The following is an 84,968-nucleotide window of genomic DNA, read 5'->3' on the forward strand; positions in this document are numbered from 1 at the left end:
TGGACAGACCGGTTCGGTCGCCTGGTGAGCGTGTCGGGGGCCCCGGTCTCAGGTCCCGGGGCCGGGACAGGGGTCAGAGTTCGTCGAGGATCTCGATGTCCTCCGCGGTGACGTCGCGGGCCACCCCGAACGCCGCTGTGGCCGCGGCGGTGCCGGGCAGTGTCTGGCGGGCCACTTGCAGGCTGGCGGCCGAGTCCCAACGCCAGACGCCGACCCACGTCTCGTCGTCGAGCCGGCCGAGGCGCGCCTCGGTAAGGCCGGGCAGCTTGTCCCTGACCGCGGAGACCAGGGTCGCGTGCCGGGCCCGGACCTGTTCGGCCTCGGCGGGATCGGCCTGGAAACGGGTGACGCTGATGACTGACATGGCTGGACCATTTCTCTAGAGTTGACTTCTAGCGACTTAATCTAGAGATAGACTCTAGCCATGAGCGATGTCAAGCGGCCGAACAAGCGGGCGGAGAAGGCGAAGGAGACGCGCCGGCGCATCCGTACGGCGGCGTTGGAGCTGTTCACGCAGGACGGATACGGCGCGACGAATCTGCAGGACGTCGCCGAAAGGGCCGGGGTCGCGGTGCAGACGATCTACTTCGTCTTCGGCAACAAGCGCGCCCTGCTGAAGGAACTGGTCGACGTGACGATCGCGGGTGACGACGAGCCGGTGGCGACGATGGACCGGCCGTGGTACGTCGCGGCGTTGGCCGCCGACACCGCCCAGGACATGCTGCGCGCCTACGTCGCGGGCGCGACCGCGGTCCTGGAGCGGATCGCGCCGATCGGCAAGGTGCTGGAGGCGGCGGCCGCGAGCGACCCCGAGGTCGCCGCCCTGTGGCCGCACGACGTCGACCCGCGTTACGTCGTCCAGCAAAGGGCGGCCAAGGCGCTGGCCGGCAAGCCGGGCGCACGGGCGGACCTGCCGGAAGAGGAGATCGCTGACGTGCTGTACGGGCTGCTCAGCCCGGAGCTGTACCTGCTGTTCGTCCGGGAGCGCGGCTGGTCACGCGAGCGCTGGGAGAGCTGGGTCGGCGAGACCTTGCGCGGCCGACTCTGCCGGCCCTGACCTGGCGACGCCGGTCCTGGCCCGATGACGCGGGTCCTGGCCTGGCGACGCCGGTCGGCGCGTCGGCTGCTCAGTTGGGTGGGTCGAAGCGTCCGTCCACGGCGGTCCAGCCGCCGTCCACGTACAGGACGGAGCCGGTGACGAAGCTCGCCGCGTCGCTCGCCAGGTAGACCACGGCGCCCGCCATCTCCTCCGCCCGCGCCCACCGGCCGAGCGCGCTCTTGGCGGCGTACGCGTCGTACCAGGCGGGGTCGTCCTTGATCTGCCGGGTCAGCGGCGTCTCGACCACGCCCGGCGCGACCGCGTTGACCCGCACGCCGGACGGGCCGAACTCGGCGGCGGCGGTGCGCAGCAACTGCACCAGCCCGGCCTTGGTGGCGGAGTAGACGCCCTGGCCGGGTTCGGTCACCGATGCCCGGATCGACGCGAACCCGATGATCGACCCGCGCCCGCGCTCCACCATCCCGGCGCCGAACGCGCGGATCACGTCGAACGAGGCTCGCAGGTTGAGGCGTACGACCCGCTCGAACTCCTCGCCGGAGTAGTCCAGCAGCCGCTTGCGCACATTCGTGGCGGCGGTGAACACCAGCACGTCGGCGGGCGCTTCGGCGGCGAGGGCCCGTACGGCGGCCGCGTCGAGGACATCGACCCCGCGTGACGCCGCCCCGCCGCACCGCTTCGCGGTCTCCTCGGCGGCGGCGGAATCCAGATCCGCGCAGACCACCTCGGCACCGTGCGCGGCCAGTGCCAGCGCCGACTCTCGCCCGATCCCGCTTCCGGACCCGATAACCACTGCGCGCCGCCCATCCAGGCGGAACAACGCGTCGTATGCCGTCATGGCGACCAGCCTAGCAACTGGTCTGACCAGTACACCAGGTCTGCCCTGAGATGGCGTCGGCGATTCCCAGGGACAGGTCAGGGGCGATCACCGATGATGCGGGCCGGGGCGGCGCGGCATCGTGGTGGCATGATCTCCACCGACACCCCTGCGAACAGCCTCGCGAACAGCGTCGCCAGGGCCTCCTTCACCGCCGGCCCCGCCGCTTTCCTCGGCGGCTGGCTGCTCATGCGTCCCATCGGCGGCGATCTCGTGCCCGGTCCGTGGTGGACGGCGGCGCACGCGGTGTGGTTGTTCGGGTTCCTGCTGTTCGGCGTCATGGTGCTGGAGCTGCGGCGGATGGCGGCGCCCACGACCCGCGGGCAGAAGGCGGCCGTGTGGGCGGCGACCGGGGTGGCGCTGTTCAGCGTCCTGGCCAACGTGGCTCAGCTCGTCATCGACCTGGTGGCCGGGTTCACCTCGGCGGACGGAGCGGCGATGCGGGCGGTGTTCGACCAGGTGCGGGGGTATCCCGGGGTGGAGCTGGTCGTGTACTCGGTGGGGGCCCAGCTGTTCTTCGTGGCCCTGCTGGTGCTGGCCGGGATCATGGCGGTGCTGCACCGGGTCACCTCGCTCAGCGCCGTGGTCGTCGCGGCCGGGGTCGTGGTGCTGGCCGTGGCGATGCTCGGCGTCGGCCGTGACTCGGCGCTGGTCGCGGTGGGGATGGCCGTGCTGTGGCTGGGGGCGCTGCTGCTCGGCCGCGGACCCGGCACGCCGGCGCTGAGCGCCTAGAAGACCACTGAAGATCTTGTGGGCCAAGGACCAGGGCGAGGAGCGCCCGACCCCCTGCGGACCTGCCCGCTGGAACCTCGGACTCACCCGGACCGGCGACATCTGGACGCTCGGTCCCGGCCGGGCGTAGAAGGCCCCCAAGTCCATCCCACCACAGCGCCACAGCCACCAACACAAGATCTGAAGTGGTCTTCTAGCCCCGTTTTCCGCAGGTGTGTGATCGTCACCGGAGGTCTCGAGGGTCGACGCCGGGGACGGACGTGCCTTCGATCTCTCAGCATGAGTTGTCCGACCGGTTCAGATCACGCGGACCGGTTCATGCTTTCCTTTTGCCGGACGTACCAGGTGACGATCCACAGGACCAGGCCGATCGCCAGCAGTACGCCCGCGATCTGGTACTGGCCGGCCGGACGCCCGGAGGACCATGGCAGCACCAGGTAGAGGCACGTGAACGTGCCCACCACGGGCAGGATTCGGCCCGCCTTGAAGTGCTTGCCGGGCACCCGGTCCTTGCGCAGGACGAGCACGGACAGGTTGACGAGCGCGAACACCGCGAGCAGGAGCAGCGACGTCGTCCCGCCCAGCAGGGCCACGACCGGGCTCTCCGGGTCCAGCGAGACGAAGGTGATGAGAGCGCCCGCGATGGCGGTGGTGAACAGGATCGCCGCCTGCGGGGTGCGGCGCGTGGGGTGCACGTTCGCCAGGAAGGCCGGCAGCACGCCCTGCCTGCCCAGCCCGTAGAGCAGCCGGCTGGCCATCAGCATGTTGATCAGCGCCGAGTTGGCGACGGCGAACATCGAGATGAACGGCAGCAGGTCGGCGATCGGGAAGCCGGGGGCCGCGGTCTGCACCACCAGCGACAGCGGGGTCTCGCTGTCGGCGAGCTTTCCGACGGGGACCACGGCGACGGCGCAGATGGAGACGAGCACATAGATGAGACCCGTGATCCCGAGGCCGGTGAGCATCATGCGGGGGAAGATCCGGGCCGGGTTCTTCGTCTCCTCCGCCATGTTGACCGAGTCCTCGAACCCGACCATCGCGAAGAACGCCAGCGACGTGGCGGCGCTGACCGCCAGGAACACGCTCTTGTCCTCGGGGGTCTCGAAGGCGACGACGCGGGAGAAGTCCGCGTTCCCGCCGGAGATGAAGTACAGGCTGATCACGATGACGAGCAGCAGTCCCGAGAGCTCGATCGCGGTGAGCACAACGTTGATCTTGACACTCTCGCCGACGCCGCGCAGGTTGACCGCCAGGACCAGGAGCATGAAACCCAGAGCGATCATCAGGATGACGCCGTTGCCGGCGTCGAGCCCGAATCCGGTGCTGAGGTTCGCGGCGAAGGCCCGCGAGGCGGCGGAGGCGGAGGTGATGCCGGAGCACATCACGGCGAAGCACACCATGAAGGTCAGGATGTGCGTGCCGAACGCCTTGTGCACGTAGAGCGCGGCTCCGGCGGCCTGCGGATATTTGGTGACCAGCTCCAGGTACGAGCACGCCGTGATCAACGCGACGAAGAAGGCGATGGCGAAGGGCAGCCAGGCGGCGCCCCCGACCTCGCCCGCGACCTGGCCGGTCAGCGCGTAGATGCCGGTTCCGAGAATGTCGCCGATGATGAACAGCAGCAACAGCCCCGGGCCCATCACCTGCTTCAGGCTGGGCTGCTCGCCGCTGTTCGTCGCGAGATGGCCGGGTGGACTGGTATGTGCCACAGGGGGATTCCTTATCGTGCGGCCGCTGTAGTAGGTGATCACGTACCCCACCTGGCCCGCGGATACTCCGGCCCGCGCGGCGGCTTCGTGAGGCAAGGCCCGTGGGAATCCCCGATCTCGTAGGAGAGTCGCCATGCCCGCTGAGACCCTCACCGGCCGCCTTCCGTGCCGTCCTCCGCCCCACGGCGGAGCCGGCGACGCCACGCTAGAGATGCCCCAATCACGGGCCTAGCGCTTCGGGCGGGCCGCCCAGTCCGATCTGAGCAGTTCGTACTCCACCTCGCCCTGATCGGATCCGTCGATGACGTCCGGCCAGTCCTGGAAGAACGTCCGTACGAAGCGCAGCCCGCACTTCTCCATCACCCGCCGGGAGCCGCGGTTCACCGCCATCGTCTGGGCGAAGACCCGGCGGGCGCCCAGTTCAGCGAACGCCTTGTCGATGAGGGCCAGTGAGCCCTCCGTGGCGTAGCCCTTGCCCCAGCACGACTTGCGCAGCCGGTAGCCCAGTTCGAGCTCGTCCTCGGCGCCGCCCCTGGGCACCCGCAGGTGGAACCAGCCCAGGAACTCGCCCGTCTCCCGCTCGACGGCGGCGAAGAAGTGGCCGCTGCCGATGAAGATGGGCAGCGTCTCACCGACGATCACCTCGCGCGGGGTGGCCTTGCCGCCGTTGAGGTAGCGCATCACGTCGGGGTCGTTGTGCAGCTCGACGAGGTCGTCGGCGTCGGCCTCGGTGAAGCAGCGCAGGGTCAGGCGGTCGGTCTCCAGGTAGATGTGCACGCGCACACGCTAGCCACCGGGGTCGCGGCTCCTCGACCGGTTTTTTCCGGCTACCGCGCCGTCCGAGCGCGGGCAACCATCTGACCGAGCACGCGGCTGGCCATGGTGATCCTGTCCTGCGCGCAGTTCGCGCCGACGGTGGCCGCGTGAGCTGTCGTTGTAGCCCTGGCCGCCGCTCGCGTGTTCGTCAGCATGCCCGAAAGCCGACAGCGCCCGTTTTCCGGTTGTGCCAGAACATAAGTCCGGACATTTGCCGAGGTTGGGGTCCCATGTCGGATCCGATTTGACGGTGAGTGATGAAGTGTGGTCGTGTCGTGACTTATGTTTCTGATGGGCTGATTGAGACCGCTTCGGGGGTAACTGTTCCGTGCGGTATCCATGGCACGCCTTGGGGCGCGTGCTCGTTTCCGCTTCCATGATCAGCGCGACCCTGGTGGTCGTGCCCGTCACCGCGCACGCGGCAGCGCCGTCGTACGAACGGCCGTACAACAAAGAACGGCCGCAGAACGAACAGGTGACCGGGCCCAAGATCCGCCCGGTGCCCGCCGTACGGCAGCCGGCGCCCGCGGCCGTGAACGTGCCGATGGAGGCGTCGCCGGCCCGCAGGGGCGCGGGCTCGGAGGCCGTCGGCCCGCAGGCGCCGGAGGTGACGACGCCCGCCGGCCCAACGCTCGTCAACGAGATCACCGCCGAGGCGGCCAAGCGCGTCGGTGCCCAGCGGCCCGATCCCAAGCGGCTGCTGCCCGACACCGGTCAGGCGGCCACGCTGGCGGTGAAGAACCCGGTCGCCGGGCTGTTCGACCGGCTCGCTGCCCAGAAGGTCGTCTCCGCGCTGACCTATCGGCTCTGTGTGGAGAGCGAGGCCGTACCGGTCTCCTGCTCGGTCACCCGTCCGGTGGGCGTGCCCGCCGCCGCCGACGTGACCGGGGACAGCATGCCGGACCTGGCGGCCGACCTGGTGCCCACGGCCAGTCCCAAGGACTCCTCCGTCGGGCTCGGCTTCGCGGTCAGGCGGCTGCCCGGCGCCGAGACGAACCTCAAGGCGCAGGTCTGGGCGGAGTACGACGGCCGGGTGTCGGTCGGTTTCGACGGGCTGCACCGGGGCGGTTCGCTGTCCGGCGCCGACTGGGGCACCTTCACCGTCGACCTCACGGGCAAGCGGGTGAAGGCGAGCGTAGATCGTACGGATCCGGGAGCTTCTGCCGCGATCGTGGCCGGGCTGACCGGCCGCAGCGTGGTGAGCCTGCGGCAGACGCCCGCCACCGAGAAGCTCGCGGTCGACGTGGACCTCGACTCGACCACCCTGGACGTCACCAGCTCGGCCGCCGCCAGGCTGGACGCGCTGGCCGTCAGCGGCAGTCGCTACACCCGGGCGACGCTGGACAAGATGCCGACCAAGGCCAAGATCGGGCTGACCCGGGGCAAGGACGGCGCCCGGCTCCGCTTCAGCAGCACGACCTCGATCCGCCACGCCGAGTTGCACAACTATGTCTACGCCGACGGCGCTCTCGCCAGGGCGGCGAGCGTCGAGGTGCGCGGCGCCCCGCCGTCCATGACCGCCGCGTACACCGCCACGAACGGCAAGCAGATCCTGACCGTCGACTCGGGCCACCCGCGGGCCGGGTCGGCCAAGCTGCTCTACTTCGACCGGGCCGCCGCCAAGACCGTCCTGCGGGCCGAGCTCAGCGGGCTGCCCGCCAAGGTGCGCTTGGTGAACGACCTGGCCGAGCATCGCGTGACGCACACCACCAGCTCGAAGATCGGCAGGTTCGCGGTCGTGCTGCAGCGCGACGGAGGCGCCGTCTCCAGCCCGCGCGGCAGCCACGTCACGATGATCAAGAACGGTGACGCCGTCGGCGTGTCCGGCCTGCTGACCGGCCTGTCCGGATTCGACGTCACGTACGGCGCCGCGCCCCACGCCCAGCTGGAGGTCGGCGCCGGCGGCCGGTCCTTCCTCGGCGCGGCCAGCATTGACGGCACCCGCCTGGCCAGGCTGGAGATCTCCAACACGCCCGCCAAGGTCGACGTGACCCTCGACCCGGCCGCGCGCAAGGCCGTCTACCAGGCCAGCGGCGTGATCGACAAGATCAGGGCGGCCTACACCGACACCCGGTCGGGGCCCACGATCGACGGCACCATCCAGGGCGTGCACGACGACGTCAAGGCCGGCTGGGAGCTGGGGGAGCGCTCGACGGTCGACATCGCCTCTTCTTCCACGCTGGGCAAGGCGCGCATCTACGCCAACAAGGCGTACGTCACCAAGCCCCAGGGCGAGGACGTCCAGGTCGAGGTGTCGGGGGTGCGCAAGCACGTCCGGCTGGTGGCCGACACCGCCGCCAAGACCCTGACCTGGACCTCGGACGGCCCGGTGCGCTCGGTCTCCGCGCTGGCCCGCGCGAACGTACAGGGCCGCTACATCACCGCCGCCGCCGAGGTGAGCGGCGTGCCCGCCCGCTTCGACGCCTCCTGGAGCGGCGCGGCCTACCGCTTTCGCGGGCTGTCGGGCCCGGTCGGCTCGGCGGCCGTGGCGTTCGCCAACCACGACGGCGCCAAGGTGCCCACCGGGCCGCACCTGTCGGCCCACTACGACGAGGCCACCGGCGACCTCGACGCGAGTGTGCGGGTCAAGGGCCTGCGCACGGTCGAGTTCAGTCCGGGGGACCAGGGCTTCACCGCCGACTTCAAGGCGGCCCGGCAGACGCTCGCCCTCGACACCGACGTCACCCGGGGCGACCTGCGCTTCGGCCTGCTCGGCAGGCTCGGCCCGCTGCCCGGCCGCCTGGCGGTCTCGGCGGCAGGGGGCGCGCTCACGTACTCGGGGTCCCGGCTCGACGTGACGGCCCGCGCCTGGCTCGGCAAGGCGGGCGCGCTCAAGAACATGGCGGCCGCACCGGCCGTGCTCGGCGGCATCTCGCTGGTGGACGGCGGCTGCGTCGCCGGGTCCGCCGGGTGCGAGCAGGGCGCCTTCTGTACGGAGCGCGGCTGCTTCGGCGTCCAGGGCTACCTCGACGTGTCCGGCCTGCCGGACCAGGTCACGGTGGATCTGGCGAAGAAGGCGTTCACGTTCGCCGGATTCACGCCCAAGCGCCGCTCACTGGGCGTCTACCTGGCCAGTACGATCCTGGCGCCGGTGCCGATCAAGGCGCGGGCCACGCTCACCGGACTGCCCTCGAAGATCACCAGCATGTCCGTCGGCCCGTTCGACGTGACGCAGGGCAACGCCGTACAGGCCAACTACCGGATCGAGCCCGCCGCGACGCTGGGCTCGCTCGACCTGCTGGCGGAGGCGGGCACCCTGCGCGGTCATGTGGCCATCGACCCGGTCCCGGCCGCCGTCGCCGTACAGGGCAGCTATGGCGCGCAGACCCGCATCCGCGTCACGAACTCCGCGGCCGTCAAGCGCCTCAGCGCGAAGGTCACCGTGGACGGGGCGGGCACCGGCGAGCTGCGCTTCGGCGACGTGCCGGCCCGATTCGGCGTGGACGCGGACGCCTCCGCCGCGAACCTGCGGATGCCCACGCTCACCTACAAGGCGCTGGGCGGCGTCAACACGCTCGACGGCCACCTCGGCGTGGAAGGCGGGCTGATCGACCGGACGGGGCGGCTCGGCGACGTGTCGCTCGACGTCACCGACCTGGCCGCCGACACCACCGTGCGGCTGAACCCGGACCAGTCGCTCGACCTGGTGTCCCGGCCGGTGCCGACAGGCCGGGTCCAGGTGCGCGGCGGGCTGACCGTCGACCCGGTCGCGCGGCAGCGCATCGCGGTCAGCAAGGAGATCCCGTACACCACCGGCTTCCTCTCCTACCAGGTCGGCGGTGACTTCGGGCTCGGCAAGAGCACGATCAAGGACCTGTCGCTGGACATCCGCCGCATGGCGTGGCTGCGGATCAGGCCGGGCAAGATCCCGTTCGGGATGAAGGCGCCGCCCGCGCTGGGCTACATCGCCCCCGGTTTCGAGGGGAACTACGATCGCCTCGCCCTCGCCGCGAGCGGGGTGAGCCTGCGCCCCGACGTCAACGTGAACGTCAAGCTGAGCCGCAAGCTCGGCAACGACATCTTCCGCGACACGGTCCGCATCGGCCCGGTTACCTCGCTCGCCCTGCGCCGCTACGACCAGCGGATGCGCCGCATCGGTGCCAAGCAGGCGATCAGCGCGGTGGGCGTGCAGCTGGCCTGCCTGACCGTCGACGCCAAGCCGGGCTTCGCCGCGAACGGCACGAACTCGATCACGCTGCGCGGCGCGGACGGCCCGCAGATGGTGTCACTGCTCGACCCCGGCGGCCAGGTGCCCGACTACGCGGTGGACCTGCTGACGCACTTCATGTCCCCGTTCCCCGGCGCCGAGTGGAAGGTGGCGGGGACCAAGGTCGGGCATTGCGCCACGGGCACCCCCAAAACCTGAGCCGTCAGCGCGGGCCCAGGTAGCCGGGGGGCGGGCCCGCGCCGTCGTAGGTCCGCACCGGTCGGCCCGCCAGGAAGGCGCGCAGGATGTTCAGGTAAGGCTTGCCGCGGTACGAGCCGGTCGCCACGTAGGCGAGCTCGGCCCGGGGGAGGGCGGCGCGGTAGTCGGCGGCGGCCGACCAGGTCCGCCGGTCGTGGACGCCCTTGACGATCAGGGCGGGCACGGCCGACGCCGCCAGGCTCCGGCGCAGGCCGTCCGGGGCGGCGCGCTGGGCCAGGCTGGCGTAGCCGCTGCCGTAGGCGGCCTCCACCTCGCGATCTCCGGCGAAGGCATGCGCGGCCTGGGGGTCGGCCCGCAGGAGCGTGTAGACCGCGAGGAGCCGCGGCGAAGGCGGGCGGCTGAGGCCGAGGAGGGAGGCCGCCTCCGAAGCCAAGGGGGAGGCCGTCTCCGAAGGGCCGACGGGGGTCGCCGAGGGGTTGAGCGGCAAGGGGGAGGCGGCCTCCTGGCCGTCGAGCGGGGCCGGGGAGGTGAGGACGGCCTTGGCCACCTGGTCCGGGTGCTCCGCCAGGTAGGCGGCGGCCAGCCGGGCGCCGTAGTCGTGGCCGATCAGGATCAGCCGCCGGGCGCCGATCTCCTGCCGTATCGCCTCCAGGTCGGCCACGTCGCGAGTCAGGCCGTACCCTCGCGGGTCCGTCAGCCGCGCGGACCGGCCCGCGCCCAGCTGGTCGTAGGCGTACACGGTGTAGCCGTCGGCGCTCAGCCCGGCCAGGAACGCCGAGTCGCCCACCAGGTCGGCCGTGCCCGGCCCGCCGTGCAGGAACACCACCGGATCCGGCCGCGTGACCCGCTTGGGCGCCAGCCGTACGTAGGCCAGCTCGGAGCCCGTCGCCAGCCGCCACTCCCGCTGCCCGGCCATGGCGGGCGGCGGCGCGGACGCGTCCGGCGGGGCGTGCAGGGTGGCGGCCGTGACCTGCCAGACCACGGCGGCCTCCACCGACAGGATGGCCAGGGCCCGCAGCCAGCGCCCCCAGATCGGGCGCGGTCTCGGCACGCACAGCAGCAGGCCGAGGAAGAACACCGACGCGAACACCGCGAGCCCCGTGATGGCGAAGACGTCCGGCGGGGCGCCGATCGTCGCCATGCCGGCCAGCGCCGCCAGGCCCGCGATCGGCGAGAGCGCCAGGATCGCGAGCCCTGTCAGCAGCCGACCGGCCCGTCTGGCGAGAGCACGCACAGGGCGAAACTAGCCCAAACCACCCGTACGGGCGACCGAAACCGCCAACGCCGCCCCATATTCCCGGCCCAGGTCGCAGGTCAGGAGGGCGCGAGTGGTCCAGGTCAGGTGAGCGAGTGGCCCAGCCGGAGCCGGAGGTGGCCGTCGCGTGGCGCCATCTCCCGCACCGCCCACAGCCGCTCCTGCACGACGGTGCCCCGGCCGGTCACGTACCCGCCCACCCGGAGCACCGGCCGCCCGGTGTCGTCGGTCAGGAGCCGCGCCCGCGACTCCGCGTCGTCGTCGCCGAACACCAGCAGGAAGTCGACCGGATCGGCCGGCGCGTCGAGGATGAGGCCGGGGGAGAGGCGGGTTTCCGGGATCCTGATCACGTGATAGTTCACCCGGACGCCTCTACCCCGGCCGCGCGGTTTCAGTTGTTGTTGAGGAACTGCTGGGCGAGCGTCCTGCCCAGGTTGGTGGCCTGGGTGTGGTTCTCGATGGTCGAGACCTTGGTGCCCGAGCCGGTGAACACGATGTACGTCACGCCGCTGTCGGTGCCGCCGTTGCTCGGGTCCGGGTTGATGCCCAGGTCGGCGGCCGTACGGTAGGACGCCTCACCGATGATGCCCGTCGGCCCGGTATCACCCATGACGGCGTACTCCACTTGGCCGTTGTAGACGATCGCCACCACCGTCCCGCAGCCGATGCCCTTGGTCCGGTAGTCCCAGATGCTGCTGGCGCTGGGCACCACCATGTAGGCGAGCTGCGCCGCGTTCAGCGGCCCGCCGGAGCTGGTCTGGCAGAACGTCTCGTTCTGGAAGCAGCAGTCGGTGTCCTCGTTGCACTGCGTCGTGCGTACGCCGTCGCAGTCGATGTCCATGTCTCCCTTCCAGAACACCGCTCCGGTCTTCTCGCACACCGCCACCGTCGCCGTGCTGACGTCGGAGTCGGTCTTGTACTTGCCGTTGGAGATCTGGCTGCACGCCGTGACCTTGGCCAGCAGCTGGTCGGCCGTCGGCCCGGTGGTGCCGCCGGTGGCGGTACCGGTGACCGTGGCGCTGTGGCCCGACTCATTGCCCGCCGAGTCGACGGCGGTGACCGTGTAGCTGTGGGTGGAGCCGGAGGTCAGGCCGCTGATCGTGGCGCTGGCCGTCGGCGAGGTGGCCACGACGGTGGTGCCCTCGTAGACCTTGTAGCCGGTCACGCCGACGTTGTCCGTGGAGTCGTTCCAGGCCAGCGAGATGCTGCTGGCCGAGGTGCCCGTCACGCGGGGGCTGGCGGGCACGCTCGGCGCCTGGCCGTCCGGGCCGCCGGAGCCGCTGACCGACAGCCGGTCCACGTTCGGGCCGCCGTTGGCGGAGGTGCCGGTCGCGCGGATGGTGTTGACGCCGGCGTTCAGGGTGACGGTGACCTGGCCGTCGGCCCAGGTGTCCCAGTTGCCGGTGCTGGCGAAGTTCACTCCGGCGGCGGCCACGGAGCCGTTGACCGTGATGTCCATCGGCCTCGTCGCCGTGGTGCCGTTGGCGTACCGGAAGGTCAGGGTGTGGGTGCCCGCGTCGGCCACGCTGACGCTCCACTCGATGTACCCGCCGACGGCGTTGACGTAGTCGACGAAGCCGGTGCCGGTGTAGCCGGTGTGGTTGGTCGCCACGCTGGCCTCCGACAGGGTGGCCGCCTCCGCCTGGTACTCGCTGGCGGGGGCGTCGGCGACCGTGGCCTCCAGGTAGTCGAGGTTCGGGTTGCCGCCCGCGTTCGTCGAGGTGACGCGGATCGTGTTGTCGCCCGCGTTCAGCGTCGCGGTGAGCGTGGAGGTGGCCCAGGTGTTCCAGTTGGCGGTGGTGCCGAAGGATCGGCCGGCCGAGACGACGGTGCCGTTCACCGAGACGTCCGCGGTGCGGGCCGAGGTGGTGCCGTTGGCGTAGCGGATGGCGAGCGTCGCGGTGCCGGCCGCGGGGGCGTTGACCGTCCACTCGGTGTACGGGCCCACGACGTTGTCGCCGTTGACGAAGCCGGTGCCGGAGAAGCCGGTGTGGTTGGCCTCGACGACGCCCTGGACGACGGTGGCGTTCTCGGCCTCGTAGCGGACCGTGGCCGCCCGCGCGGGCAGAGCGGTCAGGGTGGCGGCCAGGAGGGTGAGGAGGGGGAGCAGGATCAGCGGGCGTAAGCGTAAGCGAGCCCGAGCTGGAGAGTGCACGGCTGGCCCTTCTGCCGAATTCGTTAGGAAGGCTTCCTAACAACTGGAGATGGGACCACTCCGTCAAAGCCCAGTCAACCCCGTAGAGGGGCCCAAATAGCGCGAAGGCCCACAGATGCTATGAAATAGCTGCACCCTCTACCAAGGCTGGAGACCTACGTGGCCCTGTTCGACCTGCCGCTTGAGCAGCTCCGTTCCTACCTCCCCGACCGTGACGAGCCCGCCGATTTCGACGACTTCTGGACGCGCACGCTCGCGGAAGCACGCGAGTTCGATCCGGCGGCCGAGTTCACTCCCTACGACCTGCCGCTCGCCTCGGTCGACGTGTACGACGTCTCGTTCGCGGGCTGGGGTGGACATCGGATCAACGGCTGGTTCCTGGTGCCGCACGGGGTGGAGGGGCCGGTGCCGTGCGTGATGCACTACATCGGCTACAGCGGCGGCCGCGGCTTCCCGCACCACCACCTGACCTGGCCCGCCGCGGGGTACGCGGTGTTCGTGATGGAGACCCGGGGCCACGGCGGCGCCAACCCGGGCAGCCCCGGCGTGACCGGCGACCCGTACGGTGGCGACCATGCCCAGGCCCCCGGCATGATGACCCGCGGCATCCTCGACCCCGACCAGTACTACTACCGGCGGGTCTTCACCGACGCGGTCCGCGCGGTCGACGTGGCCGCCGCGCATCCGGCCGTGGACGCCTCGCGGATCGTCGCCTCGGGCGGCAGCCAGGGTGGCGGCATCGCGCAGGCGACCGCCGCGCTGCATCCGGCGGTCAAGGCGGCGCTGATCGACGTGCCGTTCCTGACGCATTTCCGCCGGGCCGTGGAGATCACCGACCGGGACCCGTACCAGGAGATCGTCCGCTTCCTGTCCACCCGGCGGGAGAGCGCCGAGCAGGTGTTCCGCACGCTGTCGTACTTCGACGGCGTGAACTTCGCCGCCCGCGGGCAGGTGCCCGCGCTCTACTCGGTGGCGCTCATGGACCAAATCTGCCCGCCGTCCACGGTCTTCGCCGCCTACAACCACTGGCGTGGGCCGAAGGAGATCAGCGTCTGGCCGTGGAACGGCCACGAGGGCGGCGGCGGCTTCCAGAATGAGGAGCAGATCCGCTACCTGCACAAGCTGCTCGCCGGCGCCTGACCGGTACAGCCTGACGAACCACTGGTCCGGTACGGCCTGATGAAAGGTACGTACCGGACCGGCGGTGGTCCGTGTTTCAGTCGGCCTGGCCGCTCGCCAGGCCGATAAGGCCCGTCTAGACGGGCTGGTCGGTCACCAGGAAGGACACAGAGCCCTGGTCGTCCGCTCCCGCGTCCAGAGACTTGTCCTCCAGGACGGTCGCGGCCACCGGGTCGAGATACACCCGCGCGCCCTCCGCCTCGACGACTTCGTCGGCCGGCTCCGGCGCGGTGGCCAGGGACAGGGTCAGCGAGCTCGAGCCCTCGCCCTGGGACGAGATGCGGATGCCGCTCTGCGCAGGCTCGGGCGCGGACGCGGTCAAGTCGCGAATCGCCTGGGCTGCGTTGTTTGTCAGGGTGAGCACTACGGCTCCTCCTCACGATCGACGTACATGAACTGCCTGCCCTTCCCTCATTCGGCGGGTCAAACCTTCTGACTCGAAATCTTTGCCAGGCATTCTTGGCCGCTCGCGGGAATCATGTCGGGTATGGAGTTCGACGAGTACCGCGAGGCCATGGTCGCCCAGCTGCTCGAGCGCGGGGAGGTGAGCGAGCGGGTCGCGGAGGCGTTCCGGCTGGTCCCGAGGCATCGGTTCCTGCCGGACTTCGACCCGGAGGCCGCCTACCGGGACGAGCCCATCGTCACCAAACGCGACGAGGAGGGCCGCCCGATCAGTTCCTCCTCGCAGCCCGCGATCATGGGCATCATGCTCGACCAGCTCGACGTCCGGCCCGGCCACCGGGTGCTGGAGATCGGCGCGGGCACCGGCTACAACGCCGCCCTGCTCGCGCACCTGGCCGGGCCGGAGGGCCGGGTGGTCAGCGTCGACATCGACGCCGACGTGGTCGCGGCGGCGCGGCTGCATCTCGACGCCGCCGCCTATCCCGAGGTGTCCGTCGAGTGCGCCGACGGCGCGGCCGGCTTCCCCGCGGAGGCGCCGTACGACCGGGTGATCGCCACCGTCGGCGTGTGGGACCTGGCTCCGGCGTGGCTGGAGCAGCTGGCGCCCGGCGGCCGGCTCGTGGTGCCGCTCGACCTGCGCGGCGTGCAGGTGTCCGTGGCCATGGAGCAGGCCGGCGACCACTGGTCCAGCCGGTCGGTGGAGCCCTGCGGCTTCATGCGCATGCGCGGCCCCTCCGCCGGGCCCGAGGTCACGCTGATGCTGGACGGTGATGCCGACCTGGTGCTCACGCTGCCCGAGCCGCGCGAGGTGGGCGACGTCCTGGCGATGCTGGACGAGCCCTTCGCCGAGGTGGCCGCCGACGGTGTGGCGCCGCTGCCCCGCCTGTCGCTGATGGGCGGCGGGGTGGGCCTGTGGCTGGCGCTGCACGAGCCCCGCTGGGGGTCTCTGGCCGGGCGGCTGCGGTGGGCCCCGGTGACCGCCCAGGGCTACGGCATGACGGTGGGCATCGTCAGCGGGGACGGTCTGGCCGTACTGGCGGCCGAGGAGGAGCTGCGGGCCCGCGGGTACGGGCCCGGCGGGGCGGCACTGGCGGCGGAGCTGATCGCGCACGTCCAGGCGTGGGACGCGGCGGGCCGCCCGGAAGCCTGCGACCTGCGGATCGACGCCTACTCCGGCCCGGCGCCGGAGGGCGCGGCCGTCATCGCCAAGCGGAACACCCGCCTCGTGCTAAGCTATGACTGAATATCCAGAGTAGTCATAGGGGCATAGATGGCCGTGGCGTTCACGGCGGACGATCGGGCGCGCATCACCGCGCGGCTGCTCGACACCGCCGAAGAGCTCTTCGCCGCCCAGGGGCTGAAGAAGACCTCGCTCGACGAGCTGGTCGCACCCTCGGGCATCGCGAAAGGCAGTTTCTACGCGTTCTTCGAGTCGAAGGAGGAGCTCTACAAGGAGGTCATGGTCCGTCGGGCGCCGCTGATGGGCAAGCTGCTGGCCGCCGCGCTCGACCGGCCGCCCAGCGTGGAAGCGCTGGCCGGGCTCATGCGGAGCATGATCGACGCGCTCACCACCGACCCGTTCTACCGGCGGCTGCTCACCAGACCCGACGAGCTCGAGGCGGTGGCCCGCCGGGTCGGCCCCGAGGAGCTCGCCCGGGTCACCCCGCACCTGATGACGCCGCTGATCGACTACCTCGCCCAGGGGCAGAGCGCCGGTGTCATCGTCGCGGACGTCCCGCCGGAGGTGCTGATGGGCGTGCTGCGCACCGCGGGCCTGCTGGTGATCAACCGCGACAGATACGGACCCGACTTCGAGCAGGTGCTCGACGCCACCATCAACGCGCTGGCAAGGGGGCTCATCGCATGAGTGTGCTGAACAGATACGCGCAGGCCGCGGGCATGACCGACGAGGCGTGGAAGCGGCACGCCAACCCGTGGAGCGTCTGGACCAGGTTCGCCGCGATCCCGCTGATGATGCTGGCCATCTGGAGCAGGACGTGGATCGGCTGGTGGTCCCTGGCGCCGGTGGCCCTGGTCGTCGTCTGGCTGATCGTCAACCCGCACGCCTTCCCGGCGATCGAGCAGCCGACGAGCTGGACGGCCAAGGGCATCTACGGCGAGAAGATGTGGTTCCAGAACCGGTCGCTCGTGGTCGGCGATCATCGCAAGGTGCAGCGCCTGCTCATCGCGGTGGGGCTGGCCGGGTTCGCGCTGCTGGCCTGGGGACTGGTCGCGCTGGAGGTGTGGCCCGCCGTCTTCGGCGCGACGCTGGTGGTGCTCGGCCAGCTCTGGCGCATCGACCGCCTCGGCCAGCTGTACGAGCGCCACAGGGCCGCCTGAGCGGTCGGTCGTACGTGCGGCGCCGGGCCGCCTAACCGGTCGGTAGCTCCATCGGGGCGCCCAGGGTGCGGGAGACCTCGTGCGCGGTGGCCGCGACCAGCGGCCCGAGCTCCTCGGCGTCCGCCACCGACAGCTCGTGGGTGAGCGTCGAGATGCTCACCCCGGCCACCACGTGCCCCATGTGATCGAAGACGGCCGCGGCGACGCAGCGGATGCCCGCCTCGTTCTCCTCGTCGTCGATCGCGAAGCCGCACTCCCGTATCCGGGCCAGGTGGCGGCGGAGCGCGGCCTGCGTGGTGATCGTGGCGGGTGTGCGCCGGGCCAGCCCGGTGCGGTTAGCGATGCCAGCCACCTCGTCGTCGGACATGGCCGCGAGCATCGCCTTGCCGATCCCGCTGGAGTGCAGCCACAGCGACATGCCGACGCGCGAGGGCATCTGGTAGGGCTTGCGGCCCTCCAGCTTGGCGGCGTAGACGGCCTCGTCGCCGTTGAGCACGGCCAGGTGCACGGTGTAGCCGGTCTGGTCGTGCAGGCGCTGCAGCACCGGCGAGGCCTGGCGTACGGGGTCGAAGCGGGCCAGCATCCGGCCGGCCAGCGTGAGGATCTTGGGACCCGGCAGGTAGCCGCCGCCGCCGTCGGGCCGGGCGAAACCGTGCTCGGCCAGCGACTGCAGGATGCGGTGGGTCGTCGACTTGGGCAGGCCCGTCGCCGTCGCGATCTTGGTGACGCTCTCGTGCTCGGCGAGGGCCTCCAGCACCCAGAGCGCCTTGTCGATGGCGGTGCTCGGCCTGGGGTCCACCCGATCAAGCATACTCAGCGGGCCAGCCAGCCGCCGTCCACGACGAGCACGTGGCCGGTGACGTAGTCGGAGGCGCGCGAGGCCAGGAACACGGCCGCCCCCTCCAGGTCCGCGGGCTCGCCCCAGCGCCCGGCCGGGATCCGCGCCCTGATCTCCGGCTCGCGCCCCGAGTCCTCCCGCAGGGCCGTGGTGACGTCGGTGGCGATGTAGCCGGGGGCGATGGCGTTGACCTGCGCGCCCCGTGGCGCCCACTCGTTGGACAGCGCCTTGGTCAGCCCGGCCACCGCGTGCTTGGCCGCCGCGTAGGACGCCACGTTGATCCCGCCCTGGAACGACAGCAGCGACGCGATCGAGATGACCTTCGTGGCGCCGTGCTCCAGCAGGGCCTGGCTGAGCACGTACACGGCGTCCACGTCGACGGCCATCACCCGACGCCAGTCGTCCAGGCTGGTCGAGCCCCGGCTGATCGTGCCCGCGTTGTTGACCAGGATGTCCACCTCGCCGCGGGCCAGGACCGGCTCCAGCGCGGGCCTGATCGCGGCCGGGTCGCCCAGGTCGAGCACGAGCTTGCGTACGTCTGCGCCGAGCGCCTTCACCTGGCGCTCGGTCTCGTCGAGGTCGTCGCGATGGCCGTGCAGGATGAGGTCGGCCCCGGCCCGCGCGAGGCCGACCGCGATGGCCCGGCCGATCCCCGACCGCGCCCCGGTGACCAGCGCCGTCCGGCCGGTGAGCGAGAACAGCTCCATCCGTCACCGCATCTCCGTGATCGCGACCTGGTCCATGTCGTCGAACGCCTGGTTCTCCCCGGCCATCGCCCACACGAACGCGTAGCTGCGCGTGCCGAACCCGCAGTGCACCGACCAGCTCGGCGAGATCACCGCCTGCTCGTTGGCCACGATCAGGTTGCGGGTCTCGTCGGGGCGGCCCATCAGATGCACGATCCGCTCCTCGCGCGGCAGGTCGAAGTACAGGTAGACCTCGGTGCGGCGGTCGTGGGTGTGGCACGGCATGGTGTTCCACATGCTGCCGGGCTCCAGCACGGTCACGCCCATGACGAGCTGGCAGCTGCGGATGCCGTCCAGGTGGATGTACTTGTAGATGGTCCGGTCGTTGGAGCCGTCGGCGCCGCCGAGCCGTACCGGATCCACGTCCTTCAGCCGCGCGTGCGTGGTCGGGAACGTCTCGTGCGCGGGGGCCGAGACCAGGTAGAACGTGCCGCGCTCGAACGTCACCTCGCGCGCGCCCCTGCCGACGTACAGGCAGTCCTTGGGGTCCAGCTCGTACGGCACGCCGTCGACCTCCACGGTGCCCGGCTCCCCGATGTTGATCACGCCCAGCTCGCGGCGCTCCAGGAAGCGCTCCGACCGCAGCGGGTCGAACGCCCCCAGCCGGGCCTTCCCGCTCGGCCTGACCCCGGCGACGACCATCCGGTCCTGATGGGTGTAGACACCGTCCACCTCCGGCCCGAACAGGCCCTCGACGAGGTAACGGGCGCGGAGTTCCGCGGTGCCGAAATGGCGGATCTGGTCGGGAGCGGTGGCATGCCGTATTTCCATCTCTTCCCTCCGGTTGTTCGGCGTCCTACGATCCTAGACACGGAACACTGTTCTATCCAATGGAACGCCTACCCCCGGAGGCGCGCGGTGTACCAGCAGAACTTCAACCCCACCGGCTCCCTATGGTTGTCCGCCCTTCTGGCCGCCCTGCCCCTGCTCGCGGTGCTGGTGCTGCTGGGCGTCTTCAAGTGGAAGGCGCACTGGGCGGGCATCTCCGGCCTGGTCGTCGGCTTCCTGATCGCGATCTTGCCCTTCGCGTACGGCATGCCGGTCACACAGGCGCTCGACTCCGCCCTGTACGGCGCGGCCAGGGCGGTGCTGCTGATCCTGTGGATCACCTTCAACGCCATCTGGATCTACAAGATGACCGAGCGCAGCGGCCACTTCGCGGTGCTGCGCCGGGCCTTCCAGGGCATCAGCGACGACAAGCGGATCACCGCCATCGTCATCGCGTTCTCCTTCGGCGCGCTCATCGAGGCCCTGGCCGGCGGCGGCTCCCCGATCGCCATCTGCGCGGTCATGCTCATCGCCCTCGGCTTCGAGCCGATGCGCGCCGCGGTCATCGCGCTCATCGCCAACACCGCGCCCGTCGCCTTCGGCGGCATGGGCAACCCGATCACGATCCTGGGCAGCGTCACCGAGCTGCCGCCCGAGCCGTTCGGCGCGATGGCGGGCCGGCAGACCGCGTTCATCGCGCTGCTCGTGCCGTTCATCCTGATCTTCGTCGCCGACGGGCGGCGCGGCCTGCGCCAGGCATGGCCCGCCGCGCTCGTCGCCGGGCTCAGCTTCGGCGTCACGCAGATCCTGATGTCCCAGGTGAACTACCTGCTCACGGACATCGCGGCGGCCCTGGTCTCGGCGATCGTGCTGGTCGCGTTCGGCAAGATCTGGAAGCCGGCCGAGACGGTCGGGTTCACGCCGAGCCCGACGCCGATCGCGGGCGGGTCCGTGGACGACCCGGCGTTCGTCCGCACCCACGGCCGCCCCGGCGGCGACACCACCGGCGACAAGATCGCGGCCTTCGCCCCGTACGCGATCATCATCGCGCTGTTCTCCATCGCGCAGATCCCCGCGATCAAGACCTACCTCGCCGGCTTCACCGTCAAGCCCGCCTGGCCCGGGTTCGACATGGTGAACCCGGCGGGCAAGGCCGTGCCCGTGGTCTACGAACTGCCGTGGGCCGCGCACCCGGGGACGCTGCTGTTCGTCTCCGGGCTGCTCACGCTCCTCGTGCTGCGGATCAGCCCGGCCTCGGCGCTGGCCACCTACGGGGCCACGATCCGGCAGTTCGGCTGGGCCATCGTCACCATCCTGTCGGTCTTCGCCCTGGCCTTCGTCATGCAGTTCTCGGGGCAGATCCAGACGCTCGGGCTGTTCCTGGCGGGCGCGGGCGCGTTCTTCGCGTTCCTGTCACCGCTCGTCGGCTGGTTCGGCGTCGCGATCACCGGAACGGACGCGGGCGCCAACGCCCTGTTCGCCAAGCTCCAGACCACCGCGGCGGGCCAGCTGAACATCCCGCCGGAGCTGTTCGGCGCGGCCAACAGCGCCGGCGGCGTCATGGGCAAGATGATCTCGCCCCAGAACCTGGCCATCGGCACGGCCGCGGTCGGCTTGGTGGGGGAGGAGGGCAACCTGTTCCGCCGGGTGATCGGCTGGAGCGCCGTGCTGCTGCTCATCCTCTGCGTGCTGGTGTTCCTGCAGTCGACGCCCGTGCTGGGGTGGATGGTGCCCTGACACCGGGTGGGTCGGCTACGGCCCCGCCGGTACGTCCGGTTGCCCTTGCCCGTACGTCTGCTTGCCTGGCCGGTATGTCTACGGTCCGGCTGGTACGTCCGGTTGCTCCGTCGGCTGACCGGCCGGACCGACGGGGCTATCGGGGTCGCTGGGCCCGCTGGTTCGTCTGGACAGCAGCCAGACCGCCAGGCCGGCCACCACCAGCGCGGCGAGTCCGCCCCAAAGCCAGCCCGGGATGCCCCCGCCCTGCGCCGCAGCGGCAGGTCGGGTGCCCTCCGCCGAAGTGGCGGGTGCGGCCGAGGCGGCTTCGGTGGCGGACGCCGTCGTGCCGGCGGCGGCGCCCTTCACGGTGAAGGGGATCTCGCCCTCGATCGGGTGGCCGTCGGACGAGACCACCCGCCAGGCGATGACGTATGAGCCGCCCGCCAGCTGGGTGGGCACGGCGGTCCGCACCTTGGGGCCGTCGGCCTGCGGCTCGCCGAGCTGGATCGTCTTGCCGTCGGCGGTGCGCAGCACCACCAGCGGGAAGCGGACGCGGGAGGAGTATTCCAGCTCGATCGTCTGGACGCCGGAGACGGTGGCGTTCTTGGCCGGTGAGCTGCTCTTGAGGCTGTCGTGGGCGAGGGCGGCGGGCGCGGTGGCGGCAAGGAACAGCCCGCACCCGATCACCGCCAGCAGGGTTCTGCGAAGCACCAGGGTTCTGGGAAACACCAGGGTTCTGGGAAGAAGGATAGGCAAGGTGGACTCCATGACGAGGGAAGTGTGGGCGATTCGGTGACTCCCCTCGTGGGAGGTCCTCTGCGTGGCTCCGCGGTCGCGATCTGGACCGTGATCGACGGCCTCAGCGGCGCCCGCGCCGGCGCCCGGCGTAGCGGAGCGAGGGCGGGAACCGGGCGAAGCGGGCGTGGCAGCGCGAGCCGGGGACGGCCCGCCAGGCGCAGCATGAGCCAGAACGCGCTCTCACCCCGATGCAGCCACCAGCCCGTCAGTACGGCGATCGTCAGGTGCACCAGCGGCATGCCCACGGTCAGATGCGCATGCCCGCTGCTGGGCGCGGTCACCCCGAACAGCTGATGCAGCAATGCCTGCGTGCCCACCGTGGCGCCGAACACCACCTCGGGGCCGCGCTCGTGCCCGCCAAGGCCGTACGCCAGGCCGAGCGCGCCCAGCCCGCCCAGCACCATGACGCCCGGCGCGACCGCCGCGCCGCCCGCGAAGGCATGCCCGGCCGCCGTCACGGCGGCACACACCACCGCGAAGACCAGAGCCCGGGCGAAGCGCATGCGCCCATCTTTCCAGTCTTCGGCCACGCACAACCTACTTGCCGGACATATGTACGGCCGGAGGGGCTGTATCTACTGTGAAGGCATGTGCGATCTGAGTCAGCAGGAAAGTCGGGACCTCAGGGACACCCTGAGCAAGATCAACAGCCTGGCGGGGCAGGTGGAGACACACCGATCGAGCATCGAGCAGACCGCGTACATGGACCACGAGAACCTGGCCGCCCTCCTCTCCGACCTGGAGCGCCAGGTTGGCTCCGCCCGGGCCTGGGTGGTGGCCAAGCCCCAGGAGCACGCCGGACACTGACGCTCAGGGCGTGCCAGTGGGGGGAATGCGGATGATGCGGTCGTCCTGGGCCACCGGGGCGCCGCGCCCGTCGCGGTTGCTCGTCGTCACCCACAGCCATCCGTCCGGCCCCACCGCGGCCGCGCGCAGCCGTCCGTAGGTGCCCCGCAGCTCGGCGACCGGGGTTCCGGCCCCGCCGGCGCTCGTCAGAGGGACGGTCCACAGCCGGGTCCCGCCCAAGGCGGCGGCGAACAGCGTGCCGTTGGCGTACGCGAGCCCGCTCGGCGACGCCTCGGCCGTCGACCACGTGACGATCGGGTCGCGGAAGGACGGGTTACCACAGACGCCCTCGCAGGTGGGCCAGCCGTAGTTGCCGCCCGCGACGATCCGGTTGATCTCGTCCCGGGTGTTCTGGCCGAACTCGCTGGCGTACATCCTGCCCTGCGCGTCCCAGGCCAGGCCCTGCACGTTGCGGTGGCCGTAGCTGTAAACGCGGGAGCCGCCGAAGGGGTTGTCCGGCGGGACGCCGCCGCTCGGCGTCATGCGCAGGATCTTGCCCGCCGGGGTGTTCAGGTTCTGGGCGTTGGCGGTGTTGCCGGCGTCGCCGGTGGCCACGTACAGCTGACCGTCGGGGCCGAAGGCGATGCGGCCACCGTTGTGGATGGAGGCCCGCGGCACGCCGGAGAACAGGACGTTCTGGGTCTGCGGCGCGGTCAGCCGGAACCGGACCAGCCGGTTGTCGTTGCTCGTGGAGAAGTAGGCGTAGACCCACTGGTCCTGGGCGTATGTCGGCGACACGGCGATGCCGAGCAGCCCGCCCTCGCCGGAGGCGGCGACCCCGTTGACGGTCGCCACCTGAACCGGGGTCTGTCCCGGGCGTACCTGGAGAATCCTGGCGGTGCCGCGCTCGGAGACCAGCGCGCTGCCGTCGGGCAGGAAGGCCAGCCCCCACGGCACCTGCAGGCCGGTGGCGGACACCTGCGCCCGGGAGTAGTCGAAGCCGCCGATCGCCTGCGCGGCGGTGGGACCCGCGACTACGAGCCCTACGGCGGTTAAGAGAATCATGATCAGGGACGGGGTCGTTCGCACGCGCATGGCGGGCTCCTTGACCGATCTGTCGAGATCATCGTCAATGACGGGGGACTCGTACGCTACGCAGTTTTCGACGCGTCAACAATGATCTGATCCGTCACCTGTCGCGGCGCCGGCCCCGCGAGCTGCGCGTTCGTCACCTCCTACGATGTAATTTTCAGCGCGCAGGCGTAGCCGGATGGCAGGAGGGCGTCGCCGGCCGGGCGACCGGCCTGGAAGCCGAAGGACGTGCTCGCGCCGGGCGCCAGCGTCCCGTTGTGCGCGGCGTTGCCCGCCGTGACGGCCTGGCCGCTCACCGTCAGGGCGGCGTTCCACGACCCGGTGATCTGATGGCCGGACGGCAAGGTGAAGGTGACGCTCCAGCCGTTCGCGGCGCTCGTGCCGGTGTTGGTCACCGCCGCCTGGATGACGTACCCGGTGCTCCACTGGCTCTGCGTCGTCGCGGTGACCGTGCAGCCGCCCGTCCCGCCGTCGGCGCGCGTGGTCACGGTGACCGTCCCCGAGCGCGGCGAGCGGTTGCCGGCGGCGTCCTTGGCGTAGACGGCGAAGGTGTGGGACGTGTTCGCGGCCAGGCCGGTGACGGTGGCCGTGGCGGTCGTGGCCGTGGCCACCGTCGTCTCGCCCGTCGGCTGCACCCGGACCACGTCGTAGCCGGTCACGCCCACGTTGTCGGACGAGGCGGACCACGACAGGCGCGTGGACGAGGAGGTGATCTCGGACGCGACCGGCGTGCCGGGCGCGGTGGGCGGGCTGGTGTCGTCCTGCGCCTGCCCGTACGTCAGGCCGAAGCCGTACGCGAACAGCGGCGTCTTGCCGTCGCCCGCGTTGATCGGCTGCTGGGAGGCGCTGCTCATCCAGGTCACGGGCAGCTTGCCGGTGGGCTGCACCGTGCCGAACAGCACGTCGGCCACGCCCTGGCCCTCGGTGCCCGGCAGCCAGGCGGCCACCAGGGCGTTCCAGCCGGGCAGCTGGGCCGCGATGTCGAGGGGGCGCCCCGAGACCAGCACGACCACGACGGGCACCCCGGCCGCGCGCAGGGTGGCGATGGTGTTCAGGTCGGTGGTGTCCAGGCCCAGACCGCCTGGGCGGTCGCCCTGGCCCTCGGCGTACGGCGTTTCGCCGACCACGGCGATCGCCACGCGATAGGAGCCGTCGATGCCGCTGCCGTCGCGGCTGTAGGTGACGGTCGTGGCCGACCCCGCGCTGTTCCTGATGCCCTGCAGGATGGTGGTGCCGGGGGTGATGGCGCCGGACGAGCCCTGCCAGGAGATCGTCCAGCCGCCGCTCTGGTTGCCGATGTCGTCCGCGCTCTTGCCCGCCACGAAGATCTTGCCACCCCGGGCGAGCGGCAGGATGTTCCCGCCGTTCTTCAGTACGACCTGCGACTTGGCCACCGCCTCGCGGGCCAGGGCGCGGTGCGCCGAGCTGCCGACGGTCGCGGTGTAGGACCGGTCGGTCAGCGGTTTCTCGAACAGGCCGAGCTCGAACTTCTTCGTCAGAATGCGCCGGACCGCGTCGTCGACCCGGGCCGTGGTCACCCGGCCCGCCTGCACCTCGGCCCGCAGCAGGTCGATGAACCGCCGCCAGGCCGTGGGAACCATCACCATGTCGATGCCGGCGTTCACGGCCGTGCGCACGTCGAGCGCGGAGGTGCCGGCGGCGCCGTCGATCTGGTCGATGCCGTCCCAGTCGGAGACCACGAAGCCGGAGAAGCCCAGCTCGCCCTTGAGCACGGTGGTGATCAGGTACTGGTGCCCGTGCAGCTTGGCGCCGTTCCAGCTGCTGAAGGAGATCATCACCGAGCCCACCCCGCGCTCCACCGCGGCCTTGAACGGCGGCAGGTGGATCGCCCGCAGGTCGGCCTCGGACAGCTGGGTGTCGCCCTGGTCCACGCCGCCCGTGGTGCCGCCGTCGCCGAGGTAGTGCTTGGCCGTGGCCAGCACGGAGGCGGGGCCGTTCAGCACGGTGCCCTGCAGGCCGGTCACGATCGTGGCCATGGACGAGGGCAGCTCGGGCGTCTCGCCGAAGGACTCGTACGTGCGGCCCCACCGGTCGTTGCGGGCCACGCACAGGCAGGGCGCGAAATCCCAGTCCACGCCGGTGCCGGAGACCTCCTCGGCCACGGCCCGGCCGACCCGCTGCGCCAGCGCGGGGTCGCGGGTCGCGCCGAGCCCGATGTTGTGCGGGAAGATCGTGGCGCCGACGACGTTGTTGTGGCCGTGCACGGCGTCGACGCCGTACAGGATGGGGATGCCCAGCGGCGTGGCCAGGGCCGCATTCTGGAAATTGTCGTACATGTCCGCCCAGGACGCGGCCGTGTTCGGGGACGGTCCGGAGCCGCCGCCCGACAGCACCGAGCCGAGCCGGTACGTCGTGACGTCGGCGGCGCTGACCGAGCCGCGCTCGGCCTGCGTCATCTGGCCGAGCTTCTCATCCAGCGACATCCGGCCCATCAGGTCGGCCACCCGGGTCGGCACGGGCAGGCTCGGATCCTGGTACGGGTACGTGGCCGACGCGAAAACGGCCTGCCCGGCGCCCGTGCCGGGACCCCCGGGAACGCCCAGCACAGCGACGACCAGCAGCGTCACGGCCGCCCGCGCCGTCCATTTCATGCTCGCGTTTCTCATGGCCCGCCATTCTTGGTCGGTGCGTCGCTTTGCTCAGTGCGTCGCTTTGCTCAGTGCGTCGCTTTGCTCAGTGCGTCTCTCGGTCAGTGCGCCGAGCTCGATATTGGGAGCGCTCCCAACGCTGACTCTAAGCCACCGCTCCGCCATTCCCCTGGCCGCCCACAACCCCACCTCGGCCCGCTCGCGACACCAGCGGAAACAGCCGAGAGCGGGTGAAACTTTCATCTGGCGCTTCCGGCGGCCCGATACGCGGCGCAGGCCTTTTGCGGCACGCCTGCGGCGGCGACCATGTTGACTTTCACTTGTCATTGTCTTCACTCGCGCAGTCATCTACCGTCGCCGCCATGCAGGAGCGCTCCCAATAGCCGATACCCCACCGGAACACGGAGATCGCACCATGCCCCACGCCCGAGTCCGTACACCGCGCTGGGCGCTCCGCGCCCTGGCCCTGCTGCTGTTCGCGGCGACGCTCTACGCCCTCCCGTTGGCCGGCACCGCGTCAGCGCATGGATCCGTCGTCGACCCGGCATCCCGCAACTACGGTTGCTGGCTGCGCTGGGGCAGCGACTTCCAGAACCCCACCATGCAGCAGCGAGACCCCATGTGCTGGCAGGCCTGGCAGGACAACGCGAACGCCATGTGGAACTGGAACGGGCTCTACCGCGACAACGTCGGCGGCAACCACCAGGCGGTCATCCCTAACGGCCAACTGTGCAGCGCGGGCCGGACCCAGGACGGCCGTTACCGGTCCATGGACACACCAGGCCCCTGGACCATGACGAACCTCGGCAGCACCTTCAACATCCGGCTGAACGACCAGGCCAGCCATGGCGCCGACTACATCAGGGTCTACATCACCCGCCAGGGCTACGACGCCACGACCACCGCCCTGGGCTGGAACCACCTGGAACTGGTCCGCGAGACCGCCAAGTACGCGCCCAGCCAGACGTACATGATCAATAACCTGACCTCGGCCGGACGCACGGGCCGCCACGTCATCTACACGATCTGGAAGGCTTCGCACATGGACCAGACGTACTACTTCTGCAGCGACGTCAACTTCACCTGAGCCGGGCGCGCCCGGACTCCGGGGCCGGTTCATCCGCTTCTAGGAGCCCGAGTTGACGTAGTGGCGGACGAGCGGCCCCAGGTAGTCCACGCACGCGCCCTTGAGCCCTGCTACGTCGGTGGGGGAGTGGACGAAAGCGATCTGCTCCAGCTCCGGATCGCGTCCCTGTGCCGTCTCGGCGGATGTCAGAGCGGCGAATCGCTCGCGCAGCAGCGATGCCGGCCGGTGCGGGGCCAGGAACGCCACACCCACGCTCCCGTTCTGGCCGCGCGTGACCAGCCACAGGGACAGCTCGCTCGGCGCTGTGTTGAGGCCGGTCTCCTCGGCCAGTTCTCGAGCTGCGTGCCGGCGGAGGGCGGCCGTATCGAGGCTCTCACCCTCGGCGGGCGGTTCGACCGCTCCACCGGGTAGCTGCCAGCGACCAGGAGTGGCCGTCGACGCCGACATCCGCCCCACGAGCAGGCTCCCATCATCAGTCGCCGGTTGCGCGACGGTGACGAAGAGGGACGGCAGCCACGCGGTGGACCCCGGAACCCAGCGCAGAGCGCGGTGCCGGTAGGTCGTCCTCGTCCAGGTGAGAACCAAGCTGTGCGGCCCATCCCGTTCCAGCGCCGCGCACGCTACCACTGGCCCATCGAAGAGACAGGGGTTGGCCTGGACCGCCTCCTCCCACAGGCGATCCATGGCCACCCGCTCAGCGGGCGGCACCCGCGGGGCGGCGTCCTCGATCAGGCGAAGCCGGCCGACTTCCAGAAGACTGACCTCGCGAGGCCGCGGCAATGGCTCGGTCACCGACTCATGCTGGCACATCACGACCGACACCAACGGCGGCGCTCGCCGGGCGCAAAGAAGCCCCCGCGCGCGAAACCATGCGCTTGGGTAAAGCCTGGATCGGGGAGCCCAGCATCAGCAATCGTTCTGGTACGGCAGGGGAGGACGCGACCGGCGCCCAGACCACCTGAAGCTTGGTCTCTGCCGTCGTCCCCGCGATCAGCGGTGTCCTGCTGCCCGACCGGTGGTGTCTGGCTATGCGGCTGGCACGGCGGATTCTGTCGGTGGCGGGTGGGAGGCTCGCGGGGACGCGGAAGGAGGGCTTACGTGGAAGCCCGCACAGACGGTCCGATGGGCTGGATGACCGAGCAAGCCGAGGCAGGTCGGCGGCGACTTCTCGTCGGGCCGGCCCAGAGACGTGTGGAGTTGCCCGTGGTCGTCGTCGAGCCGACGGAGGCCGCCGGATGACGGCCGACCGCAAGCACGGTCGGTCAGCGCCCCCGACCACCACGACGGTCAGCTCGGCCGACTGGGACGGTCGCGAGCTGGCCCAGGAGACCTATCACCAGGTCCGGTTCGTCGACGTGGACATGACGGAGCTGACCAACATCGGATCCGTCTTCGAAGAGTGCACGTTCAGCAGCGTCCGCTTCAACGTGTCCGTGCACGAGGATGCGATGTTCCTCAACTGCACGTTCTCGCGGTGCTCGTTCTTCGACACCACGTTCAAGGGATGCAAGCTGACGGGCAGCAAGTTCGACGGCTGCTCCTACGGGCTGTTGAAGGTCGAGGGCGGCGACTGGTCGTTCACCGGCCTGCCCGGCGCCGACCTGCGGGGGAGTGCCTTTCATGGGGTGCGGCTGCGCGAGGCCGACCTGTCGGACGCCCGGCTGGAGAAGGCCGAGGTGTTACGGAGCGATCTTTCCGGGGCTTGGCTCAACGGGGCGGACCTCACGGGCTGCGATCTGCGGGGCAGTGATCTGTCCGACCTGGACCCGTCGGCGGTCACGCTGAAGAAGGCGATCATCGACTCCTTCCAGGCGACCGTCGTGGCCACCGCACTGGGCTTCGACGTCCGCGCTTGACGCGCTCCTGGGATGCGTCCTGATCAACGCCACCCTCGCCGTGTGTGACACCGGGCATGACGTGGAATGTCGCCTAGGTCAAGCGGCAGTTGTCCCCGGACAGGTCCCCGTTCCACGAGAAGACGCTGGGGCAGGAGTAGGTGCCCCGGGCTTCACCGAACCTGATGAGGACGGTGACTTGGTAGAAGCCGGAGCCGCTGCACGCCCAGCCGCTCAACTTGTAGGAGTCGCCGTTCGAAGTGCGGGCGCCGGAAAAGCACTCGTGTGATCCGTCCGCGTGGGCAGGGGCGGCGATCAGGGCCACGACCAGCAGGGCGGCGCCGGCTGTGGCGGCGAGGCGTTTGAGGGGCATGCTCTGAACGTAGAAGCCACCTGCGCAGGTGGCCTAGATGCGCTTTGCCATCGTGAGGCGTGGATTCTTCTTTGATGGGTGAGTGGGCATTCACTCACAATGAGCGGGAAGCTGAGGAGGCCCCATGAAGCTGACGATCTTCGGAGCTACCGGAGGTACGGGAATCGAACTGCTTCGCCAGGCGCTGGCCGCCGGGCATGAGGTGACCGCGGTGGTCCGTGATCCCCGGCGGCTGCCGGCCGATCTGCCGTCCGGCCTCGACATCGTCCAGGCCGACCTGATGGACCCGGACGCCATCGCGCCCGCCGTCAGGGACCGTGACGCCGTACTGTCCGCGATGGGTGCCGGTGGGCGGGGGCCCACCACGGTGTGCTCCGACAGCATCAGCGCCATCGCCACGGCTATGGCGCGAGGCCGTACGCGGCGCGTGCTCATGACCAGCGCCAGCGGCCTGGTGGCCGACGCGGGCGACGGGGTGTTCACCCGCTATGTGCTCAAGCCGCTCCTCGTGCAGCGGCTCTTGAAGCACGCCTACGCCGACCTTCGGGAGGCCGAGCGGCGGCTGCGCGCGACGGACCTCGACTGGACCATCGTGCGGCCGAGCCGCCTGACCGACCGCGGGCTGACGGGCCGTTACCGCACGGCGTGGGACACCAACATCAAGGGCGGCCTCAGTACGACCCGCGCCGACACGGCCCACTGTCTGCTCGCGCTGGCCGCGGATCCCATGTCCGTGCGCCACGCCGTTTCGGTGGCCTCTTGACGACGCATACTCTTGATGACATCAAGAGTTGTTGATATAAAGAGTAGAGGTGATCGCTCTTCCAGCGGGGACGGGGGCGCCGACAGCAGAGAGATCGCGTGTGGAGACTCCCGAAGACAGGTTCTTCCGCGAGTTGGGCGGTGCCTGCGGTGAGACGCGTCAGGCGTTCGCGCGGCATGTGGGGATGAGCTCATCCAGACTGCAGCTGCTGATGCGGCTGTGGAGGAACGGGGAGACCAGCCACAGCGACCTGCGTCAGGGCCTGTCCCTCGACGGGGCGAGCGTCACCCGGCTGATCAAGGAGTTCGAGGCCGAGGGACTGGTCAGCCGTCGCATCGATCCGGCGGACAACCGCTACACCCTGGCCAGCCTGACATCCCCCGGCGAACGAGCGGCCGCCGACCTTGAGCGGTCTCACCAGGCATACCAGGTGCGGCTGCTCGACGGGATCAGCACGCAAGAGCGGGAGATCGTGCTGCGCGCCCTGGAGCGCCTGCGCGCCAATATGGCACGCATCGACCCAGTCGGCTGATGGCCCTGCATATCCCCAGGAACCCGTGATAACCCAGGAAAGAGCAGACAGATGACCGATGACGTGCGAGCTGTCGGGCAGCGCATGTACGAGGCGTTCAACGCCCATGACTTCGGGGCCGCCGAGACGATCTTCGCTCCGGATTTCGTCAGCCACCCGTTGGGCACGACTGGAGCCGAGAGCGTCGTCTGGGCGTGGACGCGGTTCCACGAGAGGTTCCCCGATGTTCGGGTGATCATCGAGGACATGCTCGTCGACGGGGACAAGGTCGCCGTCCGTACGACCCTGCACGGGCTCCCGGCCGATGTCGTCGAGCAGCAGCCGCCGCCGACAATGCTGGAGATCTTCCGGGTGCGGGACGGACGCATCGCCGAACTGTGGGGTCTGTCCGCGCTGAGGTGATCCGCCGCACGACGGGATACCCGCATGAGAGGGCGGTGTCGGGGCAGCAGGATGAGGTGAACCCCGCACGGTACGACCCCGCCAACCTGGAACATCTCATCCGTCAAGAGTTAACCAACGCGGGGTTCACCGTCGAACCCCCGAAGCCGCCCAGGTCGAACGGGCCGTCCGGGCCATCCGGGTCGTCGGGTGAAGGCGGTCTCAGCCTCCGGCGCGAGCCCGGTCGCGGTGTGGTCGTCTCGTGGGAGGCATCTCCCGACCTCGCCAAGGCCGACATGGTGAAGTACGAGACGATCCGCACCGCCGTACAGCTCGCCCTGCGCACGATCCTGGCGCAGGCCGGATTCCAGGTGGTCGGCGACTTCGGCGGCAACGAGATGCTCGTCATCGCCGACCCACTCAGTACGACGCCCGAGGACCACTGGCCGTCCGGACCGGTATCCGAGCGGAACCGGCCGAGCAAGCCGGCACCGGAACAGAACTGACCCAGCGCGCCCGGCGCCCACGCGGAACTCCGGCAGCCCTAACTACCGGTCCTCCTAATTACCGGCCGTCTTCAAGCACGCCCGCCCAGAACGGCCGGGCGAAACCTGTCCGTCAGTGTCTCCCCTTGGCGAGGGGGAAGGGGACCGGTGGGAGACTGCTGGTGAGCGCCGCAGTCGCGGGGCGAGCGTTACGGGAGAGGTTGGCATGACCGACGAGTTCGACGTCATAGTGATCGGCGCCGGCCCCGCCGGCGAGAACGCCGCGGCCAGAGCCGTGCGCGGTGGTCTGACCGCCGCCATCGTGGAGGACCGCCTGGCCGGTGGCGAATGCTCCTACTGGGCCTGCATCCCGAGCAAGGCGCTGCTGCGCCCGATAGACCTGGCGGCCGAGGTGGGGCGAGTGCCCGGTATGTCGCTCGGTCCGCTCGAGGTGAGCAAGGTGCTCGCCCGGCGTGACGAGGCCGTGTCGCATTACAACGACTCGGGGCAGGTCGAGTGGATCAAGAACGTGCCCATCGAGTTCGTCCGGGGCCGGGGGCGGCTCGACGGGGCTAAGCGGGTGCTCGTGACCACACGAGACGGGCAGGAGACCACCGAACGGGTGCTGACCGCGCGGCACGCCGTCGTGCTGGCCACCGGGAGCACCGCCCTGGTCCCGCCGGTGCCGGGGCTGGCCGAGGCGAAGCCCTGGACGAGTCACGAGGTCACGGCCGCCCAGGCGGTGCCGGAGCGGCTGGTCGTGATCGGTGGCGGAGTGGTCGCCTGTGAGATGGCGCAGGCCATGCACGGGCTCGGCGCGCGGCAGACCACGGTCCTCGTACGCGGCGGGTCGCTGCTGGCCAAGATGGAGCCGTTCGCCGGTGAGCTGCTGGCCGAGTCGTTCGCCGACGCAGGGATCGACGTGCGGACCCACACGGACGTCATACGCGTCGAGCGCCCGGAGCCCGGCGGCAAGGTGACCGTGCACCTGTCCGACGGTCCGCCGCTGGAGGCCGACGAGCTGCTGGTGGCCACCGGCCGGGTGCCCGCCACGGCCGGTCTGGGGCTCGAGACGGTCGGACTGGCCGGGGGCCGTTCGGTCGAGGTGGACGACAGCATGCGGGCGACGGACGTCGAGGGCGGCTGGCTGTACGCGATCGGCGACGTCAACGGCCGTGCCCTGCTCACACACATGGGCAAGTACCAGGCGCGGGTCTGCGGCGACGTCATCGCGGCGCGCGCCAACGGGGGTAACGACACGCTCCTCGCGATGCGCGACATCGCGGACGAGTTCGGGGCGCCGCAGGTGGTGTTCACCGACCCGCAGATCTGCGCGGCCGGCCGCACCGAGGCGGCCGCCCGCAAGGCCGGATTCGCGGTGCGGGTGGTCGAATACGACCTGGCCAACGTCACGGGGGCCTACCTCCTCGGCGACGGCTATCGCGGCCGGGCCAAGGCGGTCGTGGACGAGGAGCGGCGGGTGCTGCTGGGCGTCACGTTCGCCGGTTCCGGGGTGGCCGAGCTGCTGCACGCGGCGACCATCGCGGTCACCGGCGAGGTGCCGCTCGACCGGCTCTGGCACGCCGTCCCGTCCTTCCCCACGGTCAGCGAGATCTGGCTGCGCCTCCTGGAGGAGTACGGCCTCTGACGCGAGCGGGCCGATACGGAGTCAGGTGCGGCGCGGCCGGACACGAGTGAGCCGCTGAGGGCTCAGCCGGGCAAAAGCGTCAGCCGGGGGCGAGGGTTTCGGCGGTGTGCCACAGGTCGGGTAGCGCGTCCAGTACGCGCTGCCCGCGCCGCCACCGGTCCGCGAACGTCTCGGCATCGAGGTCCGCAAGCAACGCGCGGAACCCCTCCTCGTAGGGCCCGGTGGGCGCCCCGGCCAGCGACAGCTTCTTCAGGCACCGCGCGTACGTCGCCACCAGCCAGAACACCGCCTCCCGGTGCAGGCCGCGCGCGATGAGCTCCCGGCTGCCGTCGATCGACAGCGGCCGGGCCGCCTCGCTGATGTCCGACGAGAACGGGTACGACGCCGCCTGGACGTCCTTGGCCGCGTCGAACACCCGCTCCAGCACCTCCAGGTGCCCGGCCACACGCGCCGCCCCCAGCCCGCCGCAGCCGAGCAGCTCCAGCAGCGCCTCGTGCCGGTCCAGCATCCCGTGTACGGCCAGCAGCTCCCGTACGGCCTCGTAGCGGCGGCGGACGGTGGGGTTGCGCAGCCCGGCGACGAGCAGCACATGAGTCGTGACCCCGGTGCCGAACAGCCACGACATCACCTGGTCGACCGGCGGCGCCGCCTCGTCCATACCGGTGATCCCGCGGCGCACCACGTCCATCGCCGCGCCGCATCGGCGCAGCACCCGCCGCCGGTCGGCGAACTCGCGGGCCACCACCTCATGCAGCGCGGTCAGCCGCCCGCCCGGATCGGCCAGCACCCCGGGCAGGTGGAAGCTGCCCGCCAGGTGGTAGTCGCCCAGGATGTCCTCCGCCGACGCCAACCGCTCGCCCGACATATACGAAATTTCCAGCAAAACGCCGCTATACAGCAGCTTGCCGGGCTTGACGGGCGGCTCCGGGATGTCCAGCACCACCATCACGTCCACATCGGAGCTGGTGGCCAGGACCGCGTCCGCCGGCGACCACAACACCGAGCCGGTCAGGAACGCCCCGCCGAACCCGGGCAGCCCGGAGCCCACCTCGGCCACCCACCGCCGCGCGATCTCCCTGGCCACCCGGACCCGCGTCACCACGTCACCTGGCACACCGCTCGCGTCGAGTCCTACCGGCGGGCGCGCAGCGGCGCGCCCACCTCGTGGAGGTGCTTCATCGCCTGGCCCCAGGAGGCCAGCAGCCCGCACTCCACGTACGCCACCCCCAGCGACTCACAGTGCTCCCGCACCAGCGGTTGCACCTTGCGCAGGTTGGGGGTCGGCATGCCGGGGAACAGGTGGTGCTCGATCTGGTAGTTGAGGCCGCCCAGCGCCGTGTTGACCACGTGCCCGCCGCGTACGTTCCGGGAGGTGAGCACCTGGCGGCGCAGGAAGTCCAGCTCGTCCTCGGCGGTGAGGACCGGCATGCCCTTGTGGTTGGGGGCGAACGTGCACCCCAGGTAGACACCGAAGCACGCCTGGTGCACCAGCAGGAAGACCACGGCCTTGCCCACCGGCAGGACCGCGAACACGCCACCCAGGTAGATGACGAAGTGCGCGAGCAGCAGCAGCCCTTCGGCCATCCGGTTCTTGAGAGAGTCGCGGCGCAGCGCCCGGACGCTGGAGATGTGCAGGTTGAGGCCCTCCAGCGTCAGCAGCGGGAAGAACAGGAACGCCTGATAGCGGCCGATGAGCCTGGGCAGTCCCCGGCTGGCCTCGGCCTGCTTGACCGACCAGAGCAGGACGTCGGGCGCGACGTCAGGGTCGTGGTCCTCGTGGTTGGGGTTGGCGTGGTGGCGCGTGTGCTTGTCCTGCCACCACCCGTAGCTGAGCCCGATGCCGAGGTTGCCGACGAGCAGGCCCGCGATCGCGCTGTTGCGCCGGGACGGGAACACCTGCCCGTGGGCCAGGTCATGGGCGAGCAGGGCCACCTGGCCGAACGTCGCCGCCTGGAACACCGCGACCAGAATCTGCCACCACGAGTCGCCGACCAGGGCGAACGCCACCCAGCCCGCCGCGAAGAGGCCCGTCACCACGCTGATCCGCGTGGCGTAGTAGACGGGTCGCCGTTCCATGAGGCCTGCCTGGGCCACCCGGCGTGACAGGCGGGCGAAGTCGCTCCCCCTCTCTTCCGATGCCGGTGCCGATGCCGAGGCCGTGGCGGCGCGAGTAGTGCTCACGTCAGTCACAGATTCTCCGATGCTCCAGACTCGATTCCCGATCGTTCACCATCAGCATTTCGGGATAACCGTGATCGCGAAGTCCTGCTGTCACCCGTCTTCGGGGTAGGGCTGTCCCTACCTCTGGGACCGGTCGAGGTCAGAGGATACGCTCCGCGGTCCTGATGGGTTGGGCTCCGCGGGAGTTTGGCGAGCGTGTCGAGGCCGCACCGGCGGGAATCGCAGCCACCCCAGAGCGCGTCGCGACACACCGGCGGGAATCGCATCCGCCGGTCACACGCGGATCAGCGCGAGTGCCTGACGGGCGATCTCCCATTCCTCGTCGGTGGGCACGACCAGCACCGCCACCTCCGACTCCGGCGTGGACACCCGCCGCTCGCCCGTCTCGTCGGCCTCGTTGCGCGCGGGGTCGAGGGCGATGCCGAGGCGGTCCAGCCCGGTCAGCGCGGCGGCCCGGGTGGCCGGGTCGTGCTCGCCGACGCCGCCCGTGAAGACGATCGCGTCCACCCGGCCGAGCAGCGCGTAGTAGGCCCCGACGTACTTCTTGATCCGGCGGCCGTAGATGTCCAGCGCGAGCCGCGCCCGCTCGTCGCCGTCGCGGGCCCGTCGCCGTACCTCCCGCATGTCGCCGGTGCCGGCGAGGGCGAGCAGGCCGCTGCGGTACGACAGCTCCTTCTCCGCCCGCACGATGTCCATGCCGCCCGCGCGGGCCAGGTAGCCGGTCAGCGCCGGGTCCACGTCCCCTGAACGGGTGCCCATGACCAGCCCTTCCAGCGGCGTGAGCCCCATGGAGGTGTCGACGCTGCGGCCGCCCTCGATCGCGGTCGCGCTAGCGCCGTTGCCGAGGTGCAGCACGATCAGGTTCGTCCGCGCCGGATCGCGGTCCAGCAGCTCGGCCGCCCGCGCCGACACGTACGCGCAGGACGTGCCGTGGAAGCCGTAGCGCCGCACGCCCAGCCGGTCATGCCAGTCGCGGGGGACGGCGTAGGTGTACGCCTCGGGCGGCAGCGTCCGGTGGAAGGCGGTGTCGAACACGGCCACTTGCGGCACACCGGGAAAGGCCTCGCGGGCCACCCGGATGCCGGTGATGTTCACCGGGTTGTGCAGGGGTGCGAGCGCCGAGAGGTCCCCGATGGCGCTGATCACGTCGTCGTCCACCAGCACCGCCTCATGGAAGCGGGTCCCGCCGTGCACCACCCGATGCCCCACCGCCACCGGTTTCAGCGCGGGCCCCGCCTCGTCGAAGGCGGCCAGCATGGCGGTCAGCCCCGCCGCGTGGTCGCCGAACCGCTCCTTCCGCTCGTACGGCGGGTCGTCCCCGGCCTGGTGGGTCAACCGCCCCTCCTTGTCGCCGATCCGCTCCACCAGCCCCCTGGCCGGCCGCTCGCGCGACTCCACGTCCACCAGCTCGTACTTGATGGAGGAGGAGCCGGTGTTCAGGACGAGAATCTGTCCGGCCATGTCCACTCTCGGATCTCGGGCGCGTCCTCGCCGTGCTCACGGGTGTGGGCGCGGGCGCGCAGGCGGGCGTCGGTCATCCGCTGACGCAGGTGAGCCTGGGAGGAACCGAGGCCCGGGGTGCGGTCGATGACATCCATGACCAGGTGATAGCGGTCGATGTCGTTGAGCATGACCATATCGAAGGGTGTGGTGGTGGTGCCTTCCTCTTTGTAGCCGCGGACGTGCATGTGGGCGTGGCCGTGGCGGCGGTAGGTGAGGCGGTGGATGAGGGCGGGGTAGCCGTGGAAGTTGAAGATGACCGGCTTGTCGGTGGTGAACAGGGCGTCGTACTCGTTGTCCGGCAGGCCGTGCGGGTGCTCCGAGGGCGGTTGCAGGCGCATCAGGTCGACCACGTTGATCACGCGTACGCGTAGCTCGGGCAGGTGCTCGCGGAGCAGCGCGGTGGCGGCCAGGGTCTCCAGCGTGGGGATGTCGCCGGCGCAGGCCAGCACGACGTCTGGGTCGCTTCCCTCGTCGGTGGAGGCCCACGGCAGGATGCCCAGGCCGCGGGTGCAGTGGGCGATGGCCTGGTCCATGGTGAACAGGTCGAGGATCGGCTGCTTGCCGGCCACGATGACGTTGACGTAGTCGCGCGAGCGCAGGCAGTGGTCGCCGACCGACAGCAGGGTGTTGGCGTCGGGCGGCAGGTAGACCCGTACGACGCTGGCCTTCTTGTTGACCACGACGTCCAGGAAGCCCGGATCCTGGTGGGAGAAGCCGTTGTGGTCCTGCCGCCAGACGTGCGAGGACAGCAGGTACGTGAGCGAGGCGACGGGCCGCCGCCAGGAGATCTTCTGGGAGGACTCCAGCCACTTGGCATGCTGGTTGAACATGGCGTCGATGATGTGGATGAACGCCTCGTAGCAGTTGAACAGGCCGTGTCGCCCGGTCAGCAGGTAGCCCTCCAGCCAGCCCTGGCACAGGTGCTCGCTGAGCACCTCCATCACCCGGCCGCCGGGGGCCAGGTTTTCGTCGGTGGGTTCGAGGCGGGCGTTCCAGGCCCGGTCGGTGACCTCGAACACGGCCGAGAGCCGGTTGGAGTCGGTCTCGTCGGGGCCCATCAGCCGGAAGGCGCGCGGGTTGGCGGCGATCACGTCGCGCAGCAGGGCGCCGAGCACCCGGGTGGGCTCGCTGGACTGGGTGGCGGGCGTCTTGACCTCGACGGCGTGCTGGCGGAAGTCGGGCAGTCGCAGGGGCTGGAGCAGTTCGCCGCCGTTGGTGTGCGGGTTGGCGCTCATCCTTCGGATGCCCGGCGGCACCGTCTCCCGGATCGAGGCCACCGGCCGGCCGTCGTCGTCGAACAGCTCCTCGGGCCGGTAGGAGCGCATCCACTCCTCCAGCATCGCCAGGTGCTCGGGGTTCTCCCGTACCTTGGCCAGCGGCACCTGATGGGCCCGCCAGGTGCCCTCCACCGGCAGGCCGTCCACGACGCGGGGCCCGGTCCAGCCCTTCGGCGTGCGTAGGATGATCATGGGGAGCCGGTCGGATCGGCCCTGCTTGTAGTCGGCGATCTGGTCGAAGACGGTGTCGAGGGTGTCGGCCATCTCCTGGTGGTCGGGTCCGACGATGTGCGGCCGGTAGCCGTAACCCTCCATGAGCGCGACCAGCGTCTCCGGGGGGATGCGGGCCAGCACGGTCGGGTTGGCGATCTTGTAGCCGTTCAGGTGGAGGATCGGCAGCACCACGCCGTCATGGGCCGGGTCGAGGAACTTGTTGGAATGCCAGCTCCCGGCCAGCGGCCCGGTCTCGGCTTCGCCGTCGCCGATGACGCAGGCCACGACCAGTTCGGGGTTGTCGAAGGCGGCTCCGTAGGCGTGCGCGAGCGAGTAGCCCAGCTCGCCGCCCTCGTGGATGGAGCCGGGCGTCTCCGGCGCGGCGTGGCTCGGGATGCCGCCGGGGAAGGAGAACTGACGGAACAGCCGCTGCATCCCGGCCGCGTCCTGGGAGACGTCCGGATAGCGTTCGGAGTAGGTGCCCTCCAGCCAGGCGTGCGCGACCGTCGCGGGACCGCCGTGGCCGGGGCCGGCGATGTAGATCATGTCCTGGTCGCGTTCGCGGATCACCCGGTTGAGGTGGGCGAAGCAGAAGTTCAGTCCCGGTGTGGTGCCCCAATGGCCGAGTAGGCGGGGTTTGATGTGTTCTGGGGTCAATGGTGTCTTTAGTAGTGGATTATCCAGTAGATAGATCTGGCCCACCGACAGATAGTTCGCCGCGCGCCAGTAAGCATCGATTCGCTCCATGTCTCTGCTGATTCCTCCAGAAACGCCGCTCAACCTCAGGCGGTGGTCAACGTGCGCCGCCGCGTAGATTCATCTGATCCAATTTGATGCACTCTGATCCGTCCTAGCTGAACCTCATTCGGTTAGCATCCGTCATATCGGTGGGGGGCCGCAGTCACTGGAAGTGCGCGCGAACGCGCATTGCCAAAACGGGGTGCGGAGGACGCCGGTGGGTGGATCACGGGGATTGGCCGTACACGACGACATAGAGATGTCGTTGCTGTCGGGAGAGCACGCACTGTATGGGGAAGGCAGCCTGCGGGCGGCGCGGCGCTGGTTCGAGACCGCCCATCGGGAGGCCGAACGGCACGGCGACGCGGACGGGATGGCGCGGGCGGCGCTCGGGCTGGGTGGGCTGTGGGTGCACGAGCACCGCACGGCCGCCGAGGCGGCCGCGCTGCGCGCGCGCCAGCGCCAGGCTCTGGCGCTGGTCGAGCCGCGCTCCTCACTGGGGTTACGGCTGCGGGTACGGCTGGCCGGAGAGGACGATTACCGCAGTGGTGGGTACGAGGCGATCCTGGCCATGGTCGATGAGGCCAGGCAGGCCGGTGACCCCGTCGCGCTGGCCGAGGCGCTGAGCCTGGCCCACCATTGCGTTCTGGGACCCGAGCACGGCGCCCTGCGCCTGGCGCTGGCCGAGGAGCTGATCGAGCAGGCGCCGCGGACCGGGCGCCGCGGCGACCTGCTGATGGGGCTGCTCTGGCGGACCGTCGACCTGGTGCTGGCCGCCGACCCCCACGCCGAGCGGGCGCTGGTGGAGCTGCGCGGCCTGCTGGCCAGGGAGGACCACCTGGCGGTCGGGTTCGTGGTGGACGCGATGGAGGTCATGCTCGGCATCAGGAGCGGCCGGCTGGCGGAGGCTGAGGCGATGGCCGGAGCCTGCGCCGACCGGGGCGCGGCGGCCGGCGACATCGACAGCGCGGGCTGGTACGCCGGCCAGCTCGCGACCCTCCGCTGGTACCAGGGACGCGCCGCCGAACTCGTCCCCATGCTGGCGGACCTGGTCAACTCGCCGGATCTCAGCGCGGTGGACAGCTCGTTGTGGGCGGTACTCGCGGTGTCGGCGGCCACCGCGGGGGACCGGCGGCTGGCGGAGGGGGCGCTGGCCCGGCTGCGCGTCCGGGACCTGGCGGAGCTGCCTTGCTCCAGCACCTGGCTCATCTCGATGTACGGCGCGGCCGAGGCGGCGTACCTGCTCGGTGACGCCGAAACGGCGGCCGAGGTCCATGCCGTGCTCTCCCCGTTCGAGCGGCTGCCCGTCGTCGTCAGCCTGGGTGTCACCTGCCTCGGCTCGGTCCGCCACTCTCTCGGCGTGGCCATGCTGACCTGCGGCGAGACGGACAAGGCGATCGCCTATCTGCGGGCCGCCGTGCACGACAACCTCGCCCTGGGGCACTGGCCCGCCGTCGCGCTCTCCCGCCTGCGGCTCGGCCAGGCCCTGCGCGGGACCGAGGAGTCGCGCAGGGTCCTGGCGCTGGCCCAGCAGGAGGCCGCGTCGCTGGGCATGATGCTGCCCGACGACGGCCCGGCGGCCCCGGCGGAGGCCGTCTGCGCGCGCCAGGGCCGCAAGTGGCGGATCGAGCTGGCCGGCCGGACCGTGCTCGTCGACCACATCGTGGGCATGGCCCACCTGGCCACCCTGCTGGCCAACCCCGGCCGCGAGATCCCGGCCGTGGACCTGGCCGCGGGGGCGGTGGCCAGCGAGGCGGCAGAGTCGGCCCAGCCGGTGCTGGACGAGCAGGCCAGGCAGACCTACAAGCGGCGGCTGTCCGGGCTGCAGGCCGAGATCGACGAGCTGGAGGCGATGCACGACCTGCAGCGGGTCGCCACGCTGCGGGCCGAGCGCGACTGGCTGATCGACGAGTTGGCCGCCGCCACCGGGCTGGCCGGGCGGCCGCGCCAGTTCGCCGGCAGCGAGGAACGGGCCAGGATCGCCGTGGGCAAGGCCATCAGGCGGGCCTTGGTGCGCATCGGCGAGGCGGACCCGGTCATCGCGGAGCGGCTGCGGTCCGCCGTACAGATGGGGGTGCGATGCAGCTATCACCCGGTGTGACGTGGAACAGCATGGAACTGGATGGAACGCCTAAAAGGTGTATCCACCCTGGACCGTGATCTCACGCTTCGGCGGCCAGTGAGATCACGCCCCCCGGCGGCCCGTGTCCCTGTGCGGGCCGCCGGTTTCATCCCAAAATGGCGGGATGTCAGGATGAGGGCATGCCGCTCCGCAGCTCCCGCTGGTACTCAGGTCAAGACCGCAACTCCTACATCCATCGCGCCTGGATGCGCCGCGGCCTGCCGGAGGCCGCGTTCGACGGGGACCGGCCGCACATCGCGATCGCCAACACCGCCTCCGACCTCACCCCGTGCAACTCCCATCTCGACGAGGTGGCCGACAGCGTCAAGCAGGGCGTGTGGGCGGCCGGCGGCGTCCCGCTCAACCTGCCCGTCGTCTCCCTCGGCGAGACGAACGTCCGGCCGACCGCGATGCTCTGGCGCAACCTGGCCGCCATGGCCACCGAGGAGATGCTGCGCGCCAACCCGATCGACGGCGTGGTGCTGCTCGGCGGCTGCGACAAGACCATCCCGTCGCTGCTGATGGCCGCCGCATCGGTGGACCTGCCCGCCCTGGTGGTGCCCGGCGGCCCGATGCTGACCGGCCACTTCCGCGGCGTCCCGCTCGGCTGCGGCACCGACGTGTGGCGGCTGAGTGAGGAGGTACGCGCGGGGACGCTCTCCCGCGAGGCGTTCCTCCGCTCCGAGTCGTCCATGATCCGCAGCCGTGGCCACTGCAACACGATGGGCACGGCCTCGACCATGGCCTGCATGGCCGAGGCCCTCGGCATGACCCTGCCCGGCACGGCGGGCACGCCCGCACCCGACAGCAGGCTGCTCGAACGCTCCCACGAGAGCGGCCGGCTCGCCGTCGAGCTGGTACGGCGCGAACTGCGGCCGAGCCAGGTGATGACCAGGGGATCGTTCCTCAACGCGATCGTGACGCTGGCCGCGATCGGCGGCTCCACCAATGCCGTCGTCCACCTGCTGGCCATCGCCGGGCGCCTCGGCGTGGAGCTGGGGCTGGACGACTTCGACCGGACCGGCAGGGGAGTGCCGCTGCTGGTCGACCTCCAGCCCGCGGGCCGGCACCTGATGGACGACCTGTTCAGGGCGGGCGGGCTTACGGCCGTACTGAAGGAGGTCGAGGACCTGCTCGACCCGGCGGCGGTCACCGTCAGCGGCCGGCCGCTCGTGGAACACCTCGCCGACGCGGAGATCTGGGACGAGAGCGTCATCCGCCGGCGCGCCGACCCGCTGCTGCCCGAGGCCGGGATCGCGGTGCTGCGCGGCAACCTCGCGCCGGACGGCGCGGTGATCAAGCCCGCCGCCGCCTCGCCCGAGCTGCTGAGCCACCGCGGCCGGGCCGTCGTGTTCGACAGCGTCGAGGACCTCAACGCCCGGCTCGACTCGCCGGACCTGGACGTCGACGAGACGTCGGTCCTGGTGCTGCGCGGCTGCGGGCCCAAGGGCTACCCCGGCATGCCCGAGCTGGGCAACCTGCCGCTGCCCGCGAAACTGCTGGCCAAGGGCGTACGCGACATGGTCCGCATCAGCGACGCCCGGATGAGCGGCACCGCGTACGGCACGGTCGTGCTGCACACCGCGCCCGAGGCGGCGGCCGGCGGGCCGCTCGCGCGGGTGCGGACCGGCGACCCCATCGTGCTGGACGTCGCGGCCAGGCGGCTCTACGTCGACATCCCCGACGCCGAGCTGGCAGCCAGGGAGCCGGTCGTCAACGGGCACGCCGCCCCGCCCCGCGGCTGGGAGCGCCTGTACGTCGACCACGTCATGCAGGCCGACAAGGGAGCGGACCTGGACTTCCTCACAGGTTCGAGCGGCGACGCCGTGGGCAGGGAATCCCACTGACCCGGAGTCCCGCGCGATATCTTGCCCGGTACGGGACTAGTGTGACCCCGTTTTGACGGCACAAGGTTTGACGGCACTAGGTTTGACGGCACGAGGAGGACGAGTGGGCGGCGACATCACCCAGAGCCAGGAGTGGGCGGCACTGGACAAGCATCACGGGGAGCTGGCGGGCAAGCAGCTGCGCGAGCTGTTCGCGGAGGATCCCGGCCGCGCCGAGCGGATGACGCTGACCGCCGGTGACCTCTACCTCGACTACGCCAAGCACCGTGCCACGGACGAGACGATCGACCTGCTCGTCCAACTGGCCGAGCGGGCCGGGCTGCGCGACCGGATCGCCGCGATGTTCCGGGGCGAGCACATCAACGTCAGCGAGGACCGGGCCGTCCTGCACGTCGCGCTGCGCATGAGCCGGGAGGCCAAGCTGGAGGTCGACGGCCAGGACGTCATCGCCGACGTGCACGCCGTGCTCGACAAGATGAGCGCCTTCGCCGACCGGGTCCGCTCCAGGGACTGGACGGGCGCCACCGGGCAGCCGATCACCACCGTGGTCAACATCGGCATCGGCGGCTCCGACCTCGGCCCGGCCATGGCGTACGAGGCGCTGCGCGACTACGCCGACGCCGGCATCGCGGCCAGGTTCGTCTCCAATGTCGACCCGGCCGACATCACCGGCAACCTGGCCGGCCTGGACCCGGCCGGCACGCTGGTCGTGGTCAGCTCCAAGACGTTCACCACGATGGAGACGCTGACCAACGCCAAGGTGGCCCGTCAATGGCTGGTTGACGCGCTCGGCGAGGACGCCGTGTCCCAGCACTTCGTGGCCGTCTCGACCAACGCCGAGAAGGTCGCCGAGTTCGGCATCGACACCGCGAACATGTTCGGCTTCTGGGACTGGGTCGGCGGCCGCTACTCCTACGACGGCGCCATCGGCCTGTCCCTGATGATCGCGATCGGGCCCGAGCGGTTCCGCGAGATGCTGGCCGGGTTCCGCGCCATGGACCAGCACTTCCGTACCGCGCCGTTCAAGGCCAACATGCCGGTGCTGCTCGGCCTGCTCGGCATCTGGTACAACGACTTCTTCGGCGCCCAGACCCGGGCCGTCCTGCCCTACAGCCAGCGGCTGCACCGCTTCCCCGCCTACCTGCAGCAGCTCACCATGGAGTCCAACGGCAAGTCCGTACGCGCCGACGGCACGCCCGTCACGACCGACACGGGCGAGATCTTCTGGGGCGAGCCGGGCACCAACGGCCAGCACGCCTTCTACCAGCTGCTGCACCAGGGCACCCGGCTGGTGCCCGCCGACTTCATCGGGTTCGCCGAGCCGTTCGAGGACCGCGAGGGCATGCACGACCTGCTCAATGCGAACCTGTTCGCGCAGACCTCCGCGCTGGCGTTCGGCAAGACGGCCGAGGAGATCGCCGGCGAGGGCACGCCGCCCGAGATCGTGCCGCACAAGGTGATGCCCGGCAACCGGCCCACCTCCACGATCCTGGCCACCAAGCTCACCCCGTCCACGCTCGGCCAGCTCGTGGCCCTGTACGAGCACGCGACGTTCGTCGAGGGCACCATCTGGGGCATCGACTCCTTCGACCAGTGGGGCGTCGAGCTGGGCAAGAAGATGGCGCTCGACCTGGCGCCCGCGCTCACCTCGGAGGACCCACCGACAGACTTCCCGGACGCCTCCACCGAAGGGCTCGTCCGGCGCTACCGCGAGCTGCGCGGAAGGCGGGTCTGAGGTGGGGGCGACCAAGGGCGCGGGCGCGCTCGTCCTGTTCGGCATCACCGGCGACCTCGCGCGCAAGTTGGTCCTGCCCGCCCTCTATCAGCTCACCGCCAAGGGTGAACTCGATCTGCCGATCATCGGCGTGGCCAAGACCGACCTGGACCTCGACGGGCTGCGCGAGCACGCCCGCGCGGCCTGCGGCGGCGCGCGCGACGCGGCGTTCGAGAAGCTGGCGGGCAACCTGAGGCTGGTGGCGGGCGACTACCGCGACCCCGGCACCTACACCCGGCTCCGCGAGGAGCTGGCGGGTAAGGGCTTCCTGGTCCACTACCTGGCCGTGCCGCCCGCGCTGTTCTCGGTCGTGGCCGAGGGGCTGGCCGCGGAGGGCCTCAACAGGGACGCCAGGCTCGTCGTGGAGAAGCCGTTCGGCAGCGACCTGGACTCGGCCCGGGGGCTCAACGCCGAGCTGCTGAAGTATTTCGACGAGGACCACCTGCGCCGGGTCGACCACTTCCTGGGCAAGGAGCCGGTCGAGGACCTCCTGGTGTTCCGGTTCGCCAACATGCTGGTCGAGCCCATCTGGAACCGCAACTACGTCCGCAGCGTGCAGATCACCATGGCCGAGGACTTCGACGTGGCCGGCCGGGGCGCCTTCTACGACGCCAACGGCGCCATCCGCGACGTCGTCCAGAACCACCTGCTGCAACTCCTCGCCATCCTGGCCATGGACCCGCCGCCGTCGAAAGACGCTCGCGCCCAGCTGGACGAGAAATGGCGGGTGCTGCGCGCCGTCGAGGCCATCAAGCCCGTCGACGTGGTCCGCGGCCAGTACGAGGGCTACCTCGACACCGAGGGCGTCAAGAAGGGTTCGACCACCGAGACGTTCGTCGCGCTGCGCGCCTACATCGAGAACTGGCGATGGGCCGGGGTGCCGTTCTGCATCCGCGCCGGCAAGGCGCTGCCGATGACCGACCTGGAGATCGTCGCCGAGCTGCGCAAGCCGCCGGTCTCGCTGTTCTCGCACGACCCGCACCTGAATCCCAACCTGATCAGGTTCCGGCTGCAGCCCGACGCCGGGGTGACCTTCGACGTGCTGGCCAAGGAGCCCGGCAAGCAACGCACCCGGCAGGTGCCGGTGAGCGTCGACTTCACCAAGGTGCTCGGGCCGATGGAGGCCGCCTACGAGCGGATCCTGGCCGATGCGGTGAGTGGCGATCCCCTGCGGTTCGCCAGGTTCGACCTGGTGGACGAGTCGTGGCGGATCGTCCAGCCGATCCTCGACCTGCCGGACCGGCCGCTGCCGTACGCGAAGGGCACCTGGGGGCCCAAGGAGGCCGAGAAGATCGCGCCCGGCGGGTGGCACGAGATCTCGACCACCTTCGACTGATCCCGCGCGGGCGGGCAGCGATGAGTGGCATTGACGGCGGGGCCGATAGGTCCGACGATCGCAGGCATGCCCCTCCTCCCTGTTCCTGCCCACGCGCACACATGGGCGGCACTCACCCGTGATACCTCCTATGTCTTCGGTGTCGAAACCGTCTCCGGCGTCGATACCCGGATCGTGCAGTGGTACTGGGGGCCCCGGTTACCCGCCGGGGCCCTCGGCCAGGTCGCCGAGCACGCCCCCGGCTGGATCGTCACCGGCTTCCTCGACCCCGACGACGCGACGGAGATGCTGCCCGTTGACGGCGGCCGCCGCTGGGGCGCGCCTTCGCTCCAGGCCGTCTACGACGGTGAGGTCCGCTCCGTCGAGCTCGGCTTCGAGGACGCCGTCCTCGGTGAGAACGAGGTGGAGGTGGTCCTGCGCGACCACGCCTACGGTCTCCGGGTGGGCCTGCACGTGCGGGTCCTCGACGACTGCGACGTCATCGAGCGCTGGGTGAACGTCACCAACGAGTCGGCCGCGCCCCTGCGGCTGCGGCGACTCGACTCGGGCAGCTGGGTGATCCCCGAACAGGCGGGCTTCCGCTACACCGGCGCCGCCGGGGGCTGGGGCCGCGAAACTCAGCTCCAGAGCGGCGAACTGCCGGCGGGGGAGACCACATTCGGCAGCAGGACCGGCACCACCTCGCACAAGGCCAACCCGTGGATCATGCTCGGCGACGCCACCGAGGACACCGGCGACGTCTGGACAGTCGCGCTCGCCTGGAGCGGCTCCTGGCGGCTCACCACGCAGCGCCGCCCCGAGGGCGACGTCGCGGTGAGCGCTGGATTCGGCCACGAGGGCCTGACCTGGCCACTCGGTCCCGGCGAGTCGCTGCGCACCCCCTCCGCGCTCGGCCTGCACACCTCCGGCGGCTACGGCGCGGCCAGCCGGGCCTGGCACGACTACGCCCGCAAGCACGTCCTGCCCAGGCCCGGCGAGGAACGGCCCGTCCTGTACAACTCGTGGGAGGCCACCGGGTTCGACGTCACCGAGGCCGGCCAGCTGGACCTGGCCCGCCGGGCCGCCGACCTCGGCGTGGAGCTGTTCGTGGTGGACGACGGCTGGTTCGGCGCCCGCACCGATGACACGCGCGGGCTCGGCGACTGGTGGCCCAACCCCGAGCGCTTTCCGCACGGCCTGCGCCCCCTCTTCCAGGGTGTACACGACCTCGGCCTGCTCGCCGGGCTCTGGGTCGAGCCCGAGATGGTCAACCCCGACAGCGACCTGTACCGCAAGAACCCCGACTGGGTGCTGCACTACCCGGAACGCCGCCGCGACACCATGCGCAACCAGCTCGTGCTCAACTACGCCCGCGACGACGTGCGCGAGTGGGCGCTCGGCTGGCTCGACCAGCTCGTCCGCGAGTACGGCCTGGCCTACCTCAAATGGGACATGAACCGCAGCTTCAGCCAGGCAGGCTGGGCCGAGGGCGGCGACCTGCTCTGGATCGAGCACACCAGGGGCGTCTACGCGATCATGGACGAGCTGCGCAGGCGCCATCCGGGGCTCCGCATCGAGTCGTGCTCGGGTGGTGGCGGCCGGGCCGACTTCGGCATGCTCCGCCGTACGGATCAGGTGTGGACCTCCGACAACACCGACGCCCGCGACCGGCAGGTGATCCAGCGGGGCTTCTCCTACCTCTACCCGGCCGGCGCCATGTCCTGCTGGGTGACCGACAGCCCCAACCCGATCACCCACCGCGAGGTGCCGCTGCGCTACCGCTTCCACGTGGCCATGGCGGGCACGCTCGGCGTCGGCGGCGACCTCGCCGGTTGGAGCACCGCGGAGCTCGACGAGGCCAGGCAGCTCATCGCCGACTACAAGGCCGTCCGCCCGGTGATCCAGCACGGCGCACTCCACCGGCTGGCCGGTCGGCCCGGTGAGACCGCCTCCGCCGTCCAGTACATACTCGGCGACCAGGTCGTCGTGCTCGCCTACAACCCGTTCGCGCTGGACAAGCAGCCGCCCCGGCGGCTCCGGCTGGCCGGGCTCGACCCATCGGCCGTGTACGAGGGGCCCGGCGGCTCCTGGTACGGGGCCACGCTGATGCACCACGGCCTCACCCTCCCCACGTGGTTCCACTCCGGGGCCGACTACCGCAGCGAGATGGTGGTGTTGCGCCGGGTCTAGGGCCAGCATGTGGGGATGGACATCATGGAATTAGTCGAACGCGCGAAGGACTCCGCGACCGTCAAGCGGGTCTTCGGCGACCCGATTCAGCAGGACGGCGTCACGGTCATCCCCGTCGCCCGGGTCGTCCAGGGCGGCGGCGGGGGCATGGGCAGGCAGGAAGTCTCCGTGGATCCGGACGCCGCGCCCGGCGGCGAAGGCAGCGGCGGCGGATTCGGCCTCAGCGCCACTCCCGCCGGGGTGTTCGTGGTCAAGGACGGCGACGTCCGCTGGCAGCCGGCGGTCGACGTCAACCGCATCGTGATCGGCGGCCAGATCGTGGCCGTCGTGCTGCTGCTGACCATCCGATCGATCCTCAAGAAAAGCCGCAAGCGCTGATTTTTGCCTGTTTTTAGTAGCGTGAGCGTCATGAGCTCTGTGACGCAAGTGCTGGCTTTCGGCGGTGTGGTGATGCTCGGGGCGATGTCCCCAGGGCCCGACTTCGCCGTCGTGGTACGGCGCTCGGCGATCTCCGGTCGCCTGTACGGCATGGCGGCGGCCCTGGGCATCTCGATCGGCGTGTTCGCCTGGGTGGTGGCCGCGGCGACCGGCGTCGCCGCGCTGCTGGCGGCCTCGGCGATGGCGTTCACCGTGGTCAAGGTCGTCGGGGCCGCCTACCTGCTGTTCCTGGGCGTCAAGGCGTGGCGCGCCGCCCTGCGCAAGGGCGGCGGGCTGGAACTGGAGGCGCCGGACCCGGGGAAGCGGAGCGCGTGGGCGGCCTTCGTCGAGGGACTGCTGACGAACGCGCTCAACCCCAAGGCGGCCCTGTTCTTCGTGGCGCTCGTGCCGCAGTTCGTCAGCGAGGGCGCGTCCCTGGGGGACACGCTCACGCTGTCGGTCATCGCGCTGGCGTTGACCGTGCTGTGGTTCCTCCTGGTGGCCAACATCGTGGGAGCGCTGCGCAAGGTCTTCGCCAGGCCGGCGATACGGAAGGCGGTCGACGGGCTGACGGGCGCGGCCCTCATCGCCCTCGGTGTCAACCTGGCCGCCGCCAGCCGCCCATAGCCCTTCAAGCCGGGCCGTTCTATGAGACGGCGGCTTTATGCGACGGCCGCTTTATGAGCTTTATGAGACGGTGACGCCCAGCAGGTGGCCCAGGCCGAACGTCACGGCGGCGGCTCCGGCGCCCAGCGCGAGCTGGCGCAGGCCGCCCAGCCACCACGGGCGGGCCGTCATCCGCGCCACCGCCGCGCCGAACACGAACAGCGCCACCAGGCTCAGCACCAGCGCCACCGCCAGCCCCGACGCCCCGAACAGGAACGGCGCCAGCGGCACCACCGCCCCGGCCGCGAACGCGCAGAACGACGACCCGGCCGCGACGTACGGCGACGGCAGATCGTCGGGATCGACGCCCAACTCCTCACGCACATGCACCCGCAACGCCTGCTCGGGATCCGCCGACAGCCCGGCCGCCACCCGCGCCGCCAGGTCGGCGTCCAGGCCGCGGGCCCGGTAGATCGCGGTCAGCTCGGCCAGCTCGCCTTCGGGGTCGCGGGCCAGCTCACGGCGCTCCACGGCGATCTCGGCCCGCATCAGCTCCGTCTGCGACTTCACGGAGGTGTATTCACCCGCCGCCATCGAGCACGCGCCCGCGATCAACCCCGCGAACCCGGCGAGCACCGCCCCACGGCCCGCCCCCGCCGCCCCGACGACTCCGGCGATCAATGCGAAATTGGACACCAGTCCATCCATCGCCCCGAACACCGCCGGCCGCAGCCAGCCGCCGGTCACGTCGCGGTGGCTGTGGTGCCTCTCGGGAGAGTACGGCCGGTCGAGCTCGATGGTCATGAAAATCCTCCGCCTCATCAACGCCTTAGTACGAAATTTAGGCAGATGTCACGATGATCCGCAACGAAGGGGAGGCTTCCCTGACCTGCGGCGAAGCATCGGCCTGCGAACAAGCGTGCGGGTGTCGCGGAGGGTCGGGCGGTCACGTGGCCGTCGGGCCGGGGCGGGGGAGAAGGTGACGATCTCTGATCCGTTCGCCGCGTCCTTCGACCCGGCGCGCCTGGTCGACGCCTGATCCGATGGATCAGATGCGGGCCGGGGCGATCGGTTCCGGGGCGGCCTGGGTGTCCGCGCTGCGGATCAGTGCCGTGCAGTCCGCGATGGCGCCTGTCAGCAGGTCGCGCAGCAGGGTGTCCGGGTCCGGGATGCAGGCCTGGACGATGCCCACCACCGAGAGCTGCACCGCGTTCGGCGCCGCGTACCGGCGGAAGCCCTTCTCCGTGATCCGGGCCGCGCGGCTGAAGCGCCTGGCCTGCTCCGCCGCGTGCGGGACCAGCGCCATGGCGCGCTGGCTCTCCTTGCTCAGCGGGACCGTGCTGAACCGGCCGGACGGGACGCCGTCGAGCCTGGCCAGCATCTCCTCGGCCGCCAGCACCGACACCGCGAGCGCCAGCTGACGCTCGGCCGCCGAGACCGGCAGCGCCGTCGTCGCGCACCGCAGCGCGATCCGGGCGTCCATCCGGAGGTCGTCGGCGTTCAGGTCGATGATCGAGGGGACGAGACCCACGAGGCGGGCCCGGTTCGCGTCGCTGGTGTTGTCGTTGACCAAGCGGGCGAGCGCGGCCAGCAGCGGGTGCGTGCAGGCCGGGTGGTCGCTCCACCGCTCTCCGGCTAGGTAGGACGCCAGTTCCATGAAGCAGGCGCCGCGCTTCGGGTTGCGATGCCTGCCGCGTGACAGAACCGGCATGTGATCAAGCTGATTGTCCACGGGGTGCTCCACTGCTCCACGGGATGCTGCTCTACGGGATCGCCGTCTTTCCAGTCTGCGCTGATAACAGCAACAACGCCAGTGATGGGGGATTTTGCCTCCCCTGCAGCCTGCCCGGCGGGCGCGGGCGCACACCTGAGGTAACAGGGATGCCACCTTTGTGGATCAGTTCGACCGCCCGACGGCTCTGAAATTATTCTTTAGTTCATCGTCAAGTCTTGAAAGTTATAACCGCGAACGATTGAGTTCGGTCGTGCAGACCCTCCGCTACGCGGCCGTCGCGGCCGCGCTCGTCTTAGGGATCGCCGCCCCCGCGCAGGCCGATCCCCAAACCCCCGTCGAAGACGCGCTGAAGGCGTCGTCCTATCCGCCGCCCTCCACGCTGCTGACCCAAGCCGTCGCCGGCAAGCAGCTGGAGACGGCCAAGAAGACCCGGCCGGTCGCCCCCGGCATCTCGCTGACCTCGTTCGACCGCTACGACGAGCTCGGCTGGCTGCGGGCCGACGCCGTCACCGCCGACCTGGGCGCCGCGAAGGCCGACTACGTCTACTCCGGCGAGGTGTCCAAGACCGAGCCGCTGTCCGGGCCCGCCAAGCGCGCCCACGCCGTCGCGGCCGTCAACGGCGACTTCTTCGACATCAACAGCTCGGGCGCCGCCCTGGGCATCGGTATCCAGAACGGCTCACTCATCCAGTCGCCCGCCTCCGGCCATGACAAGGCCGTCGCGGTCAGTGGCGACGGCCTTGGGCGGGTGCTGAGGATGTACTTCGAGGGCACCGCCACCCCCGCGGGCGGCGCGCCGATCACCCTGACCCAGTTCAACCAGATCGTCCAGGCGGGCGGGGTCGGCCTGTTCACGCCGCTGTGGGGCTCCTACAACCGGGCCCGCGCCGTCGAGGGCGCGGCCGCCGTGACCGAGGTCGAGCTGGTCGACGGCGTGGTCTCGGCGGTACGCCAGGCGCCGGGCACCGGCCCGATCCCGGCGGGCACCACGATCCTGCTCGGCCGTGACGCCGCGGCCGCCACGCTCGCCGGGCTCAAGCAAGGCGACAAGATCGACGTGAAGTACCAGCCGAAGTCGTCGGACGGCGACGCCGTCAAGGCGGCGGTCGGCGGCAACTACGTCCTGGTCAAGGACGGCGCCGTGCAGAGCTCCACCGACCCGGCCGCGCATCCGCGCACCGCGGTCGGCTTCTCCGCCGACGGCAGGAAGATGTACCTGCTCACCGTCGACGGCCGCCAGGCCGACAGCCGCGGCGTCACGCTCAACGAGCTGGCCGCCATGATGGTCGACCTCGGCGCCGCCAACGCGCTCAACCTCGACGGCGGCGGCTCCTCCACGATGCTCGCCCGAGAGCCGGGCTCCGCCGACGTCCAGGTCGAGAACAGCCCGTCAGACGGCGGCGAGCGTCACGTGCCGAACGGCCTGGCCCTGTTCGCCCCCGAGGGCAGCGGCAAGCTCAAGGGCTTCTGGCTGGAGACGGCCGGCGACCCCGACAAGGCGCCCGGCGCCGCCCCCATCGCCGGTGGCCGCCCCGACCGGGTCTTCCCCGGCCTCACACGACGGCTGACCGCCGCCGGATACGACGAGACGTACGGCCCGGCGGCCGGCACCCCGTCCTGGCGCGCCGAGCCGATGGTGCACGGCGTCATCCGCGACGGCAAGTTCCACGCCCTGGTCCCCGGCCAGACGACGGTCACCGCCTCCCGTGGCGCCGCCAAGGGCACGCTGCAGCTCACCGTGCTCCAGCCGCTGCAGCGGCTCGGCGCCACCGTGGACCGGGTCGGCCTGGCCGGCGCGGACGCCACGGCCACCTTCGGCGTCGTCGGCTACGACCACAACGGCAACACCGCGCCCATCGAACCGGCCGACCTCACGCTCGACTACGACCACGACGCCTTCGAGGTGACGCCCGCCGACCAGGGCTACTTCACCGTCAAGTCCAAGAAGGCGACCACGTCCGGCCTGATCACCGCCAAGGTGGGCAAGATCAGCACGGCCGTGCCCGTCACCGTGGGCTTCGAGGACAAGCCGGTCGCCGACTTCGAGAACGCGGCCCAGTGGAGCTTCGCCGCCGCCCGGGCCACCGGCTCGCTGTCGGCCGCGCCCGGCCAGAGCGGGGGCGGGCTCAAGCTGTCGTACGACTTCACCCAGTCCACCGCGACCCGCGCCGCCTACGCCAGCCCGCCGCAGCAGATCGAGGTGGCGGGGCAGCCGCAGGCGTTCGGCCTGTGGATCAACTCCACCGGCAAGGGCGAGTGGCCCAGCCTGGAGTTCTACGACGGCCAGGGGCAGTCGCAGATCCTGCGTGGCCCGTACATGACCTGGACCGGCTGGAAGTACGTCGAGTTCGCCGTGCCGCCCGGCGTCACCTACCCGCTCAAGCTGCGGCGCTTCTATGTGGCCGAGACCAAGACCGACGCGAAGTACACCAACGACATCCTCATCGACGGCCTGGTGGCCAAGGTGCCGCCGTCGGTGACGGCGCCGCCCGCCCAGAAGGTCGCCGACCCGGTCGTCAAGCCCGAGGTGGCCAAGATGCCGTGGCGGTTCGCCGTCATGTCGGACGCCCAGTTCGTGGCCCGCGACCCGGACAGCGACATCGTCAAGAACGCCCGCCGTACACTCCAGGAGATCAAGGCCGCCAAGCCCGACTTCCTGCTGATCAACGGTGACCTGGTGGACGAGGCGTCGCCCGAGGACTTCGCGCTGGCCAAGAAGATCCTCGACGAGGAGCTCGGCGGGACGCTGCCGTACCACTACATCCCCGGTAACCACGAGGTGATGGGCGGCAAGATCGACAACTTCAAGGCCGTCTTCGGCGACACGTACCAGACCTTCGACCACAAGGGCACGCGGTTCGTCACGCTGGACACCTCGCGGCTGAACCTGCGGGGCGGCGGCTTCGACCAGGTCGCGCTGCTCCGGGCCCAGCTCGACGCGGCGGCTCGGGACGCGTCCGTCGGCTCGGTGGCGGTGCTGTTCCACGTGCCGCCGCGTGACCCCACGCCCGGCAAGGGCAGTCAGCTCGGCGACCGCAAGGAGGCCGCGCTGGTCGAGGGCTGGCTGGCGGACTTCCAGCGGACCACCGGCAAGGGCGCCGCCTACATCGGGGCCCACGTCGGCACGTTCAACGCCTCGCACGTCGACGCGGTGCCGTACTTCATCAACGGCAACTCCGGCAAGAACCCGGCCACCGCGGCCGACGACGGCGGCTTCACCGGCTGGTCGCTGTGGGGCGTGGACCCGGTCACCGCGCAGGAGGCGGAGCACGTCAAGCGCAACTGGTTCGCCGACGCGCCCAGCTGGCTCGGCGCCCAGGTACGGCCGCACGTGGACGACCTCGCGCTCGCGGCCCCCGCGGCCGTGCAGGTCGGCAAGACGGCGGCCGTGTCGGCGACGGTCAAGCAGGGCACCCGGGTGGTGCCGGCCGCCTACCCGGTGTCCGTGGCGTGGTCGGGCTCGCCGAACCTGCACATCGGGTCGCGGCAGAGCGCCAAGCCCTGGGACGTCGCCGTGCTCGACCCCGCGACGGGGACGTTCACGGCGCTGCGTAAGGGCCAGGTGACCGTCGCGCTGACGGTCAGCGGCGTCACCCGCCAGGCGACGATCGCGCTGACGGCCACCGCGGCCGCCTGACATAAGCGGCTGCCTGACATAACAGGCGCCTGACACACGGCGGTGGGGGTCACCACACCCGGCCCCCGCCGCCGGACACAATGGAGGTCATGACGGACCTCGTCGAGACCATCGAACGGCTCGAGCTGGTCGACCACCACGTCCACGGAGCCACCGCGCACGACCTGACGCGCACCGCGTTCGAGGAGCTGATCACCGAGTCGGACCGGCCGGTGCCGCACTGGATGACCCAGTTCGACTCCCAGGTCGGCCACGCGATCCTGCGCCACTGCGCGCCCGTGCTCGGCCTCGACCCGCACCCCACGCCCGAGGAATACCTGGCCAGGAGGGCCAGGCTGGGCGCGGCCGAGGTCAACGGGCGGCTGCTGGCGGCCTCCGGCGTGGGTCACTTCCTCGTCGAGACCGGCTACCGGGGCGAGGAGATCCTCAGCCCGGCGGGCATGGCCGAGGTCAGCGGCCGGCCCGCCGACGAGATCGTCCGCCTGGAGTCGGTGGCCGAGCAGGTCGCCGAGGGTGACGCGGCCGGGTTCGCCGACCGGTTCGGCGAGGCGCTTCATGAGCGCACCCGTACGGCCCGCGGCCTGAAGACCATCGCCGCCTACCGCCACGGCCTCGACTTCGACCCCGCGCGGCCCGGCCCGGCCGAGGTCGCCGAGGCGGCCGGCCGGTGGCAGGAGGAGGGCGGGCGATTCCGGGATCCGGTGCTGCTGCGCCACGTCATCTGGGCCGGCATCGAGCGCGGGCTGCCCCTGCAGTTCCACACCGGGTTCGGCGACCCCGACCTCGACCTGCGCCGATGCGACCCGCTGCTGCTGCGCGGGCTGATCGAGCTGGCCGAGCCGACGGGGGTGCCGCTGCTGTTGCTCCACTGCTACCCGTACCAGCGCCATGCCGGGTTCCTCGCCCACGCCTATCCGAACGTCTACTTCGACGTGGGCCTGGGCGTCACCTACACGGGGGCGCGCGGCGCCGAAGTGGTCGCGGAGAGCCTGGAGCTGGCGCCGTTCGCCAAGATCCTCTTCTCGTCGGACGCCTGGGGGCCCGCTGAGCTGCACCATCTCGGGGCCGAGCTGTGGCGGCGGGCGATGGCGCGGGTGCTCGGCGGCCTCGTGGCCGACGGCGATTGGTCGGCCGCCCAGGCGGTGCGCGTGGCGACCATGGTGGGGTCCGAGAACGCCCGCCGCGTGTACGACCTGGGCCCGGACGGGTGAGGACGGCGGTGAATTGGGCACCGGGGGAACAGGTGTGACGAAAGGAGTACATGAGTGAGCCCGGGGGAACTGCTGCGCGAGGCGCTACTGGCCGAACTGCCCGCCGCCATGAAGCTCAGGCGGGAGCTGCACGCGCAGCCGTGCGTGTCCGGGGAGGAGGGGCCGACGCTCAAACGCGTGCTCGACGCGCTGTCGGGCGGCCTCGTGGAGTACGTGGCGGGCACTGGCGCCGTGATCAGGATCGGCTCTCCCGGCCCCGCGGTCGGCGTGCGCGGCGAGCTCGACGCGCTGCCGATCGCCGAGCGCACCCGCGTCCCGTGGGCCGCCACCAGCGGCGCCATGCACGCCTGCGGTCACGACGTGCACCTGGCCGCCGTCGTCGCCCTGGCCCGCGCGGTGGCGAAGGTCCGCGCCGTCGTGGACGCCGGAGTGGAGGAGGCCGGGGATCCGGGCTCGACGGGGCTGTCCGCCTGGAGCTGGGACGAGATCGCGCCGCTGGTCGTGGTGCTGCAGCCGCGCGAGGAGACCTACCCCTCCGGCGCCTTCGACGTGGTCGAGTCCGGCGTGCTCGACCGGCACCAGGTACGCGCCATGATCGGCGCGCACGTCCAGCCCGTGCTCGCCGCCGGCGTGGTGTCCTGCACGCCGGGGGCGGTCAACGCCTCGGCCGACGAGTTCGAGCTGACCGTCAGGGGCGCCGAGGGCCACGCCGCCTACCCGCACCTGGCCCGCGACCCCGTCGTGGCCATGTCGCAGATCATCGTGGCCGCCCAGCAGATGGTCAGCCGCGCCGCCGACCCCATGGTGCCCACGGTGGTCACGTTCGGCATGGTCAACGCGGGTACGGCGCCGAACGCCATCCCCGGCGAGGCCGTGGCCAGGGGGACGCTGCGGACCATGTCCGAGTCGTGGCGCCGCGGCCTGCACGACCGGTTCACCCGGCTGGCCGAGGACGTGGCCAGGGCGCACGGCTGCCACGGCGAGGTACGGGTCCTGCCGGGCGAGCCGGTGCTGGCCAACGACCCGGCGCTGGCCGTACAGACCGGGGAACTGCTGCGGCACCAGGGCTGGACGGTCACCGAGGAGCTGCGCTCGTGCGGCGCGGACGACTTCGCGGCCTACGCGTCGGTGATGCCGTCGCTGATGATGTTCGTCGGCGTCGACACGGCCGCCGGACTGCACAGCCCGGAGTTCCTGCCGGGGGACGACGGCGTGGCGGCCACGGCGGAGGCGCTGCTGGCCGGATATCTCACGGCGGGGGGCCGGCCGGCCCGCGCGAGATGACGCCGCTGTCCGATTGCACCGGGACGGACAAGACGCCGGCCGGTTGCACCAGGACGGACAAGAAACTCACCAATACTCACCAATACTCATCAATGACGAAACCGCCCAGAACCTTTAGGCTCGGCGGCGATGGATCTCGAAAACTTCGCACCCGGTTCGGGCCGCCTCGAACCCAGGGCCGCACTACGTTCTGACGCCCCTTCCCTCGACCTGAACGGCGACTGGCGCTTCCGCCTCTCTCCGTCCGCTGTCCTGCCGGACGACTTCGCCGATCCCGGCTACGACGACTCCGCCTGGGACACGCTGCCGGTGCCGTCGCACTGGCAGCTGCACGGGCATGGCTCGCCCGCGTACACCAACGACCTCTACCCCTTCCCCGTCGACCCGCCGCACGTACCGAACGAGAACCCGACCGGTGATCACCGCCGCGTGTTCGACCTGCCCGAGGGGTGGACCGGCGGGCGGCTGCGGTTCGAGGGCGTCGAGTCCTTCGCCCGGGTCTGGCTGAACGGCCACGAGCTGGGCCACTCGACCGGCAGCCGCCTGCCCGTCGAGTTCGACGCCGGACCGTGGCTGGTGCCGGGCCGCAACGTGCTCGCCGTCCGCGTCCACCAGTGGTCGGCCGCCAGCTACCTGGAAGACCAGGACATGTGGTGGCTGCCCGGCATCTTCCGGGACGTGTCACTGACCCGCTCGGCCGCCGACGTCTTCGTCCACGCCGCCTATGCCGACGGGCGCGGCACGCTGAGCTTCGACGGCCCCGGACGGCTGGCCATCGCCGAGCTCGGCGTCGCCGACCTGGCGCCCGGCACCGAGATCACCGTCGACGCCGAGCCGTGGACCGCCGAGACGCCCCGCCTGTACGAGGCCGTGGTCACGCTGCCCGAGGAGACCGTACGGGTGCGCGTCGGGTTCCGCACGATCTCCATCGAGGACGGGGTGCTCCTGGCCAACGGCCGTCCGCTGCTGCTCAAGGGCGTGAACCGGCACGAGTTCCACCCCGAGCACGGCCGCGCCGTACCGTACGAGACCATGCGCGCCGACGTGCTGCTGATGAAGCGCCACAACGTCAACGCCGTCAGGACCAGCCACTACCCGCCGCACCCCGACTTCCTCGACCTCTGCGACGAGCTGGGCCTCTGGGTGATCGACGAGTGCGACCTGGAGACGCACGGCTTCGGCCACGTCGGCTGGCGCGGCAACCCCACGGACGACCCGCGCTGGGCCGAGGCGTGCCTGGACCGGATGCGCCGCACGGTCGAACGGGACAAGAACCACCCGAGCGTGATCATGTGGTCCCTCGGCAACGAGGCCGGAGTCGGCCAGAACCTGAGCCTCATGGCCGGCTGGACCCGGCAGCGCGACCCGTCACGGCCGATCCACTACGAGGGCGACCGCTCGTGCGCCGACACCGACGTGTACTCGCGGATGTACGCCTCGCACGCCGAGGTGGAGGCCATCGGGCAGGGGGTGGAGGACCCGCTGGCCGACCCCGAGCTCGACGCGCGGCGGCGGGCGATGCCGTTCGTGCAGTGCGAGTACGCCCACGCGATGGGTAACGGGCCCGGCGGCCTGGCCGACTACCAGGAGCTGTTCGAGCGCTATCCACGGCTGGCCGGCGGGTTCATCTGGGAGTGGATCGATCACGGTCTGGCACACCCGGAGTTCGAGTACGCCTACGGCGGTGACTACGACGAGCCGGTGCACGACGGGAACTTCGTGATCGACGGGCTGGTCTTCCCCGACCGGACGCCCTCACCGGGACTGCTGGACCTGAAGAAGGTGTTCGAGCCGGTCCGGTTCGCCTTCGACGACCAGGCCCAGGTCGTGCGGGTGGCCAACCACCACGGCTATCGCGACCTGTCGCACCTGGGGTTCGTCGCGGTGGTCGAGGCGGAGGGGGTGGCGGTCGCCGAGTTCCCGCTCGACGTGCCCGCGACGGGTGGCGAGGTCAAGCTGCCCGACCTGCCCGGTGGGGAGGGGGAGCGCTGGCTGACGGTACGGGCGGTGCTCGCCGCCGACCAGCCATGGGCCGCCGCCGGTCATGAGGTGGCGTGGGGCCAGACCCGCCTGCCATCCGGCGCTCAGGACGGCTTGACGTCTGGAGCCCGGGACGGCCTGGCCTCCGGAGTTCAGGACGAGGCTCGTCCGGCGTCTGGTGGCGGGGGCGTCGGTTCTGGGGCGGATCTGGAGTTCGACCCCGGTACCGGGCGGCTCACCCGCCTGTTCGGGATCGAGGTCGAGGGGCCGCGGCTCGAGCTCTGGCGGGCGCCGATCGACAACGACACCTACGGCGGGCTGGCGGATCGCTGGCGGCAGCTCGGCCTGCATCGGCTCACCCACCGAGTGGACGCCGTGGAGACCGGCGACGGGCTGACCGTACGCGCCAGGGTCGCACCGGCGGCCACCGACCTGGGCCTGCACGTGGTCTACCGGTGGACCGCCACGGACGGCGGGCTGGAACTGACCGTGGACGTCGAGCCGGACGGGGAGTGGTGCCTGCCCCTGCCGAGGCTCGGCCTCGTCATGGCGCTGCCCGCGGCGTTGGGCGACGTCACCTGGTTCGGCAGGGGGCCGGGGGAGGCGTACCCCGACACCGGCATGGCCGCCAGGGTCGGCCGCTGGTCCGCCACCGTCGAGGACCTGCAGACGCCGTACGTCTACCCGCAGGAGAACGGGCACCGAGCGGATGTCCGCTGGGCCGAACTGACCGGCCCGCCCGGGGGTTTCCGGGTGACGGGCGCTCCGGTCTTCGGCCTGACCGCCCGCCGCTGGACCACCGCGGAGCTGGAGACCGCCCGCCACCGGCCGGACTTGACGCCAGGCGACCGGGTGCACGTCAACCTGGACTTCGCTCAGCACGGCGTCGGCACCGCGTCGTGCGGTCCGGCCACGCTGCCGCAGTACGAACTCCACGCCCGGCCTGCCACCTTCCGTCTCCGCTTCTCGCCGACGGAAGCACCCGGCGCCTGACGACCTACGGGGCTGACGGCCCGGGGCCTCCCGGCCTCGGGCCTGATGGCCTGGGGTCTGACAGCCCTGGATCTGATGGCCTCGGGTCTGACGGCCTGAGGTCCGATGCCCAGCGCCCGCTGCGATTTCCCCTTTCCCACCGCAACTCCACCTCTCCTCCCCCCTCTGTCGCAAAGGAGTCGTCATGGATGCCAAGCAGTACATGGCCGGTGTGTTCGACCGCGCGTCCGGCACCTACGAACAGGTCGGCGTGCCCTTCTTCGGCCCGGTGGCCGCCGAGCTGGTACGGCAGGCCGCGCCGGAGCCGGGCGACCGGGTGCTGGATGTCGGATGCGGGACCGGCGCCTCACTGGTCCCGGCGGCAGGGGCGGTGGGGCCGACGGGCCGGGTGGTCGGACTGGACCTCGCGCCGGGGATGGTCGCCGCCACCACGGCCGAGATCGAGCGGCATGGCTTGACGCATGCGACGGTCCTCCAGGGTGACGCGGAACGGGCTGAGGAGTTGCTGCCCGGAGAGCGGTTCGACGTCGTACTGGCCGGGATGATGCTGTACTTCCTGCCCGACCCGCTGGCCGCTGTACGCTCCATGACGGGCCTCCTCCGGCCCGGCGGGCGGCTGGCCGCCAGCCTGCTGGCCCAGGCGAGCCCGGCCGAGGCCGACCTGCTCGGCCTCGTGGCGCGGGCCCTGGCCCCGTACACCGCCGACGCGGGCACCGCCCCCTTCCACCGCACCCTCAACACGGCCGAGGAGCTGACCGAGCTGCTCGTGGCGGGCGGCCTGGAGGGGGTCCGCTGCGAGGACGTGGTGTTCGAGGTGGTCGTCGAGGCCGGACAGGTATGGGACTGGCTGTGGTCGGCCGCCCGCCGCGCCTCCCTGGAGACCATCCCCGAATACCTGCACCCGGAGGCCAGGGCGGCCCTGGAAGACGCCCTGGCGTACGAGACGTTCGTGCTCCCCCGCACGGTGCGATTCGCCACCGGGACTCGCGCCTGACGGGGACCCGGCCGTGAGAGCCGGGGCGGGTACGACGACCGGTGTCCGCCTCAGACCGTCCTCGCGAGGGTCACCAGGCGGTCGCCGGTCCTCACCGTGTCCTCATCGTGGGCGACGCAGCCCGCGCAGGAAATTCCACAGGGGGAACGGGGTGCCGGTCATCCGGCGGCCTCATCCGCACGGGACGGCTGCGCGTCGGCGGGACCGGTGGTACGCGCGTGGACGTGCTCGCCGCTGAGTTCGTACCCGCTCCCCAGGCGAGGTGGGCTTCTCGAAGAGGCCTTACCAGTCGTGGACGGTGCCGTCCTGGAGCCGGTTGACCGGCAGGTAGGACGGCTCGTACGGGTGCGCGGCCGCCAGTTCCTCATCGAGGTCGACGCCGAGCCCCGGCGCTTGTCCCGGATGCAGGTGGCCGTCGGTGAAGGTGTAGGCGTGGGGGAAGACGGAGTGGGTCAGGTCGGTGTGTCCGGCGTACTCCTGGATGCCGAAGTTGTGGATCGCCAGGCCGAGGTGGATGGCGGCGGCCATGCCGACGGGGGAGATGTCCTCGGGTCCGTGGACGGCGCTCTTGATCTGGTACTGGGCGGCGAAGTCGAACAGTTTCTTCAGCGGGGACACCCCGCCGAAGTGGGTGACGGCGGAGCGCACGTAGTCGATGAGCTGCTCGGTCACCAGTGTCTGGTAGTCGAAGACGGTGTTGAAGACCTCGCCGATGGCCAGGGGTGTGGTGGTGTGCCGGCGGACGAGGCGCAGCCCTTCCTGGTTCTCGGCGGGGGTGCAGTCCTCCAGCCAGAACAGGTCGTACGGCTCAAGATCTTTCCCCAGCCGGGCCGCCTGATTCGGGGTGAGGCGGTGGTGGGCATCGTGGAGCAGCGGCAGGTCGGGGCCGAACTCCTGGCGTACCGCGTCGAACACCTTGGGGATGGTGCGCAGGTAGGCGGCGGTGTCCCAGTCCTCCACGACGGGGCGGCGCCCGGTGGCGGAGGTGACGCCGTACACCCGCTTGAGGCCCGGGACGCCCGCCTGCACCCGGATCGCCGGATAGCCGTCGGCGAGCCGGGCGCGGACGGAGTCGAGCAGTTCCGGAATGTCGCGCCCGCCGGCGTGGCCGTAGGTGCCGACCCGCTCCCGGCTCGCGCCGCCCAGCAGCTGGTAGAGCGGCAGGCCCGCGACCTTCGCCTTGATGTCCCACAGCGCCGTGTCGACGGCGGCGATAGCGGCCATCGTCACCGGCCCGCGCCGCCAGTACGCGCCCCGGTAGAGGGACTGCCAGGTGTCCTCGATGCGGTGGGGGTCGGTCCCCAGGAGCAGGGGGACGATGTGGTCACGCAGGTAGGCGGCCGCGGCGAGCTCACGTCCGTTGAGAGTCGCGTCGCCGAGGCCGGTGACGCCCTCGTCGGTCTCCACCTTCAGAGTGACGAAGTTGCGGCCCGGGCTGGTCAGGACCACAGTGGCGTCGACGATCTTCATGAGCGACCTTTCTGAGAACGGGGATCAGCCCTTGAGGGCGCCGGAGAGCATGCCGCGGATGAACTGCCGCTGGAAGAACAGGTAGAGGCCGACGATGGGCAGCGACATGAGCACCGCCGCGGCGGCCAGCAGGTTGACCTGCACGAGGTAGCGGCCCGAGAACGTGCCGAGCCCCAGCGTCAGGGGCTGGTGGCCGGAGTCGGCCACGAGGATCAGGGACAGGAAGTAGTCGTTCCAGGTCCACATGAAGCTGAGCACGACGAACGTCAGGATGGCCGGCCGGGAGATCGGCAGGTAGATCCGCCACAGGCGCGTCCAGGAGCCGGCTCCGTCGAGTTCGGCGGACTCGGCGATGCCGGCCGGCACCGTACGGAACGCCGCGCGCATCCAGAATGCGCCGAAGCTCACGCCCATGCCGACGTGCGCGAGGATGATGCCCTGGTAGCCGTCGGTGAGGCCGAAGGACAGGAAGTCGTAGTACAGCGGCACGATGATCGACTCCATCGGGATCATGATGCCGAGGAGCATGAGCGGGAAGATGGCCTTCTCCCCGACCACGCCGAGCACGCCGAACGCGTACCCGCTCATCACCGCCAGCACGGTGGAGACGAGCACGACGATCCCGGTGATGATCACACTGGAGCGCAGGTAGTGCGCGAAGCCGGCCTGCTGCCACGCGGCGGCGAAGTTGGACCACTGCGGATGGGCGAGGTCGAGCGTGCCGCTGGTGCTGGGGCTGAGGGCCACGCCGAGGATGTACACGATCGGGAACAGCACGCTGGCGGCCAGGAGCGTCAGGAACGCGTAGTTGAAGAGCTTTTCCCGGGTGGAGATCATCGGGTTCCGTCCTCGGTGAGCCGTACCACGACGAGCGCGATGAGAAGGGAGACCAGCGCCAGGACGACACCGATGGCGGAGGCCGCCCCGACGTCGGGATTGGCGAAGGCGCGCTGGTACATGACGATGGTGGGGGTGATGGTCGAGGTGCCGGGGCCGCCGCGGGTGGTGAGCCACACGATGTCGAACACCCGGATCGCGCCCAGCACCGTGAGGGTCACGGCGATCGCGAGCTGCCCGCGCAGCCCGGGGAGGGTCACCGTTCGGAACTCGCGCAGGGGGCCCGCGCCGTCCACCCGCGCCGCGTCGTACAGCTCTGACGGGATGGACTGCGTGCCGGCGATGAACAGCACCATGCACAGGCCGAAGGCCGCCCACGTGCCGGCGAGGCCGATCGCGGGCAGCGCCCAGTCGTAGTCGCCCAGCCAGCCGTGGGCCAGGGAGTCGAGGCCGAAGGCGCGCAGCACCGAGTTGATCGGCCCGTCGGGTGCGTAGACGCGCTTCCACATGACCGCGGTGACCGCCGGGGTGAGGACCTGTGGCAGGAAGATGATCCAGCGGTAGACCGCCGCGCCCCTGACGTCCTTGCGGGCGGTGAGCGCGGCGCTGGTCAGGCCGAGCGTGATGGGCAGGACCGAGAAGAACACTATGAAGAACAGGGTGTGCTCGATCGCCTGCCGCAGCGCCGGGTCCTGGAGGAAGCCGAGGTAGTTGGCCAGGCCCGCCCACGTCGCCGCGGTGATGCCGTTCCAGTGGTAGAACGACAGCCACACGCCCTGGACCGCGGGAACGAGCACGACGATCCCGTACACGAGCAGGGCGGGCGCCAGGTAGGCCAGCCCCAGCCACCGGCGCCTGCGGCGGTGGCTGGAGGGTGCCTGCGCATGCTGTGTGGTCCGCGCGGACGCGCTGCGCGCCGGGAGTTGCTTCACGGTCACCATGGCGCGGCTACTTCCCCAGCGTCCGCTGGAACTTGTCGTAGTCGGCCTGCGCCGATCGGACGACCGCCTCCGGCTGGACCTTGCCGGCGAGCAGGTCCTGCATCTGCGTCTGGATCGTGGTGAGCAGGGTCGGCGTGGCCCAGTCGAGGTACGGGACGGAGGCATCGTCGGCCGAGAGCTGGGCCGCCGCGGCGACGTCGTCGGCGAACAGCGGGTCGTCACCGGCCGGTTCGACGGTGGCGAGCAGCGGCATCGTGGTGTGCTCCACGGCGATCCGCGCGGCCTCGGGGCTGGCCGCGAAGTTCAGGAACGCCGCGGCGGCGTCCGGGTGCGCGGTCTTGGCGGATACGGAGAGGTTGCTGGCCGACGACGCGGTCGCGACCGCGTGGCCGCCGTCCGCGCGGGGCATCAGGAACGATCCGAAGTCCTTGCTCTGGCCCTTCTTCAGCGGCAGAGAGCCGGAGTAGTCGAACCGGAAGAGCGCCTTGCCGTCGACGAACGCCTGTGCCGCGTCCTGGCTCGGGACGGCGGCGAAGTCCTTGGTGAGATAGCCCTTGTCCGCCCACTGCTTCACTTTGGCGGCGGCCTCGGGGAAGCCCGTGTCGGCCATCTGGACGGCGTTCTGGGAGTAGATGAAGTCGGAGATCCGGTTCTGCTGCCCGAGGGCGTCCATCGTGGCGAACAGCGGGCCGGTGATGCCCACCTGCTCCAGATTGCCCAGGGAGATCGGCGTGAGTCCGGCTGACTTGGCCTTGGCCAGGGCGCTGTCGAAGTCGGCGAAGGTTTTCGGCACGGTCGCGCCGATCCGGCTGAGCAGCGAGCGGTTATAGTACACCTCGACGACCGACGCCCGTGCCACCGGGGCGCCGAACACCGACCCGGTGCCCATCTGCTTGCCGTCGGTGGAGAACTGGTGCTGGCGCAGGATCGACGCCGGGAACTTCGTGCGCCAGCCGTACGCGTCGGCGTAGTCGTCGAGGTTGCGAACGAGCCCGCCCTGGACCAGGGTGCCGAGCGACTGCCAGCCGTTGTTGGCGGGCACGATGTCGGGTGGGTTCCCGGACCGCAGCCTCAGCGGCAGCGCCTTCATCACGTCGTCCCACGGCATGGAGGTCCGCTCGACCTTGATGTTGGGGTACCTCTTCTCGAATGCCGAGACGACGTCGTTGATCCAGGCGAGGTCGGTGCCGCCGGTGAAGTAGTCGAGCACCCGGAGGCTGGCCTTGCCCATCTTCGCCGGGTCGGTGATGACCGGTCCGGCCGCCGAGGTCTCGGTCACGGCCCCGCCGGAGGCGCCGGGCACGCAAGCCGTGAGCAGCCCCGCCGCCGCGAGTGATGTCGCCACGGCGGCGAGTCGCCTTGTTCTTCCGAGCGTGGTTCTTCCGAGCGTGACCACGGTGTCTCCTGTCTTCGAGGGGAGGAACGGGCTCCGCCGGACGGTGACGTCGGCAGCCGCCTCATCGGCGAGCCGACGGGCTCCCGGGTATCGACGAGCATAGGGTGACCAGACCAGTTAGTCCAGATGTCATCAAATGGTTTGCTTGGCGTTCCAGCGGTAAGGGGAGTGTCCGCCATTGCCGTCCGGCGATCCCGTGCGAGAATTCGGTATGTCTGGTCCGCTCCCGCGTGCTACCGTGACCGCCATGAGCACCGGTGTGGACACGGAGGCGGGCAGCGCCGTCATGGAGACCTACCGGAGGCTCGGTGACGCCCTCCGGCGGGGAGTGTTCGCGGCGGGCAGCCGGCTTCCCGGGGAGCGTGACCTGGCCGAAAGCCTCGGCGTCAGCCGTTCGACTCTACGTCATGCCCTGGCTCGCCTCGCTGACGAGGGCAAGCTGGAGCGCTCCGCGCAGCGCGGCTGGTTCGTCGCCCGCAACGTCGTCGGCGAGCCGCCGAGCACCCTACAGAGCTTCTCGGAGATGGCCAGAGCCCGCGGCCTCACCGCGACCGCGGAGATCCTGCTGCGGAGTGAGCGACCGGCGAGCTTCGAGGAGGCCGAGCAGCTCGGCATCGCCCCGGCCGCGCGCGTCCTGGAGCTGCGCCGGCTGCGCAGTCTCGACGGGGTGCCCGTCTGTCTCGACTCGAGCGTGGTGGTGTTGTCCCAGGCGGCGGCACTGGCCGACGTCGACCTCACCGACCGCTCCCTGTACGAGACGCTTGAGCGCGAGTGCGGCATCCGCATCGCACGTAGTTCCTACACCGTGCGCGCGGACGCCGCCGACGCGGAGATCGCGCGGCTGCTCCAGGTCGATCGCGGCGCCCCGGTGCTGGTCGGCGAGGAGGTCACCTACGCCGACGACGGCACTCCCATTCTCGCCGGCCGCATGATCTACCGCAGCGACGCCTACCGCTTCCAGGCCGACCTGTTCCGCCCCATCTGACGGCGTCAGGCCGCGTACGCCGGCCGGCCCGTCGGACATGACGGCCGACGGGCGGTTCGTCCGGCTCGATGGGCGCGCTCATGGCGCTCCTCTCAGGAGGTGGAGTCCTGTCAGGTTTCGAGGAACGCCTTCGGCGGGAGCGTGCCCGCCAGTCGGTCCAGAACCGCTTCCCTCAGGGGCACGCCACCCTCGCCCAGAGCGTCCAGCGTCGCCCCGGCGACAGGGGGGAGCGCGCCGCGGTGCGGCACCGCGCCGGGGACGTGCGCGGGCAACTCCGCCAGCATCGCCCGGGTGACCGGGGAGGCGTCCGCCATGAGCACCGACCCGGACAGCACCACGCTCACCGGCCCGCCGGCGGCGATCAGGCCGGTACGCCGCGCGGCCACGCCGGCGTACATGGCGAGGTGACGGCCCTGCGCCTGGACGATCTCCACCGCGACCGGATCGCCGGCGACCGCCGCGGCGGTGACCGCCCGCGCGCACCCGGCCTTCTGCGGGTGGGTGGCGGCTCCCTCACGACGGGTGAACCAGTGGTTCAGCTCATCCACCGAGGGCCGGTCGTAGTGCGCCAGCAGCGCCGCCGTCAGCTCCGTTCGCGGGCCGAGACCGAGTTCGGCCAGGTTCACGGCGCGGAACGCCTCGATCGCCAGGCCGAGCGCGCCCATCGCGTGCTGGCCCCGCCAGCCCATGTCCCACAGGGTTCCGTCGGGGCCGCGCGCCGCGATAGCCGCGGCGGTGCCGGCCGCGACCGCGACGCCGACACCGGACGGCTCGCCGCACCGGATCGCGGCGTACCCGTCGTTGAGTATCGACCTGGAGGGGTACCTCTCGCCGAGGGCGTGCTCCCAGTAGGTCCGGTCCTCGGGCCAGTCGACCCCGGCCAGCCGGAAGGCCGCGCCGGCGACGTCGGCACGGCGCGCCCCCGCCTGGGCGAGGGCGGTGCCGATCGCCGCCAGCACCTCGCTCACCGCCGCCTCCGGACCGGCAGCGCCGTAGATGTCGCCGCAGCCCGACCGGCCCGCCCCGGCGATCATCCCGGTCGCGTCGCAGACCAGCGCGGCGGTCTTGCTGTTGCCGGCGTCGACGCCGAGGTAGAGCGTGCTCATGATCAGGGGATCAGCCGCTCGGGCAGCCAAGCGGCCTGGGCGGTGGCGAGCTCGCCGTACAGCGCCTCGGCGACCGTGAGCGAGGGGACCAGCGGGTTGGCCGTCAGGGCGCGTACCGCATCGGCGACCGTGCCGTCCCAGGCCGCCTTGGCCGTGAGGATCTGGTAATCGGCGAGCTGGCGGGTGATGCCGAGTACGGAGCGGGGCAGCGGCTTCTGCGGCTCGGGGTGGAAGCCCTTCGCGTCGACGGTGCCCCACAGTTCGACCACCGTGCGCTCGTCGAACCCGGGAAGCGCGCCGCCGGCGTTGGGGATGTTGAACGGCAGTCGCGCGCCGGTGTCGTTGTAGAACGCGCTGATCGCGTCGATCGCCAGCTCCAGCTCATGGATGCCGCCGCGCGAACGCGCCGGGTCGAGGTGCGGCGCGTCAGACTCGGCCTGCTCGCGGTAGTGCGCCCAGTAGCCGTCGAGCGAGGCCATGATGACCTCCGACCGGGTCAGCGGCGCCAGCTGCCGCTCGCGGAGGATCTCGTCCTTGAAGTAGTAGTAGTTGAAGTAATCCGACGGAATCGACTCCATGGCCACGGCGAGGTGCAGCGCGCGCATGCCGTTGACGTCGTCGGTCGGCCGGTCCCGTAGCGCCTCCCAGCGCTCGCGCAGGATCGGGAAAGCGTCCTGGCCGTCGTAGGTGGCCTCGTTCGACCAGCAGTTGTGGTTGACCCCGGTCATGTTGGCGGCCAGCTTGTCCGGGTCGAGCCCCGCCGCCTTGGCCACGACCGGCGGGAAGACGATCGGCCCCTCACAGAACGACACGATCGGAATGTCGGTGTTGTCGGCCACGGCCTGAGAGACGATGTTGACCGGGTTGGTGTAGTTGAAGATCCGCGCCCCCGGCGCGACCTCGGCGAGGTTCGCGCACAGTTCCTTGATGACGTGCACGGAGCGCAGCGCCATCATCATGCCACCGGGTCCTTGCGTCTCCTGGCCGATGACGCCGTACTTCAGCGGGATCCGCTCGTCGATCGCCCGCGCCGCGAATCCGCCCGGCCGGAAGCTGGACAACACCGCGTCGACGTCGCGAAGTCCCTCCCGCTGGTCGGTGGTCGCGGTCACCGTGATGTCGAGACCGGCGTTGCGGGCCATCTTCTCGGTGATCGTCTTGACGTTCTCCAGATGTGCGGGGTCGAGATCGATCAGCACGAACTCCGAGCCGTCGAACTCCGCGCCGTGATGCATGAACGACGCCATCGTCCCGGGAGCGCGCGACGAACCTCCGCCGAGATACGCGAGCTTGATGCGGGCCATAACTGTCTCCTCAAGGGTGTCAATAGAGGCTAGGTGCAGGTCAGGGACGGTCGAACGCGGGCTGCGCGGCCACCAGGCCGGTCGCCGCGTCGGCGAGCAGGCGGGGCCGGGCGCAGTCGCTCAGAACGGTGGCGGGCCAGCCGGGGTCGTAGCCCTCGGCCGCGGCGAGCCGGCGCGCCGCCTCGGCCTTGTCCGCGCCGTGCACCACCATCACGACGCGCTTCGACAGGTCCCGGATGGTCCCGACGCCCACGGTCACGCCGTACGCGGGGACCTCCTCCAGCCCGCCGAACGTCGGGAAGGTGACGAGGTTGTCGCGGCGGGTCCGCTCGGCCAGTTTCACCACGCGGGTGCGGGTGTTCGCGCCGGTGCCGGCGGGGTTGAAGGCGATGTGGCCGTCGCTCGCGCCGGAGGCCAGGATGAACAGGTCGACGCCGCCGATGCCGGTGATCCGGCGGTCGTACTCGTCGGGGTCGGCGGGATCGGGCACCCAGAGCCTGTCGTGGGTGATGCCGCGCCCGGCGCCGGCCGCCGCGTTGAGCGGCTCGACGATCTCGGCGTGGCCGAAACGCACGCAGCTGTGCGGCAGGCCCGGGGCGATCCGGCGGAACAGGCCGGAGTCCTCGGCGCGGACGACGTACTCGTCCATCATGGCGATCACCACGTGGCCCAGGTCCAGCCTCCGGGCCGCGACCTCGTCCGCCAGCGCCGAGTAGGTGCTGTGCGCGCTGCGCCCGCCGGGACAGCCGAGAACGTACGGCCGGCCGCGGCGGGCGGCGTCTTCGAGCTCCGTCGCGATCTCCGCGGCGAGGGCGCGTCCCAGAGCCTCGGGATCGGGGAACACGGTTGGCGGCACGCGCACGGACTCAACTCCTCAGTGGACCAGTTATACCAGTCACCCTAGCTTGGTCTGCCTGGTTCTCGCAATGGCGAGGATGTCGGAAGCTGAGCGGTCCGGGCGCCGCGATCGGCTACTCGCCGCGGGCGCCGTCGATGAGGGGGAGCAGGCCGTTGACGGTGTCGAGGATGTGGGTGTGAGGGGCGAGTTCGAGCCGTTCGCGCCCGTGCGCGCCGGTGAGGACGCCTGCGACGATTCCAGCGCCGGCTCGTGTTCCCGCGTGGAGGTCGTTGCTGGTGTCGCCGGCCACGGCGATGCTCGTACAACTGCCGGCGTGGAGCCGGAGCGCCGCGGTCCAGATCAGGTCGGGGTGCGGGCGGCCGCGTCCGGCGTCCCGCGGCGAGAGCGCGAGGTCGATCAGGGGTCGCCACCCGAGGACGTCGAGCAGCTCGTCGCGCACTGCCGGGGAGAAGCCGGTGGTCAGCGCGGTACGGATGCCGCGGTCGCGGAGGTGCGCGAGCGTGTCGGCGGCGCCGGGGATGGGCCGCACCTGCCCGGCGCGGATGCGTTCGAGGAGGTCTTGTTCGAAGAGGTCGTGTGCTCGGTCGGCGAGGTGCGCGTCGCCGTCAAGGATGTGCCGGAACATGTCGATCTTGGAGCCGCCGCGCATGGCGTGGAAGCGTTCGGTGAGGTGGGGCGGGGTGTTTCCGTCGGTAATGGTGTGTACGGCGGTGCGCACGGCCTTTTCGACGATGCCGTTGTCCTGGGCTGTCGTGCCTGCCAGGTCGAGGACGGCGAGGGTGATGGGGGTCATTTGGTGACCTCTCGCTCGGCGATGATGGCGTCGTCTCTCAGAAGTGCTTCGTCCGCGCGTTCCGGGTCTTTCATGGCGAGCGCGACGCTGATGGCGTCGACGACGGCGAGGTGCGCCAGCCGGCTGGAGACGGCGTCCGGGCGGAGGGTGGGTTCGGGGGAGGCGACGACGATTTCAATGTCGGCGAGCTCCCCGATCGGTGTGCCGCGGTAGCTGGTGATGAGGATCCGCTTGGCGCCGGCGGCTTTCGCGTATCGGAAGGTCGCGTGCGTCTCGAACGAGCGCCCGGTGTGCGAGATCCCGAGCGCGACGGCCGTGTCCGTCAGATGGGCGGCGGAGGTGGCTTGCATGTGCGGGTCGGTCGCGACGCTGGTCGGCACGCCGAGTCGCAGCAGCCGGTAGTAGAGGTCGAGAGCGATCGGGACGGAGCTGCCGACAGCGAAGCATTCCACGCGCGAGGCTTCGGCGATCGCGTCGACGGCGGCGGACACGGCGCTCTTGTCGATGGTGGCGAGGGTGTCGGTGAGCACGTCGATGCCGGAGCGCAGGACCTTGTCGGTGATGGTCGCGACGTCGTCGCTCGGGGATACCGGGGACAGGGGGTCGCTGGTCGTGACGAGCGCGCGGGTGGCCAATTCGATCCGCAGTCCGCGGAAACCGTCGTAGCCGATGGACTGGCAGAAGCGGACGACGGTCGCCTCGCCGACGCCGACCCGTTCCGCGAACGCCTTGAGCGGGAGCCGGAGCAGCTCCTGGGGTGCTGCTTCGAGCGCGTCGGCGACGCGGCGCTCGGCGCTGGACAGTGACGGGTAGCTGCTCCTGCTGCGAGCGAGGACCTCTCTCATCGGATCTTGTGCGGGGCGTGGCTCGGGGGAGTGTGACGGCATCGCTGCGCTGTGTCCTTTCCAGAACTACCTGACCGCTTGCTTGGAGTTTACTTTCCGTTCAGAGCCCTACGTTAGAAAGTCTACTCGCAAGGGTTCGGTGCCATACGGATTGGAGGGGCTGCGGACGATGAACGTTGAAGGCCAGGCGCGTGAACGTTCCGCGAAGCGACCCAGGGTCGTGCTGTTCGTCGTTGACGGGCTGCGTGCGGATGACATCACCGGGCGGGTGATGCCCGCGCTGTCGGGTCTCGCCCAAGACGGTGTGCGGTGCACGGCCGCGCGTACCGTGCTGCCGTCCGTGACCCGTGCCGCGGCGGCTTCGCTGGTGACGGGCTGTCTACCGCGTCGAACCGGGGTGATCGGGAACCGGATCTGGACCCCTGAGGGTGTCCTGAACACCGGTGCGGTCCGAGAGGTCCTCACGATGCGATCCGTGCGCGGGCGGGCGGTGGAGGTGCCCACGCTCGGGGAGATTCTCGCCGCGGTGGGCCTGCGGGTGATGGTCGTCGGCACCGGCAGTGCCGGGTGCGCGTATCTGCTCCACCCCGAAGTGGACTCGGCCGGGGGAGCGGTGGTGATGGCCTCCGCCGATCCGGTCGTCGGGCCTGTGTTGCCGGCGTCGCTCCGTCCCCTTCTCGAGCGCGATCATGGCGCTCCGCCGTCGGATGCGGATGTGATGCTCTCCTGGGCGGTGGACGCCGCGTCCGGGCCGTTGATCGACCGGATCGATCCGGACGTGCTGGTGTTCTGGTGCGGCGAACCGGACGAGACCCGGCACGCCGCGGGACTGGGCGCGGCCGCCACGATGCTTGGTCATATCGACGCGGAGCTGGACCGGCTGCTCGCCTCTGTGCGCCTCAGGAACCGATCGGTCGACGCCATCGTGACCGCTGACCACGGCATGGTCGCTCTTCCACCAGGTGCGCTGCTCGGGCAGGAGCTGTTCGACCACCTGCCCGCGGCGCTGGCCGAACTGGTGACGATCTGTGTCAGCGGTGCGGCCTTCGCTCTCCACCTCGCAGCGGACGCGCGTCCATCGCTGCGTCGTGATCTCGTGCGGTGGTGCCGTGAGCAGGCGTGGGCCGATTGCGTGTACGCCGACGCGGAGTACGGGGTTCCCGGAGTGCTGCCGATGGCCGAGGCCGGATGCGATCATCCGCTTCTCGGCCCCGCGGTCCTGGTCACCGTGGACCCGTACGCGCTACCGGTCGATCCGCACGGCACGGTCGCAGCCACCCACGGAACCCTCCTGCCTGACGATGTCGGCATCCCGCTCATCCTCCACGGCCCTCACATCGCGCGGGCGCTCACTGTCAGCCGGCCCGTCGGCTTGCCCGACGTTCTCCCGACCGTGCTGGAGATCCTCGGCGTCCCGCTCATGCATGAGGTGGACGGCACCCCCATCCTTGAGGCCCTCGCCGGCCTTCCGACTCTCGCTGAAAGGCCCTATCGATGACTGCTCACCAGGTGAGCGTTTCCCCTACAGGATCATTGCGCGAGCTCGCCCGCACGTTGCAAGCGCAGGGACGCGACGTCGTGAACCTCACCGCGGGAGAGCTGTCCATGCCCACGCCGCGGCACATCGTCGACGCGGCGATCGCCGCAGCTCAGGACCCTTCTCGCCACGGGTACGGCAACGCGGCGGGCGACCCCGAGCTCCGCGACGCGATCAGCGGGTGGGCGGCGCGGAGCCTCGGCATCCGCGCTGATCGTGCCCAGGTCGCCGTGACCAACGGGGCGAAGCAGGCTCTCCACAACGCGCTTCGCAGCCTGGCGGGCCCTGGTGACGAGGTGATCGTTCCGGCGCCGTACTGGGTCACCTTCCCCGAGGCGATCCGTCTCGCCGGCGCCACGCCGGTGTTCGCGTACCCGCGCGAGGGGCATGTCCTTACCGGTGCGGCGGACCTGGACGCCGTGCGCACTCCGGCGACGCGTGCGGTGATCATATGCTCGCCCCACAACCCCACTGGGGCCGTCCACGACGACACCGAACTCCAACAGATCGTGCGGTGGGCGGCCGGCCACCGCATCTGGGTGATCTCCGACGACACCTATCGCGACCTGCGCTTCGCCGATATCCGCCCCACCCCACGGGCCGCTCTGGACGCCGGGTGCGACGTGGTGTCGATCGGCAGCACCAGTAAGAGCCACGCGATGACCGGTTGGCGGACCGGTTGGCTCATCGCCCCACCGGAGATCACCGCGACGGCGATCGCGATCCAGTCACACACCAGCTCGAACGTCAGCCGGGTCGCACAAGCCGCCGCTCTGGCCGCGCTCACCGGGCCCGATGTCGCGACCGAGACCCGCCGCGAACTGCGTTGCCTGCGCGACGAGCTGATGGGCGTCTTCTCTGCCGCGGGAATCTCCTTTCCGGCCCCCGAGGGAGCGTTCTACCTGTTCCCGCCCACATCCGCGCACGGGGGGCTCGATGACACGGAGCTGGCCGGCCGGCTACTCGAGGACTCGGGCGTCGCGGTCGTCCCCGGCGCCGCGTTCGGGGCGCCGGGACACGTACGCGTGAGCTATGCGGGGGCACCCGAGACCGTCACGGACGGGGTGCGACGGCTTGCCGCCGCCCTCGGAGCCGGCCGATGACCATGACTCTTCCCGCCAGAACCGCCGACATCGAACAGGCACGTGCGCGGCTGCGACCCGTCGATTTCCCGGCCCCCCGGGTACGGCTGCCGAACCGGCTCGAACCGGCCGCGCTGCTGAGCCCGGCTACCGGCCTGCTGCTGCTGTTCGTCGCCCTGCCAGCTGTTCTGGCCTTCGCGATCGCGTTGTTCGACTGGAGCCCGCTCAGCGGGCAGATCACCTTCGTCGGCATCGACAACTACGCCCGCGTCCTCACCAGCCCCGCACTGCTCAACGCGCTCGGCAACACGCTGCTGTACACGCTGATGACCGTGCCGACCTCGGTCGCGGGGGGCCTGCTCGTCGCCGTCGGGATCAACGCGCTCACCCGTGGTCAGGCGATCTGGCGGGCCATCTATTTCCTCCCGACCGCGGCGGTGCTGGTGGCGATGGCCGCGGCGTGGCGGTGGATCTTCTACCCCGAGTCGGGCCTGTTCGACCACGTCTTCGGTGGGCTCATCGGACGCACCGGTTGGCTCAGTTCCAGCGACCTCGCCCTCGCCGGTCTGGCCATCGTCGGCAACTGGCAGAACATCGGCTACAACGCCGTCATCTTCCTCGCCGGCCTCACCGGCGTCCGCAAAGACCTCCAGGAAGCCGCCCTGCTCGACGGTGCTGGAGCTTGGCACCGGTTCTGGCACGTCTCCTGGCCGGCGATCGCCCCCGCGACGGTGTTCACCATCGTCATCTCCACAACGTCGGCCTTGCGGATGTTCGAGACAGCCCAGGTGATGACCCGCGGCGGCCCAGGCGAGAACACCACCACACTCGCGCACCTGCTCTGGCAACAGGGCATCCGCAACGTCGACTTCGGCTCGGCCGCCGTCACCACCGTCGTCCTGTTCCTGCTGTGCCTGCTGGTCACGGCCTGGCAGATGCGCGGATTCGGCACCCGCCTGGAGAAAGCGGGATCGCGATGAAAGCGCGCCCCCTCGCGCAGGCGGGCATCCATCTGGCCCTCGCGGTCGGCGCGGTCGCGATCCTCGCCCCGTTCGTGTGGATGGTGCTGACCGCCTTCACCCCACAGAATCAAGTCTTCCGCGACGGGTTTCTGCCGACCGAACTCACCCTCGCGAACTTCGCGGAGGTGTTCCGCGAAGTCCCGATGCTCCGCTACTACATCAACAGCTTCATCACTGCCACGATGATCTTCGGCCTCCAGGTGACGGTGTGCCTGCCGGCGGCGTACGCGCTGGCTCGGCTGCGGTTCCGGGGCCGGAGTCTGAGCTTGTGGATCGTGCTGACCTGCCTGATGATCCCCACACAGATCGTCGCCGTCCCGATCTACCTGCTGTTCAGCAGGCTAGGGATCCTTGACACGATGCCGAGTCTGGTGCTGCCGTTCGTCAGCTCCGCGTTCGGGATCTTCCTGCTCCGCCAGTTCATCCTCACCATTCCGCAGTCGGTGTTCGACGCCGCCCGCCTCGACGGGGCACGAAGCTGGGCGACCCTCACCCGAGTGGTGTTCCCTCTCGTCAAACCCGCACTGGTGTCCTTCGGTGTCTTCAGCTTCGTCTCGCACTGGAATGACTACTTCTGGCCCTCCGTGGTCCTGCGAAGCACCGACAACGCGACCGTTCCCTTCGGGATCGTGCGGTTCGTCAGCTTCGAATCCGGAACCAGTTACGGCGCGCAGATGGCTGTCTCGCTCCTGGCGATCGTGCCCCTGCTGATCGGCTTCCTCATCGCCCAGCGACAGTTCATCGCCGGCTTCAGCCTCACCTCCGACTGACTCCAACCAGCACAGAAAGAAGACCCATGAGAACCTCCCTCCGCCGGATCGGCGCGACCGTGGCCGCCGCGGCGGCTTCCATCTCCCTCCTTGCCTCCTGCTCCGCGGACACCACCGCTTCGGCTCCCGACGCGGCAGAGGACAAGGTCACGCTCGTCTACGCCTTCGACGGCCTGTTCACCAAGCCGTTCAGCGAGATCGCCGGCAGCGTGAAAGAACGCACCGGCCTCACCGTCGATCTTCAACTGGCTGGAAACTCCTACGAAGACAGCCTCGCCCGCTTGCAGAACGACCGGACGGCGGGAACCCCGCCGGACATCACCATGATCGGGCTCAATCAGGTCCGCATGCTCGTCGAAGCCGGTGCCGCCGTCCCTCTCGGTCAGTTCACCAGCGGTGACAGGGAGTTCGACCTGCGGCAGTACAGCGACGAGATGCTCGACCTCACCAGCGTCGGCGGCAAGCTCTACGGCATGCCGAACGCGGTCTCGATGCTGGTGATGTACTACAACGCCGATCTGTTCACCGCGGCCGGCCTCGACCCCGGCAAGCCGCCGCGGACATGGGACGAGGTCAAGACCGTCGCTCGCGCGATCGTCGACTCCCATACCGCCAAATACGGTCACTGGTCGGACTTCGAGAGCGTGTGGTCGTTCGAGAACTTCCTCCGCTCCAACGGCGGCTCCATGATGAACGACGCCGAGACGGCCGTCACCTTCAACAAGGACCCGGGCGTCAAGGTGCTCGAGTTCTGGCGGGGGATGGTCGAAGCGGGCCTCATGCCCGCGTACGGCACCGACGACGGGCGGGAGGCGTTCTTCCGGGGTGACGTCGCGATGGCGATCGATTCGAGCGCGCAGGTCGCGAACTACGAACGCACCTCCGGGTTCGACCTGCGCACCGCCGAACTGCCCATTCCGACCGGCGGGGACCGGCAGGCGCCCGGCGGCGGGAACGCTCTGGTGATCACCGCCACCGCTCCCGAACGTCAGAAGCTGGCGTGGAAGGCGCTCAAGGCCTTCGTCGGCCCGGCGGGATCCACGACCACCACGAAAGCGACCGGTTACCTGCCCGTCAACCACTACGCCGCCGAAAGCGACGAGTACCTCGCGAAATTCTTGAAGAGCAGCCCCACCCGCACCGCGGCGCTCAAGCAGAGCACGGACCTGGTCCGCTGGTTCAGCTGGCCCGGGAAGCGCGGTCCGGAGATCGCCAAGGAGCTCCAGAACGGCATCTACCGGGCGGTCACCGGTGAAAAGTCTCCCCAGGACGCGCTGAACGAGGCCGCCGACGCCGCGAAGGGACTCCTGTCATGACCACCCTCGGCGATTACCCGCCCGCGGCCCACGCCATGCGGGAGGAGCCGGCTGTGGCCGAGCCGGCCGGTGTCACCATCCGCCAGGTCAGCAAACGCTACGGATCCGGTACGCTCGCGCTCCACCGGATCGACCTCGACTGCCTGCCCGGGGAGATCACCGTCCTCGTCGGCCCCTCCGGTTGCGGAAAGACCACCCTGCTGCGTGGCATCGCCGGGCTCGAACAACCCACAGGCGGTTCCATCCATGTCGCCGGACGAGACGTCACCACGATGGAACCGCAACGTCGGGGCGTGGCGATGGTCTTTCAGAACTACGCGCTCTACCCGGACAAGACCGCCCATGACAACATCGCCTTCCCGCTGAAGATGGCACGCGTGCCGAAACAAGAACGCCGCGGCCGGGTCGAGGCGGTCGCGCGGCTGCTGCGCCTCGAGGCGCTCCTCGAGCGGAAACCAGCCGAGCTCTCCGGGGGACAGCGCCAACGAGTCGGCATCGGCCGGGCCCTGGTGCGCGGCCCGCGGGTCCTCCTCATGGACGAACCGCTGAGCAACCTGGACGCGCAACTACGCGTCGACATGCGAGCGGAGCTCCTCGCCCTGCAGCGGGATCTGGGCACCACCATGGTCTATGTCACCCACGATCAAGTCGAAGCACTCACCCTCGGCAGCAGAGTCGTCGTCATGAACGGCGGAAGGATCGCCCAGAACGGAACCCCCGACCAGGTCTACAACCGGCCCGAGAACGCGTTCGTCGCATCATTCCTCGGCGGAATGAACCTCATCGACGGACACGTCGAGGAAGGCCGGTTCCGCTCCGGTGACAACACCGTGGCCTTGCCACAGCGGCTGCGATCGTTCGAAGGGCAGCGCATCACGCTCGGCATCCGCCCCGAGTCGCTCACGCGTGGCGACGGAGGACCGGACGCCCTCACCGTGACAGGTCGCGTGGCGCTCAGCGAGATGCTCGGCCACGATCACATGGTCCACATCGGCGGGCTCTCCGCACCGCTGCGCGTACGAGAGCGATATGGCCCCCGCGCGGGTGAGAGCGCCACCGTCCACGCGCGACCAGACGACATCCACATCTTCCTGCCCGACGACGAAGGCAAGCGAGCAGACCTCTCATGACCGCACCCGCCCGTGTCACCGTCCTCGGCGCCGGCATCCTCGGAGCCGCCACCGCACACCATCTGGCTCGCCAGGGCGCGCACGTCACCCTCATCGACGCGGACACGCGCGATGCTCGGTCGACGACGGCGTCTTTCGCGTGTGTGAACGGCAGCGCGAAGAGCGACCCTGACCTCTGCGCCCTCAACGACCGCGCCGTCGAAGAGTACCGCCGCATCGCCCACACCCTCGGAGCAGCCGCCGTCCGATTCACCGGCCAGCACTTCGTCGCCACCGGCCCAGACTCCCTGCGCATCGCCGAGCGGCGAGTCAACGCCGCCTGCTCCCGCGGATACGGCGGAGAGATCCTCCCCGTCGGCGCGTTCCGCGAACGCGAACCCCACCTGCGCCTGGACACGCCACCACTCGCGGTCGCGTGGTTCCCCGCCGACGGATGGGCTGACCCGGAAGCCCTCCGCGCGCACTTCCTCACCGGCCTCACCATGCAGCACCGCAAAGCCATCGCGATCAGCCCAAGGGGATCAGGCCGCCTTCAGATCACCTTCGCTGACGGAGACCGAACCGACACCGACCGCGTCGTCGACGCCACGGGCGCCGGAGCCGCCGACATCGAACTCCCCGTATCGCGTCCGCCCCTTCACGTCACGTCCGGGTTCGTCGTGGCAACGGACACCGACAGAGATCTTGTGACCACCGTCGTCCGCACCCCGCAGTTCGGCATCCGCCCTGATGGGCCCCGTCGTGCCCTTCTGCACAGCCACGAGATTGATCGCCTCTTCGACCACGACCGGACCACGGCCGAACTCGCCGCCGAAACCCTCCTCGACCGAGCCCGACGCATGTTCCCGGACGCCGGTCACATCACGCCACGACGAATCACCCGAGGCCCACGACCGACACCAGCCGACGGCAAGCCCGCCGTAGGCGAAAGCGCGATTCTCCCCGGCTACTACGAACTCTCCGCGCACAGCGGGATCACCCTCGCCCCGCTCCTGGGCCGACTGCTCGCCACGGAGATCCTCACCGAGTTCCGTGACCCCATCCTCTCCCCATTCCGGCCAGACTGGAGCCTGTCCGGAAATGTCACCCGAAGCGTGGATGGAGCAAGGTAGATCATCCAACGTTGGAGACCCGCGCCAGCCGATCTACCCGGCCTGGACCTCCTATGGCTTCGGTGAGCCGCCACCCTGACCAGTCCTGCAAACCAATCGGGCGATATGCGAAGAGTTAGCTATCAGTTTCAGTACGTAGCCCTGGACAAGCTGAACACCGGCCTGACCCAGGGCAGCGCCGGCGGAGTGCGGATCATCACCCGGGGCGGTAAACCGTGGGTGAGCGTCCCCAAGCTCGACAAGCTGCCCGAGCCGAAGAACCTCGGCAAACTGAAGGCCGAAGTCCAGCGCCGGTGGGGCACCATCGACCTGCTCGACGTCCTCAAGGACACCGCCTCCCTCATCGACGCCTTCACATCGGTGGCAACCCGGGAGGTGCTGGACAAGCACACGCTGAACCGCCGACTGCTGCTCGTACGCTTCGCGCTCGCACGAACATGGGAATCCGGCAGATGGCCGCGACCGGCGACCACGGCCAGGACGAGGCCGCGCTGCGGCACGTGCGCGCGACCTACCTCACCCGTCAGAACCTGCGGGCGGCGATCGTCGCGGTGGTCAACGCCACCCTGGAGGCCCGCGAGCCGAGCTGGTGGGGCGAGGCGACCAGCACCGCCTCGGACTCCAAGCGGTTCGCCTCCTGGGACTCCAATCTGATGACCGAGTTCCACGCCCGGTACGGCGGTCACGGCGTCATGATCTACTGGCACGTCGACAAGGGCCGGTTGTGCAGCTACTCGCAACTGAAGTCGTGTTCCTCCTCCGAGGTCGCGGCGATGATCGAGGGCCTGCTGCGCACCGCACCAACGCCGAGATCGAGGCGAACCACACCGACACCCACGGCGCCACCACCGTCGGGTTCGCCTTCACCGAACTGCTGGGCTGCAAGCTGCTGCCCCGGATGAAGAACATCGGCGCGATCGAGTTGTACAGGCCCGAAGCCGCTCCGGCCGCGTGGCCAAAGATGGACAAGATCCTCAAGAAACGGCCGATCGACTGGGACCTCATCGCCCGCGATGACGACCAGATGATCAAGTACGGGACGGCGCTGCAACTGCGCACGGCGGAAACCGAGCAGGTGCTGCGCCGTTTCACGAAGGGCAACGGTCCCAAGCATCCGGTCTGCCTGGCGCTGGAAGAGCTCGGCCGGGTCGTGCGCACGATCTTCGCCTGCGACTATCTCGCCGATGAGCAGCTGCGCCGGGAGATCAACAGCGGGTTGCCGGTCGTGGAGAACTGGAACAGCGCCAACGACAAGATCTTCTACGGCCGCGAGGGCGTTCTGACCGGGGCCCGACCGTGAGCACGCCGAGGTGTCCATGCCCACCTTGCACCTGCTGCAGTCCTCGCTGGTGTTCATTAACACCCAGCTCCTACAGGCCGTTCTGCGAGATCCGCAGTGGGACTCACCGCGGCGTGCGCGGGACCTGCGGCGGGACTGTGCAGTGGTTCTGGCACCACCTCATGTGTCGGTCAGCAGCAGATCTTCAGGTAGTCCTGCAGGTCGACGAGGATGCGGGCGACGCTGTCGCGGTCGCCCCCGATACAGCGCCTCGTTGCCGCCGCGGCTGATGACGTCGTGGTTTCCCTAATGTGGTCGGCCTTGCCTGCCGGGTTTATCGCTGGAGGGTCTGGCTGCGGTCGATGATGTCCAGGACGGCGTTCCTGATCTGGCGGAAGGCGGCGGTGGTGTCGTCGGCAGCGGCGGTGACGGCTTGGTCGGTGGGTGCGACCGCGGGTTCGAGGAGCAGGGCCACGGTGCCGGCGAGGACTTCGCCGGGGTCGCCGGCGGTGGGCGGGGCGGACCTGGAGTCGGACATGGTGGTGTTGAAGCCGATGAGCACGGCGTGCATGGCGTAGGACTGGTCGGCCAGTGGGCGGTCCTGGCGGAGCAGTCCATGCCGGCGCAGGATCGGCATGACCGCCTGGCACATCGCGCTGGGCTGAGTGCGCTCGAACAGATCGCGGTCGCCGGCCTGCTCGATGAGCAGCCGCAGCAGGTCGGCGTCCTTGGTGGTGAGGCGGCGTGCCAGTGGGGAGCGAAGCCCGGTGCGGATCAGTAGCGGGGCCAGGTGGCGCGGTTGTACGGCGGTGGGGTCGGCGGTGATGCGGGCGATGATCGCCTCCAGGAAGGCCAGCAGTTCGCGGGCGAACAGGCCAAGGATGAGGTCTTCTTTGGTGGGCCAGTACAGGTAGACGGTGCCCTTGCCGACCCCGGCCGCCGCGGCGATCTCGCTGACGGTGACCTTGCGCACGCCGTGATCGGTCGCCAGCTCGCGGGCGCTGTCCAGAATGCGGGCGGCTTTGTGCGAGTGGTGTTCGATCAGCTGGCTCACCGTGCTGTCCTCCGTTTCGTGCTGTCGAGTTTTCGCTGCAGTATGTGCGGGACCGATCAGAGGGCGGCGACGTCGAGGTTCTTGGCCCGCATGTCCTTGTTGTTGAACATTCTCCTGCCCATGGCCTTGCCGACGCCCGGCATCCGCATCAGGCGCATCATCCCAGCTCTCAGGAGCTGCTCCTTACGATCATGCGGGGTGAAGATACGCCGTCCGGGCAAGGCGCTTTCCTGCTGCAGGTGGATGAACGGCCTCATCCGTTCCTCCCAGGCTCGCAACGCCGCGGGCAGGTCTCCGGGGTGGCGTTGGAGCATGGTGCCCAGCAGTTCGCCGCCGGCCATGCCGCTGGAGGCGCCCATGCCCGCGTACAGAGTGACGCACCAGGCGGAGTCGCCGATCAGGACGACACGGCCACGGTGCCAGAGGGGCATCTTGACCTGCTGTACCGAGTCGAATAGCGCGTCGGCTGCCTGCTCGTAACGCGTCAGCAGCCCTTCCAGCAGGGGGCCGGTGGGTTCGGGGCCATAGGCGGCGCGGATGGACTCGATCGGCGGGCGGCGGAATTCGGCGTCGATGTCGCCGGTACGGTAGGAGAACAGCAGGCTCGGGGCGTGATCGGCGAACGGGAAGGCCCACACTGAGCGACCCGGCTCGGCCAGGACCAGGCCCTCGTGCAGGCCGAAGCCGTCGACCGGGCCGTCCAGCACGGTGGCGCCGACCATGTAGTTCAGCGGGTGCAGGTACTCCTCCTCGGGGCCGAAGACGAGCCTGCGCACCGTCGAGCGCATGCCATCGGTGCCGATCACCAGGTCGAAGCGCTCGGTCACGGTGGTGTCGGAGGCGATGTCGTGCAGCGTCACCTCGGCTGCGGCGTCGTCCTGGGTGATGCGGGTGGGTACGGTGGAGTAGCGGATCTCCACATCGTCCGGCAGCGCTGTGAACAAACCTCGCTCCACATCGCCGCGCAGCAGCGGCCGGGGGCCAGCGGCCATGGCGAAGGGGTTCATGCCGGGACGGCGGTGCCCCGCGCGGTCCACCTCGTAGCTGGTGACATGGGGACCGCTGCGGTCGCCGATGGCCTCCAGCACGCCCAGCCGCCGGGCCGAGGCGATGCCGGACCCGAACAGCGCGATGAAGTATCCGCCGGCGCGGCGGGCGGGCGCCCGTTCCACTACTACCGGCTCCCAGCCGATCTGGTGCAGCCGCAATGCGGTCGCGATGCCGGCGATCCCCAGCCCGACCACCAGCGCCCGGCCGGCTTTGCCGTGGTTGGTCATGACGACTCCCTTTGTAGGCTTCCAGATCATGTTAGCCGACGTACTGACCATATCGGTTCTTTTGGTCAGTATGTCGGAGCGCACCACGTCGAGGATCTAGACCTGGAGCACCGCCGCGCCCCCGTCCGCTCCAAGGGCGGCGCCATCGAATGGGTGTACTGGGACAGCGGCACAGCCCACCTGCTCCCCCCGGCTACTCCGCCTCCCGGACGGCAGCACGCGCACGCACGGTCCGCTGTTCCTGTCCGAACGACGCCCTGTTCCCGCTCGCCGGCCCTCCGCCGTCGACATCTGTCCGCACACCGGCCGCGCCCGCCTCGGCTATGACCGCGCCCGCGTCCTGCTGGAGAAGTACGCCGGACTCGATCTGCACGAGCTGCGCCACAGCGCCGCCACCCACCTCGGCGACGCCGAAGTGCCGCTGCAGCTCATCATGGGCAAGACCCGCCACAAGAACCCCTGCACCGCCATGCGCTATGTCAAACCCGGCGCCGAAGCCATCGCCAAGGTCACCGAGGTCCTGGCACCGCGTCGCCGTACCCGCTGATCAACTGAGTGGCGGCTTGCCGGAGCTATGGGAGTTCCGGGCCGATTCACCACCGCCGCCGGCCGCGGTTCCGCAGGCCCGTCTTCAAAGCGGAGATCGTCGTCGATGAGCACGGGCATTCCCTCGGGGATCAAGGGCCGGTGCTCAACGTCCCAGGACCGCCAGCCACGGGACGAGAAGAACGTCAGGATCACGAGCGATGACAGGAGAAACACAACACCGCTCAGCGCAAAGCCCAGACTCCATGGTTACAAGGCCGTCGAGCCATTCGCAACACAGAAACCAAGCAGAGACAACGTGCCGAAGCGCGCGGAACCACCAGGCAGGCGACCGCATCTCCGTATGTCGAGTCGGGAACGCCGAAGACGACCACGTCCTCGACCCCGGGATGCGTGCGCAGCACCTCCTCGACCTCGAACGGGGCGATCTTCTCGCCCCCGCAATTGATCATCTCTTTGACCCGGCCGTGGACGGGCAGTCGCAGTCCCGCGGCATGACGTTCAGCCGGACGTCCGCCGGGCCCAGGGCATGGGCGAATGCGGAGGCCCCGAGCTGCTCAGTGGACCGCGACCTGCTGCCAGGCCGTGGTGGTGCCGATGGCGAAGCCGGCCGCCGGCGATCCCGTCGACGTGGCCGCACCGGGTTCCGGCACCACTCGGCGGCGGTACGAGCAGATGATCATCGAGGCCGCGGTCCAGGCTGGGCGGGACGCAGTTGTGGGGCACCCGGAATTGTTCACCCCCTTCTGTGTGTGCCCGGGAGGAGACCCCGAAGGCGAACGCCGAGCTGCTGCCGCCGTCTGCACCCGAGTGCGGACCTTCGTCGAGATCAGCACAGTCGTCGGGGCGGGCACAGCGACCATTCGGGCTCGGTCAGCTCCATGGAGAAGGCCGAGACGAGCCGTTGCCTGGCCGGCTCGTCGGGGATCGACTGGAGGATCG

General features: G+C 70.4%; 74 protein-coding genes and 1 pseudogene. 38 read left to right on the forward strand and 37 right to left on the reverse strand.

Annotation, left to right across the window (positions count from 1 at the left end):
* Positions 1 to 73 precede the first annotated feature (73 nt).
* Positions 74 to 364 carry an antibiotic biosynthesis monooxygenase gene (locus AB0L53_RS45990; protein ID WP_364009040.1) on the reverse strand — a complete coding sequence of 97 codons (291 nt, stop codon included), beginning with the start codon at positions 362 to 364 and terminating at the stop codon, positions 74 to 76.
* 60 nt (positions 365 to 424) lie between these two features.
* Here AB0L53_RS45990 and AB0L53_RS45995 point away from each other — a divergent pair, with 60 nt between their 5' ends.
* The gene (locus AB0L53_RS45995) at positions 425 to 1,057 is read left to right on the forward strand and encodes a helix-turn-helix domain-containing protein (RefSeq protein WP_364009043.1); all 633 of its coding nucleotides are present in this window, start codon (positions 425 to 427) and stop codon (positions 1,055 to 1,057) included.
* A 70-nt stretch (positions 1,058 to 1,127) separates the two neighbouring features.
* On the opposite strand, the gene AB0L53_RS46000 is transcribed toward AB0L53_RS45995, so the two are convergent.
* Entirely contained in the window at positions 1,128 to 1,895 is a 768-nt protein-coding gene (locus AB0L53_RS46000; protein WP_364009046.1) for an SDR family NAD(P)-dependent oxidoreductase, read from the reverse strand.
* A gap of 129 nt (positions 1,896 to 2,024) precedes the next feature.
* Between AB0L53_RS46000 and AB0L53_RS46005 the strand changes: the two genes are divergently transcribed.
* Positions 2,025 to 2,666 (forward strand): hypothetical protein, encoded by a 642-nt coding sequence (locus AB0L53_RS46005; RefSeq protein WP_364009049.1) that lies wholly within the window; start codon positions 2,025 to 2,027, stop codon positions 2,664 to 2,666.
* Positions 2,667 to 2,968: 302 nt separating this feature from the next.
* On the opposite strand, the gene AB0L53_RS46010 is transcribed toward AB0L53_RS46005, so the two are convergent.
* Together AB0L53_RS46010 and AB0L53_RS46015 are read right to left on the reverse strand one after the other, a co-directional pair.
* On the reverse strand, positions 2,969 to 4,375 hold the full coding sequence (locus tag AB0L53_RS46010) for an APC family permease (RefSeq protein ID WP_364009051.1): 1,407 nt from the start codon (positions 4,373 to 4,375) through the stop codon (positions 2,969 to 2,971).
* Between the two features lie 228 nt (positions 4,376 to 4,603).
* Positions 4,604 to 5,152: a GNAT family N-acetyltransferase gene (locus tag AB0L53_RS46015; RefSeq protein ID WP_364009054.1), complete on the reverse strand. Its 549-nt coding sequence runs from the start codon at positions 5,150 to 5,152 to the stop codon at positions 4,604 to 4,606.
* Between the two features lie 415 nt (positions 5,153 to 5,567).
* Here AB0L53_RS46015 and AB0L53_RS46020 point away from each other — a divergent pair, with 415 nt between their 5' ends.
* Positions 5,568 to 9,557 carry a hypothetical protein gene (locus AB0L53_RS46020; protein WP_364009057.1) on the forward strand — a complete coding sequence of 1,330 codons (3,990 nt, stop codon included), beginning with the start codon at positions 5,568 to 5,570 and terminating at the stop codon, positions 9,555 to 9,557.
* A 4-nt stretch (positions 9,558 to 9,561) separates the two neighbouring features.
* Here the strand turns inward: AB0L53_RS46020 and AB0L53_RS46025 are convergent, their stop codons facing one another.
* From AB0L53_RS46025 to AB0L53_RS46035, 3 genes are all read right to left on the reverse strand, one after another.
* Positions 9,562 to 10,791: an alpha/beta fold hydrolase gene (locus tag AB0L53_RS46025; RefSeq protein WP_364009060.1), complete on the reverse strand. Its 1,230-nt coding sequence runs from the start codon at positions 10,789 to 10,791 to the stop codon at positions 9,562 to 9,564.
* A gap of 104 nt (positions 10,792 to 10,895) precedes the next feature.
* Complete coding sequence (locus AB0L53_RS46030) at positions 10,896 to 11,174, reverse strand: hypothetical protein (protein WP_364009063.1); 279 nt, start codon at positions 11,172 to 11,174, stop codon at positions 10,896 to 10,898.
* A 29-nt stretch (positions 11,175 to 11,203) separates the two neighbouring features.
* A complete protein-coding gene (locus tag AB0L53_RS46035; RefSeq protein ID WP_364009065.1) occupies positions 11,204 to 12,967 on the reverse strand; it encodes a glycoside hydrolase family 75 protein in 1,764 nt (587 codons plus the stop codon).
* A gap of 159 nt (positions 12,968 to 13,126) precedes the next feature.
* On the opposite strand from AB0L53_RS46035, the gene AB0L53_RS46040 reads away from it, so the two are divergent.
* Positions 13,127 to 14,107, forward strand: a complete 981-nt coding sequence (locus tag AB0L53_RS46040; RefSeq protein WP_364009068.1) for an acetylxylan esterase — start codon at positions 13,127 to 13,129, stop codon at positions 14,105 to 14,107.
* A 115-nt stretch (positions 14,108 to 14,222) separates the two neighbouring features.
* Here the strand turns inward: AB0L53_RS46040 and AB0L53_RS46045 are convergent, their stop codons facing one another.
* Positions 14,223 to 14,510: an iron-sulfur cluster biosynthesis family protein gene (locus AB0L53_RS46045; RefSeq protein ID WP_357957242.1), complete on the reverse strand. Its 288-nt coding sequence runs from the start codon at positions 14,508 to 14,510 to the stop codon at positions 14,223 to 14,225.
* Between the two features lie 123 nt (positions 14,511 to 14,633).
* On the opposite strand from AB0L53_RS46045, the gene fxlM reads away from it, so the two are divergent.
* The 3 genes from fxlM to AB0L53_RS46060 are packed head-to-tail and all read left to right on the forward strand — an operon-like array spanning position 14,634 to position 16,888.
* A complete protein-coding gene (gene fxlM, locus AB0L53_RS46050; RefSeq protein ID WP_364009071.1) occupies positions 14,634 to 15,791 on the forward strand; it encodes a methyltransferase, FxLD system in 1,158 nt (385 codons plus the stop codon).
* 27 nt (positions 15,792 to 15,818) lie between these two features.
* On the forward strand, positions 15,819 to 16,415 hold the full coding sequence (locus AB0L53_RS46055) for a TetR/AcrR family transcriptional regulator (RefSeq protein WP_364009074.1): 597 nt from the start codon (positions 15,819 to 15,821) through the stop codon (positions 16,413 to 16,415).
* Entirely contained in the window at positions 16,412 to 16,888 is a 477-nt protein-coding gene (locus AB0L53_RS46060; RefSeq protein ID WP_364009077.1) for a DUF6653 family protein, read from the forward strand. The genes AB0L53_RS46055 and AB0L53_RS46060 overlap by 4 nt, the downstream gene beginning before the upstream one ends.
* 31 nt (positions 16,889 to 16,919) lie before the next feature.
* Here the strand turns inward: AB0L53_RS46060 and AB0L53_RS46065 are convergent, their stop codons facing one another.
* Genes AB0L53_RS46065 through kduI form a run of 3 tightly spaced genes read right to left on the reverse strand, consistent with a single transcriptional unit; the run spans position 16,920 to position 19,243 of the window.
* Positions 16,920 to 17,687: an IclR family transcriptional regulator gene (locus AB0L53_RS46065; RefSeq protein WP_364009080.1), complete on the reverse strand. Its 768-nt coding sequence runs from the start codon at positions 17,685 to 17,687 to the stop codon at positions 16,920 to 16,922.
* A gap of 14 nt (positions 17,688 to 17,701) precedes the next feature.
* Positions 17,702 to 18,433, reverse strand: coding sequence for an SDR family oxidoreductase (locus AB0L53_RS46070; RefSeq protein ID WP_364009083.1), 732 nt, complete (start codon positions 18,431 to 18,433; stop codon positions 17,702 to 17,704).
* Positions 18,434 to 18,436: 3 nt separating this feature from the next.
* A complete protein-coding gene (gene kduI / locus AB0L53_RS46075; RefSeq protein ID WP_364009086.1) occupies positions 18,437 to 19,243 on the reverse strand; it encodes a 5-dehydro-4-deoxy-D-glucuronate isomerase in 807 nt (268 codons plus the stop codon).
* 87 nt (positions 19,244 to 19,330) lie between these two features.
* Here kduI and AB0L53_RS46080 point away from each other — a divergent pair, with 87 nt between their 5' ends.
* The gene (locus AB0L53_RS46080) at positions 19,331 to 20,977 is read left to right on the forward strand and encodes an L-lactate permease (protein WP_364009089.1); all 1,647 of its coding nucleotides are present in this window, start codon (positions 19,331 to 19,333) and stop codon (positions 20,975 to 20,977) included.
* A 78-nt stretch (positions 20,978 to 21,055) separates the two neighbouring features.
* Here AB0L53_RS46080 and AB0L53_RS46085 read toward each other — a convergent pair whose 3' ends face one another.
* Both AB0L53_RS46085 and AB0L53_RS46090 read right to left on the reverse strand, forming a co-directional pair.
* Entirely contained in the window at positions 21,056 to 21,670 is a 615-nt protein-coding gene (locus AB0L53_RS46085; protein WP_364009092.1) for a copper resistance CopC family protein, read from the reverse strand.
* Positions 21,643 to 22,260 (reverse strand): hypothetical protein, encoded by a 618-nt coding sequence (locus AB0L53_RS46090; RefSeq protein ID WP_364009095.1) that lies wholly within the window; start codon positions 22,258 to 22,260, stop codon positions 21,643 to 21,645. The genes AB0L53_RS46085 and AB0L53_RS46090 overlap by 28 nt, the downstream gene beginning before the upstream one ends.
* Before the next feature lie 85 nt (positions 22,261 to 22,345).
* Between AB0L53_RS46090 and AB0L53_RS46095 the strand changes: the two genes are divergently transcribed.
* Positions 22,346 to 22,564, forward strand: a complete 219-nt coding sequence (locus tag AB0L53_RS46095) for a hypothetical protein (protein ID WP_364009098.1) — start codon at positions 22,346 to 22,348, stop codon at positions 22,562 to 22,564.
* A 3-nt stretch (positions 22,565 to 22,567) separates the two neighbouring features.
* On the opposite strand, the gene AB0L53_RS46100 is transcribed toward AB0L53_RS46095, so the two are convergent.
* A complete protein-coding gene (locus tag AB0L53_RS46100) occupies positions 22,568 to 23,638 on the reverse strand; it encodes a PQQ-dependent sugar dehydrogenase (RefSeq protein ID WP_364009101.1) in 1,071 nt (356 codons plus the stop codon).
* Positions 23,639 to 23,778: 140 nt separating this feature from the next.
* Positions 23,779 to 26,262, reverse strand: coding sequence for a glycoside hydrolase family 3 N-terminal domain-containing protein (locus AB0L53_RS46105; RefSeq protein ID WP_364009104.1), 2,484 nt, complete (start codon positions 26,260 to 26,262; stop codon positions 23,779 to 23,781).
* Positions 26,263 to 26,659: 397 nt separating this feature from the next.
* Here AB0L53_RS46105 and AB0L53_RS46110 point away from each other — a divergent pair, with 397 nt between their 5' ends.
* The gene (locus AB0L53_RS46110) at positions 26,660 to 27,331 is read left to right on the forward strand and encodes a lytic polysaccharide monooxygenase (protein WP_364009107.1); all 672 of its coding nucleotides are present in this window, start codon (positions 26,660 to 26,662) and stop codon (positions 27,329 to 27,331) included.
* Between the two features lie 39 nt (positions 27,332 to 27,370).
* Here the strand turns inward: AB0L53_RS46110 and AB0L53_RS46115 are convergent, their stop codons facing one another.
* Positions 27,371 to 28,123, reverse strand: coding sequence for an NUDIX domain-containing protein (locus AB0L53_RS46115; RefSeq protein WP_364009115.1), 753 nt, complete (start codon positions 28,121 to 28,123; stop codon positions 27,371 to 27,373).
* A gap of 306 nt (positions 28,124 to 28,429) precedes the next feature.
* Here AB0L53_RS46115 and AB0L53_RS46120 point away from each other — a divergent pair, with 306 nt between their 5' ends.
* Entirely contained in the window at positions 28,430 to 28,570 is a 141-nt protein-coding gene (locus tag AB0L53_RS46120; RefSeq protein ID WP_364009118.1) for a hypothetical protein, read from the forward strand.
* The gene (locus AB0L53_RS46125) at positions 28,567 to 29,187 is read left to right on the forward strand and encodes a pentapeptide repeat-containing protein (RefSeq protein ID WP_364009121.1); all 621 of its coding nucleotides are present in this window, start codon (positions 28,567 to 28,569) and stop codon (positions 29,185 to 29,187) included. The genes AB0L53_RS46120 and AB0L53_RS46125 overlap by 4 nt, the downstream gene beginning before the upstream one ends.
* 73 nt (positions 29,188 to 29,260) lie before the next feature.
* Here the strand turns inward: AB0L53_RS46125 and AB0L53_RS46130 are convergent, their stop codons facing one another.
* Entirely contained in the window at positions 29,261 to 29,539 is a 279-nt protein-coding gene (locus AB0L53_RS46130; protein ID WP_364009124.1) for a hypothetical protein, read from the reverse strand.
* 124 nt (positions 29,540 to 29,663) lie between these two features.
* On the opposite strand from AB0L53_RS46130, the gene AB0L53_RS46135 reads away from it, so the two are divergent.
* From AB0L53_RS46135 to AB0L53_RS46155, 5 genes are all read left to right on the forward strand, one after another.
* Positions 29,664 to 30,302, forward strand: a complete 639-nt coding sequence (locus tag AB0L53_RS46135) for an SDR family oxidoreductase (protein WP_364009127.1) — start codon at positions 29,664 to 29,666, stop codon at positions 30,300 to 30,302.
* Between the two features lie 100 nt (positions 30,303 to 30,402).
* Positions 30,403 to 30,834, forward strand: a complete 432-nt coding sequence (locus AB0L53_RS46140) for a MarR family winged helix-turn-helix transcriptional regulator (protein ID WP_364009130.1) — start codon at positions 30,403 to 30,405, stop codon at positions 30,832 to 30,834.
* A 51-nt stretch (positions 30,835 to 30,885) separates the two neighbouring features.
* Positions 30,886 to 31,236 carry a nuclear transport factor 2 family protein gene (locus AB0L53_RS46145; protein ID WP_364009133.1) on the forward strand — a complete coding sequence of 117 codons (351 nt, stop codon included), beginning with the start codon at positions 30,886 to 30,888 and terminating at the stop codon, positions 31,234 to 31,236.
* A gap of 56 nt (positions 31,237 to 31,292) precedes the next feature.
* Positions 31,293 to 31,721 carry a hypothetical protein gene (locus AB0L53_RS46150; protein WP_364009136.1) on the forward strand — a complete coding sequence of 143 codons (429 nt, stop codon included), beginning with the start codon at positions 31,293 to 31,295 and terminating at the stop codon, positions 31,719 to 31,721.
* Positions 31,722 to 31,926: 205 nt separating this feature from the next.
* Positions 31,927 to 33,348, forward strand: a complete 1,422-nt coding sequence (locus tag AB0L53_RS46155) for an NAD(P)/FAD-dependent oxidoreductase (RefSeq protein ID WP_364009139.1) — start codon at positions 31,927 to 31,929, stop codon at positions 33,346 to 33,348.
* Between the two features lie 79 nt (positions 33,349 to 33,427).
* On the opposite strand, the gene AB0L53_RS46160 is transcribed toward AB0L53_RS46155, so the two are convergent.
* The 4 genes from AB0L53_RS46160 to AB0L53_RS46175 form a co-directional block, all read right to left on the reverse strand.
* Entirely contained in the window at positions 33,428 to 34,447 is a 1,020-nt protein-coding gene (locus AB0L53_RS46160; protein WP_364009142.1) for a hypothetical protein, read from the reverse strand.
* Between the two features lie 32 nt (positions 34,448 to 34,479).
* Positions 34,480 to 35,424: an acyl-CoA desaturase gene (locus AB0L53_RS46165; protein ID WP_364009145.1), complete on the reverse strand. Its 945-nt coding sequence runs from the start codon at positions 35,422 to 35,424 to the stop codon at positions 34,480 to 34,482.
* Between the two features lie 378 nt (positions 35,425 to 35,802).
* Positions 35,803 to 36,990: an acetate kinase gene (locus AB0L53_RS46170; protein ID WP_364009148.1), complete on the reverse strand. Its 1,188-nt coding sequence runs from the start codon at positions 36,988 to 36,990 to the stop codon at positions 35,803 to 35,805.
* A complete protein-coding gene (locus tag AB0L53_RS46175; protein WP_364009151.1) occupies positions 36,966 to 39,269 on the reverse strand; it encodes a phosphoketolase family protein in 2,304 nt (767 codons plus the stop codon). The genes AB0L53_RS46170 and AB0L53_RS46175 overlap by 25 nt, the downstream gene beginning before the upstream one ends.
* 208 nt (positions 39,270 to 39,477) lie before the next feature.
* On the opposite strand from AB0L53_RS46175, the gene AB0L53_RS46180 reads away from it, so the two are divergent.
* The 7 genes from AB0L53_RS46180 to AB0L53_RS46210 all read left to right on the forward strand — a co-directional run bounded on the left by AB0L53_RS46180 (position 39,478) and on the right by AB0L53_RS46210 (position 49,552).
* Entirely contained in the window at positions 39,478 to 41,361 is a 1,884-nt protein-coding gene (locus AB0L53_RS46180) for a hypothetical protein (protein ID WP_364009154.1), read from the forward strand.
* A gap of 161 nt (positions 41,362 to 41,522) precedes the next feature.
* Positions 41,523 to 43,229, forward strand: a complete 1,707-nt coding sequence (locus tag AB0L53_RS46185; RefSeq protein WP_364009157.1) for an IlvD/Edd family dehydratase — start codon at positions 41,523 to 41,525, stop codon at positions 43,227 to 43,229.
* 103 nt (positions 43,230 to 43,332) lie between these two features.
* Positions 43,333 to 44,964, forward strand: a complete 1,632-nt coding sequence (pgi, locus tag AB0L53_RS46190; protein ID WP_364009160.1) for a glucose-6-phosphate isomerase — start codon at positions 43,333 to 43,335, stop codon at positions 44,962 to 44,964.
* A 1-nt stretch (position 44,965) separates the two neighbouring features.
* Entirely contained in the window at positions 44,966 to 46,339 is a 1,374-nt protein-coding gene (zwf, locus tag AB0L53_RS46195) for a glucose-6-phosphate dehydrogenase (RefSeq protein WP_364009163.1), read from the forward strand.
* A 66-nt stretch (positions 46,340 to 46,405) separates the two neighbouring features.
* Complete coding sequence (locus AB0L53_RS46200; RefSeq protein ID WP_364009166.1) at positions 46,406 to 48,508, forward strand: alpha-galactosidase; 2,103 nt, start codon at positions 46,406 to 46,408, stop codon at positions 48,506 to 48,508.
* Positions 48,509 to 48,532: 24 nt separating this feature from the next.
* Positions 48,533 to 48,886: a spore germination protein GerW family protein gene (locus tag AB0L53_RS46205; protein ID WP_225301190.1), complete on the forward strand. Its 354-nt coding sequence runs from the start codon at positions 48,533 to 48,535 to the stop codon at positions 48,884 to 48,886.
* 30 nt (positions 48,887 to 48,916) lie between these two features.
* Positions 48,917 to 49,552: a LysE family translocator gene (locus AB0L53_RS46210; RefSeq protein WP_364009169.1), complete on the forward strand. Its 636-nt coding sequence runs from the start codon at positions 48,917 to 48,919 to the stop codon at positions 49,550 to 49,552.
* 60 nt (positions 49,553 to 49,612) lie between these two features.
* Here the strand turns inward: AB0L53_RS46210 and AB0L53_RS46215 are convergent, their stop codons facing one another.
* Positions 49,613 to 50,335, reverse strand: a complete 723-nt coding sequence (locus tag AB0L53_RS46215; RefSeq protein WP_357957176.1) for a VIT1/CCC1 transporter family protein — start codon at positions 50,333 to 50,335, stop codon at positions 49,613 to 49,615.
* Between the two features lie 244 nt (positions 50,336 to 50,579).
* Positions 50,580 to 51,263 (reverse strand): hypothetical protein, encoded by a 684-nt coding sequence (locus tag AB0L53_RS46220; protein ID WP_364009172.1) that lies wholly within the window; start codon positions 51,261 to 51,263, stop codon positions 50,580 to 50,582.
* Positions 51,264 to 51,516: 253 nt separating this feature from the next.
* On the opposite strand from AB0L53_RS46220, the gene AB0L53_RS46225 reads away from it, so the two are divergent.
* The 5 genes from AB0L53_RS46225 (at position 51,517) to AB0L53_RS46245 (ending at position 61,365) form a co-directional block, all read left to right on the forward strand.
* Entirely contained in the window at positions 51,517 to 54,903 is a 3,387-nt protein-coding gene (locus tag AB0L53_RS46225) for a phosphodiester glycosidase family protein (RefSeq protein WP_364009175.1), read from the forward strand.
* Between the two features lie 89 nt (positions 54,904 to 54,992).
* Positions 54,993 to 56,114: an amidohydrolase family protein gene (locus AB0L53_RS46230; protein ID WP_364009178.1), complete on the forward strand. Its 1,122-nt coding sequence runs from the start codon at positions 54,993 to 54,995 to the stop codon at positions 56,112 to 56,114.
* 54 nt (positions 56,115 to 56,168) lie between these two features.
* Positions 56,169 to 57,398 carry a M20 family metallopeptidase gene (locus tag AB0L53_RS46235; RefSeq protein ID WP_364009181.1) on the forward strand — a complete coding sequence of 410 codons (1,230 nt, stop codon included), beginning with the start codon at positions 56,169 to 56,171 and terminating at the stop codon, positions 57,396 to 57,398.
* Positions 57,399 to 57,527: 129 nt separating this feature from the next.
* Entirely contained in the window at positions 57,528 to 60,371 is a 2,844-nt protein-coding gene (locus AB0L53_RS46240; protein ID WP_364009184.1) for a glycoside hydrolase family 2 TIM barrel-domain containing protein, read from the forward strand.
* Positions 60,372 to 60,555: 184 nt separating this feature from the next.
* A complete protein-coding gene (locus AB0L53_RS46245) occupies positions 60,556 to 61,365 on the forward strand; it encodes a methyltransferase domain-containing protein (protein WP_357957164.1) in 810 nt (269 codons plus the stop codon).
* A gap of 282 nt (positions 61,366 to 61,647) precedes the next feature.
* On the opposite strand, the gene manD is transcribed toward AB0L53_RS46245, so the two are convergent.
* The 4 genes from manD to AB0L53_RS46265 are packed head-to-tail and all read right to left on the reverse strand — an operon-like array spanning position 61,648 to position 65,958.
* The gene (manD, locus tag AB0L53_RS46250) at positions 61,648 to 62,835 is read right to left on the reverse strand and encodes a D-mannonate dehydratase ManD (RefSeq protein WP_364009188.1); all 1,188 of its coding nucleotides are present in this window, start codon (positions 62,833 to 62,835) and stop codon (positions 61,648 to 61,650) included.
* A 24-nt stretch (positions 62,836 to 62,859) separates the two neighbouring features.
* The gene (locus AB0L53_RS46255) at positions 62,860 to 63,672 is read right to left on the reverse strand and encodes a carbohydrate ABC transporter permease (protein ID WP_357957160.1); all 813 of its coding nucleotides are present in this window, start codon (positions 63,670 to 63,672) and stop codon (positions 62,860 to 62,862) included.
* Complete coding sequence (locus AB0L53_RS46260) at positions 63,669 to 64,613, reverse strand: sugar ABC transporter permease (protein WP_364009191.1); 945 nt, start codon at positions 64,611 to 64,613, stop codon at positions 63,669 to 63,671. The genes AB0L53_RS46255 and AB0L53_RS46260 overlap by 4 nt, the downstream gene beginning before the upstream one ends.
* A 7-nt stretch (positions 64,614 to 64,620) precedes the next feature.
* Positions 64,621 to 65,958, reverse strand: coding sequence for an extracellular solute-binding protein (locus tag AB0L53_RS46265; RefSeq protein ID WP_364009194.1), 1,338 nt, complete (start codon positions 65,956 to 65,958; stop codon positions 64,621 to 64,623).
* 298 nt (positions 65,959 to 66,256) lie between these two features.
* Here AB0L53_RS46265 and AB0L53_RS46270 point away from each other — a divergent pair, with 298 nt between their 5' ends.
* A complete protein-coding gene (locus AB0L53_RS46270) occupies positions 66,257 to 66,994 on the forward strand; it encodes a GntR family transcriptional regulator (protein ID WP_357957154.1) in 738 nt (245 codons plus the stop codon).
* 110 nt (positions 66,995 to 67,104) lie between these two features.
* Here the strand turns inward: AB0L53_RS46270 and AB0L53_RS46275 are convergent, their stop codons facing one another.
* The 5 genes from AB0L53_RS46275 to AB0L53_RS46295 form a co-directional block, all read right to left on the reverse strand.
* Entirely contained in the window at positions 67,105 to 68,100 is a 996-nt protein-coding gene (locus AB0L53_RS46275; RefSeq protein WP_357957152.1) for a BadF/BadG/BcrA/BcrD ATPase family protein, read from the reverse strand.
* A gap of 2 nt (positions 68,101 to 68,102) precedes the next feature.
* Entirely contained in the window at positions 68,103 to 69,404 is a 1,302-nt protein-coding gene (locus AB0L53_RS46280) for a hypothetical protein (RefSeq protein WP_358182343.1), read from the reverse strand.
* A 40-nt stretch (positions 69,405 to 69,444) separates the two neighbouring features.
* Complete coding sequence (locus AB0L53_RS46285; protein ID WP_364009199.1) at positions 69,445 to 70,266, reverse strand: 6-phosphogluconolactonase; 822 nt, start codon at positions 70,264 to 70,266, stop codon at positions 69,445 to 69,447.
* A 109-nt stretch (positions 70,267 to 70,375) separates the two neighbouring features.
* Entirely contained in the window at positions 70,376 to 71,056 is a 681-nt protein-coding gene (locus tag AB0L53_RS46290; RefSeq protein ID WP_364009202.1) for an HAD family hydrolase, read from the reverse strand.
* Complete coding sequence (locus AB0L53_RS46295) at positions 71,053 to 71,901, reverse strand: MurR/RpiR family transcriptional regulator (RefSeq protein ID WP_357957144.1); 849 nt, start codon at positions 71,899 to 71,901, stop codon at positions 71,053 to 71,055. Before AB0L53_RS46295 ends, AB0L53_RS46290 begins: the two co-directional genes overlap by 4 nt.
* A 169-nt stretch (positions 71,902 to 72,070) precedes the next feature.
* Between AB0L53_RS46295 and AB0L53_RS46300 the strand changes: the two genes are divergently transcribed.
* From AB0L53_RS46300 to AB0L53_RS46335, 8 genes and pseudogenes are all read left to right on the forward strand, one after another.
* Entirely contained in the window at positions 72,071 to 73,399 is a 1,329-nt protein-coding gene (locus tag AB0L53_RS46300) for an alkaline phosphatase family protein (protein ID WP_364009205.1), read from the forward strand.
* Positions 73,400 to 73,434: 35 nt separating this feature from the next.
* On the forward strand, positions 73,435 to 74,541 hold the full coding sequence (locus tag AB0L53_RS46305; protein ID WP_364009208.1) for an aminotransferase class I/II-fold pyridoxal phosphate-dependent enzyme: 1,107 nt from the start codon (positions 73,435 to 73,437) through the stop codon (positions 74,539 to 74,541).
* Complete coding sequence (locus tag AB0L53_RS46310) at positions 74,538 to 75,500, forward strand: sugar ABC transporter permease (protein ID WP_358182349.1); 963 nt, start codon at positions 74,538 to 74,540, stop codon at positions 75,498 to 75,500. The genes AB0L53_RS46305 and AB0L53_RS46310 overlap by 4 nt, the downstream gene beginning before the upstream one ends.
* Entirely contained in the window at positions 75,497 to 76,312 is an 816-nt protein-coding gene (locus tag AB0L53_RS46315) for a carbohydrate ABC transporter permease (RefSeq protein WP_364009211.1), read from the forward strand. The genes AB0L53_RS46310 and AB0L53_RS46315 overlap by 4 nt, the downstream gene beginning before the upstream one ends.
* Before the next feature lie 26 nt (positions 76,313 to 76,338).
* Entirely contained in the window at positions 76,339 to 77,628 is a 1,290-nt protein-coding gene (locus AB0L53_RS46320; protein WP_364009214.1) for an ABC transporter substrate-binding protein, read from the forward strand.
* A complete protein-coding gene (locus AB0L53_RS46325) occupies positions 77,625 to 78,758 on the forward strand; it encodes an ABC transporter ATP-binding protein (protein WP_364009217.1) in 1,134 nt (377 codons plus the stop codon). Before AB0L53_RS46320 ends, AB0L53_RS46325 begins: the two co-directional genes overlap by 4 nt.
* A complete protein-coding gene (locus AB0L53_RS46330) occupies positions 78,755 to 79,870 on the forward strand; it encodes an FAD-dependent oxidoreductase (protein ID WP_364009220.1) in 1,116 nt (371 codons plus the stop codon). Before AB0L53_RS46325 ends, AB0L53_RS46330 begins: the two co-directional genes overlap by 4 nt.
* A 452-nt stretch (positions 79,871 to 80,322) precedes the next feature.
* Positions 80,323 to 81,170, forward strand: a pseudogene (locus tag AB0L53_RS46335) (Tn3 family transposase).
* A gap of 313 nt (positions 81,171 to 81,483) precedes the next feature.
* Here the strand turns inward: AB0L53_RS46335 and AB0L53_RS46340 are convergent.
* The 5 genes from AB0L53_RS46340 to AB0L53_RS46360 form a co-directional block, all read right to left on the reverse strand.
* Positions 81,484 to 82,203 carry a helix-turn-helix domain-containing protein gene (locus AB0L53_RS46340; RefSeq protein ID WP_364009223.1) on the reverse strand — a complete coding sequence of 240 codons (720 nt, stop codon included), beginning with the start codon at positions 82,201 to 82,203 and terminating at the stop codon, positions 81,484 to 81,486.
* Between the two features lie 56 nt (positions 82,204 to 82,259).
* Positions 82,260 to 83,480 carry an FAD-dependent monooxygenase gene (locus tag AB0L53_RS46345; RefSeq protein WP_357957127.1) on the reverse strand — a complete coding sequence of 407 codons (1,221 nt, stop codon included), beginning with the start codon at positions 83,478 to 83,480 and terminating at the stop codon, positions 82,260 to 82,262.
* A 193-nt stretch (positions 83,481 to 83,673) separates the two neighbouring features.
* Entirely contained in the window at positions 83,674 to 83,931 is a 258-nt protein-coding gene (locus AB0L53_RS46350; protein ID WP_364009227.1) for a hypothetical protein, read from the reverse strand.
* Positions 83,932 to 84,250: 319 nt separating this feature from the next.
* Positions 84,251 to 84,478: a hypothetical protein gene (locus AB0L53_RS46355; RefSeq protein ID WP_364009230.1), complete on the reverse strand. Its 228-nt coding sequence runs from the start codon at positions 84,476 to 84,478 to the stop codon at positions 84,251 to 84,253.
* 105 nt (positions 84,479 to 84,583) lie between these two features.
* On the reverse strand, positions 84,584 to 84,709 hold the full coding sequence (locus tag AB0L53_RS46360; protein ID WP_364009232.1) for a hypothetical protein: 126 nt from the start codon (positions 84,707 to 84,709) through the stop codon (positions 84,584 to 84,586).
* Positions 84,710 to 84,968 lie beyond the last annotated feature (259 nt).

This window comes from Nonomuraea sp. NPDC052129 (genome assembly GCF_040680095.1).
GTDB lineage: Bacteria > Actinomycetota > Actinomycetes > Streptosporangiales > Streptosporangiaceae > Nonomuraea.

Coding starts and splice junctions, on each gene's coding strand:
- AB0L53_RS46005 (WP_364009049.1), top strand. CDS start 2,025: ATGATCTCCACCGACACCCCTGCGAACAGCCTCGCGAACAGCGTCGCC.
- AB0L53_RS46170 (WP_364009148.1), bottom strand. CDS start 36,990: ATGGCCGGACAGATTCTCGTCCTGAACACCGGCTCCTCCTCCATCAAG.
- AB0L53_RS46090 (WP_364009095.1), bottom strand. CDS start 22,260: ATGCGCTTCGCCCGGGCTCTGGTCTTCGCGGTGGTGTGTGCCGCCGTG.
- AB0L53_RS46230 (WP_364009178.1), top strand. CDS start 54,993: ATGACGGACCTCGTCGAGACCATCGAACGGCTCGAGCTGGTCGACCAC.
- AB0L53_RS46300 (WP_364009205.1), top strand. CDS start 72,071: ATGAACGTTGAAGGCCAGGCGCGTGAACGTTCCGCGAAGCGACCCAGG.
- AB0L53_RS46240 (WP_364009184.1), top strand. CDS start 57,528: ATGGATCTCGAAAACTTCGCACCCGGTTCGGGCCGCCTCGAACCCAGG.
- AB0L53_RS46275 (WP_357957152.1), bottom strand. CDS start 68,100: ATGAGCACGCTCTACCTCGGCGTCGACGCCGGCAACAGCAAGACCGCC.
- fxlM (WP_364009071.1), top strand. CDS start 14,634: ATGGAGTTCGACGAGTACCGCGAGGCCATGGTCGCCCAGCTGCTCGAG.
- AB0L53_RS46280 (WP_358182343.1), bottom strand. CDS start 69,404: ATGGCCCGCATCAAGCTCGCGTATCTCGGCGGAGGTTCGTCGCGCGCT.
- AB0L53_RS46130 (WP_364009124.1), bottom strand. CDS start 29,539: ATGCCCCTCAAACGCCTCGCCGCCACAGCCGGCGCCGCCCTGCTGGTC.
- AB0L53_RS46295 (WP_357957144.1), bottom strand. CDS start 71,901: ATGAGAGAGGTCCTCGCTCGCAGCAGGAGCAGCTACCCGTCACTGTCC.
- AB0L53_RS46345 (WP_357957127.1), bottom strand. CDS start 83,480: ATGACCAACCACGGCAAAGCCGGCCGGGCGCTGGTGGTCGGGCTGGGG.
- AB0L53_RS46215 (WP_357957176.1), bottom strand. CDS start 50,335: ATGACCATCGAGCTCGACCGGCCGTACTCTCCCGAGAGGCACCACAGC.
- manD (WP_364009188.1), bottom strand. CDS start 62,835: ATGAAGATCGTCGACGCCACTGTGGTCCTGACCAGCCCGGGCCGCAAC.
- AB0L53_RS46175 (WP_364009151.1), bottom strand. CDS start 39,269: ATGGAGCGAATCGATGCTTACTGGCGCGCGGCGAACTATCTGTCGGTG.
- AB0L53_RS46055 (WP_364009074.1), top strand. CDS start 15,819: ATGGCCGTGGCGTTCACGGCGGACGATCGGGCGCGCATCACCGCGCGG.
- AB0L53_RS46325 (WP_364009217.1), top strand. CDS start 77,625: ATGACCACCCTCGGCGATTACCCGCCCGCGGCCCACGCCATGCGGGAG.
- AB0L53_RS46315 (WP_364009211.1), top strand. CDS start 75,497: ATGAAAGCGCGCCCCCTCGCGCAGGCGGGCATCCATCTGGCCCTCGCG.
- AB0L53_RS46100 (WP_364009101.1), bottom strand. CDS start 23,638: ATGCGCGTGCGAACGACCCCGTCCCTGATCATGATTCTCTTAACCGCC.
- AB0L53_RS46310 (WP_358182349.1), top strand. CDS start 74,538: ATGACCATGACTCTTCCCGCCAGAACCGCCGACATCGAACAGGCACGT.
- AB0L53_RS46320 (WP_364009214.1), top strand. CDS start 76,339: ATGAGAACCTCCCTCCGCCGGATCGGCGCGACCGTGGCCGCCGCGGCG.
- AB0L53_RS46135 (WP_364009127.1), top strand. CDS start 29,664: ATGAAGCTGACGATCTTCGGAGCTACCGGAGGTACGGGAATCGAACTG.
- kduI (WP_364009086.1), bottom strand. CDS start 19,243: ATGGAAATACGGCATGCCACCGCTCCCGACCAGATCCGCCATTTCGGC.
- AB0L53_RS46360 (WP_364009232.1), bottom strand. CDS start 84,709: ATGATCATCTGCTCGTACCGCCGCCGAGTGGTGCCGGAACCCGGTGCG.
- AB0L53_RS46290 (WP_364009202.1), bottom strand. CDS start 71,056: ATGACCCCCATCACCCTCGCCGTCCTCGACCTGGCAGGCACGACAGCC.
- AB0L53_RS46000 (WP_364009046.1), bottom strand. CDS start 1,895: ATGACGGCATACGACGCGTTGTTCCGCCTGGATGGGCGGCGCGCAGTG.
- AB0L53_RS46020 (WP_364009057.1), top strand. CDS start 5,568: ATGATCAGCGCGACCCTGGTGGTCGTGCCCGTCACCGCGCACGCGGCA.
- AB0L53_RS46200 (WP_364009166.1), top strand. CDS start 46,406: ATGCCCCTCCTCCCTGTTCCTGCCCACGCGCACACATGGGCGGCACTC.
- AB0L53_RS46145 (WP_364009133.1), top strand. CDS start 30,886: ATGACCGATGACGTGCGAGCTGTCGGGCAGCGCATGTACGAGGCGTTC.
- AB0L53_RS46255 (WP_357957160.1), bottom strand. CDS start 63,672: ATGATCTCCACCCGGGAAAAGCTCTTCAACTACGCGTTCCTGACGCTC.
- AB0L53_RS46260 (WP_364009191.1), bottom strand. CDS start 64,613: ATGGTGACCGTGAAGCAACTCCCGGCGCGCAGCGCGTCCGCGCGGACC.
- AB0L53_RS46095 (WP_364009098.1), top strand. CDS start 22,346: ATGTGCGATCTGAGTCAGCAGGAAAGTCGGGACCTCAGGGACACCCTG.
- AB0L53_RS46155 (WP_364009139.1), top strand. CDS start 31,927: ATGACCGACGAGTTCGACGTCATAGTGATCGGCGCCGGCCCCGCCGGC.
- AB0L53_RS46245 (WP_357957164.1), top strand. CDS start 60,556: ATGGATGCCAAGCAGTACATGGCCGGTGTGTTCGACCGCGCGTCCGGC.
- AB0L53_RS46070 (WP_364009083.1), bottom strand. CDS start 18,433: ATGGAGCTGTTCTCGCTCACCGGCCGGACGGCGCTGGTCACCGGGGCG.
- AB0L53_RS46210 (WP_364009169.1), top strand. CDS start 48,917: ATGAGCTCTGTGACGCAAGTGCTGGCTTTCGGCGGTGTGGTGATGCTC.
- AB0L53_RS46185 (WP_364009157.1), top strand. CDS start 41,523: ATGCCGCTCCGCAGCTCCCGCTGGTACTCAGGTCAAGACCGCAACTCC.
- AB0L53_RS46270 (WP_357957154.1), top strand. CDS start 66,257: ATGAGCACCGGTGTGGACACGGAGGCGGGCAGCGCCGTCATGGAGACC.
- AB0L53_RS46355 (WP_364009230.1), bottom strand. CDS start 84,478: ATGATCAATTGCGGGGGCGAGAAGATCGCCCCGTTCGAGGTCGAGGAG.
- AB0L53_RS46330 (WP_364009220.1), top strand. CDS start 78,755: ATGACCGCACCCGCCCGTGTCACCGTCCTCGGCGCCGGCATCCTCGGA.
- AB0L53_RS45990 (WP_364009040.1), bottom strand. CDS start 364: ATGTCAGTCATCAGCGTCACCCGTTTCCAGGCCGATCCCGCCGAGGCC.
- AB0L53_RS46125 (WP_364009121.1), top strand. CDS start 28,567: ATGACGGCCGACCGCAAGCACGGTCGGTCAGCGCCCCCGACCACCACG.
- AB0L53_RS46205 (WP_225301190.1), top strand. CDS start 48,533: ATGGAATTAGTCGAACGCGCGAAGGACTCCGCGACCGTCAAGCGGGTC.
- AB0L53_RS46105 (WP_364009104.1), bottom strand. CDS start 26,262: ATGAGAAACGCGAGCATGAAATGGACGGCGCGGGCGGCCGTGACGCTG.
- AB0L53_RS46060 (WP_364009077.1), top strand. CDS start 16,412: ATGAGTGTGCTGAACAGATACGCGCAGGCCGCGGGCATGACCGACGAG.
- AB0L53_RS46165 (WP_364009145.1), bottom strand. CDS start 35,424: ATGGAACGGCGACCCGTCTACTACGCCACGCGGATCAGCGTGGTGACG.
- AB0L53_RS45995 (WP_364009043.1), top strand. CDS start 425: ATGAGCGATGTCAAGCGGCCGAACAAGCGGGCGGAGAAGGCGAAGGAG.
- AB0L53_RS46110 (WP_364009107.1), top strand. CDS start 26,660: ATGCCCCACGCCCGAGTCCGTACACCGCGCTGGGCGCTCCGCGCCCTG.